This window comes from Actinokineospora auranticolor (assembly GCF_002934265.1).
In the GTDB taxonomy this organism is placed as follows: Bacteria; Actinomycetota; Actinomycetes; order Mycobacteriales; family Pseudonocardiaceae; genus Actinokineospora; species Actinokineospora auranticolor.
Map to the genome: position 1 here is coordinate 1 of NZ_PTIX01000006.1, position 115,059 is coordinate 115,059.

109 protein-coding genes, 1 tRNA gene and 1 pseudogene (1 of these 111 only partly in view) are annotated in these 115,059 nt (G+C 70.6%); 53 read left to right on the forward strand and 58 right to left on the reverse strand.

Features of this window, described 5'->3' with window-relative positions:
• Positions 1-497: 497 nt before the first annotated feature.
• Entirely contained in the window at positions 498-1,130 is a 633-nt protein-coding gene (locus CLV40_RS12660) for a transposase family protein (protein ID WP_281261660.1), read from the reverse strand.
• A gap of 496 nt (positions 1,131-1,626) precedes the next feature.
• Positions 1,627-5,031, reverse strand: a complete 3,405-nt coding sequence (locus tag CLV40_RS12665) for an indolepyruvate ferredoxin oxidoreductase family protein (RefSeq protein ID WP_104479417.1) — start codon at positions 5,029-5,031, stop codon at positions 1,627-1,629.
• 143 nt (positions 5,032-5,174) lie between these two features.
• On the opposite strand from CLV40_RS12665, the gene CLV40_RS12670 reads away from it, so the two are divergent.
• The 10 genes from CLV40_RS12670 to phoU all read left to right on the forward strand — a co-directional run bounded on the left by CLV40_RS12670 (position 5,175) and on the right by phoU (position 17,236).
• Positions 5,175-5,648, forward strand: coding sequence for an Lrp/AsnC family transcriptional regulator (locus tag CLV40_RS12670; protein ID WP_245931286.1), 474 nt, complete (start codon positions 5,175-5,177; stop codon positions 5,646-5,648).
• A 66-nt stretch (positions 5,649-5,714) separates the two neighbouring features.
• Positions 5,715-6,260: a hypothetical protein gene (locus CLV40_RS12675; protein ID WP_146108017.1), complete on the forward strand. Its 546-nt coding sequence runs from the start codon at positions 5,715-5,717 to the stop codon at positions 6,258-6,260.
• Between the two features lie 33 nt (positions 6,261-6,293).
• Positions 6,294-7,034, forward strand: a complete 741-nt coding sequence (locus CLV40_RS12680; protein WP_104479087.1) for a maleylpyruvate isomerase family mycothiol-dependent enzyme — start codon at positions 6,294-6,296, stop codon at positions 7,032-7,034.
• A gap of 1 nt (position 7,035) precedes the next feature.
• Positions 7,036-7,923 (forward strand): hypothetical protein, encoded by an 888-nt coding sequence (locus CLV40_RS12685; protein WP_104479088.1) that lies wholly within the window; start codon positions 7,036-7,038, stop codon positions 7,921-7,923.
• A gap of 89 nt (positions 7,924-8,012) precedes the next feature.
• Complete coding sequence (locus CLV40_RS37225) at positions 8,013-8,807, forward strand: hypothetical protein (RefSeq protein WP_146108018.1); 795 nt, start codon at positions 8,013-8,015, stop codon at positions 8,805-8,807.
• 75 nt (positions 8,808-8,882) lie between these two features.
• Entirely contained in the window at positions 8,883-10,013 is a 1,131-nt protein-coding gene (dusB, locus tag CLV40_RS12695) for a tRNA dihydrouridine synthase DusB (protein WP_104479089.1), read from the forward strand.
• 17 nt (positions 10,014-10,030) lie between these two features.
• Positions 10,031-10,480: a hypothetical protein gene (locus tag CLV40_RS12700; RefSeq protein ID WP_245931254.1), complete on the forward strand. Its 450-nt coding sequence runs from the start codon at positions 10,031-10,033 to the stop codon at positions 10,478-10,480.
• A 165-nt stretch (positions 10,481-10,645) separates the two neighbouring features.
• Complete coding sequence (locus CLV40_RS12705) at positions 10,646-11,578, forward strand: GGDEF domain-containing protein (protein WP_104479091.1); 933 nt, start codon at positions 10,646-10,648, stop codon at positions 11,576-11,578.
• 255 nt (positions 11,579-11,833) lie between these two features.
• Positions 11,834-16,489, forward strand: a complete 4,656-nt coding sequence (locus tag CLV40_RS40280) for an LCP family glycopolymer transferase (RefSeq protein WP_104479092.1) — start codon at positions 11,834-11,836, stop codon at positions 16,487-16,489.
• Between the two features lie 81 nt (positions 16,490-16,570).
• Positions 16,571-17,236: a phosphate signaling complex protein PhoU gene (gene phoU / locus CLV40_RS12715; RefSeq protein WP_104479418.1), complete on the forward strand. Its 666-nt coding sequence runs from the start codon at positions 16,571-16,573 to the stop codon at positions 17,234-17,236.
• Between the two features lie 342 nt (positions 17,237-17,578).
• On the opposite strand, the gene CLV40_RS12720 is transcribed toward phoU, so the two are convergent.
• From CLV40_RS12720 to CLV40_RS12760, 9 genes are all read right to left on the reverse strand, one after another.
• Positions 17,579-18,343: an ESX secretion-associated protein EspG gene (locus CLV40_RS12720; RefSeq protein ID WP_104479093.1), complete on the reverse strand. Its 765-nt coding sequence runs from the start codon at positions 18,341-18,343 to the stop codon at positions 17,579-17,581.
• Between the two features lie 6 nt (positions 18,344-18,349).
• Positions 18,350-19,855 carry a hypothetical protein gene (locus CLV40_RS37965; protein ID WP_104479094.1) on the reverse strand — a complete coding sequence of 502 codons (1,506 nt, stop codon included), beginning with the start codon at positions 19,853-19,855 and terminating at the stop codon, positions 18,350-18,352.
• A gap of 139 nt (positions 19,856-19,994) precedes the next feature.
• Positions 19,995-20,546 carry a DUF3558 family protein gene (locus CLV40_RS12730; protein WP_104479095.1) on the reverse strand — a complete coding sequence of 184 codons (552 nt, stop codon included), beginning with the start codon at positions 20,544-20,546 and terminating at the stop codon, positions 19,995-19,997.
• A 161-nt stretch (positions 20,547-20,707) separates the two neighbouring features.
• Positions 20,708-21,484: a phosphate ABC transporter ATP-binding protein PstB gene (gene pstB, locus CLV40_RS12735; RefSeq protein ID WP_104479096.1), complete on the reverse strand. Its 777-nt coding sequence runs from the start codon at positions 21,482-21,484 to the stop codon at positions 20,708-20,710.
• 7 nt (positions 21,485-21,491) lie between these two features.
• Positions 21,492-22,406, reverse strand: coding sequence for a phosphate ABC transporter permease PstA (gene pstA, locus CLV40_RS12740; RefSeq protein WP_104479097.1), 915 nt, complete (start codon positions 22,404-22,406; stop codon positions 21,492-21,494).
• Complete coding sequence (gene pstC / locus CLV40_RS12745) at positions 22,403-23,476, reverse strand: phosphate ABC transporter permease subunit PstC (protein ID WP_104479098.1); 1,074 nt, start codon at positions 23,474-23,476, stop codon at positions 22,403-22,405. Before pstC ends, pstA begins: the two co-directional genes overlap by 4 nt.
• 30 nt (positions 23,477-23,506) lie before the next feature.
• Positions 23,507-24,640, reverse strand: coding sequence for a phosphate ABC transporter substrate-binding protein PstS (gene pstS, locus CLV40_RS12750; RefSeq protein WP_104479099.1), 1,134 nt, complete (start codon positions 24,638-24,640; stop codon positions 23,507-23,509).
• 205 nt (positions 24,641-24,845) lie between these two features.
• A complete protein-coding gene (gene mshD, locus CLV40_RS12755; RefSeq protein WP_104479100.1) occupies positions 24,846-25,751 on the reverse strand; it encodes a mycothiol synthase in 906 nt (301 codons plus the stop codon).
• Between the two features lie 14 nt (positions 25,752-25,765).
• The gene (locus CLV40_RS12760; protein WP_104479101.1) at positions 25,766-26,491 is read right to left on the reverse strand and encodes a winged helix-turn-helix domain-containing protein; all 726 of its coding nucleotides are present in this window, start codon (positions 26,489-26,491) and stop codon (positions 25,766-25,768) included.
• Between the two features lie 391 nt (positions 26,492-26,882).
• Here CLV40_RS12760 and CLV40_RS12765 point away from each other — a divergent pair, with 391 nt between their 5' ends.
• The 9 genes from CLV40_RS12765 (at position 26,883) to CLV40_RS12805 (ending at position 33,065) form a co-directional block, all read left to right on the forward strand.
• The gene (locus CLV40_RS12765) at positions 26,883-27,776 is read left to right on the forward strand and encodes an LmeA family phospholipid-binding protein (RefSeq protein WP_104479102.1); all 894 of its coding nucleotides are present in this window, start codon (positions 26,883-26,885) and stop codon (positions 27,774-27,776) included.
• A 4-nt stretch (positions 27,777-27,780) separates the two neighbouring features.
• On the forward strand, positions 27,781-28,194 hold the full coding sequence (locus tag CLV40_RS12770) for a thioredoxin family protein (RefSeq protein ID WP_104479103.1): 414 nt from the start codon (positions 27,781-27,783) through the stop codon (positions 28,192-28,194).
• Positions 28,195-28,464: 270 nt separating this feature from the next.
• Positions 28,465-28,911 carry a DUF4395 domain-containing protein gene (locus CLV40_RS12775; RefSeq protein WP_245931288.1) on the forward strand — a complete coding sequence of 149 codons (447 nt, stop codon included), beginning with the start codon at positions 28,465-28,467 and terminating at the stop codon, positions 28,909-28,911.
• Positions 28,908-29,747 (forward strand): sulfurtransferase, encoded by an 840-nt coding sequence (locus CLV40_RS12780; protein ID WP_104479105.1) that lies wholly within the window; start codon positions 28,908-28,910, stop codon positions 29,745-29,747. The genes CLV40_RS12775 and CLV40_RS12780 overlap by 4 nt, the downstream gene beginning before the upstream one ends.
• Before the next feature lie 38 nt (positions 29,748-29,785).
• Positions 29,786-30,091 (forward strand): DUF1416 domain-containing protein, encoded by a 306-nt coding sequence (locus CLV40_RS12785; RefSeq protein WP_104479106.1) that lies wholly within the window; start codon positions 29,786-29,788, stop codon positions 30,089-30,091.
• A gap of 207 nt (positions 30,092-30,298) precedes the next feature.
• Positions 30,299-30,931 carry a heme-binding beta-barrel domain-containing protein gene (locus CLV40_RS12790; protein WP_104479107.1) on the forward strand — a complete coding sequence of 211 codons (633 nt, stop codon included), beginning with the start codon at positions 30,299-30,301 and terminating at the stop codon, positions 30,929-30,931.
• Positions 30,932-30,946: 15 nt separating this feature from the next.
• Positions 30,947-31,567, forward strand: a complete 621-nt coding sequence (locus CLV40_RS12795) for a 5-oxoprolinase subunit B family protein (RefSeq protein WP_104479108.1) — start codon at positions 30,947-30,949, stop codon at positions 31,565-31,567.
• Positions 31,564-32,430 (forward strand): 5-oxoprolinase subunit C family protein, encoded by an 867-nt coding sequence (locus CLV40_RS12800; RefSeq protein ID WP_104479109.1) that lies wholly within the window; start codon positions 31,564-31,566, stop codon positions 32,428-32,430. The genes CLV40_RS12795 and CLV40_RS12800 overlap by 4 nt, the downstream gene beginning before the upstream one ends.
• Before the next feature lie 209 nt (positions 32,431-32,639).
• Positions 32,640-33,065 carry a transposase family protein gene (locus CLV40_RS12805; protein WP_245931289.1) on the forward strand — a complete coding sequence of 142 codons (426 nt, stop codon included), beginning with the start codon at positions 32,640-32,642 and terminating at the stop codon, positions 33,063-33,065.
• Between the two features lie 77 nt (positions 33,066-33,142).
• Here CLV40_RS12805 and CLV40_RS12810 read toward each other — a convergent pair whose 3' ends face one another.
• Positions 33,143-33,997 (reverse strand): aminodeoxychorismate lyase, encoded by an 855-nt coding sequence (locus tag CLV40_RS12810; protein ID WP_104479110.1) that lies wholly within the window; start codon positions 33,995-33,997, stop codon positions 33,143-33,145.
• A gap of 36 nt (positions 33,998-34,033) precedes the next feature.
• Here CLV40_RS12810 and CLV40_RS12815 point away from each other — a divergent pair, with 36 nt between their 5' ends.
• Genes CLV40_RS12815 through CLV40_RS12835 form a run of 5 tightly spaced genes read left to right on the forward strand, consistent with a single transcriptional unit; the run spans position 34,034 to position 38,078 of the window.
• Positions 34,034-34,477 carry a Fur family transcriptional regulator gene (locus CLV40_RS12815; RefSeq protein WP_104479111.1) on the forward strand — a complete coding sequence of 148 codons (444 nt, stop codon included), beginning with the start codon at positions 34,034-34,036 and terminating at the stop codon, positions 34,475-34,477.
• Positions 34,474-35,589: a CAF17-like 4Fe-4S cluster assembly/insertion protein YgfZ gene (gene ygfZ, locus CLV40_RS12820; RefSeq protein WP_104479112.1), complete on the forward strand. Its 1,116-nt coding sequence runs from the start codon at positions 34,474-34,476 to the stop codon at positions 35,587-35,589. The genes CLV40_RS12815 and ygfZ overlap by 4 nt, the downstream gene beginning before the upstream one ends.
• A 47-nt stretch (positions 35,590-35,636) precedes the next feature.
• Positions 35,637-36,482: a beta-keto acid cleavage family enzyme gene (locus CLV40_RS12825; RefSeq protein ID WP_104479113.1), complete on the forward strand. Its 846-nt coding sequence runs from the start codon at positions 35,637-35,639 to the stop codon at positions 36,480-36,482.
• Positions 36,483-36,537: 55 nt separating this feature from the next.
• On the forward strand, positions 36,538-37,116 hold the full coding sequence (locus CLV40_RS12830; protein ID WP_104479419.1) for an RsiG family protein: 579 nt from the start codon (positions 36,538-36,540) through the stop codon (positions 37,114-37,116).
• Complete coding sequence (locus CLV40_RS12835) at positions 37,113-38,078, forward strand: asparaginase (protein ID WP_104479114.1); 966 nt, start codon at positions 37,113-37,115, stop codon at positions 38,076-38,078. Before CLV40_RS12830 ends, CLV40_RS12835 begins: the two co-directional genes overlap by 4 nt.
• 107 nt (positions 38,079-38,185) lie before the next feature.
• Here the strand turns inward: CLV40_RS12835 and CLV40_RS12840 are convergent, their stop codons facing one another.
• Positions 38,186-39,064, reverse strand: coding sequence for a DUF8083 family protein (locus tag CLV40_RS12840; protein ID WP_104479115.1), 879 nt, complete (start codon positions 39,062-39,064; stop codon positions 38,186-38,188).
• Between the two features lie 227 nt (positions 39,065-39,291).
• Here CLV40_RS12840 and CLV40_RS12845 point away from each other — a divergent pair, with 227 nt between their 5' ends.
• Positions 39,292-39,477, forward strand: a complete 186-nt coding sequence (locus CLV40_RS12845; RefSeq protein ID WP_104479116.1) for a DUF3073 domain-containing protein — start codon at positions 39,292-39,294, stop codon at positions 39,475-39,477.
• 104 nt (positions 39,478-39,581) lie between these two features.
• Here the strand turns inward: CLV40_RS12845 and CLV40_RS12850 are convergent, their stop codons facing one another.
• From CLV40_RS12850 to purF, 6 genes are all read right to left on the reverse strand, one after another.
• Positions 39,582-40,646, reverse strand: a complete 1,065-nt coding sequence (locus CLV40_RS12850; RefSeq protein WP_104479117.1) for an NADH:flavin oxidoreductase/NADH oxidase — start codon at positions 40,644-40,646, stop codon at positions 39,582-39,584.
• 122 nt (positions 40,647-40,768) lie between these two features.
• Positions 40,769-41,206, reverse strand: coding sequence for an alternative ribosome rescue aminoacyl-tRNA hydrolase ArfB (arfB, locus tag CLV40_RS12855; RefSeq protein WP_181043470.1), 438 nt, complete (start codon positions 41,204-41,206; stop codon positions 40,769-40,771).
• 19 nt (positions 41,207-41,225) lie between these two features.
• Entirely contained in the window at positions 41,226-42,020 is a 795-nt protein-coding gene (locus CLV40_RS12860) for a hypothetical protein (protein WP_104479118.1), read from the reverse strand.
• Entirely contained in the window at positions 42,017-42,526 is a 510-nt protein-coding gene (locus CLV40_RS12865) for a SigE family RNA polymerase sigma factor (RefSeq protein WP_104479119.1), read from the reverse strand. Before CLV40_RS12865 ends, CLV40_RS12860 begins: the two co-directional genes overlap by 4 nt.
• A gap of 412 nt (positions 42,527-42,938) precedes the next feature.
• Positions 42,939-44,027 carry a phosphoribosylformylglycinamidine cyclo-ligase gene (gene purM / locus CLV40_RS12870; RefSeq protein WP_104479120.1) on the reverse strand — a complete coding sequence of 363 codons (1,089 nt, stop codon included), beginning with the start codon at positions 44,025-44,027 and terminating at the stop codon, positions 42,939-42,941.
• A gap of 31 nt (positions 44,028-44,058) precedes the next feature.
• Complete coding sequence (gene purF, locus CLV40_RS12875; protein WP_104479421.1) at positions 44,059-45,564, reverse strand: amidophosphoribosyltransferase; 1,506 nt, start codon at positions 45,562-45,564, stop codon at positions 44,059-44,061.
• A 146-nt stretch (positions 45,565-45,710) separates the two neighbouring features.
• Here purF and CLV40_RS12880 point away from each other — a divergent pair, with 146 nt between their 5' ends.
• Complete coding sequence (locus tag CLV40_RS12880; protein ID WP_181043471.1) at positions 45,711-46,382, forward strand: TVP38/TMEM64 family protein; 672 nt, start codon at positions 45,711-45,713, stop codon at positions 46,380-46,382.
• A gap of 31 nt (positions 46,383-46,413) precedes the next feature.
• Here the strand turns inward: CLV40_RS12880 and CLV40_RS12885 are convergent, their stop codons facing one another.
• The 4 genes from CLV40_RS12885 to CLV40_RS12900 form a co-directional block, all read right to left on the reverse strand.
• A complete protein-coding gene (locus tag CLV40_RS12885; protein WP_181043503.1) occupies positions 46,414-46,758 on the reverse strand; it encodes a sterol carrier family protein in 345 nt (114 codons plus the stop codon).
• Between the two features lie 116 nt (positions 46,759-46,874).
• Positions 46,875-47,660 (reverse strand): ESX secretion-associated protein EspG, encoded by a 786-nt coding sequence (locus CLV40_RS12890; protein WP_104479423.1) that lies wholly within the window; start codon positions 47,658-47,660, stop codon positions 46,875-46,877.
• Between the two features lie 35 nt (positions 47,661-47,695).
• A complete protein-coding gene (locus CLV40_RS40285) occupies positions 47,696-49,027 on the reverse strand; it encodes a PPE domain-containing protein (RefSeq protein WP_104479122.1) in 1,332 nt (443 codons plus the stop codon).
• A gap of 53 nt (positions 49,028-49,080) precedes the next feature.
• Complete coding sequence (locus CLV40_RS12900) at positions 49,081-49,464, reverse strand: hypothetical protein (RefSeq protein ID WP_104479123.1); 384 nt, start codon at positions 49,462-49,464, stop codon at positions 49,081-49,083.
• Between the two features lie 193 nt (positions 49,465-49,657).
• Between CLV40_RS12900 and CLV40_RS12905 the strand changes: the two genes are divergently transcribed.
• Positions 49,658-50,197, forward strand: a complete 540-nt coding sequence (locus tag CLV40_RS12905; RefSeq protein WP_104479424.1) for a type VII secretion system-associated protein — start codon at positions 49,658-49,660, stop codon at positions 50,195-50,197.
• 4 nt (positions 50,198-50,201) lie between these two features.
• Here the strand turns inward: CLV40_RS12905 and CLV40_RS12910 are convergent, their stop codons facing one another.
• A complete protein-coding gene (locus tag CLV40_RS12910; RefSeq protein WP_104479124.1) occupies positions 50,202-51,155 on the reverse strand; it encodes a helix-turn-helix domain-containing protein in 954 nt (317 codons plus the stop codon).
• A 60-nt stretch (positions 51,156-51,215) separates the two neighbouring features.
• Positions 51,216-51,806 (reverse strand): CGNR zinc finger domain-containing protein, encoded by a 591-nt coding sequence (locus tag CLV40_RS12915; protein ID WP_104479125.1) that lies wholly within the window; start codon positions 51,804-51,806, stop codon positions 51,216-51,218.
• 71 nt (positions 51,807-51,877) lie between these two features.
• Here CLV40_RS12915 and CLV40_RS12920 point away from each other — a divergent pair, with 71 nt between their 5' ends.
• Positions 51,878-52,330 (forward strand): SRPBCC domain-containing protein, encoded by a 453-nt coding sequence (locus CLV40_RS12920; RefSeq protein WP_104479126.1) that lies wholly within the window; start codon positions 51,878-51,880, stop codon positions 52,328-52,330.
• Between the two features lie 25 nt (positions 52,331-52,355).
• Here CLV40_RS12920 and CLV40_RS12925 read toward each other — a convergent pair whose 3' ends face one another.
• Complete coding sequence (locus tag CLV40_RS12925; RefSeq protein WP_245931255.1) at positions 52,356-54,446, reverse strand: putative bifunctional diguanylate cyclase/phosphodiesterase; 2,091 nt, start codon at positions 54,444-54,446, stop codon at positions 52,356-52,358.
• Between the two features lie 327 nt (positions 54,447-54,773).
• Between CLV40_RS12925 and CLV40_RS12930 the strand changes: the two genes are divergently transcribed.
• The 7 genes from CLV40_RS12930 to CLV40_RS12960 all read left to right on the forward strand — a co-directional run bounded on the left by CLV40_RS12930 (position 54,774) and on the right by CLV40_RS12960 (position 60,843).
• A complete protein-coding gene (locus CLV40_RS12930) occupies positions 54,774-55,571 on the forward strand; it encodes a lysozyme (protein WP_104479127.1) in 798 nt (265 codons plus the stop codon).
• Between the two features lie 10 nt (positions 55,572-55,581).
• Positions 55,582-56,502: a hypothetical protein gene (locus tag CLV40_RS12935; RefSeq protein ID WP_374065128.1), complete on the forward strand. Its 921-nt coding sequence runs from the start codon at positions 55,582-55,584 to the stop codon at positions 56,500-56,502.
• Between the two features lie 75 nt (positions 56,503-56,577).
• Complete coding sequence (locus CLV40_RS12940) at positions 56,578-57,096, forward strand: WXG100 family type VII secretion target (protein ID WP_104479128.1); 519 nt, start codon at positions 56,578-56,580, stop codon at positions 57,094-57,096.
• On the forward strand, positions 57,097-57,888 hold the full coding sequence (locus tag CLV40_RS12945) for an ESX secretion-associated protein EspG (RefSeq protein WP_104479129.1): 792 nt from the start codon (positions 57,097-57,099) through the stop codon (positions 57,886-57,888).
• Positions 57,885-59,207: an alpha/beta hydrolase family protein gene (locus CLV40_RS12950; RefSeq protein WP_104479130.1), complete on the forward strand. Its 1,323-nt coding sequence runs from the start codon at positions 57,885-57,887 to the stop codon at positions 59,205-59,207. The genes CLV40_RS12945 and CLV40_RS12950 overlap by 4 nt, the downstream gene beginning before the upstream one ends.
• Positions 59,204-60,019, forward strand: a complete 816-nt coding sequence (locus CLV40_RS12955) for a hypothetical protein (protein WP_146108019.1) — start codon at positions 59,204-59,206, stop codon at positions 60,017-60,019. Before CLV40_RS12950 ends, CLV40_RS12955 begins: the two co-directional genes overlap by 4 nt.
• Complete coding sequence (locus CLV40_RS12960) at positions 60,016-60,843, forward strand: hypothetical protein (RefSeq protein ID WP_104479132.1); 828 nt, start codon at positions 60,016-60,018, stop codon at positions 60,841-60,843. The genes CLV40_RS12955 and CLV40_RS12960 overlap by 4 nt, the downstream gene beginning before the upstream one ends.
• Here the strand turns inward: CLV40_RS12960 and CLV40_RS40290 are convergent.
• From CLV40_RS40290 to CLV40_RS12975, 3 genes are read right to left on the reverse strand one after another with little or no spacing between them, the layout of a single operon-like run.
• Positions 60,840-61,025: a DUF397 domain-containing protein gene (locus CLV40_RS40290; protein WP_342752264.1), complete on the reverse strand. Its 186-nt coding sequence runs from the start codon at positions 61,023-61,025 to the stop codon at positions 60,840-60,842. The two genes, CLV40_RS12960 and CLV40_RS40290, sit on opposite strands and share 4 nt — an antisense overlap.
• Before the next feature lies 1 nt (position 61,026).
• Positions 61,027-61,230, reverse strand: a complete 204-nt coding sequence (locus CLV40_RS12970; RefSeq protein ID WP_245931257.1) for a DUF397 domain-containing protein — start codon at positions 61,228-61,230, stop codon at positions 61,027-61,029.
• Positions 61,227-62,093 carry a helix-turn-helix domain-containing protein gene (locus tag CLV40_RS12975; RefSeq protein ID WP_245931258.1) on the reverse strand — a complete coding sequence of 289 codons (867 nt, stop codon included), beginning with the start codon at positions 62,091-62,093 and terminating at the stop codon, positions 61,227-61,229. The genes CLV40_RS12970 and CLV40_RS12975 overlap by 4 nt, the downstream gene beginning before the upstream one ends.
• Before the next feature lie 180 nt (positions 62,094-62,273).
• Between CLV40_RS12975 and CLV40_RS12980 the strand changes: the two genes are divergently transcribed.
• Positions 62,274-62,564 (forward strand): hypothetical protein, encoded by a 291-nt coding sequence (locus tag CLV40_RS12980; protein WP_104479134.1) that lies wholly within the window; start codon positions 62,274-62,276, stop codon positions 62,562-62,564.
• A 238-nt stretch (positions 62,565-62,802) separates the two neighbouring features.
• Here the strand turns inward: CLV40_RS12980 and CLV40_RS12985 are convergent, their stop codons facing one another.
• From CLV40_RS12985 to CLV40_RS13010, 6 genes are all read right to left on the reverse strand, one after another.
• Positions 62,803-64,152, reverse strand: a complete 1,350-nt coding sequence (locus CLV40_RS12985; RefSeq protein ID WP_104479135.1) for a pentapeptide repeat-containing protein — start codon at positions 64,150-64,152, stop codon at positions 62,803-62,805.
• A 17-nt stretch (positions 64,153-64,169) separates the two neighbouring features.
• The gene (locus tag CLV40_RS12990) at positions 64,170-64,520 is read right to left on the reverse strand and encodes a hypothetical protein (RefSeq protein ID WP_104479136.1); all 351 of its coding nucleotides are present in this window, start codon (positions 64,518-64,520) and stop codon (positions 64,170-64,172) included.
• Between the two features lie 73 nt (positions 64,521-64,593).
• Entirely contained in the window at positions 64,594-66,867 is a 2,274-nt protein-coding gene (purL, locus tag CLV40_RS12995) for a phosphoribosylformylglycinamidine synthase subunit PurL (RefSeq protein ID WP_104479137.1), read from the reverse strand.
• The gene (gene purQ, locus CLV40_RS13000) at positions 66,864-67,535 is read right to left on the reverse strand and encodes a phosphoribosylformylglycinamidine synthase subunit PurQ (RefSeq protein WP_104479138.1); all 672 of its coding nucleotides are present in this window, start codon (positions 67,533-67,535) and stop codon (positions 66,864-66,866) included. The genes purL and purQ overlap by 4 nt, the downstream gene beginning before the upstream one ends.
• The gene (gene purS / locus CLV40_RS13005; protein WP_104479139.1) at positions 67,532-67,771 is read right to left on the reverse strand and encodes a phosphoribosylformylglycinamidine synthase subunit PurS; all 240 of its coding nucleotides are present in this window, start codon (positions 67,769-67,771) and stop codon (positions 67,532-67,534) included. Before purS ends, purQ begins: the two co-directional genes overlap by 4 nt.
• A gap of 293 nt (positions 67,772-68,064) precedes the next feature.
• Positions 68,065-68,589 (reverse strand): hypothetical protein, encoded by a 525-nt coding sequence (locus CLV40_RS13010; protein ID WP_181043472.1) that lies wholly within the window; start codon positions 68,587-68,589, stop codon positions 68,065-68,067.
• Between the two features lie 222 nt (positions 68,590-68,811).
• On the opposite strand from CLV40_RS13010, the gene CLV40_RS13015 reads away from it, so the two are divergent.
• Positions 68,812-69,804, forward strand: a complete 993-nt coding sequence (locus CLV40_RS13015) for an NAD-dependent epimerase/dehydratase family protein (protein ID WP_104479140.1) — start codon at positions 68,812-68,814, stop codon at positions 69,802-69,804.
• Between the two features lie 6 nt (positions 69,805-69,810).
• On the opposite strand, the gene erm is transcribed toward CLV40_RS13015, so the two are convergent.
• The 3 genes from erm to CLV40_RS13030 form a co-directional block, all read right to left on the reverse strand.
• Entirely contained in the window at positions 69,811-70,557 is a 747-nt protein-coding gene (gene erm / locus CLV40_RS13020) for a 23S ribosomal RNA methyltransferase Erm (RefSeq protein WP_104479141.1), read from the reverse strand.
• A gap of 185 nt (positions 70,558-70,742) precedes the next feature.
• Positions 70,743-72,236 carry a caspase family protein gene (locus CLV40_RS13025; protein ID WP_104479142.1) on the reverse strand — a complete coding sequence of 498 codons (1,494 nt, stop codon included), beginning with the start codon at positions 72,234-72,236 and terminating at the stop codon, positions 70,743-70,745.
• 127 nt (positions 72,237-72,363) lie between these two features.
• Entirely contained in the window at positions 72,364-73,779 is a 1,416-nt protein-coding gene (locus tag CLV40_RS13030) for a caspase family protein (protein ID WP_104479143.1), read from the reverse strand.
• 65 nt (positions 73,780-73,844) lie between these two features.
• Here CLV40_RS13030 and CLV40_RS13035 point away from each other — a divergent pair, with 65 nt between their 5' ends.
• Both CLV40_RS13035 and CLV40_RS13040 read left to right on the forward strand, forming a co-directional pair.
• Complete coding sequence (locus tag CLV40_RS13035; protein WP_104479144.1) at positions 73,845-74,489, forward strand: MBL fold metallo-hydrolase; 645 nt, start codon at positions 73,845-73,847, stop codon at positions 74,487-74,489.
• Between the two features lie 112 nt (positions 74,490-74,601).
• Positions 74,602-76,347, forward strand: coding sequence for a S8 family serine peptidase (locus CLV40_RS13040; RefSeq protein WP_245931259.1), 1,746 nt, complete (start codon positions 74,602-74,604; stop codon positions 76,345-76,347).
• Here the strand turns inward: CLV40_RS13040 and CLV40_RS13045 are convergent.
• The gene (locus tag CLV40_RS13045; protein ID WP_104479145.1) at positions 76,344-77,132 is read right to left on the reverse strand and encodes an SAM hydrolase/SAM-dependent halogenase family protein; all 789 of its coding nucleotides are present in this window, start codon (positions 77,130-77,132) and stop codon (positions 76,344-76,346) included. The two genes, CLV40_RS13040 and CLV40_RS13045, sit on opposite strands and share 4 nt — an antisense overlap.
• Before the next feature lie 38 nt (positions 77,133-77,170).
• On the opposite strand from CLV40_RS13045, the gene CLV40_RS13050 reads away from it, so the two are divergent.
• Together CLV40_RS13050 and CLV40_RS13055 are read left to right on the forward strand one after the other, a co-directional pair.
• Complete coding sequence (locus tag CLV40_RS13050) at positions 77,171-78,049, forward strand: phosphoribosylaminoimidazolesuccinocarboxamide synthase (RefSeq protein ID WP_104479146.1); 879 nt, start codon at positions 77,171-77,173, stop codon at positions 78,047-78,049.
• Between the two features lie 50 nt (positions 78,050-78,099).
• The gene (locus CLV40_RS13055; RefSeq protein WP_245931260.1) at positions 78,100-78,801 is read left to right on the forward strand and encodes a DUF2334 domain-containing protein; all 702 of its coding nucleotides are present in this window, start codon (positions 78,100-78,102) and stop codon (positions 78,799-78,801) included.
• 98 nt (positions 78,802-78,899) lie between these two features.
• On the opposite strand, the gene CLV40_RS13060 is transcribed toward CLV40_RS13055, so the two are convergent.
• The gene (locus CLV40_RS13060; protein ID WP_104479147.1) at positions 78,900-79,325 is read right to left on the reverse strand and encodes a hypothetical protein; all 426 of its coding nucleotides are present in this window, start codon (positions 79,323-79,325) and stop codon (positions 78,900-78,902) included.
• 1,262 nt (positions 79,326-80,587) lie between these two features.
• On the opposite strand from CLV40_RS13060, the pseudogene CLV40_RS40770 reads away from it, so the two are divergent.
• From CLV40_RS40770 to CLV40_RS13085, 5 genes and pseudogenes are all read left to right on the forward strand, one after another.
• Positions 80,588-81,055: pseudogene (locus CLV40_RS40770) on the forward strand (toxin glutamine deamidase domain-containing protein); the annotation flags it as partial.
• A 283-nt stretch (positions 81,056-81,338) separates the two neighbouring features.
• Complete coding sequence (locus CLV40_RS13075; protein ID WP_104479150.1) at positions 81,339-81,536, forward strand: hypothetical protein; 198 nt, start codon at positions 81,339-81,341, stop codon at positions 81,534-81,536.
• A 15-nt stretch (positions 81,537-81,551) separates the two neighbouring features.
• Positions 81,552-82,556 carry a nucleoside hydrolase gene (locus tag CLV40_RS13080; protein ID WP_104479151.1) on the forward strand — a complete coding sequence of 335 codons (1,005 nt, stop codon included), beginning with the start codon at positions 81,552-81,554 and terminating at the stop codon, positions 82,554-82,556.
• Positions 82,553-83,809 carry a hypothetical protein gene (locus CLV40_RS39475; protein ID WP_245931261.1) on the forward strand — a complete coding sequence of 419 codons (1,257 nt, stop codon included), beginning with the start codon at positions 82,553-82,555 and terminating at the stop codon, positions 83,807-83,809. Before CLV40_RS13080 ends, CLV40_RS39475 begins: the two co-directional genes overlap by 4 nt.
• Positions 83,810-83,964: 155 nt before the next feature.
• Positions 83,965-84,915, forward strand: coding sequence for an ADP-ribosylglycohydrolase family protein (locus tag CLV40_RS13085; protein ID WP_281261662.1), 951 nt, complete (start codon positions 83,965-83,967; stop codon positions 84,913-84,915).
• A gap of 83 nt (positions 84,916-84,998) precedes the next feature.
• Here CLV40_RS13085 and CLV40_RS13090 read toward each other — a convergent pair whose 3' ends face one another.
• The 6 genes from CLV40_RS13090 to CLV40_RS13115 form a co-directional block, all read right to left on the reverse strand.
• Positions 84,999-85,649 carry a lytic polysaccharide monooxygenase auxiliary activity family 9 protein gene (locus tag CLV40_RS13090; RefSeq protein ID WP_104479153.1) on the reverse strand — a complete coding sequence of 217 codons (651 nt, stop codon included), beginning with the start codon at positions 85,647-85,649 and terminating at the stop codon, positions 84,999-85,001.
• Between the two features lie 185 nt (positions 85,650-85,834).
• Positions 85,835-87,073, reverse strand: coding sequence for a DUF4407 domain-containing protein (locus CLV40_RS13095; RefSeq protein ID WP_181043474.1), 1,239 nt, complete (start codon positions 87,071-87,073; stop codon positions 85,835-85,837).
• Between the two features lie 31 nt (positions 87,074-87,104).
• Positions 87,105-89,534, reverse strand: coding sequence for a hypothetical protein (locus CLV40_RS13100; RefSeq protein WP_104479155.1), 2,430 nt, complete (start codon positions 89,532-89,534; stop codon positions 87,105-87,107).
• Positions 89,531-90,535, reverse strand: coding sequence for a hypothetical protein (locus CLV40_RS13105; protein ID WP_146108020.1), 1,005 nt, complete (start codon positions 90,533-90,535; stop codon positions 89,531-89,533). The genes CLV40_RS13100 and CLV40_RS13105 overlap by 4 nt, the downstream gene beginning before the upstream one ends.
• Complete coding sequence (locus CLV40_RS13110) at positions 90,535-92,085, reverse strand: SPFH domain-containing protein (protein WP_104479157.1); 1,551 nt, start codon at positions 92,083-92,085, stop codon at positions 90,535-90,537. The genes CLV40_RS13105 and CLV40_RS13110 overlap by 1 nt, the downstream gene beginning before the upstream one ends.
• 6 nt (positions 92,086-92,091) lie before the next feature.
• Positions 92,092-93,291, reverse strand: a complete 1,200-nt coding sequence (locus tag CLV40_RS13115; protein ID WP_104479158.1) for a GUN4 domain-containing protein — start codon at positions 93,289-93,291, stop codon at positions 92,092-92,094.
• Positions 93,292-93,511: 220 nt separating this feature from the next.
• Between CLV40_RS13115 and CLV40_RS13120 the strand changes: the two genes are divergently transcribed.
• Positions 93,512-94,357 (forward strand): leucine-rich repeat domain-containing protein, encoded by an 846-nt coding sequence (locus tag CLV40_RS13120; protein ID WP_104479159.1) that lies wholly within the window; start codon positions 93,512-93,514, stop codon positions 94,355-94,357.
• Positions 94,358-94,451: 94 nt separating this feature from the next.
• On the opposite strand, the gene CLV40_RS13125 is transcribed toward CLV40_RS13120, so the two are convergent.
• Positions 94,452-94,823 carry a helix-turn-helix domain-containing protein gene (locus tag CLV40_RS13125; RefSeq protein WP_104479160.1) on the reverse strand — a complete coding sequence of 124 codons (372 nt, stop codon included), beginning with the start codon at positions 94,821-94,823 and terminating at the stop codon, positions 94,452-94,454.
• 546 nt (positions 94,824-95,369) lie between these two features.
• Positions 95,370-96,521, reverse strand: coding sequence for a DNA adenine methylase (locus CLV40_RS13130; protein WP_104479161.1), 1,152 nt, complete (start codon positions 96,519-96,521; stop codon positions 95,370-95,372).
• 420 nt (positions 96,522-96,941) lie between these two features.
• On the opposite strand from CLV40_RS13130, the gene CLV40_RS13135 reads away from it, so the two are divergent.
• From CLV40_RS13135 to CLV40_RS13155, 5 genes are all read left to right on the forward strand, one after another.
• Complete coding sequence (locus CLV40_RS13135) at positions 96,942-100,106, forward strand: helicase-related protein (protein WP_104479162.1); 3,165 nt, start codon at positions 96,942-96,944, stop codon at positions 100,104-100,106.
• Positions 100,103-100,879, forward strand: a complete 777-nt coding sequence (locus CLV40_RS13140; protein WP_181043475.1) for a DUF4391 domain-containing protein — start codon at positions 100,103-100,105, stop codon at positions 100,877-100,879. Before CLV40_RS13135 ends, CLV40_RS13140 begins: the two co-directional genes overlap by 4 nt.
• A gap of 49 nt (positions 100,880-100,928) precedes the next feature.
• The gene (locus tag CLV40_RS13145; protein ID WP_181043476.1) at positions 100,929-102,932 is read left to right on the forward strand and encodes a site-specific DNA-methyltransferase; all 2,004 of its coding nucleotides are present in this window, start codon (positions 100,929-100,931) and stop codon (positions 102,930-102,932) included.
• Positions 102,933-102,939: 7 nt separating this feature from the next.
• Entirely contained in the window at positions 102,940-106,122 is a 3,183-nt protein-coding gene (locus tag CLV40_RS13150) for a restriction endonuclease (protein WP_104479165.1), read from the forward strand.
• Between the two features lie 421 nt (positions 106,123-106,543).
• Positions 106,544-106,837 carry a hypothetical protein gene (locus CLV40_RS13155; RefSeq protein ID WP_104479166.1) on the forward strand — a complete coding sequence of 98 codons (294 nt, stop codon included), beginning with the start codon at positions 106,544-106,546 and terminating at the stop codon, positions 106,835-106,837.
• Here CLV40_RS13155 and CLV40_RS13160 read toward each other — a convergent pair.
• The 9 genes from CLV40_RS13160 to CLV40_RS13205 all read right to left on the reverse strand — a co-directional run bounded on the left by CLV40_RS13160 (position 106,802) and on the right by CLV40_RS13205 (position 113,520).
• Positions 106,802-106,885: transfer RNA gene (locus CLV40_RS13160), tRNA-Leu, on the reverse strand. The two genes, CLV40_RS13155 and CLV40_RS13160, sit on opposite strands and share 36 nt — an antisense overlap.
• 19 nt (positions 106,886-106,904) lie before the next feature.
• Positions 106,905-107,723 (reverse strand): MOSC N-terminal beta barrel domain-containing protein, encoded by an 819-nt coding sequence (locus tag CLV40_RS13165; RefSeq protein ID WP_245931262.1) that lies wholly within the window; start codon positions 107,721-107,723, stop codon positions 106,905-106,907.
• 18 nt (positions 107,724-107,741) lie between these two features.
• The gene (locus tag CLV40_RS13170; RefSeq protein WP_181043477.1) at positions 107,742-108,470 is read right to left on the reverse strand and encodes an amino acid ABC transporter ATP-binding protein; all 729 of its coding nucleotides are present in this window, start codon (positions 108,468-108,470) and stop codon (positions 107,742-107,744) included.
• Positions 108,442-109,185 (reverse strand): amino acid ABC transporter permease, encoded by a 744-nt coding sequence (locus tag CLV40_RS13175; protein WP_104479169.1) that lies wholly within the window; start codon positions 109,183-109,185, stop codon positions 108,442-108,444. The genes CLV40_RS13170 and CLV40_RS13175 overlap by 29 nt, the downstream gene beginning before the upstream one ends.
• Entirely contained in the window at positions 109,185-109,985 is an 801-nt protein-coding gene (locus tag CLV40_RS13180; protein ID WP_104479170.1) for an ABC transporter substrate-binding protein, read from the reverse strand. The genes CLV40_RS13175 and CLV40_RS13180 overlap by 1 nt, the downstream gene beginning before the upstream one ends.
• Positions 109,986-110,146: 161 nt before the next feature.
• On the reverse strand, positions 110,147-111,586 hold the full coding sequence (gene purB / locus CLV40_RS13185) for an adenylosuccinate lyase (protein ID WP_104479171.1): 1,440 nt from the start codon (positions 111,584-111,586) through the stop codon (positions 110,147-110,149).
• An 11-nt stretch (positions 111,587-111,597) separates the two neighbouring features.
• Positions 111,598-112,188 (reverse strand): TetR/AcrR family transcriptional regulator, encoded by a 591-nt coding sequence (locus CLV40_RS13190; RefSeq protein ID WP_104479172.1) that lies wholly within the window; start codon positions 112,186-112,188, stop codon positions 111,598-111,600.
• Positions 112,189-112,228: 40 nt separating this feature from the next.
• On the reverse strand, positions 112,229-112,984 hold the full coding sequence (locus CLV40_RS37235) for a hypothetical protein (protein ID WP_146108021.1): 756 nt from the start codon (positions 112,982-112,984) through the stop codon (positions 112,229-112,231).
• A 17-nt stretch (positions 112,985-113,001) separates the two neighbouring features.
• Positions 113,002-113,520, reverse strand: coding sequence for a SigE family RNA polymerase sigma factor (locus tag CLV40_RS13205; protein ID WP_104479175.1), 519 nt, complete (start codon positions 113,518-113,520; stop codon positions 113,002-113,004).
• Positions 113,521-113,654: 134 nt separating this feature from the next.
• On the opposite strand from CLV40_RS13205, the gene CLV40_RS13210 reads away from it, so the two are divergent.
• Positions 113,655-114,686 (forward strand): threonine aldolase family protein, encoded by a 1,032-nt coding sequence (locus CLV40_RS13210; protein WP_104479176.1) that lies wholly within the window; start codon positions 113,655-113,657, stop codon positions 114,684-114,686.
• Here CLV40_RS13210 and CLV40_RS13215 read toward each other — a convergent pair.
• A protein-coding gene (locus CLV40_RS13215; protein ID WP_245931263.1) for a potassium channel family protein crosses the window boundary here: on the reverse strand, positions 114,658-115,059 show its 3' portion. The gene runs 372 nt beyond the window's last position; the window shows 402 of its 774 coding nt (coding positions 373-774); its start codon lies beyond the right edge, outside the window; its stop codon occupies positions 114,658-114,660. The genes CLV40_RS13210 and CLV40_RS13215 overlap by 29 nt on opposite strands.

Here is a 115,059-nt window from a genome sequence, read left to right on the forward strand (position 1 = left end):
TTTCGAGAACTAGGTGTGGTAACTGAATTCTCTCAAACGGGCCGCCACCTCTTACTTTGGGGTGATCATCGCCAGCCGTGAATAAGCCTCACAGGCTTGATCATCTTTGCCCGGAATTGTCGGTCCTCATCGCTAGAATGGATACCGGGGGCCGGGGGCACAATGCCACTAACTTACGGAGCATCGTTGCAGGTCAACGGCATCTTGAGGGTGCCGTGCGAGAGGCAGGCGGCACGTGCGACGACGCCCTGCGGCACACCATAGTTCCATGGCCCGCATTGGGGCATCGAGCGAACACGCAACCCACTGTCGCAAGTGGACTTGATCCGAGTGTTCCAGAGGTCGATCGCCAATCGCTTAGACCGATACTGGCCAGCGAAAACGCGCTAAGTTAGTGGCATTGGGCCGGGGGCATAAGTTGATCATCGGCGACTCGCGGCGGCGGGAGCGGGCGATGAGGGCGCTCCTGGGCACGCTCTTGAGTTGTCCACAGAGGATTATTCAGCGGCGTAGAAGTACAGGCCGATGACCGCGGAGATGGTGTCGGTGAATGTGCCGACGGGGCGCCGGTAGTCGGTGTGGAGAATCCGCCAGGTTTTGAGTTGGGCGATGGCGCGTTCGACCACGACGCGGATGGAGTTGCGGTGCCGGTTGAACTCCTTTTTCCGGTCGGGTTGTTCACGGTTTCTGGGTTTTCTGATCGGGGTGAGGATGTCGCTGCCGATGTAGCCTTTGTCGCCGAGCCGGATGCTGGGGTCTCGTCCGTCGAGAACCCGTGAGGCTTTCAGGCCGACGATGTCGTTTCGAGATCCCGGCAACGGATCCGACACCCATCTCAAGCGTCCGTCCAGCGTGCGCACGACCTGGACCGTGAGCCCGGTTGTGCGGTGTTTCCCGGAGAACGACTCCGGGCGGGAAGCCCACGACCAGCACGGCAGCAGTGTTCCATCCACGATGTGAGAGCTGCGGTCGTCGAGGTCGTCGGCCGTGGGAACGCACTGTTCGAGCACGCCGGCCAACAATGGTGTCACCGCCGCGGTCGCCCGGCTGATCGTCGACTGCGACACCTCGAACGCTTCCGCCAACTCCGCCTGAACCCGTCTCCGCCGCAAGTACGCCAACGTGACCACTACAGAGCCGTATAAACCCGGAACCGGCGGCCATCGACGAACCGACTCTCCGGTCGCTTCGCGGATCAGAGCGCACAATTCCTCGACACGGCCTCGAACTTGCTTTGCGCGGGGCCCCTACGAGCCTGCGGTGGGGAAGAGCGGTGGGGATGGGCAAGCCCACCCCACCCGCAGGAGAGCTTGGCAGGCTCGTCCCCCCCACGCAAAGCAAGTCCACCCAATCAAGGCGTATGACGGGGGCGCGTTGCGTTCTGTGGGGGCCGGGATCCTGCGGCGGTTTCGAGGCGAGTTCCGGCTTAGCCGCGTTGCGTTCTGTGCGGGTTGAGCTTCGGTAGCGGTTTCGAGGCGGGCCCGGCGTAGCCGCGTTGCGCTGGGTGGAGCTTGGATCCTGCGGCGCTTGGAGGGTGGGTTGGGAGAGAAGAGTGTCGGGGCAGAGTAGGGCTTCAAGCGACCGTTGCTGGAGTGGCTGGGGAGAGAAGCGTGGCGGGTGGCACCCTCACACTCGCTGTGGCGCCTCTCGTAGCGATTCCAGCAAGGTCGCGAGTCGCTCGTGGTAGCGCTCTACTGAGGCGAGTTTGATTTCCTCGTAGCCCCGCACCGCATCCGGCAGTCCGGCGATCTCGACTGCCAGCTCGTACCGCTCCAGCCCCGCGACCAGCACCGGCACCAACGCCTCGTACTCCGCCACCAACTCCCGCTCGACCTTGCGCAGGTGTGCTCTGCCGAACGGGTCGAACGCCGTGCCCCGCAAGCCTCGCATTGCTCGTAGTACCGCGAAGGCCGGGCGGGCGGTTCGGCGGAGGGTGATCTTTCGGCGCATGCCCATCGCGCGCAGGATTGGGGGGTGGAGTTGGTAGCCGATTTTGGCGTCTGGGCCGTAGGTGGCCTCTACTTCGGCGCGGTTGGCCAGGTGTAGGCGGGCGACCTCGTATTCGTCCTTGTACGCCATCAGCTTGAACAGGTTCCGGGCCACGGCCTCGGTGAGGGTGCCCGGTAGGTTCGCCGCGCGCTCGGCGTCGTGCACTTGGCGGACCGCCGCGAGGTAGCGCTGGGCGTAGGCCTCGTTCTGGTAGGCCACCAGTTCCGGTAGGCGGATGTCCAGCAGTCGGCGGAGTTCGCCGGTGAAGTCGGTGGCCAGGGGGGACGGGGTGGCCTCGCGCGTGGTTTCGCCTGCCAGCCAGGACGGGTCGAGGATTGCGCGGCGGCCGGCGCGGAAGGCCTGGATCGTGGTGGTGACGCCGACGCCGTTGAGGGTGATGGCGTGTTCGATGGCCTGGGCGGTCAGCGGGAGCAGGCCCAGTTGGTAGGCCGCGCCGAGGACCAGGAAGTTGGCTGCGGCGGTGCCGCCGAAGAGGCGTTCGGCCAGGTCGAGGGCGTCGAACGCGCGGACGTCCGCCGTGCGGGAGCCGATGCGGCGCAGCAGGTCGTCGGCGGCCGGGTAGGTCACCGACGGGTCGACGACCATGCGGCCCGTGGGGACCTCGGAGGTCGAGATGACCGCGACGGTGTCGGTACCGCAGCGGGACAGGTTGGTCTCGGCGCCCGCAGCCAGCGCGTCGAAGACCAGGTAGCCGGTCGCGGCGCCCGCCGGGACGAGGCCGGGAACCTCTTCGCGGGTCGGCGAGATCCGCAGGTGCGAGACGACCGCGCCCGCCTTCTGGCTCAGCCCGGTCTGGTCCATCGCCCGCGCGTCCAGGCCGCTGACCAGCGCGGCCGTCGCCAGGACCTGGTTGGCCGTGACCACGCCGGTGCCGCCGATACCGACCATCACCAGCGCCGCCGACGTCGGCCGGGACGCGGGTTCGGGCAGGTCGGCGGGGATCTCCGCGCGATCGATCTGCTTGCGCGCGGCGCCCGGGACGACGGTCACGAACGACGGGCAGTCGCCCAGCAGGCAGGAGTAGTCCTTGTTGCACGACGTCTGGTCGATCCGCGTCTTGCGGCCGAACTCGGTGTCCACGGGCTCGACGCTCAGGCAGTTCGACTTCTGCCCGCAGTCGCCGCAGCCCTCGCAGACCGACTCGGCGATGTGCACGCGGGTGGCCGGGTCGGGGGCCAGGCCGCGCTTGCGCTTGCGGCGCTTCTCCGCCGCGCACTCCTGGTCGTAGATGATCACCGTGACGCCCGGGGTCGCGCGCAGCTCCCGCTGCACCGCGTCGAGGTCGTCGCGGTGGCGCACCCGCACGCCCGGCGCCCACTTCGTGCCGCGCGGGTACTTCTTCGGCTCGTCGGTGACCACGACGGTCTTGGCGACACCCTCGGCGTGCAGCATCCGGGTGACCGCGACCGGGTCGACCGCGCCGTCCGCGTGCTGGCCGCCGGTCATCGCCACGGCGGCGTTGTAGAGCAGCTTGAAGGTGATGTTGGTGCCCGCCGCCACGGCCTGGCGGACGGCGAGGCTGCCGGAGTGGAAGAACGTGCCGTCACCGAGGTTCTGGAACAGGTGCTCGGTGTCGGTGAACCGGGACGCGCCGACCCAGCTCACCCCTTCGCCGCCCATCTGGGTGAAACCGACGCTGCGGTCCATGAAGGTGGTGAGCGCGTGGCAGCCGATGCCCGCGCCCGCGATGGAGCCGTCGGGGACCTCGGTGGAGCGGTTGTGCGGGCAGCCGGAGCAGAAGAACGCGGTGCGGTTGACCAGCGGCAACGCGATCTTCGACCGGGTGTCGGGGCGGGGCAGGCGGACGTGCTCGCGACCCAGCCGCTCGGCGAGGAACGGGCCGAGGACCCGCACCAGGCGGTCCGCGTCGAGCGCGCCCGTCACCGGGACGAGGGTCGCCCCATCGGGGCCGCGCTTGCCGAACACCCGCGGCCGCACGGCGCGGTCGAACAGCGCCTCCTTGACCTGGGTCTCGATGAACGCGCGCTTGTCCTCGACCACGACCACCTCGTCGAGGCCGTCGGCGAACCGCGCGACCAGGTCCGGGTCGACCGGGTGGACCATGCCCAGCCGCAGCAGTCGCACCCCGCGCCGCGCCAACTCCGACTCGGTGAGCCCCATCCGGGTGAGGGCGTCACGCAGGCCAGCGTACGTGTGACCGGAGGTGATCAGGCCGAGCCGCGCGTCGCGGACCGCGCCCTCGATCCGGTTGAGGCCGTTGGCGGCGGCGAAGGCGAGCGCGGCGGCGAACCGGCCCTCCAGCACCTCGCGCTCCATGGCCAGCGCTCGGGGGATGTCGACGCCCGGGTTGTGCGTCGGCGCCCACGGACGCCCGTCCCACTCGAACTCGGGGACCACGATCTCCGGGGTGGCGCCGAGGTCGACCACCTCGTAGGCGTCCCCCACAGCGGTGACGACGGTGAAGCCGGTCCACGACCCGGTGAACCGGGACAGCTCGAACCCGTACCGCCCCAGGCGCAGCACGTCGGCCACGTCGACCGGGGCCAGCACCGGCAGGTACGACTCGGCCAGCGCCATCGTGGAGTTCGACGGCAGCGACGACGACTTGCTCGCCGGGTCGTCACCGGCGACCACCAGCACGCCACCCTTCCGGGTGGTCCCCATCCAGGTGCCGTGCTTGAACGCGTCCACCGACCGGTCGACGCCCGGGGCCTTGCCGTACCAGAGCCCGAAGACGCCGTCGAAGCGCGCGCCTGGCAGCTGCGTGACCAGCTGGGAGCCGTAGACGACGGTCGCGCCCAGCTCCTCGTTGACGCCGGGGATGAACTCGATGTCGTGCTCGGCGAGCAGGTCGGCGTTGCGCTCCAGGACCAGGTCGAGCCCGGCGAGCGGGGAGCCGCGGTAGCCGGAGACGAGACCGGCGGTGCGCCAGCCCCTGGCCTGGTCGGCGCGGTGCTGGTCGACCAGCAGCTTGCCCAGGGCCTGCACGCCGGTGAGCGCGCCGAGGCCGCGGTCGCGGCGGACCACGTCGGCCGGGCGGTAGTCGGCCAGCTCCGTCATGCCCATCACACCTTCCCCTGCGCTCTGCGCGCCACGGGCAAGCAGACGGTTTGACGTGAGCGCTGTGCAAGACTGTCACTTTGACGTTGAGCATATCGCTCAAAATCGCGTCTCCGTTGCCGGGAGGGTTGCGCATCGTGGGCATGGTCAACCGCCTCGACCTGCGGGTGCTCCGCGAGCTCGTGGCCAGCCCCCGGATCGGCATCACCGAACTGGCCGAGCGGCTGGGCATCGCGCGCAACACCGCGCACGCGCGGGTCTCCCGGCTGGAGCGGCAGGGCGTCGTGGGGGCGCGGGGGCGGGCGGTGGACTACACCGCGCTGGGCGTGGAGGTGACCGCGTTCGTCACCGTGCAGGTGGCGCAGGGCAGGCTCGTCGCGGCCGTCGAGGACCTGGGCGCGGTGCCGTTCGTGCTGGAGGCGCACGGCATCGCGGGGGACGGCGACCTGCTGGTGCGGGTCGCGGCGCGCAACACCCGGCACCTGCACGAGGTGATCAACGCGGTGCTGTCCTGCCGGGGCGTCATCCGCAGCACGACCGCGGTCGCGATGACCGAGCAGATCCCGTTCCGGGTCGCGCCGATGCTGGACGCGGTGGAGCGCTCGATCGCGGAATGAGGTCCATAGTGGAGCACTTTCGTCGATCCGGTGAATTCGGCGGACCGGTCGGGTAGCTTCCGTGCGATGGTGGAGCATGTCCTGGTCGCCACTTTCGGCTTTCCCGCAGTGGTTTTCACGTTCCTGCTCGTGGTGGTCGTCGGCTACTGGCTGCTAGTCGCCGTCGGACTGTCCTCTGTGGACGCCGTGGGCGCGGCCGACCCGGAGGCGTTCGGCCGGGTGCCGCTGAGCGTCAGCCTGACCGTGGCGACCGCGCTCTCCTGGTTGACCTGCCTCGCGGGCGACCTGCTGCTGTCCACCGGCCCCCTGCCCGCGCTGTCGGGTTTCGCGGTGCTGCTCGTCGCGCTGACCGTGGCCTTCGCGGGCACCCGGCTGGTGGCGCGGGTGCTGGCACCCCGGTTCCAGTCGGCGCCGGACGTCGTCGGCCGGACCTGCGTCATCCGAACGGGACGGGTGGACCGCACCTTCGGTGAAGCGGAAGTGACCATGGGCGACGGGACGTCGGTGGTCGTGCAGGTGCGGCAGCGGACCGGCCTGCCGCTGCGCGTCGGCGGGAGCGCGACCGTCGAGGAGCACGACCGGGCGGGCGGCTTCTTCTGGATAAGTGGTTGATGGATTGTAGGGGGTTCGTGGTTGAGTCCGAGCATGCACAAAGCCGACTACCTCGAGCACCTGGCCGCCGACACCGCGCGGCTGCGGGAGGCCGCTGCGGGCACCCTCACCGAGACCGTGCCCACCTGCGCCCCGTGGACGGGTGCCGACCTGCTCCTGCACGTCGCCGAGGTCTACCGGCACAAGGCCACCACCATGCGCCACAACGCCTGGCCGTCCCCGTGGCCCCCGGACTTCACCGGCGCCGACCCGGTCGCGGCCTATGACGACGCGTACGCCGAACTGCGCACCGAACTGTCCACTCGGGACGCCGAGGAGACCACCCTCACCTGGTACCCGCCGGAGCAGACCGTCGGCTTCTGGGCCCGCCGGATGGCCCACGAGGCCCTGATCCACCGCGTGGACGCGGAACTGACCGCGGGCCTGCCGATCACCCCCATCCCCGCCGACCTGGCCGCGGACGGCGTGGACGAGGTCCTGACCTGTTTCCTCGCCTTCGCGACCGCCGAGTACCCGCAGGCCTTCGAAGGCGCACTCGACGCGTTGGACGGCCGCACCGTCCGCGTCGACGCGGGCGACTCGTCGTGGTTCGTCACGCTGGCCCCGACCATCACCGTCGCCGCGGAGGGCACCGCGGACGCCACCGTCACCGGCGACCCGGACCAGGTGCTGCTCTGGCTCTGGCGCCGCGTCGAGGACCCGACCCTCAAGTTCGAGGGCGACCCGCTGCTCCCGGCCACCCTCCACACCCTGCTCAAGGTCGCCACCCAGTGAGATGATCACCGGCAACGCGCTGTGGGGGTCGGGGCGGTGGCGCGGGCGGGCGCTGCGGTGGGCCGCCGACCGGTTGGCCGCGAATGGCTGGGGGCCGGTTCGCGGCGTCGACGCGGTCCGGGTGCGGGTCTGGTCGGTCGTGTTCCGGTTGGAGACCGCGCGCGGGTTCGCCTGGTTCAAGGCCAACGGGGACGGCGCCCGGTTCGAGGCCGCGCTGTACGGGGTGCTCCGGTCGGTGGTGCCCGAGCGGGTGCTCGAACCGGTCGCGGTCGACGAGCGGCGCGGGTGGCTGCTGTTGCCCGACGGGGGTTCCGGCGCCGCCCCGCTGATCGACGCGCTCCCCGCCTACGCGCGGCTGCAGATCGATCTCATGCCGCACGTCGACCGGCTGCTCGCCGCGGGCGTCGCCGACATGCGGCCCGCGGCGCTGCCCGGCAGGTTCGTCGAAGCGCTCGGTGTTGTTGGTGATGTTCCGGCGGAGGTGGCCGGGCTGGGTCCCCGGATCGCCGAGTGGGCCGGGGAACTGGGCGCCGCACCGGTTCCGGCAAGCGTCGACCACAACGACCTGCACGCCGGGAATGCATTACCGGACGGGCGTTTCCACGACTGGGGCGACAGTGTCGTGGCCCACCCGTTCGCCTCGATGCTGGTGCCGCTGACCCAGGCCGAACCGGCCGCGCGGACCCGCCTCGTCGACGCCTACCTCCACCCCTTCGGCGACTTCGGCACCCGGCCCGAGCTGCGACGGCAGCTGGACCTCGCCTGCCGGTTGGGCCGCGTTGCGCGGGCGCTGGTCTTCCACCGCGCGATCCGGGCGGCGCCGGGGGCGTACGCGGACGCGCCGCGGGGTCACCTGGTTGCCTTGGTCAAACCGTCCTTTTATGACTGATCCGACGACTAATCTGCGTCCGGCGCTGCGGAACCGGGTCGGGGGTACGCACGTCTACCCGACGACTTCGAACCAAGAGGGGGCCAACAATGGCGGACATCGAGTACTCGTTCGGTACCGGTGAGGGCGCGCCGAACGTGCACCACGGTGCGGCCAACGCGGACGTCGACGGCGACGGGACCAACGACGCCATCGCGGTCGACTTCGACGGCGACGGCCGCTACGACGACCGGATGTGGGACTCCGACGGTGACGGCGTGGCCGACACCGCCCTGCTGGACTACAACGACGACGGCGTCGCGGAATCCGCCTACAGCGACCCGACCGGCCTCGGCACCTGGAACGAGAAGGGCATCGGCGGCGACCACACCGAGCCGACCCCGACCGACCAGGCGCCCACCGACACGACGGGCACGGGCACCACCGACGACTCCGACGTCGCCGGTCCCAAGGAGTCGACCACCGACGACACCGGCGCGGTGACCGAGGACGGCAGCAGCGCCGACGACAACGTCGAGCCCACCGGCAACACCACGGACGACACCACCGACGACCAGTCCCAGGACGTCCCCTCCGACGTCCCCGTGGACGACCTGCCCCCGGCCCACCCGACCACCGAGGACGACCCGTTCGGCGAGCACGCGGACGGCTCCGCCGACAGCGGCACCACGGACACGGCCGACACCACGGACACCTCCGCGGACCTGCCCGACGACACCATCGTCGACGACACCCAGGACGTCCCCGCCACCGACGACACCACCGACGACACCACCGGCGACGACCCCTACGCCGACGACTCGGCGATGGACGACTACTGCGGCCCCGCCGACGACAGCTCCTCCGCCGAGGGCCTGTCCGACTGGTACGCCGACCTCCAGTAGGCACGGTGAGGCCCGCCACGCGCGGGCCTCACGGCACCGCACGCCCCGAAGCGCGCGGCCAGCTAGCCTGGTCGGGTGACCCCTCCGCTCAAGATCGGGCAGTACGGGGTGGATCCCGCCGTCGTGCTCGCACCGATGGCGGGAATCACCAACGTCGCGTTCCGACAGCTCTGCCGGGAGTTCGGCAGCCCCACCTCGCTCTACGTCTGCGAGATGGTCACCGCGCGCGCGATCGTCGAGCGCGACTCCAAGACGCTGGAGATGATGACCTTCGGGGAGCACGAGCACCCCCGCTCGTTGCAGCTCTACAGCGTCGACCCGCGCAACGTCACCGACGCCGTCACGATGATCGCCGCCGAGGGCATGGCCGACCACCTGGACATGAACTTCGGCTGCCCGGTGCCCAAGGTGACCCGCAAGGGCGGTGGCGCGGCCCTGCCCTACAAGCGCAGGCTCTTCGCCGAGATCGTGCGGGCCGCTGTGCGCGCCGCCGAGCCAGCGGGCATCCCGGTGACGGTCAAGTTCCGCGTCGGCATCGACGACGACCACCACACCTACCTCGACGCGGGGCGCATCGCCGAGGCCGAGGGGGCCGTCGCGGTCGCGCTGCACGCCCGCACCGCGGCCCAGCGCTACTCCGGCCAGGCCGACTGGTCGCACATCGCCCGCCTCAAGGAGGCCGTGACCACCGTCCCGGTACTGGGCAACGGCGACATCTTCTGCGCGGACGACGCGCTGCGCATGGTCGCCGAGACGGGCTGCGACGGCGTCGTGGTCGGACGCGGCTGCCTGGGCAGGCCCTGGCTGTTCCGCGAGCTGCACGCCGCCTTCACCGGCCAGCCGCTGCCCGAGGGCCCGTCGCTCGGCGAGGTCGGCGCGATCCTGCACCGGCACGCCATCCTGCTGTCCGCGCACATCGGCGAGGAGAAGGGCGTGCGGGACCTGCGCAAGCACATGGCCTGGTACCTGCGCGGCTTCCCCATCGGCTCGGACCTGCGCAAGTCGTTCGGGCTGGTGAGCACCCTGGCCGAGCTGGCCGACCTGATCGGCGCGCTCGACCACGCCGCCCCCTACCCGCCCGACGCCGAGGGGCCGCGCGGGCGGCAGGGCTCGCCGGGGCGGGTCGTGCTGCCGGAGGGCTGGCTGGACGACCCGGAGGACGCCGCCGTGCCCGACGGGGCCGAACTGATGCACTCGGGGGGCTGATGCGCTCGCTCGCCCGCGTGCGCGTTCTGGGCGCCTTGGTGCTCGCGCTGACCGTGGCGGGGTGCACGACGACCGTCGCCGGTAGCCCGGTGGCGTCCATCAGCTCGTCCCCGCAGGACCGCGACCTCATCACCCGCTACTTCACCGAGTTCAACGAGTCCGGCGACGAGGGCGTCAGCACCCAGCGGATGTTCCAGCGCGACACCGAGCACCCCGACTTCACCGCGGGCGGCTGCGACTTGGGGAACCTGGTGCTGCACATCGAGCCCGCGCTGTCCACGCTGCGCCTAGACCTGAAGTGGAAGCCGGATGGCGCCAAGAAGCGCCCCCGCGGGTCGGTCTACGTAGTAGGCGTTTCGGTGCGCATCCGCCAAGGCGGTGTCACCCTCGCGGAGCAGATCGGCTCGCAGCGGCTCGTCGTGCTGGACGGGAAGGTGTACGGCTTCACTCCGTGCCCGACCAGGTGACTCCAAACGGGTGATGCGGGTTCGGTGCGGACCGCGACCAAGCTGCGGATTCGTCACTGGATCGGCGCAGCATGGGGTCCACCAGTAGGGGGAATTCCTGCGTCCATGCGTCCTGGTCGCTCAAGCGTGACCTCTTCTCTGACGACACATCACGTACGTAGGGAGGTGACCGCGGTGGCCGTTCTGGGACGAGGCGTCGCCAAACCGGGACCCGACCAGCGGGACAACCCCTGGCAGGACAACCGGACCAGCGAGCCGACCGTGCCGCTGCGCCACCCCGCGATCACCGAGCGCGCGGAGCACCCGGACGACCCGCCCGCCGACACCGCGAACCTGATCAGCCTGCACGAGGAGATCGCCGCGCTGCTGGCCTCGCGCGGGCAGTACCGGCAGGCCTACCAGCACCTGCGGTCCGCGCTCGACCTGATCACCGAGCTGGGCACCGCGCCGCAGATCCCGGAGCAGTTCCGCCGCGAGGTGGACCGGCTGCGCCGCGAGCACGCCGAGGCGCACGAGCAGAGCATCCGCGACAGCCTCACCGCCAGCTACAACCGCCGCTACCTCGACCAGCGGCTGGTCGACCTGGTGGCCGGTCAGGGCCTGGCCGACGGGCTCGCCGTGGCGCTGGTCGACCTGGACTGGTTCAAGCAGGTCAACGACACCTTCGGCCACCTCGTCGGCGACCGGGTGCTGCAGCGGGTGGTGGAACTGCTCCAGGAGGGCCTGCCCGACGGCGGGTTCTGCGCCCGCTACGGCGGCGAGGAGTTCGTGCTCGTGCTCCCGGGGGTCGACCGCCGGACGGCGGTGGACCTCGCCGAGGCGGCCCGCGCGCGGGTGGAGCACTTCCCGTGGTCGAGCCTCGTGCTGGGGCTGCGCGTCACGATCAGCATCGGATTGGCGCACCAACCGGCCATCCGAGTGGCGGACAACACACCGGCCGCTCCAGAGCGTCAGCTCCGGGAAGCGGACGCGCTGCTGTACACAGCCAAGCAGTCCGGCCGCAACGCGGTCGCATATCAGCTGGACGGCACGGCTCACCTGGCCGGAGCCGCCGCGGGCAGGCGGGCCGTGAGCGCCCACCGCGTGTCCGCGCGCTGACCGCACGACCGTGGAGGCATTAGTCCGATCGGGCTAGCTCAATCCGCGAATCTCCGTACTGATAGTGAACAAACCTCGGACTGCCGTCGTCACGAGCGACCTCCATCCGTACTATCGCTCCCGCGCCGCGTGACACGATCGGGTAAGCAACCGAACGCGACGCCGCAACAGGTTGATAACCAACTGACAACGCTTCGAGCAGGTACCCCGGTTGGGTGCGGGGTAGGCCCAGGTAGCTAGGCGAAGGGAGTACGGGTGCCGGACGACTACGACCGCGACCCGGGCTCATCGAACAACGACCGCGGCACGGGCGCGCCGAACGGTGCCCCGTCGTCCGGGGGCAGGCGCCGGGCCCCGGAGCCGACCGAGCAGCCGCGACGCAGGCGCCGGTCGATGGAGGGCGCGGGCGGGGTCAGCGTGTCCGATCTGGTCGAGCGGCACAGCGGCTCCCGGTCGAACCTGATGCCCGTCCCGGACGCCGATGAGGCCGACGAGGTACCGAGACGCCAGGCGCGGCGCCAGGACGCCCCCACGGGGCGCAGGGCCGCCCCCGAGCCCGAGTCCCGGCACTCGCAGCCCGCCGAGCCCACGGGCGGTGGCCGCAGGCGGCGCGCGGACGAACCGGACGAGCCGCCGGTGCACCGCAACGAGATAGAGACCGGCGGCAGGCGGTTCCCGCCGCCGCCCCCCGAGGAGCCCGTCGAGCCGCCCCGCCCGGCCCCGGTGGCCGAGCGCCCCGAGCCCCCGCGCCCGGACCGGCGCACCCGGACCTCGACCCACGCGGTGCCCGCCGACGTGCTGGCCCAGTCGACCGGCCAGCGCCCGCCGGAGCGGCCCGCGGCCGAGCCCGAGCCGGACATGCCCCGGTCGGTCCTGGACCTGCTGGGCGGCGCGCCCGCGCCGGTCGGGAAACGGGCCAAGAAGGAGAACTTCGCCGAGTCGGCGAGCCGCGGCAGGCAGGACGCCCAGCGCGCGCTGCCCGGCAACCAGCCGCCGCCCCGGCACGGCGAGCCGGACGAGCCCCGGATCGGCAGGCGCTCGCTGGCCGAGCGGGCGAGCCGCCGCGGCCGGTCCGAGAACGGTCCGGCGCACCCGCCGGGCACCCCGGACTTCCCGCTGGACGCGGAGCACCGCCCGCCCGCCGCGGGCGCCCAGCCGCGTCCGGAGGGCGCGCCGGGCCGCGCGCCGCGCGCAGGCCGCGCACCACGACCCGACGACCGCTCCGGCGAGTTCCCGACGCAGGTCGAGGGTCCCCTGCCCGACGACCGCTCGGGCCAGTTCCCGGCAGGCCGCGCCCCGCGCCCGAGCAGGCCCCCGCAGCCCACCGAGTTCCCGACCCAGGTCGACGGCCCCCGCCTCGACGACCGCTCGGGCGAGCTCCCGCGCGCACCGCGACCGGCCAAGGGCAACGGCCGGGGACCGCGCCCGTCCGGCGAGATCCAGGCCGACAACCCCCGTGCCCCACGCCCCGGCCAGCCGAACGGCCGCCCCCAGGCGGACCAGTTCGCGGCCAACGGGCAGGCGCACGACGACCGCGTGGCCGACGCCCCGCGCGCACCGCGCCCGGGCCGTCTCCAGCCGGACCAGTTCCCGGTCAACGGACACGCGCCGCACCCCGAGGACCGCTCCGGCGAGTTCCCGGTGGACCCGTTGCGCGCGCCGCGCCGTCCCCAGGCGGACCAGTTCCCGCCCAACGGGCACGCGCACGACGACCGCGCAGGCGAGATCCCGGTGGACAACTCGCGCGCCCCGCGCCCCGGTCGCCCCCAGGCGGACCAGTTCGCGAACGGGCACGCGCCCCACCACGACGATCGGTCGGGCGAGATCCCGGTCGACCCGTCGCGGGCGCCGCGCCCCGGTCGTCCTCAGCCGGACCAGTTCGCCGCCAACGGCCGGGCACCGCATCCGAACGACCAGTCCGGCGAGATCCCGGTGGACAACGCGCGCGCACCGCGCCGGGGTCCGCACCCCGACGGCGAAATCCCCGTCGACGCGGCACGGGGAGCACGTCCGGGTCACGCACCGCACCCGGACGACCGCTCCGGCGAGTTCCAGGCCGACCCCTCGCGCGCGCCGCGCCCCGGCCAGCCGAACGGCCGCCCCCAGCCGGACCAGTTCCCGGTCAACGGCCGCGCCCCGCACGCCGACGAGCGCTCCGGCGAGTTCCCGGTGGACCCGTCGCGCGGCCCGGCCAACGGCCGCCCCCGCCAGCCGCAGCCGGACCGCTCGGGCGAGTTCCCGCCCCGGCTCGACGGGCCGCCCGCCGACGACCGCTCCGGCGAGTACCCCCGCCCCGCCAACGGCCGCCCCCGGCAGCCGCAGCCGGACCGCTCCGGCGAGTTCCCCACCCAGGTCGACGGCCCCCGCCAGGACCGCTCGGGGCAGTTCCCGACCCAGGGCGGGCCGAACCCGGCGCCGCGCCCCGATGACCGCTCCGGCCAGTTCCGCACCCCGCACCCCGACGACCGGTCCGGGCAGTTCCCCGCCAACGGCGACGGCAGGCCCCGGCCGCGCCCCGCGCCGCAGGGCGAGGGCCAGTTCCCGGGCGGTGGCCAGTTCCCGGGCGGTGGCCAGTTCCCGAACGACCGGCCCATCGGCGAGCAGCCGCAGTCCTCCGGCCACACCCCGCACCCCGGGCGTCCCGGACCGGTTCGCCCTGGTCCCGGGCCGAACCGGCGTCCCGGCGAGCAGTCCGGGCCGTTCCCGGTGAGCCAGGCGCCGCGCCCCGGTGAGGGGTCGGGCCAGTTCCCGATCAGCGAGCGCCCCCAGGGCTCGGGGCACATGCCGCACCCCGGCCGTCCCGACCAGCCGATCGCCGGGGCACCGCAGTCCTCCGGGCACCTGCCGCACCCCGGCCGACCGGACCAGCCGATCGCCGGGGCACCGCAGCCGTCCGGCCACCTGCCACACCCGGGCCCCCGCGCCGACCAGCCGGGCGACCAGCCCCAGCCGTCGGGGACGTTCCCGGCGCCGGGCGGGCAGTCCGGGCAGTTCCCCGTCGCGGGTGACGGCGGCAAGCCGCACATCCCGCGCCAGCAGCCGCCCGGGCAGTCGTCCATGCCCCCCAAGCCGGACGCGGACGCGGAGACCCCGGCCGAGGCGCCGGAGCGCGTCGGGCTGACGCCGCCGCCGGGCACCACGCCGCAGGAGCTCGTCGGGCTGACCACCGAGATGGAGCCCATCGGCGAGGCCGTGCAGAAGCGGCGCCGGGTGGACCAGACGCTGGCCCGGTTCTCCAAGGTGCACGACGAGCTCAAGGCCGAGGAGAAGGCCCGCAAGTCCCGCAAGATGAAGCTGACCCCGTGGGCCAACGACGACGACGAGCTGGAGCAGAAGCTCGACGAGCTGTCCCAGCCCGAGCCGACCGAGGTCGTGCGACCGGTGTCGGTGGACGGCCCGGACGCCGAGGCGGCCGACGAGGACGAGAAGCCCAAGCGCAGCCGCTGGTCGCGGATCACGAAGGTGTTCTCCGGGTCCACCGCGGTGCTGGTGTTCATCGGCACGGGTGTCGGCTGGGGCTTCAAGGAGTACGCGAACGGCAGCATCGAGCAGGTGCGCGCGCTGGTCGGCGACGAGTCCGTGCAGAACCCGCAGGCGCAGCTCGGCGACGAGAACTTCCTGCTGGTCGGCTCGGACACCCGCGAGGGCGCCGACGCCGAGGAGGGGGTCGGCGACACGCAGACGGTGCCGGGCGCGCGCTCGGACACCGTGATGGTGGCGCACATCCCGGCCGACCGCAGCCGCGTGGTGATCGTCAACTTCCCGCGCGACCTGGAGATCAGCAGGCCTGCGTGCGAGCGCTTCGACTCGAAGGCCGTGCGCTACACCGGCGACCAGTCGCCCGCGGTGAAGATCGCCAAGATGAACACCGCCTACCAGGTGGGCGGCCCGCTGTGCGTGACCAAGGTCGTGCAGGAGCTGTCCGGCCTGCACATCACCCGGTTCCTCAGCATCGACTTCAACGGCTTCCGCGGCATGGTCGACGCGGTGGACGGCGTCAACGTCTGCGTCGAGCAGCCGATGTTCGACACCATGCTGAACAAGTGGATCGTCCAGGAGCCGGGCAAGGAGGTGCTGCTGCACGGCGAGCAGGCGCTCGACTTCGTGCGCGCGCGGCACGTGCGCGGCGACAAGACCTCCGACTACGGCCGGATCAAGCGGCAGCAGCGGTTCCTGTCGTCCCTGCTGCGCAAGGCGATGTCCGGTCAACTGCTGTTCGACCCCGCGCGGCTGGCCCAGTTCACCGGCGCGGTCACCGCGTCGACGCTGGGTGACAACGTCAACGTCGACGCGCTGGCCAACCTCGGCGCGTCGCTGCAGAACCTGGAGGCCGGGCGGGTCACCTTCGTGACCATCCCGACCGTGGGCCTGCCCAACGGGCGCGGCAACGAGGTCCTGCGCCGCGACGACGCGCACGCGCTATTCCAGGCGATCATCGACGGCGAGCCGCTGCCCGGCGAGGCCGCCGCGCCGCCCGCCCCGGACAACGGCACCCAGCAGCAGGCCGCGCCGATCCGCGAGCAGGTGGACCCGAAGACGCTGAAGATCCAGGTGCTCAACGGCGGCAACGCCACCGGCGGCATCGCCAAGCGCACCGCGGAGCGGTTGGGGGAGTTCGGTTTCACCGTGGTGCAGACCGGTGTCGGCGCGAACGTGCCGAAGACCGTGGTGCGCTACGGCAAGGGCCACGAGGCCGCGGCGCAGACCCTGGCCTCGACCGTGCCCGGCGCGGTGATGCAGGAGGACCCGTCGATGTCCGGGGCGCTGGTGCTCGTGCTCGGCCCGGAGTTCGCCGGACAGGTGGCGGCCCCCGGTGGTCCCGGTGCCACGCCCACGACCCCCGCGGAGCCCAAGCCGGAGTTGCCGAAGAACCTGGCCACCATCAACGGCGGCGACCCGACCTGCGCCTAACCAGGCCTGGAGCACGTCCCGTTCATTTCGGGTTCATCTGGCGATGGCGCATCTCCGCGTACCGGCATCTAGGCTGTGCGCATGCGTGAGGCTTATCAATCCGAGCTCGGACAGCTCGCTGACAAATTGGCGAGCATGTGCTCAATGGTCGCCGACGCTATGGAACTGGCCACCCGGGCGCTGCTGGAAGCCAACCTCGGCCTCGCCGAGCAGGTGATCACCGGCGACGAGCGGATCGACGACGCCAGGTCCGCGTGCGAGGAGCAGGCGTACGCGCTGCTCGCGCTGCAGGCCCCCGTCGCGACCGACCTGCGGACCGTGCTGGCCGCCATCCACGCCGCCGAGAGCCTGGAGCGGATGGGCGACCTGGCCCTGCACGTGGCCAAGGCGGCCCGGCGCAGGCACCCGGCCCCGGTGCTGCCGGAGCCGGTGAACCGCTACTTCGCCGAGATGGGCCGCGTCGCGGTGCAGCTCGCGCGCCGGGCGGAGGAGGTCATCCGCAGCCAGGACGTCGCCGCCGCCCGCGCCATCGAGGACGCCGACGACGAGATGGACGACCTGCACCGCCACCTGTTCACCCTGATCATGAACAAGGAGTGGGAACACGGCGTCGCCTCGGCGGTCGACGTGACCCTCCTGGGCCGCTTCTACGAGCGCTACGCCGACCACGCCGTCTCCGTGGCGAAGCGGGTCGTGTTCGTGGTCACCGGCCGCATGCCCGGCACCGTCAGCGACGACGACCTGTAAGGACTTTCCCCACGGGCGCGGCGCTCCACCACCCGGTGGGCGCCGCGCCCGTTGCTATGCGGTGCTGAGGCTCGCGACCAGGTCTCGCGCACCGGAGTGGCGGGGGTAGAGGCGCGCGCCCTGCGCGATCCAGGCCTGCCGGTCGGTCAGCAGGCCGGTGTTCACTGCCTGCCTCCGGTGCTCCCTGATACCTCCCCCGACGTGGTAGCCGACCGGCGACACAGCGTGACCCATGTGGCGCAGGCGATACGCCAAGGCGATACCTCGCGTCCCCTGGACCGTCGCCTACTACCTCGCCCGCCAACTCCGCGACACCGCGGTCGAAGCGACCGGGTAGCCGCCTCAGTCGCGGGGGAGGGCGGCGGTGATCAGGTCGTTGAGCTGGGCCGCGAAGCGGGTGGTGTCGGCCGGGCTGTAGGTGATCCTGGTGGCGCCGTCCGGTTGGGGGCGGCTCAGGGACAGGTAGCGGCCCGCGTCGGTGTCGATCCAGGTCAGGGCACCCGCGTCGAGTTCTCGACCGTGGCGGCCCCGGCCCGTCACGGAGAAGAAGCCGTAGCCGGTGCGGGGACGCTCCAGCATGGCGGCGGCCAGGCGGAGTTGGGTGTCCGAAGAGGACCGTGGGGCGCGGACCTGTTGCATGAAGCCGGGTTCCTGCCGCACCGGTGCCGCCTGGGTCACCATCACCGACTGCCCGGGGCCCGCCCCCATGCGCGGCAACAGGTCCGACAGCACCCTCGCCAACCCGGCCGCGCCGACGAGTTCGAACCGGATCATCTGTCCTTCTTGGACAGCGAGCACGCCGGTGCCGCCCTGCACCGCGCCGCGGGCGAGGATCTGGCGGTCGGACTCCACCGTGCCCAGCACGCCGACGCCGACCTGGTGGTCGGAGGTGATCCGCAGCGCGGCCTCCACGTCCGGGTCGATCTGGTTGTACCGGATCAGGCCGCGGCCCGCGAGGTCGGCGAACACCGCCTGACCGATGCGGGCGCGGTCCGCCATGTACTCGCCGAAGCTGGGGATCTTGAACGGGAACAGCCGCACGTTGAGCTCAAGCAGGTCCGTGAGGACGTCCAGGGCCGCCAACGACAGGGCGAACGAACGGGGCATCGAGCGCTATCCGCCGATCACCGGTGGCGCGGTCATCTCGTCCGTGCCGAACACGTCGTCGGGGTCGGCCTCGATCAGGTACGACGGACGCTGGTGCTCCTCGTCCTCACCGCCCTGACCGCCGTGGCCACCGCCGCCACCCATACCGCCCATGCCCGAGCCACCACGACCCGCCGCACCCGCTCCGCCGACGCCGCCACGACCCATCGCGGCCTGCTCGGCAGCCAGGGCTCCGACGCCCGCACCAGCACCGAGGGCGCCCGGAGGACGAGAACCGAAGCCACCACCGGCTCCGGCGCCACTCGCGCCACCACCACCGCCGTAGCTACCACCACCGCCGCCACCACCGGGACCGCCGATACCGCGACCGCCGCCGAAGCCACTCCGCTCACGCAGCGTGTCGCCGCCGAAGGGGCCGCCACCGCCACCGAGAGGAGCGAGGCCGGGCAGGCCCGGGTTGCCGGGGCCGCCACCGCCGGGCGGCGGGGTGCCGGGCGGGTTGGGGTACGGGTTCTGGATGGGCGGCGTGGGGCCGGGTCCGGGCCAGTTGCCGGGGTTCGTGCCGTTGCCGCCGGGGATGTTCACGCCACCGCCCGGGTTGATGCCGCCCCCGTTGCCGGCGCCACCACCGCCGCCGCCACCACCGCCACCGCCGTCGTTGGGCCGGACCACGCCCCCGCCGCCGTTGTTGCCGCCGCCGCCGCGCGTGGGGTCGCCGCCACCGGTGTACTGGCCGCCGTCGCTGTTGCCGTTGACGGCGACCTCGCGCTTGGTCACCTTGGCGTCGCCGGTGTCGCCGTCATCCGGACCGTCCGGCGGGGTCTCACCGCTGCCCATCGTCGGCGGAGCCGCGAAGGCGGGCATCACGGCGGTGCCGCCCAGCTGGCTGTCGTACGTGCCCACCACCTGGACCGCCTCAGCGTGCGCGGCCTGGCTCTTCTCGTACTGCTCCTGGTACTGGGCCTGCTTGAGGTACGCCGTCATCGGGTCCCACGTGTTCATCAGGTCCTTGTTGGCGGCCTCGAGGTCGAACTTCACCTCTTCGGGCATGTCGTTCTTGGCCTGGCTCAGCGCGGTCGACTGGAGCTTGGTCTGCGCGCCCGCCAGCGTCGCGCTGTCACCGGCCGCGCCCACCCAGTTGCCCACGCCCAGCATGAACGTGCGGGCGTTCTCGCTGGCCTTGCCCTTCCAGTCGGCCTCGCTGTTGGTGACCGCCTTGGAGACCTCGTCGCGGAACTGGGACATGGCCGTGCCCGCGTCCGAGTAGAGCTGGCCCATCTCATCGATCTGGTCCGGATCGATGTCCTCGTTGACCATGCGCTTCAGCTCGTCGTGTTCGAATCGCGCGTAGTTGGTGCACTGCATCGGGGGCGAGTCGCGGGTGTCGACCTGCGGGGTCAACGCGTTCACCTGCACACCGAGCGCGGTGCGCTGCACGATGCGGTTGATGTTGCCGAACCAGGTGTCGACCAGCCCACCGTAGTGCTCGTCCCCCTGCGCGGTGTCGACCATGACTCACACCCTCCAGCGCCACCCTGGCGGTTACCCGACCTCGCCGCCGCACGCCGAACCGTACCAACCCGACGTGCGAACCGTCCCGACTACGACGCAACCGGACCGCGACGGTTCCCGTGAGCCGGTCACCGGGCGGTCAGGGGATGACCGGCTCCACCAGCTTCGCCGCGGCCAGCGCGGACTCGCACAGCTCCTCCGCGACCTTCTCGCCCGCCGCGCGCACGTCCACCCGGGTGTCGTCACCGACCGCGAGGGCCACCGCGCAGCCCTTGCCGCCGCCCGCGATGAACTGGGCGGCCTCGTGCGCGCCGACCTTGAGGTACTCGACCGGCCGCTCGGTGGTGATCCGGTCCAGGCCGCGGTCGCGCCACACCTCGGCGGTGATCGTGTAGCTGTCGGCGACCGTGCCCTTGTCGACCTTCCACTCGCACGAGCGGCTGTCCGCGGTCCGCCCCGGCTTCCCGGCGGCGGCGATGCCCAGCGACTTCGACGCGGCGTCGGCGAGCAGGTCGCACGGTTGCAGCTGGCTCAGCTCGGGCGCCCCGCTCGACCCGGTCACCTCCGGCCCGGCGGGCGCCGGGTGCTCACCCGGGACCGCGACCGCCGTCCCCGCCGTCTGGTTCGCGCAGGCGGAACCGCCCAGCACGACCGCCGCCACCGCCGAGACCAGTCCCAGCGCGCGTCTCACGTCGCCAACTCCTCAGTGCCAACCCCGACCAGCCAGCCCCGACCACCCGGCACCGTACCAACGCGCGCCGGACGGGGTACGCGTTGTGGCGCAAGCGGAAGGTCCACAACGCGAAGGTCCCCCGTCCGGCGCACCGGACGGGGGACCTCAGCGTGGTTCGATCAGCCGAAGCGGCCCGAGATGTAGTCCTCGGTGGCCTTCTGGCTGGGGTTGGAGAAGATCCGCTCGGTGTCGTCGAGCTCGATCAGCCGACCCGGCTGGCCGACGCCCGCCAGGTTGAAGAACGCCGTCTGGTCGCTGACCCGGGCGGCCTGCTGCATGTTGTGCGTCACGATGACGATCGTGTAGTCCTTCTTCAGCTCCTGGATCAGGTCCTCGATCGCCAGCGTGGAGATCGGGTCCAGGGCCGAGCAGGGCTCGTCCATCAGCAGCACGTCCGGCTGCACGGCGATGGCCCGGGCGATGCAGAGCCGCTGCTGCTGACCGCCGGAGAGCCCGCCGCCGGGCCGGTTGAGCCGGTCCTTGACCTCGGCCCACAGGTTCGCGCCGCGCAGCGCCCGCTCGGCGACCTCGTCGAGCTTCTTGCGGTCCCGCTCACCGGCCAGCTTCAGCCCCGCGACGACGTTGTCGCGGATGGACATGGTGGGGAACGGGTTGGGGCGCTGGAACACCATGCCGATGGTCCGCCGGACCGACACCGGGTCGACGGTGGTGGCGTAGATGTCCTCGCCGTCGAGCAGCACCTTGCCCTCGGCGCGGGCGCCGGGGATGACCTCGTGCATGCGGTTGAGCGAGCGCAGCACGGTCGACTTGCCGCAACCCGACGGGCCGATGAACGCGGTGACGTTGCGCGGCGGCACCGCCAGCGACACCCCGTCGACGGCGTGGAACTTGCCGTAGAAGAGGTTCAGGTCCTTGACATCAATGCGCTTGGCCATGGCTCGCCTACTTCGTCGTCTTCAGTGAGGTCAGCCGCGAGATCAGCGATCCCAGCAGGTTGAAGATGGTGATGATGATGATCAGCGTGACGGCCGCGCCCCAGACCCGGGCCTCGCCGACGTCGTTGGTGGTCAACCGCTCGGAGGTCATCAGCAGCGGCAACGAGGACATGTTGCCCGCGAACGGGTCGTAGTTGATGAAGGTCGTGTAGCCGACCAGCACCAGTACGGGGGCCGTCTCACCCATGACGCGCGCGATGGCCAGCGAGATGCCGGTGATGATGCCGGACAGCGCGGTCGGGATGACGATCTTGACGATGGTCTTCCACTTGGGGATGCCCAGCGCGTAGGCGGCCTCGCGCAGCTCGTCGGGGACGATCTTGAGCAGTTCCTCGGTGGTGCGCACGACCACGGGGATCATCAGCAGCACCAGGGCCAGCGACACCGCGAAGGCGCTGCGCGGCAGGCCGAAGGTGGTCACCCACAGCGCGTAGATGAACAGCGCGGCGACGATCGACGGGACACCCGAGAGGATGTCCACGGTGAACGTCACGGCCTTGGCCAGCCGGGAGCGCTTGCCGTACTCCACCAGGTACACCGCGACCAGGATCGCGATCGGCACGGCGATGACCGCGCAGACCAGCCCCTGGTAGAGGGTGCCGATGATGGCGTGGTAGACGCCGCCGCCGTGCTGGCGCGAGGTCAGACCGGCCAGCGACTTCTGCCACCAGTCGGCCGAGATGACGTGCTCGAGGCCCCTCTCCAGGACCGTGATGAGCAGCCAGACCAGCGGCGCGAGCGCGAGCACGAACGTTCCGCCGACCAGGATGGTGGCGAACCGGTTCTTGAACCGGCGGTTGGCGCTGATCTCCTGGAAGGCGGGCGGCGATGCGGGCCGGTCCAGGTCGGTCGCCGTGCTCATTCGTACTCCTTGTGGCCGGCGATGATGGACCGGGCGAACGCGTTGACGATGAAGGTCAGCACGAACAGCACGAGACCCGCCGCGATGTAGGCACCGGCGCCGCGCGGGTCGTTGAACTCCTGCGCCGCGCGGGCGATCTTCGAGGCGATGGTGTCGCCGCCGTCGAACAGCGTCCAGCCGAAGTGCGAGGTGGTGGAGCTCAGGATGATCATCACGGCGATGGTCTCGCCGAGCGCGCGGCCGAGGCCGAGCATGGAGGCGCTGATGTAGCCCGCGCGGCCGAAGGGCAGCACGGTGGTCCGCACGACCTCCCACTTGGTCGCGCCCAGCGCCAGCGCGCCCTCGATCTGCATCGGGGGCGTGCGGTCGAACACCTCGCGGCTGATCGCGGTGATGATCGGCAGCAGCATGACCGCGAGCACGATGCCCGCGGTGAAGATCGTCTGACCGATGGCCAGGTCGGAGCTGCCCTTGGCGAACAGCGGGATCCAGCCCAGCGTGTCGTTGAGCCACTCGCTGATCGGCGACAGCGCCGGGGCCAGCACGTAGGCGCCCCAGAGGCCGTAGATGATCGAGGGGACCGCGGCGAGCAGGTCGACCAGGTAGGCGAACGGCTTGGCCAGCCTGCGCGGGGCGTACTGGGTGAGGAACAGCGCGATGCCCAGCGAGATCGGCATCGCGATGATCAGCGCGAACACCGAGCTGAAGATGGTGACCAGGAGCAGGTCGAGCACACCGAAGGCGAGGGCGCCGGGTTCGGCGTTCCAGTCCCGGCTGAACAGGAAGCTGGCCTGGTTGTCGGCCAGCGAGGGGATCGCCTGGATCAGCAGGAAGATGCCGATCAGGGCGATCATGACGACCACGAAGCCGCCGGAACCGACGGTCAGCGCCTTGAAGATCTTGTCACCTGGTCGGGTGACAACCTTGGCGGGTGCGGTGGGGTCCCCACCCGTCCGCTGGGGAGTGGAAGAAATCGGGGCCTCCGGTGCGGTGTCGGTCGCCGCGCCGTTCCGCGGGCCCCTGGCTAAGCCAGGGGCCGCGGAACGTCCGACCGAGTCGGAATCGCTCATCTCGCTCGGGCTCGCAGTCTGCCGGATCGGTTAGGAGATCGCCTTGACGGCGGTGAGCAGCTTCTCCTGGAACTCGTTCGGCAGCGGGACGTAGCCCGCGTCCGACAGCGTCTGCTGGCCGTCGGTGGCGGCCACGGTCAGGAACGCCTTGACCGCCTTGGCGGTGTCGGCGTCGTAGCCCTTCGAGCAGACGATCTCGTAGGTGGCCAGGACCAGCGGGTAGGCGCCCGCGGTGTTGCTGGCGTAGAGCGCGTCGAGGTCGAGCACCAGGTCGTTGCCGGTGCCCTTGACCTTGGCCGACTTGATCGCGGCGGCCGCGGAGTCGGCGGAGAGCTCGACGGCGCCCGAGCCGCTGTCCAGCTTGGCCGCGCTCAGCTTCTTGTCCTGGATGTAGGACCACTCGATGTAGCCGATGGTGCCGTCACCGGCGTTGATCGCGTCCGCGACACCGGCCGAGCCCTGCGCACCCTGGCCGACGCCACCGTTGAACTTCTTGCCCGCGTCCTTGGTCCACGCGCCCTTGCCCGCGGCCTTCAGGAACTTCTGGAAGTTGTCGGTGGTGCCCGACTCGTCGCCGCGGTAGATGACCGTGATGGCCTTGTCCGGCAGCGTCGCGTCCTTGTTGACCTCGGCGATGGCCGGGTCGTTCCACTTGGTGATCGCGCCGCTGAAGATCTTGGCGGCCAGCTCGCCGGTGACGGTGAGGTCCTTGACGTCGCCGACCTTGTACGCGACGCCGACCGGGCCGAAGACCAGCGGCAGGTTCCACGCCGGGTTCCCCTTGCAGCGCTCGGCGGCCTTGTCGACCTCGCCCTTGTCCTTGTTCAGCGCGGAGTCGGAACCGCCGATGTCGACGATGCCCGCGGTGAACTGCTTCACGCCCGCGCCGGAGCCCGAGGCGGTGTAGGCGAGCTGGGCGCCCTGGCACTTCTGGCCGTAGGCGGCGACGAACGCCTCGATGGCACCCTTCTGGGCGCTCGAGCCCTCGGCCACCAGGCTCTTCTTGCCGCCGCAGTCGACCTGAGCCGAGCCGGTGGGCGCGGGAGCCCCGGTGTTGGTGTTGCCCCCGCTGGCAGGCGCGTTGTTGTCGCTCCCGCACGCGGTGAGCGCGAGGGCGCCCGCGGCGATGATGCCGAGCACGGACGCCGGCCGCTTGCTGATCACAGTGATTCCTCCAGGCAGGAGTCTGCTGAGTTCGCGACGTACCCTACGTCCGCCGCCTCGCCCGGCACGCTAGGCAGCACTGATGGACGGATGCCCTTATAGGGGTTAACGCAGGGTGAACACGGCCGTTTTTGTGTCGGTTGCGATCCCGCCGACTCCTGCTCGTGGCCTTGCCGTGACCTGTGTGTTTGCCGTCCGTAACGGATCAGCTGCCGTGCGCGTCTGCACGTGCATACTGGATGTCGGCGTCCGAACGGGTGAAACCCATTCGGCCGTATACCGCAACAGCGGGTGCGTTGTCGGACTCCACGTAAAGGATGACGGTCAAGAGCCCGAGTGACCTCAAATGGGTTAGTCCGACCAGCGTCAGGGCCTTGCCCAGACCGCCGCCCTGCGCGCGCGGGTCGACGCCGACGACGTACACCTCGCCCACCGCATCGGGCCCCCGACCGTGGACCTTGGTCCAGTGGAAGCCGAGGACCTCGTCCCGCTCGTCGACTGCCAGGAACAACCCGGCCGGGTCGAACCACGGCTCCGCCTCGGTCGCCTCGACGTCGGCCACGGTCAGCGCGCCCTGCTCGGGGTGCCAGTCGAAGGCCCGCCGGTTGACCTCGACCAGGGCGGCCTCGTCGCGCCCCGGCTCGAAGGCGCGCACCCGCACACCCGCGGGCCAGGTTGGCTCCGGGAGGGTGGCGACGGCCAGGTCCAGGCGCATGGTCAGCAGCTCGCGGACGCGGCCCAGCCCGTGCCGGGCCGCGATGCGCGCGGCCCCCGCGTGGTCGCCGTGCGCCCAGAAGCGGACACCGGCCGCGGCCCGCGCCAGCACCGCCTCGACCAGCCGCCCGCCGACACCGCGGCGGCGGGCGTCCGGGCGGACCAGGACCTCGGCGACCTGGCGGCCGAAGGCGTCGCCGTCGGTGTCCAGGTGCGCGTACCCGACGAGTTCGACGCCGTCGGTGGCCAGCAGGTGCTCACCACCGCGGAACTCGCGGGCCAGCGGGCCGTCGGCGGGTACCTCGGGGCGGCCGTCGACCTCGGCGACGGCGCGCAGCAGCGGACGGATCTCGGTGACGGCGCCCGGGCTGTCGGGTCGCCAGGTCAGGTCGGTCACCTGACCGAACCTACCTACCGCGCGTCGACCGGGTGAGTGGTGTCCACATCCGCGTCGCGGCGGGTCCCGGACTTGGGCGGCTGGACGAACTTGTAGCCGACGTTGCGCACGGTGCCGATCAGCTGCTCGTGCTCGGCGCCGAGCTTGGCCCGCAGGCGCCGGACGTGCACGTCCACGGTCCGGGTGCCGCCGAAGAAGTCGTAGCCCCAGACCTCCTGCAGCAGCTGCGCCCGGGTGAACACCCGGCCCGCGTGCTGGGCGAGGTACTTGAGCAGCTCGAACTCCTTGTAGGTGAGGTCGAGCGGGCGCCCGCGCAGCCGGGCCATGTAGGTGGCTTCGTCGACGACCAGCTCGCCGAGCCGCAGCGCGCCGTCGGCGGCGACACCGGCCGGGCCGCGCGAGGTGAGCAGCCGCAGCCGGGCGTCGACCTCGGCCGGGCCCGCGGTGGGCAGCAGGATCTCGTCGATGCGCCAGTCGCTGGTGATCGCCACCAGGCCGCCCTCGTTGACCACGGCGACCACGGGGGCGCTGTCCCCGCCGGTGGTCAGCAGCCTGCACAGGCCCTTGGCCGCGGCCAGGTCGGTGCGCGCGTCCACGACGACCGCGTCCCGCGCGCCCGCCTCCAGCAGCGCGGTGACCTCGGGGGCCTGGACGCGTACGGTGTGCGGTAGCAGCATCAGCGACGGGACCACGGCGGACGGGTCCGGGTCGGCGGTCAGCAGCAGCAGGTCGAGGCTCATCGTGAGTCCGCCTCTCTCGTGCGTGTCCGCGCCGCGGCGTTGGGGTGCGGCCCCCGGTTCGGGGGTGGCGATTTCGGCTGGTCGAAACCCTAGCCCGCGGGTCGGGGGAATGTCGCCGCCGTGACGTCGGCGTCACAGCCTCTGCGGCCGCCCTCGGGTGTTCCCCCGCAGCTCAGCAGGGGTGCGTTACGTCCCGGTTAATCCCGTGTCCACCTGCCGGTTGGGCCGCTGGACGCAACTGCGCCACCCGTTCGGACGTCCTGGTGCCGGGGGTTGAGATCATCGACCCGCGTGCCTCCGGTGCGCAGGGGGTAGGTACTTGGGTGCCGACCGGCGCCACCGCGCCGGGGGGCGCCAGACTGCACAGGGTTGACACAAGACGGGTGGCGGGATGACGACCATGACGAACTCCGGGACGAACTCGGGCGGGCCGTCCGCAGCGCCCCGCCGCCGGTCGAAGGCCGTGCGCAGGCTGGTCATCAGCCTGGTGGTGCTGCTGGCGCTGCTGGTCGCCGCGGACTTCGGCGCGGCCGCCGTGTTCGAGCACGAGGTGTCCAAGCGGGCGCAGCAGCAGTTCGACCTGCGCGACCACCCGTCGGTCAAGGTCGGCGGCTTCTCGTTCCTGCTGCAGGCCGTCTCCGGCGAGTACGACCTGGTGACCATCGACGCCAAGGGCGTGCCGGTGAAGGACACCCTGCGCGACCTCGACGTGCACGCCGAGCTGCGCGGCGTGCAGGCGCCGCTGGGCGACCTGGTCGGCGGCTCGCTGTCGTCGGTCCCGGTGCGCGAGGTGGAGGGCCAGGTCCGGATCAAGGCCGCGGACGTCAACCGGGCCATCCAGGAGAACTCCAACGACGTGGTCAAGTCCATCACCAACCTGACCATCGACCCGGTGAAGAAGTCCTCGGTGAACACCGCGCCCGCCCCGGGCGAGGAGACCGAGGAGGACGCCAGCGAGATCGCCGACCAGGAGGGCACCACCGCGGGCGTCAAGCTGTGCGGCACGGTCGCCATCGCGGGCCAGGACGTGCAGCTGTGCGTGTTCTCCATCGTCTCGCTGGTCGACGGCAGCGTGGACATCGCGCCGAAGCGGCTGGAGGTGCGCTCCGGCGGCGCCGACCAGAAGCTGCCCAAGATCATCCAGGACCAGGTGCTCAAGCTCTTCGCCCGCCGCCTGGACCCGGGCAACCTGCCGTTCAAGGTCACCCCGACCGCGATCACCGTGGAGCCGGGCGAGCTCGCGGTGAAGGGCAAGGCCGAGAACGTCGTGCTGGGCCGGAGCTGACCCCGTGACCGGCCTCTACGTCGCGCTCGGCACGCTGCTGGTGGCCGCGGTGGTCGGCAGGCTGGTGCGGCTGCGCGACGGCCGGAACCGCCGGGCGCGCGCCGCCGCGCTCCCCGAGGACGTCCGCCGGGTGCTCGACCCGGCGGACGGGGTGACCCTGGTGCAGCTGTCGTCCCAGTTCTGCGGCACCTGCCACCAGGCCAAGGCCCTGCTGACCGACCTGGCCGCGGGCACCGCCGGGCTGGGCTACGCCGACATCGACCTCACCGACCGGCCCGAGCTGGCCAAGGAACTCGCCGTGCTGCGCACCCCGACCACGCTGGCCGTCGCGGCCGACGGGATGGAGCTGCTGCGCGTCGGCGGCGTCCCGAAACGTGAAGACCTGCTCACCGCGCTGCGCCCGCACCTGAGCGCTTGATCGGGGTGTGACCTGCGCCAACGCGGCGCGCAAGTGGCGGTGTCGGCGTCCCACCAAATGGGCACGCCCTCTCAGCGCCGCCGTCGCGGCGGGTACGCTCGCGCCCGTGTCCAGCTTCCTGACCAGGCGCCGCGCGGTGGACTTCTGCCGCGTGCGCAGCAGCCTGTGTCGGGGCACCTGACCGGGCGGCCCGCTTCGGCCCGTCGCCCGACCGGACCCCACGCCCGTGTCCTGGTCAGGAGGCCACCCCAGTTGTCCACCACCCCACCGGTGCCCCCGCGCGCGAGCGTGGACCCCCGGGGCCCCCGTTTCGCCGCCTGGGTGACCAGCGCCGTGCTGGTCGCGGTGCTGGCCACCGGCTGGTGGCCGCTGCTCGCGGCGCAGGCCCTGGTGTTCGCCGTCGGCGCGTTCGCCGGGCTCCGGTACGCCCCGTACGCGGCGCTGTTCCGGGTTCTGGTCGCGCCCCGGCTCGCCCCCACCGACGAGCGCGAGGACGCCGCCCCGGTGCGCTTCGCCCAGGGCGTCGGGTTCGGGTTCGCCGTGGTCGGCGCGCTCGGCTACGCCTTCGACGTGCCCGCGCTCGGCCTCGTGGCCACCGCGTTCGCCCTCGCCGCCGCGTTCCTCAACGCCGCCTTCGGCTTCTGCCTCGGCTGCGAGACCTATGTGCTGCTCAACCGTTTGTCCATCATCAAACCGAAAGTGGGAACCGCCCGATGAGCCGTGAAGACGTGCTGGTTTCGGCCGCGTGGGCCGAGGAGAACCTCAACGCCGACGGGGTGGTGTTCGTCGAGGTCGACGAGGACACCAGCGCCTACGACACCGGTCACATCCCGGGCGCCATCAAGGTCGACTGGCGGCAGGACCTGCAGGACCCGGTGCGCCGCGACTTCGTCGACCGCGCGGGCTTCGAGAAGCTGCTCTCCGCGCGCGGCATCGGCAACGACGACCTCGTGGTCCTCTACGGCGGCAACAACAACTGGTTCGCCGCGTACGCGTACTGGTACTTCAAGCTCTACGGCCACCAGTCGGTCAAGCTGCTCGACGGCGGCCGCAAGAAGTGGGAGCTCGACGGCCGCCCGCTGAGCGCCGACGCGGTCGAGCGCGCCACCACCAGCTACACCGCCCAGGAGCAGGACCTGTCGCTGCGCGCGTTCCGCGACGACGCGGTGGCCGCGATCAACACCAAGAACCTGGTCGACGTGCGCTCCCCCGACGAGTTCTCCGGCAAGCTCGCCGCCCCGGCGCACCTGCCGCAGGAGCAGGCGCAGGTCAAGGGCCACATCCCGACCGCGATCAACGTGCCGTGGAGCAAGGCGGCCAACGAGGACGGCACCTTCAAGTCCAACGACGAGCTGCGCGAGCTGTACCAGGAGGCGGGCCTCGACGAGGGCAAGGCGACCATCGCCTACTGCCGCATCGGCGAGCGCTCCTCGCACACCTGGTTCGCCCTGCACGAGCTGCTCGGCTACAGCGACGTGAAGAACTACGACGGCTCGTGGACCGAGTACGGCTCCCTGGTCGGCGTCCCCGTCGAGGTCGGCGCCCAGAACTGAGTCCGGTCCGCCCCAGCAACCACACGAAGGGAATCACCATGAGCTCCTGTGGAGCCCCCGAGCAGGGAACCGCGCTGCCCGCCACCGTGGACGCGGGCAAGGAGACCGTCCTCAACGGCAAGGTCACCCGCGCAGGCGAGCCGGTCGGCGGTGCGTTCGTGCGGCTGCTGGACGGCACCGGCGAGTTCACCGCCGAGGTCGTGTCCTCCGCCGAGGGCGACTTCCGGTTCTTCGCCGCCCCGGGTGACTGGACGGTCCGGGCGCTGCACCGCGACGGCAACGGCGAGACCAAGGTCAGCGCGAGCGGCCCCGGTCTGCACGAGGTCGCCGTCTCGGTCGGCTGACGATCGGTACGTGAAGAGGCCCCGGGATCCGTCCCCGGGGCCTCTTCGCGTACCGGGGTGGGAGCAGCGTCATGCGTTGCCGCGCGCGCCCCCGCGTTATCCTCTGCGGGTGGAAATCTTCTTCACCTCGCTCCTGGTGCTCATGGGTCTGTTGACCACCTGGTTCGCCGGGTACGTCCTGTACCGCCTCTACGCTGACCAGCGGTAATGGCCGAGAGCCCCGTACCCGGCAGCGGCGACGCGGCCATCCAGGCCGCGGAGAAGCGAGCTGAGGCCACCCGGCACCGCAACGTGCCGCAGTTCGACGACCTGCCCATCCCGGCCGACACCGCGAACCTGCGCGAGGGCCCGAACCTCAACGACGCCTGCCTGGCACTCCTGCCGCTGGTAGGCGTCTGGCGCGGTGAGGGCGAGGTGGTCTACCCGACCATCGACGGCCCGGTGAAGTTCGGCCAGCAGCTCACCTTCGCCCACGACGGCCGCCCGTTCCTCGCCTACGAGTCGCGCGCCTGGCTGCTCGACGACGAAGGCAAGGTCATCCGCCCGGCCGCCCGCGAGGTGGGCTGGTGGCGACCGCAGGAGGACGACACCATCGAGGTCCTGCTGGTGCACGCCACCGGCATCTCGGAGATCTTCTACGGCGCCCCGCGCAACTCGACGTCGTGGGAACTGGACACCGACGTGGTCACCCGCACGGGCTCGGCGAAGGAGGTCAACGCCGCCAAGCGCCTCTACGGCCTGGTCAACAACGGCGACCTGGCCTACGTCGAGGAGCGGGCGATGGTCGGCCAGGAACTCCAGCCCCACACCTCGGCGTACCTGCGCCGCGTGGTCGGCTGAGCCGAGCCCGCGCGGATGCGACTGCGGCGGTGCGGGCCGGACGCGGTGCTGGTGGAGCTGGAGTCGCTGGCCGAGGTAGCCGCCGCGCGCACCGCACTGGCCGCGGCGAACCTCCCCGGCCTGGTCGACCTGGTCCCGGCGGCCCGCACGGTCCTGGCTTCCTTCACCCCCGGCTCCCCCGGCCCGCGCCTGGTGCCGGGGGTGTTGGAGAGGGCCGACCTGACCGCTCCGCCTGAGGTCACCGCCGGTGAGGTCGTGCTCCCCGTGGTCTACGGCGGCCCGGACCTGGACCTGGTCGCGTCGACCGCGGGCCTGTCGGTCGAGGACACCATCGCCCTGCACGCGGGCGCGACCTACACCGTCGCGTTCTGCGGCTTCGCCCCCGGCTTCGCCTACCTGACCGGCCTACCCGACCCCCTCTGCCAACCCCGCCTGGACACCCCCCGAACCCGAGTACCGGCAGGCTCGGTAGGCGTCGCGGGCGAGTTCACCGGCATCTACCCCCGATCCTCCCCCGGCGGCTGGCGCCTCCTGGCTCGCCTCGCGGACGACGTGGACCCCCTGTTCGACGCCACCCGCAACCCGGCCGCACTGCTGTCCCCAGGCGACCGCGTGCGCTTCGAGGCGAGGCCGTGACCCGCGCGCTGACCGTGCTGGCCACGGGGCCGTTGGCCCTTGTCCAGGACCTCGGCCGTCCCGGCAACGCCCACCTGGGCGTCCCCCCTTCGGGCGCACTGGACGAACCATCCCTGCGACTCGCGAACCGGTTGGTCGGGAACCCGGAGGACGCGGCCGGGATCGAGACCGTGCTGGGTGGGCTGCGAGTACGCGCCTCCGCGCCCTGCACGGTGGCGGTGACTGGCCCCAGCGTGTCGGTCCGTCTGGACGGGCTCCTGGTGGACTCCCACTCGCCGCTGTTCCTGGGGGCGGGGGCGGAGTTGGAGATCGGCTCGCCGTGGCGTGGTCTGCGCTGCTACCTCGCGGTGTCGGGGGGTGTGGCGGTGGACCGGCAGTTGGGGTCGCGGTCGACGGACATCCTGTCCGGCATCGGCCCGGCGCCGCTGAGGGTCGGGGATGTGCTGCCACTGGGGGCGGTGGTCGAGGTACCGGTCGGGGCGGATGTGGTGTGCGCGGTTCGGGCGCCGGAAGAACTGGTGGTCCCGCTGCTGCTGGGTCCGCGTGAGGACTGGTTCGCGGACGTGACCGCGCGGTTGGCGGGAGCGGTGTGGTCGGTGTCGCCGGAGAGCAACCGAGTGGGGCTGCGGTTGCTGGGTGAGCCGTTGCGGCGGACGTCGGAGTTCGACGGGCGGGAGTTGGTGAGCGAGGGGCTGGTCACGGGGGCGGTACAGGTGCCCGCGAGCGGCTTACCGGTGATCTTCCTGTCCGACCACCCAACAACCGGCGGCTACCCAGTAGTCGGCGTCGTGCCCGCCGCACACCTGGCAGCCCTGGCCCAGGCACGCCCCGGCACGAGAGTGCGCCTACGACCGAGCACCTGAGCCCACTAGCAGGAATCAACGACCAAACTATTCAACCGCCCCCGAGGGCCCAAGCACAGCCCCCGCCCTTCCTCTGGGGGACAGCCCTGCTCCAGTTTATCGGCGGAGCAGGGCAGCGAAGGGGGTGGCGAACAGTGCGTTCCGACGGCCGATGATCTCGATGACCGCAATTCCCATATCGCGGATGGCGCGCTGCTGCCGTGCTGGTCATGGCCTTCCGCCCGGAGTTGTTCTCCGGGAAGCACCGCACGACCGGACACACCGTCCAGGTCGGGTGCACGCCGGACGGACGCTTGAGATGGGTATCGGATCCGATACCGGGATCCCGGAACGACATCGTCGGCTTGAAAGCCTCACACATTCTCGACGGACGAGACCCCGGCACCTGGCCCGGCGACAAGGGCTACATCGGCAGCGGCATCCTCACCCTGATCAGAAAACCCCGAAACCGCGAACAACCCGACTGGGAAATAGATTTCAACCGACAGCACAACTCAATCCGTGTCGTGGTCGAACGCGCCATCGCCCAATTCAAGACCTGGCGCGTTCTCCACACCGACTACCGGCGACCCATCAACACCTTCACCGACACCATCTCGGCTGTTATCGGCCTCTATTTCTACACCACTGAATAACCCTCTGTGGACGAGTTCGACGCATGTGGACAACTCGCGATCAAAGGAAATTGAGCGGGCGGTGGCCGCCGGTGCCGCTAGTACTCCGACTCGTACAGCGCGTTCAGTTCGGTGCAGAGGTCGGTGGCGTCGGGGAGGGCCACGCCGTCGAGTGCCCGGATTCGGCTGATCTTGCGGATGCTGGAAACCACGAACAGGCCGTCAGCCGCAGTCAGCTCCGCGCGGTCCACTGGTTCGACCTTGGTCGTCCAGCCCGCCCGCTCAGCAGCCCGGAACAACGCGGCTTGGGTGGTGCCAAGCAGCACGCCGCTGGTCGGCGGCGGCGTGCGCAATGTGCGGTCGGTGACCAGCACGACCGTCGACGTCGGTCCCTCGAGGACCGTGTTGTCCGCCGCGATGAAGATGACCTCGTCCGCGCCCACCGACTCCGCGTAGCGGTTGGCGGCCATGTTGACCGCGTAGGACAGGGTCTTCGCGCCCAGCAGGAGCCAGGGGGCGCGTTCCACGATGGCCGGGTCGAAGCCGCGTTCCAGGGTCACGGCGGTCACGCCCGCCGTCCGGTTGCGCCGCGACTTGGCGGGGACCTCGAACCCGAGCGCGAACGCCGTCGGGCCGCCGTCGCCGTATTCGGGGCCTCGGGTGCAGACCAGCTTGACCGCCATCTCACCCGCTAACGGCCACGCCGCCAGCACCGTGCGGACCGCCGCCGCCCAGGCCGACCGGTCGGGTACCGGTAGCTCGAGCATCGCGGCGGAGCGGGCCAAGCGGTCCAGGTGGGCGTCGAGTTCGCGGGGCGCGCCGTCCACGACGAGCACGCTCTCGAACACGCCGTCGCCCCGGGTCACGCCCAGGTCGTCGACGCGCACGTGGGTGGCGTCGGGGTCGGCGAGGGTGCCACCGGGGGTTCCGTCCAACATCACCAGCACGCGCATGGGCCAGACCCTACGCCGGGGCCTACCATCGGGAGGGTGGAGACCCAGCCGCTGGAGACCCGCCGCGCGCAGCTGCGGGAGACCCTGCACGAGCGCGGGATGCGGATGACGCCCCAGCGCCAGCTCGTGCTCGACGCGCTGCTGGAGCTGGAGCACGCGACCCCGGAGCAGGTCTGCCAGCGGGTCCAGCGCACCACGCCCACGGTCAACATCACCACCATCTACCGCACGCTGGAACTGCTCGAAGGCCTCAGCCTGGTCCGCCACACCCACCTGGGTCACGGCGCGCCGACCTACTCGGTCCACGAGCACCAGCACGTCCACCTGGTCTGCCACCGCTGCGGCCACGTCGACGAGTCGCCGCGCGCGGTGATGGACGAGCTGTGCGGAACACTGCGGGCGCGGCACGGGTTCGTGCTGGACGCCAGCCACCTGGCGCTGTCCGGCACGTGCCAAAGCTGCTCCCAGGAGAACAAGTGACCGACCACTCCCCCCTGCGCACCGCCCCGGGTGCCGTCCCCGCGCCGGACGGGGCGCTCGACCACGAGGTCCCCTGGCACTTCGGCGACCCGTTCGCCGAGCAGCGCGCCGCGTCCCGGAAGGTCGCGGTGGTGGACCGCTCCCACCGCGAGGTGATCGCGGTCCCCGGCGACGAGCGGTTGTCTTGGCTGCACCTGGTGATCTCCCAGCACGTCACCGAGCTGGCCGACGGCGCGGGCACCGAGGCCTTGGTGCTCGACAGCCAGGGCCGCGTCGACGCGCACATGCTGCTGGCCCACGTGGACGGCACCGTCTGGCTGGACACCGAGCGGGGCGCCGTCGCGACCGGCGCGCGCGGCGGCCGGGTGCCGCTGCTGGAGTACTTCGAGCAGATGGTCTTCTGGTCCAAAGTGGAGCCGAGGGACGCGACGGCGGAGCGGGCCGTGCTGTCGCTCGTCGGCCCGGAAACCCCGGACCTCCTGGCGAAGCTGGGACTCCCGGTCCCGACGGGCCCGTACGCGGTCGCCCAGGGCGGCAGCGTGGTCGTGCGCCGGATGCCGTGGCCCGGCCACGACGCGGCGGACCTGTTGGTACCACGGGAAGAGCTGCGCGAGTGGTGGGACCGGATCACCGACGCGGGCGCCCGTCCCATGGGGTCACTGGGCTTCGAGGCGCTGCGGGTGGAGTCGCTGCGGCCCCGGCTCGGTGTGGACACCGACGAGAAGTCGATCCCGCACGAGGTGAACTGGGTCCACGTCGCCGCGCACGTGGCGAAGGGCTGCTACCGCGGCCAGGAGACGGTGTCCAAGGTCCACAATGTCGGCCGCCCCCCGCGCCGGATGCTGCTGCTGCACCTCGACGGCGCGGCGGACGTGCTGCCGGAGACCGGTGCGCCGGTCAAGGCGGGCGAGCGGGTCGTCGGCCGGGTGGGGTCGGCGGTGCAGCACCACGAACTCGGCCCGATCGCGCTGGCCCTGGTGAAGCGGTCCGTCGAGCCCGGCACGGCGCTGGCGGTCGGCGCGGAGGCCACCCAGGCCTCGATCGACCCGGACTCGGTGCCCGAGGACACCCCGGCGCTCGGCCGCGCGGCGGCGCAGGGCCTGCGCGGATAGTCCGCCTGCCGTCGGTGGCAACCCGTGCCCTGTGCCAGGATCGCGGTATGTCGGCGACTTCTCGGCCCGGTGCGCAGGGCACGCTCATCACCGTCGCGCCAACCGGGGCCGAGCACCGCAAGGAAGACGTGCCGAACCTCCCCGTAACCCTTGGGGAGTTGGTGAAAACCGCGCAGGACTGCGAGCGCGTCGGCGCGTCGATGATCCACATTCACATCCGCGACGACGACGCCCGGCCCACGCTCGACCTCGCGCGGCTGCGGGAGACGGTCGCCGCGGTGCGCGAGCACACCCGGCTCGTCGTCCAGCTCTCCACCGGTGGGGCGGTCACCGACTCCGAGGAGGACCGGTTGGCGGTTCTCGACGCCCTCCCGGATTCCGCCTCCTGCACCATGGGGACGGTCAACTTCGGCACCGACGTCTTCCTCAACCGGTGGGAGTTCATCGTCGAACTCCACACCCGGATGCAGGACCGCGGGATCGTGCCCGAGTACGAGATCTTCGACCTCGGCCAGCTGACCAGCCTGCACCGCCTGCTCGACCGGCACGGCCCGCCCGCGGGTGGGCGTGTCCACGTCGACCTGGTCATGGGTGTCCCCGGCGGGATGGCGGGCGACCTCGAGACCTTCGCCGCCGCGCTGCGGTTGATCCCCGAAGGGGCGACGTTCTCCGCGACCGGGGTCGGCCGGGCGAGCATCCCGGTGCTGCTGGCGTCGCTCTCCGCCGGTGGACACGTCCGGGTGGGGATGGAGGACACCACCACCTACGCCAAGGGGGAGCGCGTGAAGGACAACGCGCAGCTCGTGGCCCGGGCGTCCGGTTTGGCGAGGATCGCTCAGCGCCCGCCGATTGGTCCGGAAGAGTCGAGGGTACTTCTGGGGGTGGCGAGCTGAACGCCGTTGTCGTCAAGATATGGCGATCGAGCACCGAGTGGCGGAGGATGTGCCCGTGATCGAAGTCCGCCCGGGAGGGCGCAGGCGCATCGATAGGGTCCTGTCGCCCGAGTACGTCGAGGGCCTGGCCGGACTGGGCCTGGCCGAGGTCCGGGTGCGCCGCGACGACGCGGCGCAGGAGGAGACGGACCTGTCCTACCTGCGCAGGCTGCTGCACGGCCGGATCGACATCGTGCGCGCCGAGCAGCGCAGGCGGGCCAGCGGCGAGTCCACCTCGGTGGTGGACCAGCTCGCCGTGATCCTGGCGGACAACGCCGTCGGCCCGGCCACCGGCTCCGGCCGCTACCAGACCATGGAACCGTCCCGGGCCGAGGCGCACCGCAGGCACGTGGAGGCGCTGGTGTCCGACGCCGACCTCTCCGACGTCGGCGCGCTCCCCGACGACCGGCTGGCCCTGGCGCTGCGCACCTACCAGGCCGAGGAGGCCTCGGTCTCCCAGCGCAGGCGCGAGGTGCAGCGGGTCATGGACCTGCTCAACGACGAGATCGGCGGCCGCTACCGGGCGGGCAGCGCCTCCGTCGACGATCTGCTGGCCGCCGAGCGCGGCGAGCGGCCAGGAGGCGAGTCCCGCTGAACAACCCCGTCTTAGTCGAGGTGCTGCGGTCCGGTTTCGTCGAGTCGATCCACCGCGGGTCGGTCGTCGTGCTCGCCCCGGACGGCCGGGTCCGGCTCGCCCTCGGCGAGGTGCACGAGCCGGTCTTCACCCGGTCGAGCAACAAGCCGCTACAGGCCCTCGGGCTGCTGCGCGCGGGCCTCGACCTGCCCGACGACGCCGACCTCGCCGTGGGGTGCGCCTCGCACAGCGGCGAGTCCGAGCACGTGGAGCAGGTGCTGGGCATCCTCGCCAAGAACGGCCTGTCGGAGACCGACCTGGGCTGCCCGCCCGACTGGCCGCTGAACCAGGCCGCGCGCAACCGGGTGATCGCCGGGGGCGGCGGCAAGCGGGCGGCGGCGATGAACTGCTCCGGCAAGCACGCCGCGATGCTGGCGGTCAGCGCCCAGCAGGGTTGGGACACCCGCGGCTACCTCGACCCGGAGCACCCCGCGCAGGCGGCCATCGCCGACGCCGTGGAGGACATGACCGGCGAGCCGATCGCCACGATCGGCGTCGACGGCTGCGGTGCCCCGCTGTTCGCCCTGACCCTGGCGGGCCTGGCCACCGGCTACACCCGGCTGGTCCTGGCCGCGCCGGGCACCCGGCGCAGGCGGGTGGCCGACGCGATGCGCGCGCACCCGTTCCTGGTCGGCGGCACCGACCGCGACGACTCCGAGCTGATGGAGGCCATCCCCGGCCTGCTGGTCAAGGGTGGCGCGGAGGGTGTGCACGCGATGGTGCTGCCGGACGGCACCGCGATGGCCATGAAGATCGACGACGGCGCCCCGCGCCCCCGCACCCCGATCCTGGTCGGCGTGCTGCGCGCGCTCGGCTACGACGCCCCCGAGCTGGCGGAGAAGGCGGAGCACGACGTGCTCGGCGGCGGCGTCCCGGTCGGCGCGGCCCGCCTGACCGACGGCCTGCTCGACAAGCTGGACTGAGCCGACTCCCGCTCAGCCGTCACCTCGACGAGCTGGACTGGTCCCGCCGCCCCGATGCCCGGCAGCGTTCACCCGCCGGGTCCGGAGCGGTGGCGGGTGGACATGTCTCAGTTCAGCTGCTCGCGAGCCGCTAGGTCGCCCCAGAAGTCCCGGAGGCGCTCGAAGCGCTCGCCGACCTCACCGGGGTCCGAGCGCTCGATGGCGTCGAGGATGGCGTGCACGTCCTCGGCGGACGAGTCCTCGGTCAGCTCCTCGTCGGTGAGCAGCTGCACCAGGCCGCCGTAGTCGAGTTCGACCGCGGAGCCCTCGGCGAAGTTGCCCAGCCACTGCGCGGTGTCGGCCAGGACCTTGGTCGGGCCGGTCTCGCCGAAGGTGCGCTTGGTGAGCGTGTGCGCCCGCTCCACGCGGGCCAGGGCGTCGGCCAGGGTGGCGCGCCAGAACACCTCGCGCCGCGGGTCCTCGCGCGGGGCCAGCACCACGTGCCGGGCGTCCGGGTCGACCAGGGAGAACCAGGGCAGCGGCACGGTCCAGGTGGTGGACACGACGTGCACCGCCCCGCTGGGCAGCTCCCCGAGCACGCTGGTGGCCTTGCGGCGGATCGCGTCCGGCGGGGAGCCGAGCACGGCGTCGCGCAGCACCGACCCGGAGGTGGCCAGGAACCCGACCATCGCCGCGGCCGAGCGGGCCCGCAGGTCCAGCGGGCACACCAGCGGCCCCGACCCGGCCGCGCTGCCCGGCACCTCGGCCGGGTCGATGACCAGCAGGTCGCGGATGGAGCTGGGGGTCGGCCTGCCGTCGGGCAACTCGCCCGGGAGCACCGAACCCGCCAGCTGTGACTTGAGCCATACCTCGCGCTCGCGGGCGGCGGCGTCGGCCCGGTCGAGGCCGCCCACCTCGACGGCGCCGCGCAGCAGGCCTGCCAGGGGCTCGGCGAAGGTGGACAACGGTTCGTACACCCGCAGATAGGCGACGAACGGTCGAGGCACCCCTCCATGCTTCCACGAACCCGGGGCGCGGTGGCGCCGGGGCGAGGGATTCGCGAGGTTCGCCGGACCGGCCGAGCGCAGTTCTCGGTGATGTCAGGTTCTGCACACCGTGCCGCGTCGCATCGAACCCCTTCGGCACGGTACGGTAGCTGGCAGGAATCAACTGTCGACATCTACGGGGCCGCCGTTCCCCCGGCCGCCCCGTCACTGTGCGAGGGGGTCGAGCCATGGGGCGCGGCCGAGCTAAGGCCAAGCAAACGAAGGTGGCCCGGGAGCTCAAGTACAGCTCACAACCAACGGACTTCGACGCCTTGCAGCGCGAGCTGTCGGGTGGCGGGTCCGACGACGGTCACGATCAGGGTGACCGATTCGACGACTCGTCCGAGGACGAGTACGACGACTACCGGCGATGAATCCCGGGTCCAGTGCTCCCGGGTGCTGGGCCCCACGCCGCTGAACCCCCTCACGTAAACCGTGCAGGCCGTCCCGGACACCGGGACGGCCTGCACGGTTCGGCTCAGAGCGCCCGCGCGTACTGGACCGGTGGGGTGGCCCCCACACCGAGCGCCGCTGCGGCGCGATGCGGCCAGTACGGGTCGCGCAGCAGCTCGCGACCCAGCAGCACCAGGTCTGCCGACCCGTCCGCGAGGACCCGTTCGGCCTGGTGCGCTTCGGTGATCTCGCCGACCGCCGCGGTGGCCACCTCGGCCTTGCGCCGGATCGCGTCGGCGAAGGGCACCTGGTAGCCGGGCCCGGTGGTGATCCGCGCGTCCGCGACGTTGCCGCCGGAGGACACGTCGACCAGGTCGGCGCCCGCCGCGGCCAGCGCGCGGGAGATCTCCACGGAATCGTCGACGGTGAGCCCGCCGTCGGTCCAGTCGGTGGCCGAGATCCGCACGAAGACCGGCAGGTCGGGACCCACGGCCGCGCGTACGGCCCGGACGACCGCCAGCGGGAACGCGAGCCTGCGGGCCGCGTCGCCGCCGTACGCGTCGGTGCGGGTGTTGGTCAGGGGCGACAGGAACTCGTGCAGCAGGTAGCCGTGCGCGGCGTGCACCTCGACGACCTCGAAACCCGCCTCGACGGCGAACCTGGCGGCCTGCGCCCAGGTGTCGACCAGGGCCTCGATCTCCGCGGCCGAAAGCGCTTGCGGCACCCGGTACTCGGGGGTGAACGGCTCGTCGGTCGGCCCGACCGGGGTCCAGCCGCCGTCCTCGTCGGCCACCCCGCCGCTCCGCTCGACCCAGGGGCTGTAGGTGGAGCCCTTGCGGCCCGCGTGCGCGAGCTGGATGCCGGGCACCGATCCCTGGGACCGGATGAATTCGGTGATCGGCCGCCAGGCCTGCACGTGCCGGGCCGACCAGATGCCGGTGTCCTGCGGCGCGATGCGGCCGATCGGCTCGACCGCGGTGGCCTCGGCGATCACCAGCCCGGCGCCGCCGACCGCGCGCGAGCCCAGGTGCACCAGGTGCCAGTTGTCCGGCAGCCCGTCGGTGGCCGAGTACTGGCACATGGGGCTGACCGCGATCCGGTTCGGCAGCGTGGTCGACCGCAGGGTCAACGGGCTGAACAGCAGGCTCACTCGGGGTCCCCTCCCGTGGCGTTGGCCCCAGGTTCGAGGATCGCCGAACCTGGGTCGTCGACACGCACAGCGCCGGGGGACGGGTGGGATGTTCCCGATCAGGTGAGGGTCACACGGGGGTGCTACTCGTCCCGCGTCACTCGCCGCGACTGCTTGGTGAGCGACCGCTGGCGCTTCGCGGTGAGCCTGCGCTCGCGGGCGCCCCGGCTGGGCTTGGTGTCGCGCCGCTTGGGCGGCGGCGGCGCGGCGGCCTGGCGCAGCAGCGCGGCTAAGCGCTCGCGGGCGGCGGCGCGGTTGGCCAACTGGGCGCGGTACTCGCTGGCGGCGATCGTGAGCACGCCGTCGACCAGCCGGTTCGCCAGCCGGGCCACCATCCGCTCGCGCAGGTGCTCGGGGACCGACGGGGAGCGGACGACGTCGAAGCTCAACTCGACCCGGCTGTCGGCGGTGTTGACGCCCTGACCACCGGGGCCGGAGGAGCGGGAGAACCGCTCGCGCAACTCGGCCGCCGGGATCACCAGCGCGGAGGACACCACCAACTCGGACACGTCGTCCAGCATGCCGGACGGGGCAAGCGGGTTATCCGCGCGGACCGGCGCCGACGGCGATGGAGATCAGGAGGTCGTCCCCCAGGACCTGGTCGAAGCGCCAGCCGCTGCCCTCGCCGATGGTCTCGGTGACCTCGACGGTGCGCCCGTCCGGCCGGTCCGCGACGACCTGGACGATGGTGGGCCGCTCCTCGGTGCGGGTGACCCGCAGGGGAGTCCGGTCCTGGACCCTGGTGTAGCAGGACGGCTGCTGCTGGCAGGCCGTGCTGTGGCTGAACTCGCCGGTGTAGTACATCCGCACGGTCAGCAGCCGGTTGCCGAGCTTGGTGTGCAGGGTCGCCTTCATCCAGCCGTCGGGGCCCTTGGTGTTCCACTCGTACGCGCCCTCGTACGAGGTCTTCGTGAATATCTCGGCGGGCCACTTCTTGGCCATCTCCCGCATGGACGTCGCGAAGGTGGAGTAGTCGGGGTACTCCATCTCGGGTGCCCGCGTGCCGGGTGACGTCGAGGGCGCCACGGGGCTCTGGGTGACCGTGCTCACGGGTGCCGGGGCCGCCGCGGGCGCGCCCGGGTCGACCGACGACGAGGTCGACGGCGGCGGTGCCGCGGGCCCGACCTGCTCGGGGCGCAGACCGAACGCCCCACCGGAGATGGCCGCCGCGCCGAAGACCGCGAACGCCACCGCCAGCGTCACCCCACCGACCGCCGCCTGCCGTCGCCTGCGCAGCCTGCGCTTGCCGTCGGCGATGACCCCCGCCCGGTCCAGCCCCATCGGCGGCTCACCGCGCAGTGCGACCTCGAGGAGTTCGCGCACGTCGTCGGTCACAGTTGGCCCTCCACCAGCACCCGGCCCCCAGCCAGCAACCTCCGCAGCGTGGCCAGGCCCTTGGCGGCCTGGCTCTTGATCGTGCCCTCGCTCTTGCCCAGCACCTGGGCGGTCTCGGACACCGACAGGTCCTCCCAGTAGCGCAGGACGACCACGGCCCGCTGCCCGGCGGGGAGCTGGGCGAGCGCCCGCCGCACGTCCACGGCGTCGTCGACCCCGGCGGGATCGACCCCGACCTCGGGTAACTCGTCAACGACGTTCTCACGTCTGCGGAACGCCCGCCGGGACTCGTCGATGGCGGTGCGGACCATGACCTTGCGGGAGTAGGCGTCGACACCCCCCTCGCGGTTGAGCCGCGGCCAGGCCACGTAGATCTTGGCGAGCGTGGTCTGCACCAAGTCCTCGGCGCGGTGCCAGTCGCCACCGCTGAGCAGGAACGCGGTCCGGCGCATGACTCCTGCCCGGCTGTCCAGGAACTCCCCGAACTCCGCATCCCGGTCCGGCACGGTGGGTACCTCCCTCGGTCAGCCTGTAGTACGGGGGCGTACCGGACGAGGTTGCCTGAGGGGTGTCGTGATTTCGCGGATCAGAGAGCGGGGTCACTTCGGCCGCGGCGAGAGTGCCCGACTGCGGGCTCGGCAGGCCATCACCTGGCCGACAACTGTTTCACCACCCCGCCCGGACCCAGGACAGCCCCCGCCCTCCTCTGGGGGGACAGCCCTGCTCCAGTCTATCGGCGCACGGGCAGCGGGGAAGGCGTGGCGAAAGCCTGTGGATGCGCGCCGCCCATGTGGACAACCCGCCGGCGGCGGGTCGAGGCGCGGGCAAGATCATCTCGAGGTGGGGTGAGGCTGGGTCGCGGCAAAGACGACTGCCCCGACCTTCGGCCAGGTCGGGGCAGTCGGTGGTCTACTGGGGTCAGAAGCGCGGGTGTTCGCCGTGGAGTTCGGCGCGGGGGGCGTTCGCGTCCTCGGCGGGGCGGACCTCACCCAGGATCCACGACGGCACGTGCCGGGCCGTGAGGATGGCGAGGGCCCGGTCGACGTCCTCCGGCGCCACCACGGCCACCATGCCGACGCCCATGTTGAAGGTGCGCTCCATCTCCTCGCGGGCCACGCGGCCCCGCTGGGCGATCATGGAGAAGATCGGCTGCGGGGACCAGGTGCCCCGGTCCAGGCCCGCGCGCAGGCCGTTGGGGATGACCCGGGCCAGGTTGGCGGCCAGGCCGCCGCCGGTGATGTGGGCGAAGGTGCGCACCTCGGCCTCCGCCACCAGGGCCAGGCAGTCCTTGGCGTAGATGCGGGTCGGCTCCAGCATCTCCTCGCCCAGGGTGCGGCCGAACTCCTCGACGTGGCCGGACAGCGGGATCCGCCCGATCTGCAGCAGCACGTGCCGGGCCAGCGAGTAGCCGTTGGAGTGCAGGCCGGAGGAGCCCATGCCGATGAGCACGTCCCCCGGGCGCACCCGGTCCGGGCCGAGCACCTGGTCGGCCTCGACCACGCCGACGCCGGTGGCCGACAGGTCGTACGCGCCGTCCGACATCAGGCCGGGGTGTTCGGCGGTCTCCCCGCCCAGCAGCGCGCAGCCCGCCTGCACGCAGCCCTCGCTGATGCCCTTGACCAGCGCCGCGATCCGGTCCGGCAGGACCTTGCCAACCGCGATGTAGTCCTGCAGGAACAGCGGCTCGGCACCGCACACCACCAGGTCGTCGACGACCATCGCGACCAGGTCGATGCCCACCGTGTCGTGCACGTCCAGCGCCTGCGCCACGGCGATCTTGGTGCCGACGCCGTCGGTGGACGAGGCCAGGACCGGTTCGCGCCAGCGGTCGAGCTTCAACCGGAACAGACCGGCGAACCCGCCGATGCCGCCCAGCACCTCCGGCCGGGTCGCCTTGTCCGCCCACGGCCTGAGCTTCTCGACGGCCTCGTCGCCTGCCTCGATGCTCACCCCGGCCGCGGCGTAGGTGGCGTTGACGGTGGACTCGGGTGAACTGTTGTCAGTCATGGCGCAATCGGTGTCGGTGGATTAAGGGGGGTCACGGACGCCGAAGCGCGTCTTCGGCACCGTACCCGGCTGGGGCCAGCGGCGCGGCGGCGCCCGCCACGCCCTTCTCGATGCCCTCCAGCAGGTGCTTCCCGATCAGCGCGTCCTCGGGCAGCTCGATCGGGTACTCGCCGGTGAAGCAGGCCGAGCACAGCCGGGTCTTGGGCTGCTCGCTGGCCGCGATCAGCGACTCCAGGGTCGCGTAGCCCAGCGAGTCCGCCCCGATGGAGCGGCGGATGCCGTCCAGGTCGAGGCCGTTGGCGATCAGCTCCGCGCGGGACGCGAAGTCGATGCCGTAGAAGCACGGCCAGCGGATCGGCGGCGCCGCGATGCGCACGTGCACCTCGAGGGCCCCGGCCTCGCGCAGCATCCGCACCAGCGCGCGCTGGGTGTTGCCGCGCACGATGGTGTCGTCGACGACGACGAGCCGCTTACCGCGGATGACATCGCGCAGGGGGTTGAGCTTGAGCCGGATGCCCAGCTGCCGGATGGTCTGCGACGGCTGGATGAAGGTGCGGCCGACGTAGGCGTTCTTCACCAGCGCCGTGCCGTACGGGATGCCGCTGGCCTGCGCGTACCCGATGGCCGCGGGCACGCCGGACTCCGGCACCGGCACCACCAGGTCGGCCTCGACCGGCTGCTCGGCGGCGAGCTTGCGGCCGATCTCCACCCGGGTCGCGTGCACCGAGCGGCCCGCGATCGTGGTGTCCGGCCGGGCCAGGTAGATGTACTCGAACAGGCAGCCCTTGGGGTCCGGCGTGGCGAAGCGCGACGAGCGCAGCCCGGCCGCGTCGATCGCGATCAGCTCGCCCGGCTCGACCTCCCGGACGAACGACGCGCCGACGATGTCCAGCGCGGCGGTCTCGCTCGCGACCACCCAGCCCCGCTCCAGCCGCCCCAGGACCAGCGGGCGCACGCCGTGCGGGTCGCGGGCGGCGTAGAGGGTGGACTCGTCGGAGAAGACCAGGCAGTAGGCGCCGCGCACGGTCGGCAGCAGCTCCACCGCGGCCTGCTCCAGCCCCTTGTCCGCCGCGCCCGCGGCCAGCAGGCCGGTCAGCAGGTCGGAGTCGGTGGTGGCGCCGTTGCGGCTCAGCAGGCCCTGTTCGACGGCCCGCTCGCGCAGCTCCGCGGTGTTGACCAGGTTGCCGTTGTGCCCGAGGGACAGACCGCTGCCGATCGCCGTGGTGCGGAACGTCGGTTGGGCGTTCTCCCAGGTGGTGGAGCCGGTGGTGGAGTACCGGCAGTGCCCGACGGCGACGTGGCCGCGCAGCGACGAGAGGACCTGCTCGTCGAAGACCTGGCTCACGAGGCCGAGGTCCTTGAAGACGACTATCTGGCTGCCGTCGGCGACCGAGATGCCCGCCGCTTCCTGCCCTCGGTGCTGGAGTGCGTACAGGCCGTAGTAGGTGAGCTTCGCCACCTCCTCGCCTGGCGCCCAGACGCCGAACACGCCGCATTCTTCGCGGGGCTCGACTTCCGGCTGGTCGGAGACGGGCATTGGGCCAGTGCGGAACTGGTCGGCCACCGAAGCGCTCCCTGTGGACGGAGTGAGGCTGCACCCCAGTGTAAGCGCTGCTTCGGGGTGCGTTCACCACCGGAAGGTGGGCCCGGTCACCGACCCGCCCTTGCCATTACCGTGTGGGGGTGTCCGCACGCGCCACCTTGATCATCCTGTTGGGAGCCGTCGCCCTGGTGGTGGCGGGCTCGCTGGTGCCGATCCCCAGCCCGGTCGAGGTCCGCACCTGGGCGCAGGACGCGGGGTGGGCCACGCCGGTGCTGTTCCTGCTGGCGTACTCGCTGCTCACCGTGGCCCCCATCCCGCGCACGGTGTTCAACCTGACGGCGGGTCTGCTGCTCGGCGGACCGGCGGGTGTGGCGGTGTCGATGGTGGCGACCATGCTGGCCTCGGTGCTGGCGTTCGGCCTGGCCAGGGGTCTCGGCAGGAGGCTGGTCGAGCCCCACCTCGAACGCGGCGCGGTCCGCGCGGTCAACGCCCGGCTCTCCGGTGGCGGCCTGGGCGCGGTGACGTCGCTGCGGTTGGTCCCGATGGTCCCGTTCTCGGCGATGAACTACTGCTGCGGCCTCTCGACCATCCCGATGCGACCGTTCCTGATCGGCACGTTCCTCGGCAGCCTCCCCGGCACCGCCGCCGCCGTGGTCCTGGGCGACGCCCTCACCGGGACGACCCCGCCCGCCCTGCTCGCGATCTACGCCGTGTTGGCCGTGGTCGGCGGGGTCGGTCTGTACGTCGTGCTCCGTCGCAGCGGGACCCCGGTCGGCGAGCTGACCGACGAGGAGGAACGGCTCGCGGCCTGAACCCCTTGGCCCACCGGGAAATCTCGACCGCCTAGAAGCGCAGCAGAGGAAGCAGTCCGGAAAGGTCGGCCCGACTGCCCGAAGCGGACACCCGACCGTCCGCCACCGCCTCGCCCCAGCCGACGCGCCCGGTCGCCAACTCCAGCCACGTCTTCGGATCCGTCTCGATGACGTTCGGCGGTGTACCACGGGTGTGCCGTGGACCCTCGATGCACTGGATGGCCGCGAAAGGCGGCACGCGCACCTCGACGGTATGCCCCGGGGCGTCCTGTTCCAGCGTGCGCAGGCTCAACCGCACCGCAGCGGCCAACGGGGTCCGTTCGGGCTTGTCGCCGCCGTCCAGCCAGGGCAGGACGACGGCGACAGCCGCACGCATCTCGGTCGGGTCGACACTTTTCCTCGGCACAGACCCAGTGTCACCTACGTCTTCCGGGACTTGTCGACGGTCGGCCGCCAAGCCGGGAACGATGCCGGGCGGCGGGCGGAATCAGCTCAGTTTTCCGCGTCCCGGACTACTTCGCCCAGCACCTCTTCGATGTGGTGGACCATCCTGCGGTTGTCCGCGGGCGAGATGGTCGTCCACAGCGTGCGGTCCGGCGACGCGCGGCGGATCTGCACGTAGCGGCCGTTGTCCGTGTCGAAGAACGACACCACCCGCTCCGCCCGCAGCCGCCTGCCGAGGCGGTCCCGGGCGGCGGCTCCGAAGTTCCCGGTGCCGCGGACGTCGCCGATCATCTCCGTCAGCGCCGTCGCGTCCGCGCCCCGGACGCCCTGGGACAGCAGGGCGTTCTCGAACGCCTTCGGGGTGCGCTCGGTGGCCTTCGCGGCGTACTCGAAGTCCACCGTGCGCACCGTGACCGACTGGCCGGGTCCGGCGGCCACCGGGGGCAGGACGCCCACGGCGGCCGACGGCAGGCTGATCGGCGAGGTGCGGCTCAGCGTGACGGTGTCGTCGCTGAGCACCGCCAGCACGCCGTCGCGACCGGCGGCGCAGGCGAGCAGCCGCACACCGCGGCCGACCCACGTGCGCCCGTCCACCTCGTGCTCGGGCCGGGCGAGCACGCCGAACAGGTGCTCGATCTCGGGGTCCAGGTCGACCTTGCGGCCGATGCCCCGCGCTTCGAGCCCCGCCCAGGCGCGCTCTTCCAGCTCCGCGCGCTCCTCGTACGTCTTCCCCGGTGATGGCACCTTGACCACCAGCGGCATGGTCCCCGGCGAGAGGTGCTCCCAGAGCACGTCGAACTCCAGGGCGGACAGCGATACCGGCGAGCTCTCCACCTGCGTGTCTCCGAAAGCGATGTCGGTGAAGAGGGTCACTCGTCGGCGCCGAGCACGGCCTGCGAGACGCGGCGCTCGTCGCCGAAGACGTCGTCCGTCTCGACCAGGTAGGTGGCCGACTCGAACTCTTCCTCGTCGTTCTCGCCGTTCTGCTGGCCGTTCGAACCCATCGGGCCGCCGAGGCCACCACGACCGGCACCGGCCGCCGCGCCGCCACGGGTGCCCATGACGTTCTCGCCCGCGCCCATCCCGCCCGCACCGGACATGCCGCCGCGGCCGAGCTGGCCCTTGGCCGCCTCGTTGCCCGCGGTGGCACCGGTGCCGCCGAGGCCGTTCGCGCCGCCGCCGGACCCACCGCCGCCGGGACCACCCAGCACACGTCCGCCTTCGGCCCCGGACACCGGGACACCGAGCTGGCCCTGGAACTGGCCCGCGCTCGGCGACTGGTTGAAGTTCGGGCTGCCGGGGTTGTTGGTGAACTGGTTGTTGAAGTTGTGCAGGTTCGGGTCGAGGTGCGCCGACTGCACGGGGGTGAAGCTCGACGGCGTGGTGCCGCCGCCGGTCACCGGGTTGAACGTGCCCGGCTTGACCTGGCCGTTGCCCTGGTCCCAGGAGACCTGGTGGCCGCCCTGGAAGTCGGTGCCGCCGGGGTGGAACTGCGCGGGCTTGCCGCCGACGCCGACGTTGCCGACCGAGTGGTCGGTCGTGGTGTAGGTCGGGGTGTGGCCGGTGCCGCCGAAGCCGGAGCTGAACGAGCTGGCGGCGTAGTTGGTGCCGCCGGAGGGCTCCGGGGTGGAGATGACCACGTCCGGCGGGGGCACGAACTCACCGAGCGTCGCGGTGTTGAAGCTGCTGCTGGACTGGTAGCTGTCCATGGTGTCCACGGCCTTCTGCGAGGCGGCGGACTGCGCCTGCTCCTGGGCCTCGTGGTCGGCGGCCTGCAACGCGACGTCCATCGCCGGGCCGGGCAGGCCGACGGCCATGCCGAGGCCCGCGCCCGCGACGTCCCACGCCGAGGGGGCCGGGGTGGTGACCTCGACCGGCTCCGGCATCTCCGCGCGGGCCCGGGCGATCATGTCGGCCTGGTACTCGGTGGAGGCGCGCATGCCGGTGGCGCCGGACTGCGCGTCCGTGGCCCACTGCTGCAGCGGCGTCAGGCCCGCGTGCGCCTGCTCACCGGCGCTGCCCTCCCAGGCGGCCTGCAGGGTGCCGAGCTTGGCGTTGAGGTCGGCGTCGATCTGGGCGAGCTCGGAGTTGAGGTTGTCCCAGTACTCCGTCTGCGGGGTCGACGCGGACGGGCCGGGCCCGCCGTTGATCATGTCGTGCAGTTGCTTGTGGTCGTACCCCTGCCACCTGTGCATAACCATCTTCGGATCACCCTCGGTCTAGAACGTGCGAAAGGTCGGGGACGGGGCTCGGGTCACGAGTGGTGGTGCTTGCCCCACATCGCGGAGTTCGTGCCCTCGGTGGCCGTGTAGCCCTGCTCGGCCTTCTCCAGCGCGGTGATCGCGTTCTGCAGCTGGGTCTCGTAACCACGCAGGCACGCGATCGCCGAGTCCACGCCGCCACCGTTGGTGCGCTCGGTGAACTGGGTCGCCGTCTCGCCGCTGACCGGGTCGTTCGCCCAGCGCGGCACCTGCAACCCGTCGAGCGCCGCGACCTTCTTGGCGACCCGGTCGTGCGCCTCGCGGAAGGCCGCGAGCGCACCCGGGATCGCGGACGGTTCGATGCGGAGGGTCTGTGTTCCGGCGTAGGCGGGTCCCGCAGGAGCGGAACTCCCCCCGCCGCCATCGGCTAGAAACACCGTGTTGACTCCCTGGTCCTGAGGTTTGTCGCGACTCTATCTCTGATGGTCGCGCTGGTGGAGGGGTTCCCGCGTTATTGGTCGAACCGGTGGGGAGATTTCCGCGCGCGCTGCGCTCGGGAGCGCTCCGGTCACGCCACGTGAGCATCCCGCCTAGGATGTGCCGGACCCGCACCGCGCCCGGGAGGCGACGATGGACCGACCCGAGATCACGCTCGAGATGCGCGCCAGCGCGCGCTCCAACCCCAACAGCTGGCTGTACGTGATCGACCCGGAGTTCGGCCAGCACGAGGACGTGCCGTCCTGGGGCATCGTCGGCGCCTACCCGGTGGACGCGCGCGGCGAGATCGGCGACGGGTTCCGCCCCAACCGCGGCTACCGCCCGTCACCGACCGCGCTGCGGATGCCGGTCGCGGCCAACAGGCTGGAAAAGGTGCTCCAGCTCATCCACACCCGCCACCGCGCGCACACCGACCTGCTGCCCGCGCTGCGGGACGCGACGGTCCTGGTGTTCGCCCGGTCGTCGGCCGACCGGGCGCTCACCGGCTTCCCCAACCACGACGGCACGGTGATGGTGCCGGTGTGCACCTCGGCGGCGCACGTGCCGGGGAGCTGGCCGGGCTGGCGCGCGATGCGCGGCCGTGACGTGGCCGCGCACCTGCGCGGCCACCCCCTGGTGGTGAACCCGCAGGGACCGATCACCGCCGTGGTGCCCGCCGCCCACCTGCGCTGAGCGCTCACCCCGCGCCGGGCACCTCGCCGCCCGGCTCCTCGACCGGCAATCCCCTGTCCGTCAAGGGATTCCCCTGCTCCAGCCCGCCGACCTCGGCCAGGCTGAGACCACCGCCGTAGGCGGCGACCGCGATGTCGGCGATCAGCACCCGGGACTCGTCCGGCTCCAGCGCGACCCGGTCGAGCGCGTCGACGACCGCGCGGTACGCGGTGACCTCGCCGGGCCGGTCCAGGAACTGCCAGGACAGTTCGTGCGCCAGGTGCACGACCGGCTTGAAGTCGAGGAACTCCAGCAGCCGGAACCCGCCGCCCAAGCCCGCGTGCGCACCGGCGGCGGCGGGCACCACGCGCACGGTGATGTGGTCGCGCACCGACATCCGCAGCAGGTCGTGGAGCTGGTCGGACATCACCTCGCCGTCGCCGACGGGCAGCCGCAGCGCGAACTCGTGCAGGTAGAAGACGGTGTTGAGGGAGCTGTCGGTCTTGAGCCGCTGCCTGCGCGCGCTGCGGGCGACCAGCCGTTCCTCGGCCTCCTCCGGTTCGACGGTCACCTTGGCGGCGATCAGGGCGCGGGCGTAGTCGTCGGTGCGCAGCAGGGCGGGCAGGGCGTTCAGGCTGAACTCGGTGATGGTCGAGGCCTGGAGCTCGTGGTCGATGACGGTGCGCAGGCGCGCGGGCAGCCGGGCCTCGTGCACCCGGAACCAGCCGGGGACGCGCATCTCCGCGCACAGCTTGAACATCCGGTCGCGCTCGTCCTCGGTGACCGCGCAGACCTCGAAGAACGCGGCCAGGTCGCCGGGCGAGACGCCCCGGGTGCCCAGCAGCATGCGGGACAGCTTGCTCTTGGACCAGCCCAGCCGCTGGGCGGTTCGCACGCCGTTGAGCCGGGCCCGGTCCATCGCGGCACGCATTCCGTCGCCGAGCTCGCGACTGCGGATGGTCGGTTCACGCTTTTCCATGGCGTACCAATAATCAGTTTCCCGCCGGTAAAGGAAAGCGGTTGACGCCCCCGCATCGGCTTACCCGGGAATCGAAGCTCCAGCCCGGTAATTGCCCACTTTGTGGCGGTTGCCGCACCGCTGCATCGAGCACCACCGCCGCGTCCCGGGCCGAGAGGTGTCGAGGAACAGCAGCGTGCAGTCATCGGCAGCACACTCCCGCACCCGCTCCCGACGGTCGGTGGTCAGCAGGTCGATGGCGTCACGGGCAGCCGCGCCGAGGATTTCCGCCCCGGTGACCGGCCCCACCCAACGCCGTTCTCCGGTTACCGGATTCACTGCCGGACGCGGCACCTGCGCCGCCGAGTCGTTGATAACGGCCAGCTGCGCGGGTTCCAGCCGTTGCGCTCTTGTCATCGCGGGCACAACCAGCCACAAGATGTCACGGAGGTGCTTGATCCTGGCGAGTTCGGGCTGCCGGATCCGCAGGTCCACCAGCGGGGCGAGATCGGCGAGCATCGAGTCGGCCAACCAGTCGACCAGGTCCTCGGGCCTGTGCAGCACCTCGTAGTGGTCGTAGGGCGCCGGACCGCCGGTGAGCAGCAGTTCCAGACTGAAGGCGCCGGGCTCGAACTTGTAGCGCACGCCGGAGGGTGTGGTCAGGACCCGCATGTAACCACTATAGTCGGTGTCGTGAACCGCTTAAACCGGTTACACGAGTCCCCGCCCCGAGGAGCACCACCATGACCAAGCCGGTCTCGTTCACCCGCACCGACGCCGTCCTCAACTCCGACGTCGGCCGCACCCGCGACGCGGGCTGGCAGGTCGGCGTGTCGAAGACCGTGCCGAGGACGAAGGAGTCGGTCTGGGCGTTCCTGACCAGCCGCGACGGGGTGGCGATCTGGCTCGGAGCGGGCGCGGTGGTGGATCGGACCACGGGTGCGCGGTACACGACGAGCGCGGGTACCACGGGTGAGACGCGCAGCTACCGGGATTGTGACCGGATTCGGCTGACTTGGCAGCCGAGGGGCTGGGACCACGTCACGACGGTGCAGGTGGCGATCAGCGAGAAGGAGGGGAAGACGACCATCCGGTTCCACCAGGAGTGGCTGGCGAACGCGGTCGAGCGGGCACAACAGCGGGTGCACTGGCAGGGCGTGATGGAGGCTTTCACCACGGCCCTCGCTCAGCGCTGATCAAGCATTTACCGGTGTGGTGGAACTACTTCTCCAACCACCGCTCGATTTCCTCCGGACGACCGGGTTTCGCGAAGAGCCAGCCCTGGGCGTTGTCGCAGCCGAACTCCCGCAAGCGATCCGCCTGCTCCGGGTCCTCCACCCCTTCCGCGATCACCACGTGCCCCAGCGCGTGCGACAACGTGACCAGCGTGGTGACGATCTGCGCGTCCGCCGGGTCCGCCGTCGGTGAGTCCCGCAGCCCCTCCATGAACGACCCCGCCAGCTTGATCGCGTGCACCGGCAGGTGCCGCAGGTACGCCAGGTTCGAGTACCCCGTCCCGAAGTCGTCGATCGCGATCCGGATCCCCATGTCCGCCAGCTCCCGCAGGGTGCGCAGCGGCCCCCCGGTGGTGTTCATGATGGCGCTCTCGGTCAGCTCCAGCTGGATCGACGACGGCGGCAGGTTCGCCGCGCGGATGATCGTGGCCACGTCCGCGACCAGGGTCGGTTCCTCGGTCTGCCGGGCCGCCAGGTTGACGCTCACGACCGGGGCCCGGTCCCCGTATGTGTCGTGCCAGCGGCGGGCTTGGCGGGTGGCTTCGCGCAGCACCCACCGGCCGAGGGGGACGATCAGGCCGGTTTCCTCGGCCAAGCCGATGAACTGGTCGGGCCCGAGCCGCCCGAACTCGGGGTGCGCCCAGCGGACCAGGGCCTCCACACCGACCAGTTCCCCGTCGCTCAGCCGGACGATCGGCTGGTAGTCGACGTAGAACTCCTCGCTCTCCACCGCGGCGGGCATCCGCGCGGAGAGGGTGAAGCGGGCGACCTCGCGGGCGTTGCGGTCGGGGTCGTAGCCCGCCCAGCGGTTCTTGCCGTCGGCCTTGGCCCAGTACAGGGTGACGTCGGCGTCGCGCATGGTCTCGGCGGGCGTCGCGCCGACCACCGAGCGCTCGACCAGGCCGATGCTGGCGGACACGGCGAGCCGGTGGCCGCCGATCGGCACCGGTTCGGCCAGCGCGGACAGGATCCGCTCGGCGAGGGCGACCAGTTCGGCGCGGCCGGAGTTGTCCTCGACCAGCACCACGAACTCGTCGCCGCCCATCCGCGCGACCATCCGGCCGGTGCCGGTGACCAGCGCGTCGAGTCGGGCGGCGACGGCGACCAGCAGGTCGTCGCCGATGTCGTGGCCGAGGCTGTCGTTGATGACCTTGAAGCCGTCGAGGTCGAGGTAGCAGAGGCCGACCCGGTGCCTGCCGCCCCTGGCGAAGGCGGCGGTCAGCCGTTCGGTGAACAGCGCCCGGTTGCCCAGCCCGGTCAGCGGGTCGTGGTTGGCCTGGTGGCGCAGCCGCTCCTCCAGCATGTGCCGGTCGGTGATGTCCTCCAGCATGCCGACCAGGTACTGCGGCGCCCCGGTCGCGTCGCGCACCAGCGACACCGTCAGGTCGGTCCACAGCGGGGTGCCGTCGGAGCGGCGCAGCAGCCGCTCCATCCGGTAGTGGTCGCGGGCGCCGGTGCTGATCTCCTCCAGCGGGCGGCGCATGGCGGCGGGCTCGTCGGGGAAGCGCAGCCGGGTGACGTTCATCCCGCGCAGCTGGTCGACCCGGTAGCCGAGCATCTCCGACAGCGCCCGGTTGACCTCCAGCAGCGTGCCGTCCGGGTCGGCGATGGCGATGCCGATGGCGGCCTGGTTGAACATCGCGCGGAACCGGGCCTCGCTGGCCATCAGCGCGGACTCGGCGCCGCGGCGGGCCTCCAGCGCGGCGCGGCGGATGGACTCCTGGTCGCGGAAGACCTTCTCGCGCATCGCGGTGGCGAACCCGGCGGCGAACGCGCCTTGGACGGCGGGCAGCAGTTCGGGGCGCAGGTCGTCGCCCCCCACGACGCGCAGCAGGTCGGCGCCGATGAGTTGCAGCGACGCGCCGAGGGTCTGGGCGCCCGCCAGGCGCAGCGCGACCATGCCCGCGCCGATCCGCTCGACCGGCTCCGGGTTGAACCGGTCCGCGCGCAGGCCCGCCAGCAGCACCTCGGTGTACTCGCGGACCTGGTCGACGAGACGGCGGTGGTCCATGGCCACGTAACCGGTCTCGGTGAGCACGGTCGCCCACATGCGCGCGAACGCGTCGGGTCCGCCCACCGTTCTCCCTTCCCGCGAGCACCGGTCGATCTCCACGCAAAGTCTCGCCCGTTCAACGCCAGGTAGCCAGCCCGGATGCGAGTTTTGCGGCCGGGAAGTTTCGGGTTGACCTAGCGCACCCACGTGACTACCCAATGCGCTCGCCGTGCGCGGGGCGTGAGGAACTTTTCCACCATGCCAGAGCCCGCTCACCCCTGGTCACCCCCGAAGTAGTCAATTCTCCACACGTCGACATGACAATCGGATAGTTATCCGATCACAATCGACGCACGGGTGGTCACGATCAGTGTCCCGGAGTTGGTTCGACGTCCGCGAAAGGTGGTTGGAATGGCAACTGTTCACCACAGGAGACCGGTTCTCGCCGCGGTGCTCGGCGCGGTGGTCGCGACGGTGCTCGCGACCACCCCGGCCGCGGCGGGTTCGACGGCACCGCAGGTCACCAATCATGAGATGGGTTCGCAAATCCGGCTGCGCGAAGGCGTCTCCCGGGGCGCGGCGCGCGCGACCGGGGCGACCGTCTCGGGCATCGATGTCTCCAGCCATCAGGGCGAGGTCGACTGGTCATCCTGGTGGAACCAGGGCAAGCGCTTCGCCTACGTGAAGGCTACCGAGGGGACGAGCTACCGGAACCCGTTCTTCGCCCAGCAGTACAACGGTTCTTACCGGGTGGGCATGATCCGCGGCGCCTACCACTTCGCCCTCCCGGATGTGGCAGGCGGTGCGGTGCAGGCGAAGTTCTTCACCACCAGCGGCGGCGCCTGGTCCCGTGACGGCAAAACCCTGCCCGGCGTGGTCGACCTGGAGTACAACCCGTACGGCGAGCCCTGCTACGGCCTGTCCCAGGCGGCCATGGGCACATGGATCCGCGACTTCACCACGACGTACAAGTCCCGCACCGGCCGCGACGCCGTGATCTACACGAGCACCACCTGGTGGGCCAGGTGCGTTGGCGCGCGGTCGTTCTCGGGCACGAACCCGCTCTGGGTGGCCCGCTACGCGAGCGCGGTCGGCACGCTCCCCTACGACTGGGCGGTCTGGACGTTCTGGCAGTACACGTCGTCCCCGATCGATCAGGACTACTTCAACGGCACCATCGACCGCCTGCGGGTGCTGGCCACCGGGTAGTTTCCGGCCCGTGCAATGGGCTTTCCTCATCCCCGGTCTGGTGTCGCTCGGCGCGGGCGCGGTCATCGGCACGCTCTCGTTATGGCGCAAACGCCACTACGCGCGCATCGAGCTCGAGTACCTGCTGGCCACGGTCCTGGTGTCGGTGGGTTTGTTCGCCGTGGTGTCCAGTTGGCTGCTGTCCGAGCCGAACGCCAACCGTGGCGAGGCGCTCAAGACCGCCGGTCTGGCAGGTGGTGCCGTGGTCGCGATGTACGCGTTGTGGCTCAACGACCGCAGACGCCGGGTCGAGGAACGCAGGCACGAGCTGGAGAGCCAACGCACCGAGTTCGACCGCGAACGCGTCGCCGACGAGCGGTTCGCCAAGGCCGTGGAACTCCTCGGGAACAGCGCCGACCAGGTCCGCGTCGGCGCGCTGCACGTGCTGGCGGGCCTGGCGCGGTCCCGACCCGCCTACACCCAGACCGTGGTCGACGTCTTCTGCTCCTACCTGCGCCAACCGTTCCCGCGCGACCCCGACGGCACGCCGACCGACCCGGGCGAGGGCCAGGTCCGCAAGACCGCGCAGCGCCTGATCGCGGGCCTGCTGCCCCCGGCCGACCACCCCGGCCCGCACCTCGACCTCGACCTCACCGGCGCCGACCTGGAGTACTTCGACATCACCGGCCGCGCGGTCGGCGAGATCCTGTTGCGCCGTGCGCAACTGCACCAGTCGAACGCGTTGAAGGGCTGCGTGTTCCACGAAGACTCGTACTTCACCGCCATGGTCAACCACGGCATGCTGCACCTCAACGACACCACCTTCCACGGCCGCGCCTGGTTCGCGGGCTTCACCGCGCACGGCCCGGTGCGGTTCCACCGCGGACGGTTCCTCGGGTTGACCAAGTTCGACGGTGCCCGCTTCCACGACGTCCTCGAACTGCGGGACTGAGGAAAACCCGGAACCGGAAGCCGCCGAGTCGCGTCGAACGGTCCCGTAGGGCTGGCCCGCGGCTGGGAGTTGGACATGGCGTTCTACGGCGACCCCGACGAGCTCGACCGGTTGGCCGGTCAGATCGAGCAGCGCGCGGAGGAGGTCCGCAGGCACGGATCCGACATGGACCGGCAGGCGGGCGCGATGCGGTGGAAGTCCATCGCCGCCGACCGCTGCCGGGAGACGGTCGCGGGCGACCGCAAGGCCCTCGACGGCACTGCGGACCGGCTCGACGAGGCCGCCGCGATCCTGCGCGGCCACGCCCAGCAGGTGCGCGAGCTGATCGCCGCGATCAAGCGCATCGCCGAGTCGGTGGTGTCCTGGTTCACCAGCGCGATCGACCGGTTCAACCAGGCCGTGGACGCGTTCAACAAGGCCGTGTCGGACATGGTGGACACCGTCGGCAGCGCGCTCGGCTTCGGCGGCGACGCCCCGCAGGCGCCCCGACCGCCGTGGGAGGGCTGGAAGTACCAGCCGGACAACCTGCCGCCCGCCGGGGACAAGCAGTGGTTAGAGGTCGGTCAGTACATGCAAGCGCGAGGTGTCGCGTAGATGACGGCCCCACACCGGTTGACCCTCACCGCGGCGGAATACGCGTACCTGGTCGGCGAGCTCGGCCTGAGCATGCCGCCCGACTGGGCCCCCGCCCCCGACATCGCCGACGCCGGTGACCTCATCGCGAAGGGCGTCCTGCGCGGCTCGGACGACGCGGAGATCCACCCGTCGGTCGCGGCGAACCTGCGGGTGGTCGCCGCGCCGCAGATCATGCTCGACACCACCGCCACCGCCGGGTCGCGGGGTTCCCGCAGCGTGCACGTGGTGGCGGGCCAGGTGGGCGCGTCGCTGTTCCTGCTGCCCGACGCGGGTGTGGAGCTGTCCATGTTCGCCGCGGTCGACCTGGGCCGCGAGCTGGTGCGCGCGGTGCCCGCCGAGGAGGCGCCCGGCATCGGGGCCGCGCTCGACGGCGACGAGCCGCGCGAGCCGCTCACCGGTGTGGTGCCGCTGGCCGCGCTGCACGAGCTGGGCGTGGCGGAGCTGCTGCGCGACACCGACCCGGACGCGCCGGGGTACGTGTTGGCCGAGCTGAAGCTGCCCAAGGCGGAGGCCGAGTTCGCGCTGGAGGTCGTGCGGCGCACCGACGGCGTCCTGCGCTGCCTGGTGACGGCGAAGGTCGGCGAGTCGGTGCGCAGCGCGCAGGTCGACTGGCTGCACAGCGACGCCGGGTGGGTCGGCATGCAACCCGCCGCGCACGGCGCGGGTCGCCGGTTGGTGGAGCTGGCCCCGGTCGACCGGGAAGACCTCGGGATCTGGGTGACCCCTTGCGTGGCGGAGGCGTTGGCATGACCGTGCCGTTGGGTGAGATGACCGTCAGCGGCGGCGCGGGCGGCAGCGAGGCGTTCTACGAGGACCTCGCCGCGATGGGCTCGCTCACCGACGACGTGGCGGGCGAGACGCTGTCGATCTCCCTGGCCGGGCACAAGTACCTGGTCAACCCCGACCTGCTGGCCTCGGCGGTGCTCAACCCCGGCGGCGCGGCCCGGTTCGAGGGCGCGATGCTCGGCGCGCTGGACGGCCCGAGCGGCCTGTCGGCGACCTCGGCGGCGATCGGCCTGCGCGGCGCGGCCCTGCGCGCGACCAACCAGGCGTACCACTTCGTCGACGACCTCAACGCCAAGGCCCTGGAGGCGTCCCGCTGGTTGTCGGGCGTGTCGGTCGTAGTGGCCCCCGAGCTGGCGGTGGTCGGTGGCGTCGCCATCGCCACGGACATCATGGTCAACTACCACGGCGACTGGCAGCGGTGGCTGGTCGAGCACCCGGGGATGATCGACCAGGTGCTGGGCATGAGCCCGGGCGTGCTGAGCGCGCTCGGCTTCCCCACGGACCTGGCGACCCTGACCGACCTCGCCGCGGCGGCCTACCCCGACGGCGATCCGAAGGTGTCGGACATGGGCCTCGACACCGACCCCATCGCCGTGGACCCGCCGGACAACCTCGGTGAGCTGTTCAACGGCCTCGACCACCGCAACGGCACCGACGCCAACGTCGACATCCGCAAGGTCACGCAGCCCGACGGGACGGTCGCCTACATCGTCGACATCCCCGGCACCCGGGTCTGGAACCTGCCCGGCGGCGACGAGGGCAGCGCGAACGACTTCGGCACCAACGTCGACGCCATCGCGGGCAACCCGACGGTGTTGCAGGAGGGCATCCAGCAGGCGCTGCGGGACGCGGGCGTCCCCAAGGACGCGCCGTTGATGCTGGTCGGCCACAGCCAGGGCGGCATCGTCGCCGCCCGCTCGGTGGACCCGCTGCTGGCCGACGGCTACAACATCACCCACGTGGTCACGGCCGGTTCGCCGGTCGGCGGCATCCCGATCGACGAGCGGGTGCAGGTGCTGTCGCTGGAGAACAACGGCGACATCGTCCCCCACCTCGACGCGGCGGAGAACCCGGCCAGCGACAACCGGACGACGGTGAAGTTCGAGCACCAGACCGGCACCTTCGGCGGCAACCACGCCATCAACGGCAACTACACCGAGGCCGCCAAGCAGCTCGACACCAGCACGGACCCGTCCGTGCGGCAGTTCCGCGACAGCGCGGGTGCGTTCCTCGGCGGCACGTCGGTCGAAACCCGCCAGTACAAGGTGGAGAGACAGCCTTGAGACTGGTTGCTCTGGTCGCGTTGTCCGCGCTGGTGCTGGCGGCTTGCGGTTCTCCGGCAGCGCAACGCGCGCCCGGGCCCGCGTCGGTGCCCCACACGTTCACGTTGGCGGTCGACGAGCTGCTGGACAAGGTAAGCAGCCGGGAGAAACCGGTCTACCAGGCCGAGACCTGCGGCCCGTCGAGCTCCGGCCGGATCTACGCGTGGACCGAGATCGCCGCCACCGGGGTGGACGCGCACCGGATCCGCACGCAGGGCGCTGAACTGGGCTGGCAGCTCCAGGACGCGCGCGGGTTCGAAGTGTTCCTGCTCGGTCCCGACGACATCCGCTTCGCGATGCGGGGTGACCGCATCCGCGCCGAGTTCGCGGAGTGTCCGAACGGCGATCGGCAGCAGCTCGCAGGCCAGTTCACCCCCATCCTGACCATCCAGCAGACCAACTCGATGGGCCCGGCCTTCACCGCGACCGCCGCGGCGGCCCAGTCGCTGTTCGCCTCGGCCGACCCCCCACTGGACTTCATGGTCTTTCCCCCCACCGGCGACTTCTTCGACGCCGTCCACCTGCCGCTGGTCAACTGCGGTCGCGAAGCGGCGGGCGCGCAGTGGTCGACCGAGTCGAGAGCACACCTGCGCAACGGCCTCGAATCGAGCGCGGTCGCCCGGTTGCTGACGGACGACTGGCTGATCAACGGGCCGAAGGGGGCTCTGGAAGCCACCCACCGCTACGGCGCGAAAGTGAAGGTCACCGTTGGCGAGGAGGCGGTCCTGACCACGAAGGGACCGTGTCTCGACCCGAGAGGGCAGCAGAAGTGAGAAGAGCCGCCGCACTGCTCGGCTTGTCGGCGCTGGTCCTGGCGGGCTGCGCCAAGACCGAACCCGCGGCGGTCCCACCCGCCCTGCCCGGCACGGCGGACCCCCTGCTGGCGGCGGTGGGGGTCAAGGCGGCGTACCAGGCGGAGACCTGCGGGAGCGTCTTCGACGACCCGAACTCCAGCCAGGTCGTGGCCTGGGCAGATGTCCCGGCGGGCGGCGTGACGGGCGAGGACCTGCGCAAGGCGGGGATCAGGCTGGGCTGGCAACCGCAGGCGGCGGCCACCGGCTTCGACGTGTTCCTGCTGGGGCCGGGGGACGTGAAGGTGGCGCTGCGCAGCGGCAAGATCCGGGTGGAGCGGGCCCGGTGCTCGATCGCGGGCAAGGGGCAGGAGTTGGACGTCCCCGGCCTCCGCCCGGAGTTGACCGACAAGCAGCGCGAGGAGCTGGACAGCTCCGACTTCCGCGCGACGGTGGCGGCGGCCCGGGGCCTGTTCGGCCAGGCGGACCCGCCGGTGGACGAGGAGGTCTTCCCCCGGTCGGCCAAGCTGGAAGACGCCCCCCGGCTGGCGCTGGAGACCTGCGGGGACAAGGTGCGCGGCGCCCGCTGGGTGAACACGACGAAGGGCCGGTTGCGGGACTTCCCGGACCCGGTGGACGCGAAGCGGGCGGCGGTGGAGTTCTTGAAGATCGACTGGGAGGTCGACGAGCGACCCGCCCAGCCGGACTTCCTCAAGGCGGAGCACGAGGGTGGGACGGAGGTGTCGGTGACGTTCAAGCAGGAGACGACGTTCACCGCCACCGGCCCGTGCGTCCTGGTGAACTAGCCGCGCAGCTCGCTCACGAAGCGGGTCCACGCGGTGGTGGGCAGCTCGAGGAGCCCGGCCTCGGGCTTCTTCGAGTCCCGCACACCAACCAGCCCTGGCAGCGCACCCACCTCGACACAGTCGCCACCGTTAACGTCGCTACGGCTGGACTTGCGGAACGAGACATGCGCCCACATGGACATGTCACAGCCCCCCAACGAACCGAGCCCACGCGATAGCTGGAACCTCTACCAGCCCAGCCTCAGGGTTCTTCGAGTCGCGCACGGCGACCACGCCCGGCAGCTTGCCCACCTCAACGCATTCCCCGCCGTTTGTGCTGCTGCGGCTGGACTTGCGGAACGGGATCGAGGCCCACTCCTCCGCCCTGGATGCGGTCATGATCGTCATCTCCTTGTGCCTACCGCCGCGACATACTCCTGGGCCACGGACTCCACCAAGTGTCTCGACTCCACCGGACCGAGCGCTACCCCTTGAGCGCGGCTGAACAACTCAGCGTAGCTGCGCACCGTCTCCGGCGGCTTGTCGAGGTAGGCGGCGTCGGAATATAGCTCGAGGTAGACGATATCGTTGATCATCTCGTGGCCGAACCGGAACAGCGTGAAGTCAGTGCTCAAGTGCACATAGGACCGGCTGTTGAACGGGATGATCTGAAGCATGACATTGGGCAATTTGGCGACCTCGGCGAGGTGTTGAAGTTGCTCTGCCATCACCTCAGGCCCGCCAACCTGGCGGCGCAACGCCGACTCACTGAGCACGAACTCGAACCGAGTCGGGTTGGGCCTCGTGACCAACGCGCGGCGGGCAGCCCGCACACGCAAGGTGTCATCCACGATGCGATCCGTAGGATCCACACCCTGCGCATCGAACATGGCGCGGATGTACACCTCTTTCTGTAGCAGCCCGGGAATCACTTCGGTGGCCACCCGCTTGATCTCGCTGGCATCCGTCTCGAGATCACGGTAGGCACGAAACCAGTGCGGTCCCAAGTAGAGCGTCGTCTCCCCGGTCGGCCTGCCGCGCTTGGGTTTGGAGAGCCGCGACAGCTCCCGACACCACAGCGCATCCTTCTCCGTCGCCTGGTACAGCTCCAGCAGAACATCCAGATCAGTCTTGTCGATCCCGATCTTCCCGGACTCCACCCGACTGATCTTGTTCGCCGCCTTCCCCAGGTGCTCGGCAGCCTCCTCCTGCGTCAACCCCGCCAACTCACGCAGCCGGAACAGCTCCGCGCCAAGCAACCGACGCTGCATGCTGATCGACCTCGATGGGCTCGTCATGGCGCAGATCCTCGCACAACCGATCACCGTCGGTAGCCGCTGTTGAGTTCACCCCATCGGGTGACTGTACACGCTGGATGTACCCAATAAGCTCGTCAACAGCAAAGCGCTCCGTCCGCTTGAGAATCCCGAACGTCCATCCACGGAGGAACCATGACCTGCGCACCCGCCTGCGACGAACCCGAGTTCACCGCCATCATGACCGGCGCCGTCGCCGACGAGGCCCCCCGAGTCTTCGCCGTCGTCGAGGAGATCGGCGACCGCGTAGACGCCCGAATCGCCGCCTGGGGCATGGCCTTCCCCGACCACGCCGAGATCGTCGCCACCCACCGCTCCCTGCGCATGAGCCTCGCCGCCCCGGAAAACGCCCTCCCCCTCTTCACCAAGCCCAACTACACAAAAGCCCACATCGTGTGGGCAGACCCCACCCTCGCCACCACCTGACCACCCACCCCGCTCCCCCAAACGTGGCTCTGCCCCGGTTTCCGGTCCCCCGGGGCAGAGCCACACCCACCCCGCCCCGCCCCCGGGGCACGGCGCTGCCGCACGCATCCCCACCAGCAAGTGACCAATGCCTTCCCACCGGCAGCAGCCCCCACTGCCGCCCCCCAGACCCACCACACCAGCCGCCAGCTCATCAACACTGGCCTAGGCCCCCGACAGTTCCAGACGGCTCCCCCCGTCACCCATCCTCCGACGGCGCCACAAAACGAGCCAACTCCGGCGGCACACCTTGCTCGAACCGCGCGCCCTCGAAATCGGCCCAGGGATCTGGCGTATACAGGCCGTAGCGGGTGTCCGGTAACGCCGCACCCCTGAAGATGGCGACAGCAGCGAACCCCGCCGACTGGAAGTCAACGGAGCCCGCGAACCTCGCCGCCCCGAAGTCGGCGGTGCCGTCAAACTTCGTTACGCCGAAGTCGGCGGCACTGCCAAACGTCGCCATCGCAAAGTGGGCGCCGCCGCCAAACGTCGCCTCCCTGAAGTAGGCCCTGCCGGTGAACATCGCCAGCCCGAAGACGGCGCCATCGCTAAACGTCGCCTCCCTGAAGACGGCGCCACCGCTAAACGTCGCCTCCCCGAAATCGGCACCAACGGTGAACCTCACCGCCATGAAGACGGCGTCGTCACCGAACGACGCCCTCCTGAAGTTGGCGCCACCACCAAACATCGCCTCCCCGAAATCGGCACCACCATCGAAAGTCGCCGCCCTGAAGCCAGCGATGCCGATGAAGGTGGACCGGAGGAAGCTGGCGGTGCGGACACAGCAGCCAGCGAGGTCGAGGTCGGTGAGGGTGGCGGCGGTGAGGTCGAGGTCGATGTCGCGCCAGAAGGTGACGTCGGGGTTGTCGGGGTCGGGGCCAGGGCGGAGGTGGGTGGCGAGGATGCGTTGTGCGGTGACGCGCACTTCGCGTTCCTGGACGGCCTCGCGGTACTCGTCGAGCAGTTGCTTGCGGACCGCGGAGTCGAGACCGTCGGTGTCCGGCGGCGCGTCGCCGGGTGGGGTGTAGGGCATCCGCAGGTAGGCGCACAGGACGTTCACGACGGTCTGCCGCTGGTCGTCGTGATCCTGGGCGAGGCGTTCGAGGGCGTAGAGCCCGGCCAGCCGGACGGGAGCCTTGTCGGAGCCGAGCTGGTCGGCGGCTTTGGTGTAGAGATCAGTGATGCGGCGAGCCTCGGCGTCGCGCTGGGTGGCCTCGAAGTTCCCGCGTTGCAGCTCGTAGGCCCGCGCGACATCAGCCTGGTCGCGTTCCTTCTGCGCCAACCCGATCTCCGCAGAGCGTTGCCGCCGCCATGCCAGGTACAGCCCGAACAGCCCGCCGGTGCCCAGCAGCACCGTCATCCCGATCCGCGCCAACTCCAACTGCGCGCTCGCCTGCGGCGAACCCCCATCAACCAGCAGCCACAGCAGCGTCAACAGCCCGCCGACCACCACCACAACCCCGACCACCGCGATCACGACCACGCGCGTGGTCGGCGGCGGCATCGGCGTGGGCGACCGCTCGGGCTGCGGAACCGGGGAGCTCGTCACCGACTGATCATCGCCACCTACACCCCGCGCGTTCCGGATGGCTCCGCTCGGGTGATGGTCCACGGCTCCCATGTCACGCTCTGCCCCGGTTCCCCAGGCAGCAAGCTGGTGCTGACGACCTCGTCGATGTGCGTCTTGATCAGTCCGGCGTACCAGGCGACGTCGAAGGTGCCTGCGGGGTTGTCGAGGGTGCCAACCGTCGCGCGGTAGGTGCCCGGCTGGCTGCCGCCCACTACGACAAAACGCACCGTCACGGCGTTGAGAGCGGTCTTGTCCGCGCTCGTGGCGGCGAAGTCGACGATCTCGATCCGCCCGGCAGAGTCGACGTGGCCTGTGACAGCGGCCCGTACGGCTTCGACGACGCTCATGCCTGTCTCGCTTCCCCTATGTGGCCGGACATGGCTCTGCCCCGGGGTTCACCCCCGGGGCAGAGCCATGTTCTCAGCCGAACAGGGCCGGGAGGGTGCCTTCCCAGGCCTCGCGCAGCTCGGGCAGCGCGATCTCGCCGACGCCCTGGATCTCCAACGTGCCCGACTCGGGGTCGACCACGCCGGTCCGGCGCCACGGGAGGCCGCGGGCGGTGCACATCTCGGTGAAGCGCAGCTCCTCCGAGCGCGGGACCGCGACCAGGACTCGGCCCGCGGACTCGCTGAAGAGCTGGACGAACGGGTCCTGGTCGGGGTCCAGGAACACCCGGGCGCCGACCTCGCCGATCAGAACCGTCTCGACCAGGGTCTGGGCGAGGCCGCCGTCGGACAGGTCGTGGGCCGCCGAGATCATGCCGTCTCGGGAGCCCGCCACCAGGATGTCGGCCAGCAGCTTCTCGCGGGCCAGGTCGACCTTGGGGGGCAGGCCGCCGAGGTGGCCGTGCACCTCGTGCGCCCACTCCGACCCGCCGAACTCGTCGCGGGTGTCGCCCAGGAGGAGCAGCGTCTCGCCCGCTTCGGCGCCGATGCCGGTCGGGATGCGGCGGCGGACGTCGTCGATGACGCCCAGCACACCTACGACCGGGGTGGGGAGAATCGCCGTGCTGCCGGTCTGGTTGTAGAAGCTGACGTTGCCGCCGGTGACCGGGATGCCCAGTTCCTTGCAGCCCTCGGCCAGGCCGCGGACGGCCTGCTCGAACTGCCACATGACCGCCGGGTCCTCGGGCGAGCCGAAGTTCAGGCAGTTCGTCACCGCAAGCGGGGTGGCACCGGAGACGGCCACGTTCCGGTATGCCTCGGCCAGCGCGAGCTGGGTGCCGGTGTACGGGTCCAGCTTCACGAAGCGGCCGTTGCAGTCGGTGGCCAGGGCGACGCCGCGGCCGGTCTGCTCGTCGACGCGGATCATGCCGGAGTCGCTGGGCTGGGCCAGGACCGTGCCGCCGCGCACGTAGCGGTCGTACTGCTCGGTGACCCAGCGGCGGGAGGCCAGGTTGGGGCTGGCGGCCATGCGCAGGATCTCGGCGCGCAGTTCGTCCGGAGTGGACGGACGGGCCAACTGCTCAGGACCGTTGGCCTGCAAGGAGTCCTGGTCGTGCGGGCGCTCGATCGGGCGCTCGTACATCGGACCCTCGTGCGCCACGGTGCGCGGCGGGACATCCACAACCGTCTCACCGTGCCAGGTGATGATCAGCCGGTCGCCCTCGGTGACCTCGCCGATCTCGGTGGCGATCACGTCCCACTTCGCGCAGACGCGCATGAAGGCGTCCACATCGGACGGCTTGACCACCGCGCACATCCGCTCCTGCGACTCGCTGGAGAGGATCTCGGCGGGCGTCATTCCCTTGGCGCGCAAGGGAACCCGGTCCAACTCGACGTGCATGCCGCCGTCGCCCGCGCTGGCCAGCTCACTGGTCGCGCAGGACAGGCCCGCGCCGCCGAGGTCCTGGATGCCGACGACGATGCCCTCGGCGAACAGCTCCAGGCAGCACTCGATGAGCACCTTCTCGGTGAACGGGTCGCCGACCTGGACCGCGGGGAGCTTCTTGCGGCCCGTACCGCCCTCGTCGCCCGAGAAGGTCTCACTCGCCAGCACCGAGACGCCGCCGATGCCGTCGAGGCCGGTGCGCGCGCCGAAGAGGATGACCTTGTTACCGGTGCCGGAGGCGTGCGCGAGGTGCAGGTCCTCGACCCGCATCGCCCCCACGCACAGGGCGTTGACCAGCGGGTTCCCCTGGTACGACGGGTCGAACACGACCTCGCCGCCGATGTTCGGCAGGCCGAGGCAGTTGCCGTAGCCGCCGACCCCGGACACGATCCCCGGCAGCACGCGCTTGGTGTCCGGGTGGTCGGGGGCGCCGAAGCGCAGCGGGTCCATGACGGCCAGCGGGCGCGCGCCCATCGCCATGATGTCGCGGACGATGCCGCCGACACCGGTCGCGGCGCCCTGGTAGGGCTCCACGTAGGACGGGTGGTTGTGCGACTCCAGCTTGAAGGTGACCGCCCAGCCGTCGCCGATGTCGACCACACCGGCGTTCTCGCCGATGCCGGCCAGCATCTTCGCCTTCATCTCCGGCGTCGTGTTGGCGGACCAGTGCTTCCAGTGCACCTTGGAGGACTTGTACGAGCAGTGCTCGCTCCACATCACCGAGTACATCGCCAGCTCGGCGTCGGTGGGGCGGCGACCGAGGATCTCCCGGATGCGGGCGTACTCGTCGTCCTTCAACCCCAGCTCGCGGTACGGCTGCGCCTGCTCCGGGGTGGCCTTGGCGTTGTCAACTGTGTCGGTCACGCGGCCACCACCGAGTCGAGCGCGGAGAGGAACATGCCGAGCCCGTCGTCGGACGGCCCGGTGAGAGCGTCGATGGCGTGCTCGGGGTGCGGCATCAACCCGACGATGCGCCCCGTCGGGTCGCTGACGCCCGCGATGTCGTCGAAGGACCCATTGGGGTTCCCGCCGGTGTAGCGGAAGACGACCCGTCCCTCACCCTCGAGTTCGTCCACAGTGGACTTGCTCGCGGTGTAGCGGCCGTCCATGTTCTTGATCGGGATGATGATCTCGGCGTTCGCGTCGTAGCGCGTGGTCCAGGCGGTGTTGTTGTTCTCCACCTTGAGCCACTGGTCGCGGCACACGAAGTGCAGCCCCGCGTTGCGCAGCAGGGCCCCGGGCAGCAGACCGGCCTCGCAGAGCACCTGGAACCCGTTGCAGATCCCGAGCACCGGCATCCCCTTGCGAGCCGCGTCGATGATCTCGCCCATGACCGGCGCGAACCGGGCGATGGCACCGGCGCGGAGGTAGTCGCCGTAGGAGAAGCCACCGGGCAGGATGACCGCGTCGACGCCCTTCAGGTCGGCGTCACCGTGCCAGAGAGCGACCGCCTCGGCACCCGAAGCGGTGATGGCCCGGGCGGTGTCGCTGTCGTCGAGGGTGCCGGGAAAGGTGACCGCGCCGATCCTCACGACTGCACCCGCCGGACCACGAAGTCCTCGACCACGGGGTTGGAGAGGAAACCCTCGGCGATCTTGGCCAGGGTCTCGTCGTCGACGGAGTCGTCGACCTCCAGCTCGAAGTGCTTTCCTTGGCGCACGTCGGAGACCCCGTCGAACCCGAGCCGGGGCAGCGCGCGCGCCACCGCCTGCCCCTGTGGGTCGAGGATCTCCGGCTTGGGCATGACGTCGACGACAACTCGGGCCACGGCTGGCTGCTCCTGAGTTCGAGAAGGCCGGTACCGCTGAAGCGTACCTGAGCTGGGAGTTCACCCCGCCGTCACCGGTGACCTGCACCACCGCACCCAGCACCACACGATGGCGTGAACCCCGTTGGCGACCCCACGCCCCCCGAATATCGTCCCGACAGCCCCGGCCCGTAAGCCGAGGAAGTGAGCCCGGTCCCCGTCCGGACGGTCGGCGGCCGGGCTTCGCGCTCGTTTGGCACCCTAACCGCCCGGCCGTTCACACGTTGGTGCTAAACCGCTGGACTGCCGTCTAGTCAACTGCTAACTTCAATATCAGCCCTGGCCAGTAGGCGAGGGAAGTGAGCCCGGTTCCCCGTCCGGACGGTCGGCGGCCGGGCTTCGCGTTTTCCAAGGGTGTTTCGCAGGTCGACGACCTCTTCGATCATGGGTTCGACCCGCCTCATCCACTCGCCCCCAGCCCCGTGGCACCAGGCAATGGCATCAGCGATCCACAGCAACGGCTCCTGAGTGCTGTCCAGGTGCTCGTAGCCGAAGACGCCAGCGTGCGAGTGCGCCACGATGACATCGTGGATCGTTGAGCGGTCGTCCGCATCGCGCATCTCGCGGCTGTCCATCACCAAGCGATGGGCGCCAACGTCGAGCAAGTCCTCGACCAGGTGTTCGAGGCACGACCGGCGTGCACGGTCTTCGCCCCGGGTGCAGTCCGCCTGGTAGATCCTCACCACCACCTGTTCACGAGCGAGCCGCGAGAGAATCGCCTTGCGCCGCGAGGGTGTCTCCTTCTTGAAGTGCAGCTCTCGTTGTCCGGACATGAGCATCCCGCGCAGTACCTTGCGCAGAACGTGCAGGTCGCGGGGATGACCAAGGCTGTGGCCAGAAGGTACGTCTTGTTGCGACGGGACTCGTCGACGAACGCGTGCAAGGTCACCTTGGGCAGATCGGCTGATCAAAGTTGTCACTGGATCGCTCGAACGGGTGTTCGATGTTCGCTGGTGGTGAGCAGGGTGGCGATTCGCCGGGTGGGTGAGGCAGGCTGGTTTATGCGAATCCTGGTGCTTGGGGGTACCCGTTTCCTCGGCCACGCAGTGGCGGCGGAGGCGGTTGGGCGGGGGCATGACGTCGTCTGCGCGGCTCGCGGTGAGTCCGGTGCCGCGCCGGAGGGCGCGCGGCTGGTGGTGGTCGATCGCGATGTCGAGGACGGGCTCGCCCCGCTGGCCGGAGAGCGGTTCGACGCCGTAGTGGACGTCGCCACGATCTCCCACGAGTGGGTGCGGCGGGCCCTGGCCGCCTTCGGAGCGGACGCGGCGCACTGGACGTTCGTCTCGTCGATCAGCGTCTACCGCGACACCGGTTCGGCGCCGGGCGGGATCGATGACCCGGTCCACGAGCCGCGGGCCGAGCACGGGAGTCGCGAGAAGATGGCGGACGACCCCGACAGCTACGGCGCGATCAAGGTCGCCAGCGAGCAGACCGTCCGCGAGGTCGTCGGCGGTCGGGAACTCATCGTGCGGGCCGGGCTGATCACCGGCCCCGGCGACGTCTTCGACCGGCTCGGCTACTGGGTCCAGCGGATCGCCGCCGGTGGCCGGGTGGTGGTGCCGGACACCGACCAGCGGGTCCAGCACATCGACGTCCGCGACCTGGCCGCGTGGATCGTCGGCTCCGCCGAGACCGGCACCACCGGCACCTACGACGCCATCGGCCCGCACGTCCCCCTGCTCGACCTGCTCGCCGAGATCGCCACGACCCTCGACGCCGACGTCGAGTTCGTCCGGGTCGACCCCGCGAAGCTGGCCGAACTCGAGGTCGCCCCGTGGGCCGGTCCGCACTCGCTGCCGCTGTGGCTGCCGGACACCTACGCCAACACCACCGCCCGCGACGCGGCCCCGGTCATCGCGGCGGGCCTGGCGCCGCGCCCGTTCGCCGAGACCGTGACTGCGGTCTTGGCGAACGAGCGGGCCCTCGGCCTCGACCGCGCGCGGGTGGCGGGCATGACCAGGGCGGAGGAGGCCGCCATCCTCGACGCCCTGTAGCCAGGGTCAGCGGACCGCGCGGTAGAGATCGACCCACTGGTCGGCGGTGAGGTGCCGGGGCAGGTGCTGGTCGGTGATCCCGTGCCGCCGGAGCCAGTGGGCGGTGGCGGGGCCATAGGCGGTCCGGACGACCTGCCGAAGACCCCGCCCCCGCCCGGTGAAGACGCGGTGGACGAGGTCCTGGTAGGGCTTCCGCTCCACCGCCGACCCGGCACGACGGGTGATGGTCAGCAACCCGCCGTCGACCGACGGCATGGGGCGGAAGGCGGCGGCGGGGACGCGGCGGACCAGGTGGAAGTCGAACCACGGCCACCACTGGGCGGTCATCATCGTCGCCCCGCCGACCCCCGCCCGCCGCCGCGCGACCTCCCACTGCACGAGCAGCACGGCGTGCGTCCAGTGGTCGGCGTGCAGGATCCGCCGGAGCAGGGCGGTGGTGAGGTGGAACGGCAGGTTGCCCACCAGGACGTGCGGCGCGCGGGGCGGCCGGAACGCCAGGAAGTCGCCGTCGACGACGGTGGTGTTCGGCCCCACCCGCGTCCGCAGCGACGCCGCGACCCGTCGATCGATCTCGACGGCCGTCAGGGGTCTGCCGAGGTGTTGGAGGGGGAGGGTCAACGCGCCCCCGCCGGGGCCGATCTCGACGACCGGGCCCTCGGTGGCGGCGACCAGGTCGACGATCTCGGTGATGGTGGTGCGGTCGAGCAGGAAGTTCTGCCCGTGCTCATGCCTGCCATGGTGGTGCGTGCGCACTGCTGGGACTCCGCGGCTTCGCAGGAAGCCGGGCAGCGCGAAAAGGACCGCCCGGCGACGACGTCGAAGAGCGGCGGAGAACCCGAGGTCGAGAGCCCGCCGCTACTCGCCCCAGGGCTTGGACACTGCGATCGCACACATGCCGCGCACCGTACGCGGGCCGGAAGCCGCGTGGCAAAACCTTTTCAGGCCCGAGCCCGCACCCGCAACGCCGCCACGAAGGTGGCCGAGAGCATCAAGAACATCAGCAACATCATGCACTGCGTGGCGAACCCACTGATCGATCCGGGTGTGGTCGACGTGACGTCCGCGAAGGGGGCCACCACCGCCATCAGCAGGGAAAAGCCGAGCGCGGGTCCGATCACGTATCGCGGCCACCGACTGACCGGTTCGACCAGCGTGATCCGCAGAGCCTCGACGTGGCCGACTTGGCGTCCCGCACGGCGAGGTGCGAACCGGAACCGGATCAGCAGGATGATCAGCGCCGAAGCCCCGAGCCACACCAGTCCGAAAAGCAGGTCCTTGGGGTCGCCTTCCGGGGGCTCAGCGGTGATCGCGCTGAGGATGCCGCCCAGCGAGACCGGGAAGCCCATGAAGAACACCACCCACAGCACCGGCGTCAGCCTGCTGGCGGCAGGCCGCGCCACGGTTTCCGGGCGTTCGTCCTCGACTTTTTCGGTCGAGCGCTGGGCGGGTACCCCGTCAGACTCCGTTGGTACAGCGCGCTTCTTGGCGACCGAGCGCACCCGCGGCTTCGGGGTGGCGAGCGAGGGGAACCGGGTCAACGGTTTCACGACGCCCGGCATCGGGATCGCAGGCGCGTCCACGATCGGCGGCACCTCAGCCACCGACGGCACTTCCGCCACCGGCACTTCCGCCACCAGCCCGGCAGCCTCCGGCTTGGCGGCTTCCGGCTTGACCGAAGGCGGTTCGGGGAGTCGCGGTTCCGGCACGCGGCGCAAGAGGAGGTCGCTACTGGTGTCCGTGCTCTTGAACTTCGGCTTCGGCAGGTCCCGCCGGTTCATCGCCGCCACCAGCGACCGGTACAGCTCGGCCACCGTCAACGGCACACCGGGCAAGTTGGAACCGTTGCGCAACAACGTGATCAGCTCACCCGAGAACGCCGTGTACTCGTCCCCCGGCGGCGAGTGCGAGATCTGGTTCCCGGGCGACGACGTGATCACCGACGTCCCCGCCACCCGGATGTCGCGCACCTCCTCCCCCGCCGACATCGCGCCGACGGCCAGGCCGGAGTAGCAGCAGTCCAGGATGAGCAGCTTGGTCCGCGCCGGGCTGTCCTCGATGGCCTCCTTCAGCCACTCGAACGGCACGGCGGTGCCCGCGAGCATGGCCGGGTCGGTGTCGTGCACGGTCAGGTACAGCTCGTGCCGGTGCTCGTGCCGGATCCCGTGCCCCGAGTAGTAGACGACCAGCAGGTCCTCGGCCTGCCCGACCGGCCTGCGCAGCCGCTGCATCAGACTGGTCACCGAGTCCGGCGTGTCCAGCACCGTGCACTGGGCCCGGTCGACGATCCCGGTCTCCGGATCGCACAACGCGCGCTCCAGGTCGGCCAGGTTGTTGTGGACCGCGGGCAACGGCGGCAACCGATCGGCATGCCGGAAGTCGCTGGTCCCGATCAACACCACCCGCGAATGGGCGCGGTGCGGCAACACGGTCATCGACCTCACCTCATCCGTACACCCGACGTTCTTGCGTATTCATCGTGGGCCACAAGACGCCGTTACGGAGTGCACTCGATCGGGTACAAGCTCGTCCGACCGGGTTAGGCAAGTTCCACGGAAGGTGTCAGCGCCGGTCGCCCGACCAGCGACGCACCACGGTCAGCACGAGCACGGCGGCGCAGGGGGCGAAGACGGTCACGCGCGAAACGTCGTTGGTCAGCGCGCTGACCTTGGTCAGCGATCCGACCGGCGATGTGTCCAGGGCCTGGAAGATCACCCAGAGGGAGAACGCGGCCACCGCCGAGGACAGCGGCCGCGGCCAGCGGGACAGCGGCGTGAGCAACGTGGCGACAACCGCCACGCGGATCGACGGACACGGCCTGCCCAACCGGAACCTGGCCATGGGCCACCGGATCATGACGCCCGCGATCACGGCGACGACACCCAGCGTCACAGCCACGGCGACATCAGCGCCATGACCGGCGCCTGCGGGTGGCGTGCCCCAGAAGAGCCCGACCCACCCGGCGATGGACGACCCGGCCCCCCAGAAGAAGAGCATCCAGAGAATGGCCACCCACACGGAGGAGGCCAACCACACGGCCGTCGAGGGCTCTAGCGAGACGTCCCCAAATGATTCCGCAGGCCCCACGCGGGACGCGGCGGCAAGCGGCTGCGACTCCGCGCCCGGCTCGATCGCCCGCTCGGCGCGTTGCCGCGACCTCGCCGAGCCGAGCTCCTCCCGTGTGGCGGGGGGCTCTTGCGATGAACCGGGTTGCTCCGGGACGGGTTCCCGCACCACCGCCGGCGAAGGCGGCTCCCGGCGCAGGACGAGGTCGCTGCTGGTGTCCGTGCTCTTGAACCTCGGCCGCGGCAGCTCACGCCGGTTCATCGCCGCCACCAGCGACCGGTACAGCTGCACCACCGTCAGCGGCGTGTCCGGTAGGTCGGATCCCTCCCGCAGCAGCGTGATCAGCGCACCGGAGAACGCGGTGTGGGTCTCGCCGGGCGGCGAGTAGGAGAGCTGCGTGCCCGACGAGGAAGTGATCACCGACGTGCCCGCCACCCCGATGTCGCGCACCTCCGTCGCCGACATCGCCCCCAGTGCCAGCCCGGAGTAGCAGCAGTCCAGGATCAGCAGCTTCGTGCGCGCTGGACTGTCCTCGATGGCGTCCTTCAGCCACTCGAACGGCACCGCGCTGCTCTTGAGCACGTCCTGCTCGGTCTCGCGCACCGCCAGGTACAGCTCGTGCCGGGACTCGTGCCGGATCCCGTGTCCCGAGTAGTAGACGACGAGCAGGTCCTGGGCCTCGCCCACAGGGCGCCGCAGGCCGCGCATGACGGCGCCCGGGGACTCCGGGTCGTCGATCACGGTGCAATGAGCGCGATCCAGGATCCCCGTGTCCGGATCGCACAGCGCGCGCACCAGATCGGCCAGGTTGTTCCGGACCGCCGGGAGGGGCCGCAAGGCGTCGGCACGCGGGAAGTCGCGGGCACCGATCAGCACCGCGCGGGAGAGGGCGCGGTGCGGCAGACCACTCATCGGCGAATCCCCTTGATCAAGCTCGAACACCGTACACCCGGCGCACGCGGGGTTAGGGTGGTTCGGTGAAGGTGACCCACTTCCGCCATTCGTGCGTACTGCTGGAAACCGACTCCGCTCGGCTGCTCGTCGACCCCGGCGTCTGGTCCACCGGCATGGAGGACCTGCGCGACCTCGACGCCATCCTGATCACCCACTCGCACCTCGACCACTTCGACGGCGACCGCCTCACCGCACTGGCCAAGGGGAACCCGGGTGCCGAGTTGATCGCCGACCCCGAATCCGCGGGAGAGGCCGCCAAGCTCGGGCTGGACGTCCGCGCGGTCCGGCCGGGTGACGCGGTCGAGTTGGCGGGTGCGGTGGTCGACGTCGTCGGCGGCGACCACGCGGTGATCCACCCGGAGCTGCCGCTACCGCCCAACGTCGGCTACGTCGTCGACCACGGCGCCTTCTACCACCCCGGCGACTCGCTCTTCGTGCCCGAGCAGAAGATCGACGTCCTGGGGCTTCCGACCGGCGCGCCGTGGCTCAAGCTCGGTGAGGCCGTCGAGTTCTACCGGGCGGTGGCGCCGCGGGTGGCCGTGCCGATCCACGAACTCACCCTCAGCGAGGCCGGGATCGCGATGGCGTACCGGCGGTTCGACGAGCTCGGCCCCGGTGGCGCACGGGTGGAGATCCCGATCGCGGGTACATCGATCGAGTTGACTTAGGCCGCTATCGGGTATTTGTGCTCCGGTGGCGCAGCACGACCGTGATTGTCTCGTTCCTGCCTGGGTGATGGACACCCTGCGACTCAGGCATTCCCACACCAGTGGAGGAACTGTGACGATCTGGTCGACTTCCCGGCTCCGCCGCGCGGTGACCGCCGCTGCGGCCGGGGTCAGCCTCGTGGTCGGGATGGCGGGGGTGGCCGAGGCCTCGCCCGGTCTCCCCGCCGCGCCCAAGGCGTCCACCGCGACCGGCGTGCGGTCCTACCTCGTGATCACCGCGCCCAACGACACGGCCGGTGCCAAGACGGCGGTGGCGACCAACGGTGGCACCGTCTTCTCCTCCTACGACGCCATCGGTGTCGTAGTGGCGCATTCGTCCGCGAGCGACTTCGCGACCAAGATGCGCGCGGTAAGCGGTGTGCAGCAGGTAGGTGCCACCCGCACGACGGACGTACCCGCCGAGGCCTCGAACCCGTCGATCCCCGCAGCCCCCACCCAGACGACCCCGACCGAGGCCGAGACCAACCGGCCCGACATGACCCAGATCAAGGCCGACCAGGCGTGGTCGGTCACCACGGGCTCCCCGTCCGTCCTCGTCGGCGTGCTCGACACCGGCGTCGACGACCAGCACTACGACCTCAAGCCCAACTTCGACGCCACCAAGTCCGCCTCCTGCGCCTACGGCAAGCTCGACACCCGTCCGGGTTCGTGGCGCGCCGAGGGCGACCACGGCACGCACGTCGCGGGCACGATCGCGGCGGCCAAGAACGGCAAGGGCGCGATCGGTGTCGCCCCGAGCGTCCACATCGCGTCGGTGCGGATCGCGGAGGTGCCCAGTGGCCTGTTCTTCGCCGAGAACACCATCTGCGCCTTCGTCTTCGCCGCCGACCAGGGTTTCAAGATCACCAACAACAGCTACTACAGCGACCCGTGGCTCTTCGCCTGCCCGAACAACGCCGACCAGGCCGCGACCCTGGAGGGCGTGAAGCGGGCAACCGCGTACGCCGAGGGCAAGGGCGTGCTGAACGTCGTCGCGGCGGGCAACGAGAACTACGACCTGGCGAACAAGGTCACCGACACCACCAGCCCCAACGACTCGAGCCCGGCGTCCCGGCCGGTGAACAACTCGTGCTTGCTGATGCCGGGTGAGCTGCCCGGCGTGGTGACCGTGTCGTCGATCAACTCCCAGAACGTGAAGTCGTCGTTCTCCAACTTCGGCACCGGAAAGATCACCGTGACCGCGCCCGGCGACAGCGTCTACTCGACCCTGCCCGGCGGTCGCTACGGCAACCTGTCCGGCACGTCGATGGCCACCCCGCACGTGGCGGGCGTCGCCGCGCTCATGCTCAGCGCCAACCCCGACCTGTCCGTGGCCGACCTGCGCACCCGCCTCGCCGCCCAGGCCGACGACCTGCCCTGCGCCGACGCCCGCTGCACCGGCACGACCGCGAAGAACAACTTCTACGGCGACGGCCGCGTCGACGCCAAGGACGCGGTCACCCCGGACGCGGCCAAGACCTTCGAGAACACCGCCGACGTGCCGATCCCCGACGGCGGCGCGGCGGTCGACAGCCCGATCACGGTCACGGGCGTACCCGGCAACGCGCCCGGCGCGCTGAAGGTGGACGTCCGGGTCGTCCACACCTACCGGGGTGACCTGGTCATCGACCTGGTCGCCCCGGACGGCGGCACCTTCCGCCTCAAGGCGTCCTCGTCGAGCGACTCCGCCGACAACGTCATCGCGACCTACACCGTCAACGCCGCGACCAAGGTCGCCAACGGCACGTGGCGGCTGCGCGTCCGCGACGTCTACCGCTCGGACAGCGGCTACATCGACTCTTGGAAGCTGACCTTCTAGGTCGCGAGCAGCAAGACCACCGGTGCTCCCGGCCGCGGCGTCAACACCGCGGCCGCGGAGCCCGCGTTGACCGCGATGGCCAGGTGCCCCGCCGAGTCCACCAGCAGCACGGCCGACCCGGCGGGCGCGTCGGCGAAGGTGCGCCCGACGACGGCCTCCACCGACCGGTCCCCCACCTGGGCGTGCACGTAGGTACCCGGCGCCGCGTCGAGCCGGGTCGCAGCGAGTTGGACGTTGCCGAAGCCGTCCACGCCGAGCACCTCGGTGGTCACCCGACCAGCCTCGACCTGGGTGACCGGCGCGGGCAGGCGGACCAGCCCGGCGGGGTCGACGGCGGGCCCGACCTCGTCCGGCCGGGCGCCGCGGGCGAGGTGCGCGGCGGTCGGCGCGAAGACGTCGCGGCCGTGGAAGGTCGCCGAGACCTGCTCCAGGCGGAACTCGGTCAGCTCGTAGGCGGCCGTGATCCCGCCGAGCACCCCAGCGGCGGCGACCAGCAGCCCGTTGTCCGGCCCGACCAGCACCGCCTCCCCGGCGACGACCGCGACGGGTCTGCGGTCGGTGCCGACGCCCGGGTCCACGACGGCCAGGTGCACCGCCGGTGGCAGGTACCCGACGGCCTGGGCCAGCACGGCGGCGCCCCTGCGGACGTCCTGCGCGGGCACGGCGTGCGACAGGTGCAGCACCCGGGCGCGCGGGGCGATTCGACCGATCACGCCCTCGCAAACGCCCGGGTAGGCGTCGGCAAGGCCGTAGTCGGTGGTGAACGAGATCCAGTCGTACCCCATGGGAAAAGTCTTAGGGGTACGCCGTAGGCTGCGCAAACGTGCCGACCCTCGATGACTACCCGCAGATCGCGGCAGGCAAGGTCCGCGAGCTCCACGCCATCGACGACGACCACCTGCTGCTGGTCGCCTCGGACCGCGTGTCGGCCTACGATTTCGTGCTCGAATCGCCGATCCCGGACAAGGGTCGGATCCTCACCGCGATGAGCGTGTTCTGGTTCGAGCTGCTAGGCGACCTCGTGCCGAATCACCTGGTCGCGTGGGACGACGAGCGCATCCCGGCGGAGGTGCGCGGGCGGGCGCTGATCGTGCGCAGGCTCAAGATGCTGCCGGTCGAGGCCGTCGCGCGCGGCTACCTGGCGGGGTCGGGCACCGTCGACTACGACCGCTCGGGCGCGGTCTGCGGCATCGCGCTGCCGGAGGGCCTGGTCGAGGGCGCCAAGCTGCCGTCGCCGATCTACACCCCGGCCACCAAGGCGCCGCTGGGCGAGCACGACGAGAACATCGACTTCGCCGCCACGGTCACCGAGATCGGGCAGGAGCTGGCCGAGCGGGTCCGCGACCTGACCCTGGCGGTCTACACGCGGGCCGCCGAGTTCGCCGCCGACCGGGGCGTCATCCTGGCGGACACGAAGTTCGAGTTCGGCCTGCTCGACGGCGAGGTCGTGCTGGGCGACGAGGTGCTGACCCCGGACTCGTCGCGGTACTGGCCGGTGGAGACGTATTCTCCGGGGAAGGCGCAGCCGTCGTTCGACAAGCAGTACGTCCGCGACTGGCTGACCGGGCCTTCCGGCTGGGACCGCGCGAGCAACACGCCGCCGCCCCCGCTGCCCGCGGACGTGGTCGAGTCGACCCGGTCCCGCTACGTCGAGGCGTACGAGAAGATCACCGGAAGGAAGTTCGCCGACTGGATCGGCTGAGCTACCACCGGCGACACCTGGTAGTCATCCGGTGCCGTTGTGCTGAGCTGGTGACGGCACGACTGGTGGTCTCGCTCGCGGGCGTCGACGCCCCGTCCCTGTCCCGCTGCGCCGCGCTCGCCGACGAACTCGACCGGCGCGCGGTGCCGCTGACCCTGCTGATCGCGCCACGGCACGCGGGCACCCCGGCGGAGTGGGTGCAGTGGGTCCGCGACCGCCACCGCAACGGCGACGACGTGCTCATGCACGGCTTCGACCACACCCCGGACCCGCGCTCGCTGACGCTGTCGCTGGGCCGCCGCGCCGAGTTCGCGACACTGCCCGCACACGAGGCGGGCCTGCGCCTCACCGCCGCGATGTCCGCAATGGAGCGTGCCGCGCTCCCGGTCGACGGCTTCGCCCCGCCACGGTGGATGGCCTCGGCGGGCACGGTGATCGCGTTGCAGCGCAAGGGTTTCCGGCTGTGCGCGGACCTGATGAGCATCCGCGACCTGCACACGGGCATCCGGGTCCGGGCCCGCGTGCACGCGCTGGCGGGCAGCGAGCGAACCGAGTCCTGGCGCGGTTTCGCCCTGGTGCGCACGGCGATCCGCACCGCCCGCCGCGGCGGGACCGTGCGGTTGGCGGTGGATGCCGTCGACCTGACCCGCTCGACCCACCGCGTCGCCCTGCTCGACGCGGTCGATGCCGCCCTCGACAACGCCGCGACCCCACTGACCTACCGCTCGACCACCATCGCAAGAGCCGCCTGACCCCGATCCCACCGATTGGGTCGCAAGCCCCGACCTCGTATGGCATCGTCGGCGGAGCGCAATGGACCCCGATGCCGTCGAGGCCCTCGGTGGCCGCTTCACCAACCGCGGCGCCCACTCCGCGACGGCGTCAACAGCAAGCTCAACATCTCGGCGAGCCAGAGCAGCGCGGGCGTCTTCGGCCAAGTGGCCATGCGCAGCGCCGACAACGCCATCTCCAACGCCCGCCGGGGTGTGGAACAAGCCGCCGGCGCCGCCGAGAACGCGGGCGCCAAGACCAAAGCCACCGCCGCCGCCACCCGCGACGCCGACCAGTCCAACGCCAACCGCCTGAGCAAGGTCGAGCGGTCATCCGCACCGACGGTGAACGGGACAGGACAATCGGCGGATCCGCGCTCCGGCTCCACACCCAACGGTACGGGCCGCGCCCCAACGGCGTCGTCGACACCACCACGCACAAACCCGACGGCAACCCCCTTCACCGGCAACCCGCGCACCGCAACACCAACGAACGACGCGACCACGCGACTCCCCGGGGCGACCCCCGCAACCGCCGGCTACGCGGTTCCCGTCCACCGCGCGGCCTGCGGGCACACCGACCTCCGGCACCGGCGGTGCTCATCCCTCTCCGCACAATCCCCGAGTCGCTTCGGGGGGCGTACCGGATTCGGGGAGGCCCATGCCGCAGGGTATGGCGACCCAACTGGGCAACACCCGCCAGATCCCGACCACCGCCGCCCGACCGCAGTCGCAGCCCGGCCAAGCACCCGGTTCCGCCAAGCCCACAGCCGCACCGAGTGCCTCCCCCGGAAACCGGGCGAGCCGACCACCGCCGTCGCCACCCCCCGCACAAACCGGTGCTCGACCACCGGTCGGGAACCAGAACGGCAGGCACGTGCCGCGCCACGTCAACCCGACACAATCCGGCGCGCACCAGCCGATCGCGAACCAAGCCGCGCGACCGCTGTCGTCGCCAAACCAAGCCGGTCCCGCACAGCCAGGAGCCCACCAGCCAGGCAGGCGGTCGGCTGGGAACCAGTTCGAGAGGCCGCTGGCCGCGCCTGTCCGCGTCAACTCGGCACAACCGGGCGGAGGTCGATCGAGCAGGCCGCAGACCTCGCCGCACCAACCCGCCCCCAACCACACCGACGCGTCCCGCACGGAAACCGGCAGGCAACCGACCTGGCCCGAAAGCGCCGGACCCGCACAACCGAGCACCCGCCTCCCGGATGGCAACCGGGACACCCCTCCCGCCGCGACGCGGTCCGACTCCCAGAGCTCACCTGAGGCGCCTACTCCGGGCGACGCAACGGACTCTCGCAGGCCGCCTAGCGAAACCGGGTCCTCGCCGCGGGCAAGTGATCAACCTGCGGCTGCCAACCACGACACAGGCAAGGACACCCCTTCCGGAGAGGGAAACCCGGACAGGTCCTCGGATCGACCACTGGCCCCTAAGGACATCGCGCGCGTTGGAGCCGGACGGCCCAGCCCGTTCGCACCAGTCCGGAGAGCAGACGGGAGTTCCCACGCGGGCAGGCGATCGGGAACGCCGTGGGTCGCTCGCCTCAAGGCTGGACCAGCTCACCGAGATCAGCCATCCGAGCAACGAGATCCACCCGTACGACATCGCGCCGTACACGCGTGACCTGGCTCGGGTACTCACCGGGGAGTCGGCGCGGTCACGCACCGACTTCTCGGATACGGCGATCGCCACCAATCCGCCGAGCCAGGCAGCCATCCACTCGACGAGCACAGACCTGGCGCGGGCGAGGTACTTCAGTGGCAGGACCACGACGACTTCAACAGCGTCATCTCGACTATGAAGGACCTGCCTGAAGGGTCCCGCGGCGTTGTCGCCGACAACTACCCCGGCGGCGAGCACGGGCACGTCATGCGCGTGGTGCACACCGAGCACGGCATCGCTTTCGTCGATCCGCAAAGCGGTGACCTGGCATACCTCCCGCCCAATGCCCACTCCGTCAAGTTCCTTCCTACGCACAACCCGAGTCCCCAACTGAGCTCCCCGTCCCCTCGGCACACGGCGAATCCCCTTCGGACTCGGAGAATTCCGATGGGAACGACGGCGCCGATAGTCACTCCGCAGACGATGGACCTGCCGAATCCCCCCTACCCGAGGACCGTGACCCCACCGAGCACACTGGGGACCCCGGCGCCAACGACAATCGTGACGCCGCCGTCGCCGAAGTGGCCGCAGACCTCGGCATCACCGATCCCGAGCAGATCCGCGCCCTGATCCCACGCCTACGAGGTCGCCCGCGAGTGCACCGCTCCGGTGATCGTCGACGTGGCGACCCGCGTGCCCGACGACGTTTCGGCACTGGTCGCCCAGAACCCCGACCGCCGGGTGGTCTTCCTCGGCCGCGACGGCCACAACCTGGCCCTGGCGACCAAGATCATGCAGCCCGAGTTCTTCACCGGCACTGCAGCGAGATCGTCCTGTCCCGCGCCGTGGTGGAGGGGGCGATGCGAGACCTGGAGAACCTTGGACGGCAGTTCGACGGCATCGACGAGTCCGGATGCACCACCGGAAGGTCGACGAGACCATGATCCCCGGCACCTACTTCCGCCTCAACGACTACCTGCACGACACGGGCATCGTGGCCGAAACCATTGAGCGGCTCGGGATGGACGAGGACACCGCGCGCCGTGTGGGCGGCCTACAGCGAGCACGAGACCAAGGCCGAGCGCAAGCGGTTCGCCGCCGAGTTGGCTGAACGAGGAGGGCTGCGGTGAAGCACAGCGACTACGACGACGAGTTCGGCATCAACGAGACCATCCGCGCGACGAAGGACAGGTCGGACCGGTTCAACCTGGGCTACGAGCCGAAGGCGTACTTCCCGCCCTCGCGCCGCGACACCCCGATGATCATCGACACCGACGCGGGCGGTGACCCCGACGACGCCATCGCGCTCATCGCCGCCGCCGCCGAGCCCACCTTGGCCCTAGTCCTCACCTGCGACGAACTCGGCGGCGAGCGCGCCCGCTTCGTCCGGCGCCTGCTCGACCTCCTCGGTCGCCCCGATGTCCCCGTCGTCACCGGTTCCGACCTCGGCAACACCCGGCTGAACTGCATCGACGGCCTGACCCCGCCGCACGTCCCGCACCAGCCCGACGACATCCGCGCGGCCGTGGCGAAGGTGCTGGACTCGACCACGGGCCCGGTCCGCTGGGTCGGCATCGGCCCGGCCTCCAACCTGGCGGCCCTGCTGACCGAGCGTCCCGACCTGGCCGAGCGCTTGGCGGTCTTCCAGGTCGGCGGCGCACTGCGCTACCGCGACCCGGAGCGCGCCGACCACAACTTCCGCACCGACATCCCCGCCGCGACCGCCCTGCTGGGCCTGGTCCGGCTGCCATACCTGCAGCTCTCCGAGACCACGTTCACCCCCGAGGTGGAGATCGCCAAGGACTCACCGCTGCACCGCCTGCTGGCCGACCCCACAGGCCCGGAGTGGGCCCGGTTCGTCGCGGCGCACATGGACCAGTGGTACGCGAAGTTCCACCACGCGACCATGCAGCACGACGCGCTCGCACTGTCGAGCGCGATGGAACTCCCCTTCGCGGGCTACTACCGCGCGCAGATCGCCATTGACGAGCGCGCCCGGACCACAGTGGTTCCGGATGGCATCCACGTGCGACTGACCGGCGTCACCCACCACGAACCGTTCATGCGCTGGCTCACCGAACAGATCGAGACCGCCATCGCGGCGGGGACAGGACCGGCGGCGCAAGCATGACCGTGCAGACCAAGGAACAAGCCATCGCCGTGGCCGAGGCGTGGTTGCGGGACCGGTACGGCCCGGAGCTGACCAGCGACGGCGAGCCGCTGCGCATCAAAGAACCCGGCGTGCACCGGGAGAGCCGCTACTGGTGGGTTCCCTACGAGCTCGACGGATCGTCCGGCAACGCGTTCATGCCGCCGCGCACGTTGTTGGTGCACGTGGACGGCAGCGAGGTCGAACACCTCCTCATGTCGCCGCACGCCCCGGTGTGGTTGTTGCCCGCGTTGTGGCCGGAGCCGTCGGATGCCGATCTCGCCTGGGCCGCCGAGCACCCGGGCGAGGAGATGGTCGTGGTCGACCCGGAGTGGGACCGCGAGGAGTTCCCGGGTCTGGAGGTGCCGCAGGCGGCCGTGCTGGGCTGGCGCCTCGTGGGCACGGACGGGCAGCCCACGGACCGGGTCCGAGTCAACCCGCACGCCAGGTCCGGGATGACCTGGCGCGGGCTGCCCGCCCCGACGAGCAGGATGGACAAGCTGGTCCGCTACTACTGGGCCCAGTGGCTGCACGACCTGTCCGGTCTGGCGGCCATCCTCGACTCCACCGTGTACCTGCCGTTGAAGGACAACGGGGCGGTGCGGCTGGTGAAGCACCCGGACGGGGTGCGCGCCGAAGCGTGGAGTTCGCTGGACATGCTGCCCAGCGGTACCCGCTCCTGGTACGAGATCAACCTGCGGGACGCATTGCTGTCACTGGCTGTGGATGTCGACGAGATCGTGGTCAACCCCGGCCACGTGCTGTCGTTCGACCTGAACTCGACCGCGGTGGAGCACGCCAGAGACCTTCCCCGCGCCACGCCGGAACAGCCCGTCGTGGTGGTGCGGGCGCCGGAAACCCGCGTTGACGACACGTGGCTGGGCTTGTCCGCCGAGGACGCCGAGTTCGTGCGGGGGTCCGTGGTCGCCGCCGCGGATCAGGCCCGTGCGCACGGCAGGCACCTGGACGAGCGGGAGTGCGTGGAGATCGCCACCTGCCTGGCCGCCCCCTGCACGGTCGCGCCCAGCCGGTGTGGGCGCAGGCGTTCTACACGGTCGACGGCTCGGGAGCGACTCGAACGCTGGGCCCACCCACGTTCGGCAAGGCGAGCCCGCGGATCGGCGCGGGCCGCCGGTTCTCCTGGTACCGGCTGGTCGGCGCGTTCGCGGGTGTGGCGGTGGCCGAGCAGTACGCGGGCACCATCGGCATCGGCCCGATCACCGCCGCGTTGCTGAGGGGAGCGGAAGACCTGCTGCGCACCCACGCCCCCGCTCGCGCGGCGGGTTGGCTCGACCAGGTCCCCGGCTTCCCGATCGAAGATCGCACCGGGGCCGTGGTGGGCGCACTGCTGGGTGCGATCGGCGGTGCCGAACCGGACGCCGCGCTGCTGGTGATCTTGCTGACCGGCGTGCTGAGGAAGGATCCCCTGGGAATCGCGCCGAGCGTGCTCATCGCCAAGCTGCCCACCGATGGCCCACACGATGCGGTACTGCGCCAGGTCAAGGAGAACCGTTCCCGGGACTTGGTCAAGTCCGTCGCCGAACGCGTCGAGTCCTTCGCGGACGGACACAGCCCGGAGTCGGTGCTGGGCCGTGCACTGCTGATCACGTCGATCTTCGACTACGACCCGGCCGCCGCGCTGCGCGCCGCCGTCGACCACGATGGTGACCGCGCTGCTGTCGCCGCGATCGTCGGCGCGCTCGTGGGTGCCCGGCATGGCCTCCCGGGACTGCCACCGGGCAGCCGATCAGTCCTGGACCTGGTGGAGTCCGTGGCCACAGACCTGTTCGTGGCCTTCGACATGGAGCAGCCTGAGGAACCTCCGGTCCCGGTCGACCACCCAGGCCTGCCCCCGGTCACCGACGCCCTCCGCGCCGAGGGCAGGAACAACCCCGACGGTTGGGTGTGGTGCCACGACTCGGAAGCCGACCACCGCCTCCTTCCCGAGCCCCCGCCCGCCGCACTTCTCGGCGCGTACAAGGTCGGGCCGGATGGTGAGCTGACCGGCGAGGTGTACCTGGACCCGAACTACCGCCCAGGTCCAGCCAAGCGCGGGTTCCCGTTGCCGCGCAACGAGTTCGAGGACGTGCTCAACCTGGTGACGGCCGAGTGGCTGCCGCCCGACCGACTCCCCGCGGCCCTGCTCGCGGCGCAAGTGCTGTTCGTGCCCGGCCCGGATGGTGTGCCGCGGGTGAGCGTGGACGAGCAGGGAACCGCTTCCTGGTGGTGTACTCGTCACCGGCCTACCTGCCGCCGGGTGTGCGCGCGACCTCGGCGCCCGTGTCCGCCCTGCGGGGACTCCTGGCGGACACGCTGGTCGTCGTCAATCCCGGTGGTGTGATGAGCGTGGAGATCCCTGGTAGCGACGTCTGAGCGCGCGGATCGGGGGGCCACCAGCGCGGTGGCCCCCCGATCCGCGGGAAGTCAGCTGCCCAGGATGACGTCCGAGCAGGAGTAGAAGGCCTCGCCGCTGTCCGGCTTGTGACGCTGCCAGATCGAGTAGATCAGGTGGCGGCCGGTGTGGCCCGCCGGGATGGTGGAGCGCAGCTGGTAGCTGCCGCCCGAGGTGGGCGGGTTGAGCTGCTTGTAGAACGGCGTCGGTTCCAGGTCCGACCACTTCAGCGGCTGGGTCGGGTCCCAGCCCTGCTTGGTGATGTACAGCTCGAACGTGCCCGGGTGCGACGCGGTGATCTTGTACTTGAAGGTGAACGCCGTGCCGCCCGCGGGCAGGTTCGTCGCGGGCCAGTCGGCGCGGGGCAGGTCGATGCCCTTGTACTTGTCGCGGCCCGCGCTGCACAGCTTCCCGTCGGGGATGATCTCGCGGCTGCGGCCGTTGGCGTTGGGCTGGTTGACCTCGTCCCAGTCGTAGATCGGCCAGGCCTCGCCCGCCCGGACGGCCGCCTTGCAGGCCGCCGACTTCGGGTTCTCGGGTCCCTCGCTGAAGCAGCGGTAGATCCGGCTGATGGGGTCACCCATGGAACCGTGCGCGGAGGCGGGTGTCACCAGCACCACGCTCAGCCCCAAGATGGCCGAAGTCATCGCCCCCACCCCGGCGAGCGCTCGACGCAGCCTCATCACTCATCCTCCTCACGGCACCAATAGGTCTAGACCATAATGGGCCGCCACCCCCGGGCCCGGTACCCCCATTCGCAGTACGTCGGAAATTTTCAGACCGCTAGACGGTCACGCATTTCCGCTGGTCAAGCAACGTTTGACAGTTAAGTGGGAACCGGCGGGCGGTATCGCCCCCCTCGTCCTTTTCACCGGGGCAGACCGACCCCGCGCGACCGGTCGGCCCCGCGCCGAAGATGGGGAATGGTCTGCTCCCCCGGCTGCTCGGCGCGCCGCAGGTCCCTCCGGTAGTCCCGGCGCGCCTCGGCGAGGTCGAGTTCGGCGCGGTACTCGGCGCGCTCGTCGGCGACGTCGGCCGCTCGCCCGATCGCCCGGATCTCCAGCGCCTTGGCGGATTTGACGTGCTCGGCGAGCAGTTGTTCGTAGAGCGTCGGCGCGCCGAGCAGCTGCATCAGCTTCACCAGCACCGGCAGCACCTCCAGCGCGGCGAACAGCAGGAACAGCACCCAGTGCGCGCTCCCCAGCCCGGGGCGCTTCGCGGTCAGTGAGTCCAGCGCCTCGATCCGGGCCAGCAGCCCCGCCTCCCGGCTGCCCTGGGCGAACTGCCGCCGGTCCAGGTCCTGCGCGTCCGCCAGCGACTTGCGCTCGACGCCGAGCCGCTCAGCCTCCGCCCGCGCGGCGTCGACCGTGCCCCGGTGCGCGCCGACGGCGTCCGCGCGCGCCTGCTCGTAGCCCGCCTTGGCCCGGTTGTAGTTGTCGTACGCGCGTTCGGCCGCCTGCGCCTTGTCCCGCTGCGACTGCCCCACACCCGCCCTGCCCGTACCGCAGGTGCCGTCGAGTTCGCACTGGGCCTCGCCGTTCGCGACCTGGTACTGCCGCCACGCCTCGTCCACCGCCGCCTTGGCCTCCACCACCGGCCGCTCACCATCCACAGTGGACCCCGCGACGCGGTTCCACTCCGCGATCTTCGCGTCCGCCTCGGCGATCCGATCGCTGCGCGCGCGGTCGTCCGCGGCGAACGCGGCCTGCTTCTCCTGCGCCAAGACCTGAAGCTCCAGGTTGACCTCCGGCTCGAAGATGCGCAGCACCAACGGGGTGGAGATCACCACGCCGAGCAGGACCGCGAGCGCGAGCCGGGGCAACGCGGTCAGCACGGCGGCGAGCACGCCGTTCTCCCGGCTCATGGTGATCACCAGCAGCCGGTCCAGGTTCAGGATGACCAGCCCCCACGCCAACCCGCCCAGCACCGCACCGACCGGGGGCACGCGCAACGCCATGACCAGCGCGAACGCCGCCGAGGCCGCCGCGATGGCCGCGGTGGTGAGCAGCACGCCCCCGGTCGCGGCGTAGCGGAAGCGGTCGGTCGGCGTCTTGGCGAGCAGGTCCGGCCGGGCGCCGCCGACGCGCGCGAGGAACCCGCCGATCACCGCCGACACCTCTTCTGCACCGTGGCCTCCCTCAGGCGTGCGGCGGCCGCGCCCGGGCGGCCACCGGTTCGACGGCATCGAGCACCTGGTCCAGGTCGGCGCGGTGCAGCGCCAGCACCCCGTGCTCGCCGACCACCGGCGCGAGGTGCGCGACCAGGCGCACGACCGTGATCGCCTGGCCGAGCAGCACGCCGAACAGCTCGTCGGCGGTCGAGTCGAGCCGCGACCGCGGCCACCGGGCCAGCAGCGCCGTGCCGAGCGCAGTGGCCAGCCGGTCGGGCCGCGGGTCGCCCGCGAGGTGCAGGCGGGACGTGAGCACGACGAACAGCTCCGCCCACTGCGGGGTCAGCGGCCGCCACGCCGACCGGGCGAGCGCGTCGGCCACGGCCTCCGCGGTCTCCTCCGCCCGGGACAGGCGCACCACGAGGTCGGCCACCTCGGCGACCGGGGCCCGCTCGGCCACGCCCCGCAGGCGGTTGCGCAGGATCGCGACCGCCAGCTCCGGGTCGTCGGCCAGCAGCGGGAGCCAGCGCGCGGCGCTGGGCCGGGCGAGCAGCCGACCGTCCCGACGGGCCTCGTCCGCCACGACCTCGACCACCGGCGCCACTACGGCCGTGTCACCCCCCAGGTGCCACAACGCGTCGAGCACGTCGTCGACCTCCGCGCCCGCGCCCCACCCGGGGTCCAGCCGCTCGGCGACCCGGGTGACCACCGCGGTCCGACGGCCGAGGGAGAGCCCGCTCGAGTCGACCCGCCGGCGCAGCGCCTCCCGGTACCGCCTGCCCGCGTGCAGCGACCTGGAGGGCTCCAGGTCGGCACCCGCCAGCAGGAAATCGGCCGCGGCCTGCTGCTCCGGGTCGGTGAGCGGCACCTTGGTCAGCGCCACGCCCCACTCCGACCAGTCGACGGGCGCGCTTTCCAGGTACGCCAGCACGCCCGCCATGAGCCCCCGCACGGCGGTCCGACCGGTCCGGGCGGCGAGGCCGATCAGCTCCCGCACGACGGTCCCGTCGATGCCGTGCAGGACCCGGATGTCCTCGGCCTCGGCCGCTCCGGTGTCGCCGGTCGCGACGCGGAAGGGACGGCTGATCCGGGTCCACGCGGTGGGCTCGTCCGCCTGACCCGCCAGGGTGCGCAGCAGGTAACCGGGGTGGCCGTCGGCGGCCACGAGCGCGCGGGCCAGGCCGATGGCGAGGTGCGGGGAACCGTTGACCGCGCGGGCGATCTCATCTGTCCACTCCGGACTTTCGCCGAGCCGGACCAGCACCTCGATCACCCGGCCGAGGTGCCCGCCGAACGCCGACGACCCGGTCCCGGGGGCCAGCGCGTCGAGGAAGTCGGCCCGCGAGCCGGTCGCGGCGGCCAGGTCGGCCAACGCGAGCACGGACCCGGCCCGCCACTCCGGCCGCCGCAGCCGCACACCCGCGACCCGGGCCAGGTGCGCGGTCGCGCCCGGCTCCCAGTGCGCGGCGAGCCAGGTGGCGTCGCGGCGGACGTCCTCCGGGCAGGCCACGTCGAGGTAGCCGATCAGCAGGCCGAGGCGCGACCGCGGGTCGAGCGCGGCGAACATGCCCCGCTCGTCGAGGGCGCGCACCTGCTCCGGCCGCAGCGTGCGGTCGGCCGCGGCGCGCAGCACGGCCTTGACCTGGTCGAACCCGGCGAGGGCGGCCCGCACGGCACCGAGGTCGCGGTCCCGCGCGTCCGGGAGGCCCGCGAGGTAGCGGGCGACCGCGTCCCGGCCGTGCTGCTCGCAGTACCCGACGAGCAGGTCGCGGTAGGCGCGCGCGGCGGGACCGAGCGACCCGACCGCCTCCCCGGTGCGGACGTCCACCACCCGGTCGCCCGGCTCCGCGGTCGCCTTGCAGCTCAACACCATCCGGAACCCGGCGTCGGACCAGCACGCCGCGGTCAGCCAGGACAGCGCGCCCGCGGGCAGCAACGCGGCGACCGAGTCGAGCAGCGCCAACCGGGACGCCAGGTCCAGCCGGTCCGCGCCGACCAGCGCCACGGGCCCCGCGACGACCAGCGCGGCCACGGTGGCGGCCACGTGCCAGGGAAAACCGCGCCTCGGCTCGACCGGCTCGACGCGCGTCGGTGGCTCGTCGCGCCACCGGTCCACCGCGTGGTGCAGGGCGGTGAACGTGCCGGAGAAGCCGTCCAGCGGGACGCACAGGAACCGGGTGACGGCGATGGGTCGGCTCGTGGCGTCGACCTGGTCGGACCACGCCCGGACCGCCACCCCCAGGTGGGTCCGGTCGTCGGACCGCACGGGCACGAACCACACCCACGGCAGGGCCGCGGCACCCTCGGCGTCCACGGCGGGCGAGTGGCCCGGGGCCGCGTCGAGCAGGATCGCGGTGAGTTGGGCGTGGGTGAACGGTTCGGCGCTGGCCGCCAGCACCGCGTAGTCGGCGTCGTCGCCGGGCCGCTTGCCGACCACGGCCCAGCCCGGCCCGCTCATCGCCGCTGGTCCTGACGGACCGAGTCGTGCAGCCACAGCAGGGGCTCGAGCACGTTGATCGGCCGGACCGCGTCGCGGATCCGCAGGGCGTCGCCGTCGTAGTGGGTGTTGAGGAAGTCGTTGAGCTGGAAGCGCTTGCGGCCGATGTTGAAGCCGATGGACGAGCTGACGAAGTAGCCGAGCGTGTCGAAGTACTGGCGCAGGCCGCTTTCCACCAGGTCGGCGTTGCTGCCCGGGTCCGCGCACAGCGAGGCGAAGTACTGCCGGGCCCGGTCCGGGGAAACCTCGGGCATGTGCGGGGGAGTGGTGGAGCGGACGGTGTAGCCGCTGCGGCGCGCGTGGTCGAAGACCTCGTAGTCGTCGAACTTGCTGACACAGACCGCGACGCGGTGCGGTAACCGTGGGCCGGGGAACGTCTCGTTCTCCATGACCTTGCCGGTCAACCGTTGCAGGACACCGTGGAAGTAGCGGAAAGCGTCGCGCTCGCGCTCCTCGCGCTGGGGGTCGAAGAGGAAGATGATGCCGTCGCAGTGGTGCAGGTGGTCGATGAGCCGGGCGTCGGGCTTGACCGCGGTCGACGCCTGGGCGCCCGCGATGGCGAAGTCGGCGCCGGTCTCGTCGACGGGGGAGCCGTCGTAGAAGCGACCGGGCACGTCGAGCACGTCCAGCTCGAACGACAGCGTCTCCGGTGGTCGCTTCTGCCACCGGAGACGCTGTCCGGTGTGGACACCGCTGAACCGGAACGACAGGCCGCGGCTGTCGTCGGTGGCGGTGGGGAAGCGCTTCTCGGTGGCCAGCCGGTGCACCGACTCGACCAGGAACCGCACGGAGGCGTCGTCGCGCCCGCTCATGATCCAGTCGACCGGGCCCGCGCCCTGCGCCCGGGTCGTGGCGATCTGCAGCGCGGCCAGGAACGTGGTCTTCCCGCTGCCCGGCGGGCCCCACAGCCCGAGCCGCACCGAGGTGGCGGGCTCCGGGCGGTACCGCTGCGGTCCGATCATCACTCCGCCTCGGCCTGCTCGCCCGAGTGCCGCAGCTCCTTGGCGCCGCGCATGCCCTGCAGGCCCATCACCAGGTCGCGGGCCTGCATGAACGGCATGGCCTGCAGCAGCGACGCGGTGACCCCGCTGTCGCCGCCCACGTACTGCGGCACGTCGCCCTTGACCAGCTCGGCGACGATCTTCTGCAGCGCGGTGTGCTCCGAGCCCAGCAGCTCGACCATGACGTTGAGCTCGGTGTACTCCAGCCTGCGGCGCTGCTCCTCGACCTTGACCCGCTGCAGCTCGATCTCGCTGGTGGCCCGCTCGTTGATCACCTGCGCCTCCAGCCCCTCCAGCTTGGCCCGCTCCAGCTTGGTCCGCTCGAACTGCACCGCGATCGCCTTGCGGTGCTCGTTGAGCTGCTGGTCGTCGAACTCGAAGTCGCCGATCGTGGTGCTGATCGCCCGCACCCCGGTCAGGTCGAGCGCGTGGCGCACCTCCGAGGCCAGCTCGTTGGACACCTCGTCGCGGCGGGTCAGGAACTCGATGATCCGGGCCCGGCCGGAGATCCGGCGGAAGTAGCCGTCGACGGTGGCGGCCAGCTCCTTCTCCACGAACCCCTTCACCGCGGCCCGACCGGAGGAGCCGAGGTCGCCGAAGCGGCGCACCAGCCGGGGCGCGGCCTCGGCGGGGATCTGCACGGTCTGCTTCATGTCCAGCCGCACCGTGTGGCCCTGCACGTCCAGCTTGATCTGGTCGAGGGAGACGTCCAGGTTGTCCTCGGACTTGGGGTCCTCGTTCCACTCCAGCACCAGCACCCGGGTCGGGATCCGCACGACGTGCGCGAACCAGGGGTTGATCAGGTACCGGCCGCCCTCGTCCAGGGTCTCCTCCTGCACCCCGCGCTGGCCGCCGCCCGCCAGGAACACCCAGGGCTTGCGGTAGCTCTCGTGCCCGTCGACCACCGCCCCGGCCTGGTTGCGCTCGACCGGGGCCTTGGTGCCGAAGTGGGTGACCACGACACCGATCTCGCCGACCCGCAGCTCGATCTCGCGCAGCGACTCGGGCTCCAGGCCCTCGCGACGGGCCGCGACCTGGCGGTCCACCGTGATCACCTCGAAGACCTCGGGGTTGATCGCGTAGGCACCGCTGGGCAGCACCAGCGGCTGGCGGCCCTGCTCGCCACCGCGGCGCAGGAACCGCTCGGCGTCCTGGAAGAAGTCGCAGTCCACGTGCGCGGCCAGGCCGTCGCCGGAGGAGCGCACCGCGCCCGCCCTGGCCACGACGAGCCCGATGGTGCCGCTGGGGACGCGGACGTACGGGACGTGCTTGACGTGGAAGTGGAAGGGCCGCGTCCAGTAGCGGGTGTTGGCGGGCACCAACTGGGCCTGGGGGCCGGGCGCGCCGAAGACGCTGACGGCGGCGTTGTCACCGACCCGGTGCGCGCCGCGCTTGCGGTAGATGACGCCGACGTGGCCGTTCGGCACGCGCCTGCGGCCGGTCGAGCCGAACCAGAAGCCGAGGACCAGCACCAGCAGCACGCCGCCGCCTGCGGCCACGATCGTGGACACCGCGCATCACTCCCAATCCTGGATTCGCTGGTGCACGGTCATGACGGTGCGCTTCCACTCGTCCCGCCACTCGGGGAAGCACTCGCGGTCGGGGTGCCGCAGCGTCGGGTAGAAGGGGCGGTCGCGGGTGGCGCGGGCGGTGAACCCCGGGTAGCGCCGCGCCGGGTCGTCGGACCACCACCCGAGGCGCTCGCACAGCTCGTCGAAGCGGCTGTCGCGCAGGCCGAGCCCGGCGAGCAGGTGGCGCTGCGCGCGGAAACCCCAGCGGTCGCCGGAGAACTCGGACCAGGGTTTGTCGAGCGCGGCGAAGAGGGCGAGGGGGAGGTTGGGGCCGTCGGCGGTGCGGACCGTGCCCTGGAGGGTGCGGTCGACGGCCTCGAGGACGGCCATGGTGGTGAGGTTGTCGGCGGCGAGGACGTCGTCGTGGGACAGTGCCGCGGCCACCGCCGCCACGGCCTTCTCGACGGCGGGGCCCAGCGGTGGGCTCGGCGGTCGTTCGGGCGGTTTCGGCGGGTCCGGGTCCGCGGGGCGGACGGGCTCGGGCGTGGCCAGCTCCGCGACGACGTCGGCGAGGTTGCGGGGCTTCGGGGGCGGCAGCGGCGGGGCGTGTCCGATGACGCGGAGGTGGGCGGCCTGGTGGAAGCCCTTCTGCCGCGAGTGCACGATCACGTTGGTGAAGTCGGCGCGGCGCAGGCCGTGCATCTCCGGCTCGACCGCAGCCTCGAACAGCTTGCCGCACAGGATCTGCACCACGGTGGCGGTCGGCACGTCGACCAGCGCGGCGCGGGCCTGCTGCGCGTTGAGCAGGCGGTTGAGCACGGTCATCCCGACACCGGCCCATCCCAGGTCGGCCGGGGAGAAGACGTCGAAGACCATAGCCAGGCGCAGTTGCAGCGACCGGGTCGGGTTGGCGCGGTTGTGGTCGGCCAACGCGCGGTCGAGCGTCATGGGGAAGTCGCGGACGACCGGCACCAGGTTGACGTCACCGGGCAGCAGGGCGACTTCCCCGTCACCGGCGGAGTCGCGTTCCCACTGGCCCCGGTCCAGGTACGCGGCCGCGGCCGCCAGGTCGAGCACGCGGTTGAGGGCGCGCTGCACCTCGTCCTGTTCCCAATGCGTGAACCGGTGGTAGTCGCGGATGTCGACCCCGATCGCCACCCGCTTGTACAGCCCTGGGGGCACCCGGCTCGTCCCACCTTCGCCCATGGGCACCAGTGTCCCCACCCGCCAAAGCAAAGTCGGACAACAGCGCCAAATGTCCAGTTGTTGTCAACCACCGGCGGCGGGTCCACTGGAGACGAAGATCGCGACCACCCCGTCCGCCCCGCGCGGGTCCGACACCCCGTGTCCAGGAGTCGCCGGGTCTTGCCACGCGACCACAAAGGACGGACCATGCCTTGAGCCACAGAGGAACCAGGAGGGGCAGGTGCCGGTCAAGCCGTACGGGAAAGGCGAGAAGCGCGGTCTGCACGTGGACGGTGTCCCGTGGAGCGACGAGATCACCCAGCGCTACGTCGACGAGGGCTGCCACGGCCTCGTCCTGGGCGGACCGCTGGCCGACCTGGACTTCCTGCCCGACGTCCCCGACCTCCGCTTCCTCAGCCTCATGCGCGGGGTCGCCGACTGCTCGGCGATCTCCCGGGTCCCGACCCTGGAGTTCCTCTCACTGGCGACCGACAGCCGCGGCACCTTCACCTTCGAAGGCATGGAAAACCTCCGAATACTCGAGACGCCGTACCAGAAGAAGTGGATGCCCGGCCTGGCCGACCTCCGCGAAATCCACAGCCTGATGGTCTACTTCTGGCCCAAAGAACAACCGGACCTCACCATCCTCGGCGACAAGCCCAACCTCACCGACCTCCGCCTGCAGTTCAAGCGGACCGCCCACGTCTCGCTTGCCGGCCTGACCGCACCCCAGCTGAAAACCTTCAACCTCTACGACGGCCGGATAACGGACCCCGACCTCTTCGCCAATTTCCCGCTACTCGAGGACATGACCTTCTACAGCACGAAGGTCCACAACCTCGATTTCGTCAAGGCCCTCCCGATCCTGAAGAACCTGGGCATCGAAAACGGCGGCGACATCGACTCCGTCACCCCGCTGGCGAACCACCCCACCCTGGAACAGCTCGCGATCTCCGGCCGCACCACGATCACCGACGGCGACCTGCACCCCCTGCTCAACATCCCCAAGGCGAAGGGCATCGCCGTCGAGCGCAACGCGCCGCACTACTCCCACCGCGCCGCCGAGGTCCGCAAACTCCCCTGGTAGCTGAAACCAGCGCAACCGCACGCCCGCAGCGGCGTCCACCCTCAGGTAGAACCGGTCGGGAGATCGGTGTCAGGACTCCTGATTTCAGCGGCCGTCACTGCTCGCGCTGACGCGAGAACATGTCGTTGAGCCGAACCTGGATGTCGTCGAGCCGCTCGGCGATCTCGGCGAGGCGCAGCTCGACGGAGTCCATGCGAGACCCCATCGGCCCGGCCTCCGCGTCGTCACCGTCGTGGGGGTACCGACCGCGCAGCACGTCGGAGAGGTGGTCGGGCCGCAGCCCGAGGGCGAGGGACAAGGCCTCCAGCGTGCGCGCGCTACGGCGCCGCTCCACGGTGTGGTGCTGCAGCTCGCGCACGATGGCCTGCGAGACCTGCGACCGGTCCGCCAGCTCCCGCTGCCGCCACCCGAGCTCCCGCACCCGGTCGTTGATGCACTTGGCGACCGCCGCCCAATCCTCCGACACGCATTCCTCCGCGCCCTCTCAGTAACGCGGACGATAATGCCTGCCCAGACGGATATCAGCGCAATCGACGCGACGAGTTCCGTGTCGGAATACAACCAAAAACCCGGCCGATTTCAGCATCTTAGCGCTGAAATCATAAGATGCCCTTAACTGCCTAAAACCATAAGAGGGCCACTTTGTGCACTACACACACACGAGCACACTAACACCCTCTTACACGCGAGGGACCGGACAGCCAACCCGGGCCATTCGGTCCCCAGCAGCGAAGACCCACCGCGCCCGCGGCTCAGACCAAGCTTCACCGTGAAGCCCTCCAGGTAAATCCACCCACCATTGGACTTGCCCTCGTACTTCGCAACCGGCGTACCGAAGTCCACAAGCACCAAAGTCGTCAACGCGTGGTGAATGTTCTCCCACTTCTTCGCGGTCTCATGCGCCGACGGCATAACCACCCCTCCCACGGTTTGCTGACATACCAACCCCCAAGTCGCACACAACCCGTGACCCGTTACGCGGCCGAACTCCCGTCAGGCCCGACGAAGTCGGTCAGCCCATTCGGTCAACCAGAAACAGGTGCTCATTGACGTGAATTGCACGCTGCCTCAGGTTTCGACCACCGCGGAAAGTGTTGTAGGGGATGACGATCTCGTCCACCGACCCGCGGGCGGCCAAGACCAGCTTGAGGTCCTCGATGCCGATGTACCCCTCGGCGTTGAACGAGAGCAGGATGAACCGACTGGGTAACCTGTCCAGCAGGTTGACCAGCAACCCCAACGACCGCTTGCGAACGTTGTACTCCGAGCGATTCCAGTCAACCGGGATCCCGGAAACAGGACTGACCACAGCAGGTCGCTTGTAATCCACCAACAAGTTGAGCATAAAATAGTTGGACCCATAGGGATGCTGGTTGTACGGCGGATCAATATACGTAAGATCCACCTCACCCACCCCTCCCCCTACCCCCATCCCCCCAACCAGGACGTTCGCATCCGACCGCGTCACCACACTCCGGGCCGCATGCAGACTCAATACCGGCGCCTCTAACCGAATCGGCTCAAGAATCCGCCGCAACGCATCCCCCGCCGCCGCCCCAAACTTCCCAATCCCAGTATTCTTGTCCTTATAGAACCCCTTAAACACCCCACTAGTATTAGCGTGCATCGAAGCCTGCGATAACAAGGGCCCCAGCACAAGCACCCGCTCAGGCTCATCCAACCGCGCTATCTCTTGCGCAAAGAAGTCCAACCGCCGAGCATTGTCATTGGTATAGAAAACCCGCTCCCCCACCCCAATATCCCGATCATCCTGCGGCGAGTACATCTCCCGAATGAACCCGTCAACCGACTCCCCAGCATCGGCCCGCCGATTCAACTCGTCAACAACCCCAGCAACCCGCCCCGCCACCCGCCCATCCCGATCAGCCAAAAAACAAGAATTGACAACCCGCGAATACTCCTCCAGGTCATTCGCCATCACCACAACCGAATGCCGCTTGAGCAACCGCGCGACGAACCCGCTCCCCGCGAACAGATCCAGCGTCACCAACCGACGCCCCCCAACCCGCTCCCGCACCCGCCACACGGCCCGCTCGAGCTCAGCCCCCAAACCCCGCTTGTTGCCTATGTAGGTAATGAGCTGCCGAGACAGATACCCCGGCTCTTCCTCCCCAGCCGACGGCCCGACACCGGCCAACTCCACCCCGCAGCCCCCGTCCGACTCCCCACCCCGACGCGATCGTCCGCGCAGGATACGAGCGCAACCGGGCCACAGTCACTACTCGTCTTCTTCCCAGACGTGGAACCCGCACGCACACCCCACTGGAAGAAGCGCGCCGACCCAGCCCGGAGGCGAGCGCGACCAGCCGGTTCCACGTGGATGTGGCCCAGGGCGCGGGCCACGCCGACCACAGCCCATCAGGCACGGCGAACCGGACGCAATTCCCCGGCAGAACGCACTACACGCAATCCACATCCAGGACGAACCCGAACCGGCACGATCGACATTCTGCGAGTGACGCGAATCCTCGCCTGCCGAACCAGGAAACCTCTAGGATCGGGTCCACGGCCATCCGTGCGGATCCCGGCGGATGGTCAAGACTCCGGCAGCGTGAGGACTGAAATGGCAGACGCAGGTGCCGATGGGCCGATCGTCAACAGCCTTCGCCGTCACCTCACCGGCGCCACCGGCGTGGACGCGCTGAGCGAGTCGTTCTCGTTGTACGTCTACGACGCGATCCTGAAAGGCGCCTCGGACATCTCGGCCCGCCTGCTACTGTGGGACGGCTCACTGGACTCGTACCCGCTCAACGGTCTGGGCAACGAGCACCGGCTCCGCTCGAGGCTGGACCAGCACCGAATCGCCAGGGACTGCGCCCAGTGGGCCAGGGAGCGACTGCAGATCCGCAGTTTGACCAAGCGCACCCGGCGCTCGTGGGTGAGCGTCAGCGGGACGTTCCCGTACGCGGTGACCGGCTCCGGTCTCGACGCTGAAGGACTCGGGTTGGTCCCGTCGGACGATCTGATCTTCCCGGAGGAGATCAGTGATATCGCCGACGCGGGCAAGCTCACAGCGAACTTCGACAAGATATGGCACAACGAGCACGCCAGCGAGGACGTGCGAGAGCGGTTCTTGGCGAAGATCGAGCTACTACACCGGGACAACACGCCGGAGTCGGTCTACCTGCGGATTTTGATCGCGCTTTTCGCGGACTTCGTGACTGAGGTCGGCGATGAGACCGAGAACCGAGGTAGGACCGGGTTCTTCAAAACCGAGGTATGGCGCAAACTATACAAGTTCCAACGTGACGGCGTGCTCGGCGCCATCGAGAAGCTTGAGATCCACAACGGCTGCATCATCGCCGACAGCGTCGGTCTCGGCAAGACGTTCGAGGCCTTGGCAGTGATCAAGTATTACGAGCTCCGAAACAATCGCGTCCTCGTGCTGACGCCGAAGCGGCTTCGGGAAAACTGGACGATCTTTCGAGCCAACGACGCCCGCAACCCGCTGCTCGCCGACAGGTTCGCCTTCGACGTGCTCAACCACACCGACCTCAGCCGCGTCGATGGCAGGTCGGGTGACATCGACCTGGCCCACGTCAACTGGGGCAACTACGACCTGGTCGTCGTCGACGAGTCTCACAACTTCCGGAACAACCCGCAGCTCAAGGGGCACATCACCCGATACCAGCGGCTGATGGACGAGGTCTTCAAAGCGGGGGTTCGCACGAAGGTCCTCATGCTCAGCGCCACTCCGGTCAACACCCGCTTGGCCGACCTGAAGAACCAGGTGCTCTTCGCCACCGAGGGCGTTGACGACGCCCTCGCGAGCGGCGGCATCGGCTCAATCGAGCAGACGCTGCGCAAGGCGCAGATGCGGTTCACCGCCTGGCAGAAGAGCGACGCCGCCACCAGGTCGGCCCAGTCGCTGGTCGGCGTGCTCGGCATGGACTACATCCGGCTGCTCGACCTAGTCACGATCGCCCGCTCTCGCAAGCACATCGAGAAGTACTACGGCACGGCGGACGTCGGGGACTTCCCCGAGCGGCTCGCACCGGTCAACCTCTCGCCGCCGATCGACCTCGACGGTCGGTTGATGCGACCCGAGCAGCTCAACGACGCGCTCCTCATGCTCAACCTGGCCGCATACCGGCCAACCTCCTATGTGCTGCCCAACAAGGCGAAGAAGTACGCCGAGCTCTACGACCAGCAGTTGCGCACCGGTGGCGCCCGGGTGTGGCGGCAGTCCGACCGTGACGCCAACATCGTCCACCTGGTTCGCATCGGGCTGCTGAAGCGGCTGGAGTCGTCCGTCGCGTCGCTCACCCGCACGGTGGCGAAGGTCCTGGGCAAGGTCGAGGCGGTGATCGCCAGGGTGGAGGAGTACGACGCTACGGGCGGCAACGGTGTCTCCATCGAGAGCTTGGACAACGCGGCCGATCTCGACGAGCAAGAACTTGAGGACGTCATCGGGGGCACGCTGAAGGTGCTGCTGGCCGATATCGACCGCGCTGCTTGGCTGCAGGACCTGCGCGACGACCGGGACCGGCTGCGCGTCGTGCTGGCCGACATCGAGGCCGTCGACCCGAGCCGTGACGCCAAGCTCCTGGCGCTCAAGGACCTGCTCCGGCAGAAGGCGGTGAATCCCACCAATGCGGGAAATCGCAAGGCGCTGGTCTTCACCGCCTACTCCGACACCGCCGACTACCTCTACTCCGAAGTGGCAAGCTGGGCACGTGATGAGCTCGGCCTGCACGTCGCGCTCATCACCGGCACGACCAACAAGAGCACGCTGGACACGCGCAAAGATATGCACAGCCTGCTGACGGCGTTCTCCCCCCGCTCGAAAGGGGGTGATCCGGATGCCGAGCAGATCGATATCGTTATCGCCACGGACACCATTTCCGAGGGGCAGAACCTCCAGGACTGCGACATGGTCGTCAACTACGACATCCACTGGAATCCGGTCCGCATCGTGCAGCGCTTCGGCCGCGTCGACCGCCTCGGCACCACCAACAGCTCGGTGCAGCTGGTCAACTTCTGGCCGGACATCGACCTGGACACCTACATCAACCTGGAGAAACGGGTCTCCAGCCGGATGACCCTTCTCGACGTATCGGCCACCGGTGAGGAGAACATCCTCGACGCCGAAGCGATGAACGATCTGGACTACCGCCGCAAGCAGCTTGAGCAGATGCAGAACGCGGCGCCGACGATGGAGGACCTGGCCGGGGGGCTGAGCATCACCGACCTCACACTGAGCGATTTCCGCATGGATGTCGCCGCCCGCCCGTGGCGGCAGCGCAAAAACCTGGCCGGTTGGCCTCTGGCGCTGTTCGGGGTGACCCGATTCGACCAGTCGCTCGTCGCCGACGGGCTCACCCCGGGCGCGGTGTTCCTGCTCCGGGTTCGGGGAGACGCGATCGCGCTACCGGATTCCTACCCACTGGCGCCCCACCTGCTCGCGTACGTCAGGGATGACGGCGTGCTGGCCCACCCCGTCGACGAGCCGAAACTCGCCCTCGACGTCCTGCGCAGGCACTGCCTGGACCGCACCGAGCCCGACGAAGCCGCGCTCGCCGCCTTCCACAAGGCGACCGTGGACGGCGACCGGATGGCCCATTACCGGAGCCTGCTCGACGTAGCCGTCACGGCGGCCGCCAAACAGGCGACAGAGACCGCTGTGGCCTCGCTCTTCTCGCCAGGGCCCTCGACCCTGGGGACCAGCGACGGTGCTGCCGGTCTTGACGCCATCGACGTCGTTGCCTGGTTGGCGGTGGTGCCGTGAGCGGGCAGCCCTCTCTCGACCCCGCGGGGCTCCTGGGTCTGCCCGAACGAGCGCGGCTCGCCGAGCGGCTCACGAAGCGGCTGCTGCGTGAGCAGGTCGGCGGCGGCGCAGGGAGCACACCGGAGAGCAGGCTCGTCGACAGGGCTGTTGTCTCGGCGCAGGTCGTCGGAATCCTCCGACCGGAAACGGTCTCGATCCCCTCATACCGCGACCGCGATGGGACCGGCGGTCGTGAGATCTCCGACATCGCCGTCCTGCACCTGCGTTTGAACCCGAGGGTCACCCCATCCAACAGGCAGCGCCTGGTCGAGCTGGTTCAGCGGTCCATGCCCCGGCTCGTGGTGATCTTCCTCGACGGTCCGGACCTACCAGGTGAGCTGGCACTCGCTCTCACCCACGTGAGTCGTACCGATCCCGCGAGGCAGACCTCGGTTGTCGACGCCACCATCACCGTCCCGGTTGCCGAGTTACCCAACGGAGCTCTCGACATCAACCACCGCGACCGCACGGACCTATGGGCGCTTTATCGCGATCTGGTGCGCATCGCGGCGACCGGGGGGCAGCCCGCGTCGGCCGCGCTCGGAGCCGATGAAGCGGTGCGGTTGCGCCATAGACTCGTCGCTCTCCGGGCGGAACTCGATGCCGTCACGCGGAATGCGAAACGCGCCAAGTCGCAACAGTCGCGCATCATTTTCAACACCACGGCCAAGACGCTGCGGCAGCAAATCGCTACCGTGCGTGCTGGCCTCTACCATAGCGACTCATCGCAGTGATCCGGCGAGACCACCATTGCCAGTGCACGACCCCGAGAGAGACGAAGACGTGACCGCGGACAGCAACCCGTTCGAGCCGATCAGCGACAAGCGCGATCATCAGGGCCCTGGAGAGGTCCAGGGCAACATCGACGCCCTCGCCCGGCTCTTCCCCGACGCCGTCGTCGACGGAAAGGTCAGTCTCGACGTCTTGGCCGATCTGATCGGTCAGCAGGCCGACCGGAGCGGTGCGGAGGGCTTCGGCCTCCGCTGGCCCGGCATGAACGAGGCCCGCAAGCTCTCGGCCCAACCGGCGACGCGGACGCTGCTCCCGCGCCAGGACGAGTCGGTGGACTGGGACACCACCCGCAACATGGTGATCGAGGGCGACAACCTTGAGGTCCTCCGCCTGCTGCGCCGGGGCTACACCGGCGCGGTCGACGTCATCTACATCGACCCGCCGTACAACACCGGGAACGACTTCGTCTATGACGACAAGTTCGGCGCCTCCCGCACGGAGACCGAGATGGCCGCCGGTCTCCGCGACGAGACCGGCTCGCTTGAGCACGGTGCTGCCTCCGATCTCGCGGCTGATCGTCGGGCCGGGGCCTCTCGCCATTCCAAGTGGCTCTCGATGATGTACCCCCGCCTGCTATTGGCCCATCATCTCCTCAAGGAGACAGGCGTGATCATCGTCGCGATCGATGACACAGAGAACGCGCGCCTGAAACTCCTGACCGACCGGATCTTCGGGGCGGAGAACTACATCGCCAACGTGGTCTGGCAAGGCGGACGCAAAAATGACTCAAGGTACGTTTCCGTCGGCCATGACTACATGCTGATATACGCGAAGAATGAGCGCAGCCTGAAGGAGAAGGGCGTGCTGTGGCGCGAACCGCGCCAGGCTGACGAGACGACCCTCAAGGCATCACAACAGGCCTGGCTGGAGTCGGGAAAAAAGCCCGAAGAAGCCACCCGCCTGATGAAAAAGTGGATTTCTTCCCTGCCCGCAGGCCATCCCGCCAAGGAAAACAATCGATTCTACGAGTTTGAATCGGACGGTCGGGTGTACCGCAAGCGGGATATCTCCTGGCCCGGCGGCGGCGGGCCGCGCTATGACGTGCTCCACCCGGTCACCGGCTTGCCCGTTCGAGTACCCGCGCGCGGGTGGATCTACTCGAAGCCGGAAAGGATGCAGCAGGACATCGATAACGGGCTGATAGTCTGGGGCAAGGACCACACTGAGTTCATCAACCGCAAGACCTACCTCGACTCGGATGACGGAGCGGTGCCCACTTCCGTGTTCGAACGCAAGCGAACGAGCTCGTCGAAAGCGCTCGACCAGCTGCTCGGCGAAGGAGTATTCGAGTACCCCAAAGATAAGGATGTCGTCGCGCGATGGATCAACCTCGCCGCAGCGGGTAACTCTGACGCGCTCGTTCTCGACTTCTTCGCCGGTTCCGGTTCGACCGGTCACGCGGTGATGGACCTCAATGCCGCCGACGGCGGCAACCGGCGCTATATCCTGGTCCAGCTCGACGAGCCAGTCAAAAAGGACGGTTACGCGACGATCGCCGACATCACACGCGAGCGACTACGGCGCGCGGGCGCGCAAATCGCACAGCAAGGAACGCTGGACGCGCAGGGCATAGATACCGGCTTCCGCTCCTACAAGCTGGCTGACTCCAACGTCAAACCCTGGGACGGGACAGCCGAGCTCGACCTGCTCGATTCCGTCGACAACCTCGTCAGCGGCCGCAGCACAGACGATCTCCTGGTGGAGATGATGCTGCGGCTGGGCATCGATCTGGTGACACCGGTTGCGACCAGGAAGGTCGCCGAGTCCACCCTCTACAGCCTTGCAGGCACGCTCTACGCGTTCTTCGGTGGCGATCTGGACGCCGCGAAGGCGGACGAGGTCGCGAGAGCGATCATCGCGTGGCGGGACGAGGACCCGGTTGACTCCGACGTGACCGTCGTGGTCCTCGACACGGGTTTCCGCGACTCCAGCGCCAAACTGAACCTCGCCGCGGCGCTGCGGCAGGCCGGTGTCACGACCCTGCGCAGCATCTGAGGTCGGCATGAAGTTCACCTTCGAGGCCAACCTCGACTACCAGCGCGCCGCCATCAACGCCGTCACCGATCTCTTCCGCGGGCAAGATTCGCTCACCGGCCAGTTCACCGTCCAAGCCCGCAAGATCAGCGACGTCCCCGCGCTGCCCGGGTTGGACGAAGCCGAGTCGGGCGAGGGCACCCTCGGCATCGGCAACCGGCTACGCCTGCACACCGACGTCATCCTGGCCAATCTGCACATGGTGCAGGACCGCGCGGGCCTGGCCCACGACGAGCAGCTCACGTCGCTCAACTTCACGATCGAGATGGAAACCGGCACCGGCAAGACCTACGTCTACCTGCGCACGATCCACGAGCTGCACAAGCTCTACGGGTTCACGAAGTTCGTCGTCGTGGTGCCCTCCGTCGCCATCAGCGAAGGCGTGACCACCTCGATCGCCTTGCTGCACGAGCATTTCGAGGCGCTCTACCCCGGCCAGCGGCTCTCCTCGTTCCGGCTAGACGGCGGCAACCTCTCGCGGGTGCGCTCCTTCGCCACCTCATCCGGCATCGAGGTGCTGATCACCACCGCTGCCGCGGTCAACAAGGCCACCAACAAGGTGCACCAGCAGGTGGAGGACCTCGGCTTCGAGATCCCGATGGACCTGATCCGCGCCACGCGCCCCATGGTCATCGTCGACGAGCCGCAGAGCGTCTACGGCGATGACGGCAACCCGCGCAAGGCGAAGGGGGCGGGCCGCGTCGCCATTGAGGGGCGCGCGCCGAGCCGGGACGACAACACCGTCGGCAGGCAATCTTTGGCGAAGGGCATGCACGCCACGGCGGTACTGCGCTACTCCGCGACACATCCCCGGCACGACAAGGCGAACCTCGTCTATCGCCTGGATGCGATCGCCGCGTACGAGCAGGCTCTGGTCAAGCAGATCGAGGTCGACTCCCTGGTCACCGAGGCCAACGGCACCGCACCGTACGTCCGCCTGCTCCAGACCAAGCGCACCGCTTCCGCGCTGAAGGCCAGGTTGGAGCTCGACGTCGAGGTCGGCAGCCAGATCAAGCGCAAGGCGGTCGACGTACCCGTCGGGGCCAACCTCGAGGATGTGACCGGTCGCGCTCGCTACCGCCACCTCACCCTCGACGCGATCAGCGTGGTCCCCGGGGCGGAGTCGGTGCGCTTCGGGGACCTTGTCGAGCTGAGGGTCCACGATGCCGTCGGTGCCGAGATCACCGTCGATGAGCGCGCCCGGCAGATGATCGCCCAGACGATCCGGCAGCATCTGCGCAAGGAGCAGGAGTTCGCCGTCGCAGGCAGGGCGATCAAAGTGCTCAGCCTCCTCTTCGTGGACTCGGTCGCGAAGTACCGCGTCTACGACGACAACGGTGACGCCCAACCGGGCGAGTACGCGCAGGTGTTCGAGGAGGAATACGCGAAGGTCTCCGCCGAGCCGGAGTTCCGCAGCCTGCTGGGGGGCGATCCCGCCGACGCGGTCGCGGCTCGCGCCCACCAGGGGTACTTCTCCATCGACCGGTCCAAAGGCAGGTCCGAGCGGCTCGTGGACACCTCGGAGACCAACGACAGGGGGCGCCAGCAGGCGAGCCTGGCCTACGAGCAGATCATGAAGGACAAGGTCGGGTTGACCACTCCCGGTTCCCCGATCCGCTTCGTCTTCACGCACTCCGCGCTGCAGGAGGGCTGGGACAACCCGAACGTGTTCCAGATCTGCGTGCTGCGCACCATGGGCACCGAGCGGTGGCGGCGGCAGAGCATCGGCCGTGGCCTGCGTATCTGCATCGACGGCAGCGGTAAGCGCGTGCCCGGCTTCGACGTCAACCGTCTCACCGTGATCGCGAACGAGTCGTACGAGGAGTTCGCCGAGCAGCTCCAGCGCGAGCTCGCCGATGATCTCGGCATCGAGTTCGGCCGGGTGACCATCGACGGCTTCGCGCGCCTCACCCACAAACCCACGCCCGGTGCCCAACCGGTGCCGGTCGGGGACGAGATCGCCCGAGCCCTGTTCAACGCACTGGTCGCAGCCCGATACGTCACACCCTCCGGCAAGGGCGTCGCCAAGGTCGAGGACAGCCTGCGTGAGGCCGTCGCAGGCGACACCGAGGAGCTGCGCGCGCTCGTCGCGGCGGCGGTTCCCGGCGTTACGGCCCGGTACGTGGTCCAGCGCCTCATCAAGCGGCTCGTCAAGCCGATCGATATCAGGAAAGCAGGCGACCGGGTTTCCGTCCCCGTGGTCGGCGAGCGCCTGGAGAGCCCGGAGTTCCAGGCGCTGTGGGAGCGGATCAAGCACCGCACCCAATTCCGCGTCAGCGTCGAGGAATCCGGGCTGCAGGCGGCCATCGTCTCGGCTCTGCGCGCCCTGCCCCCCGTGCCGGACCGCAAAGGGGTGTGGGAGACCACCGTCGTCAACGACATCGACCAAGGCGGCCTGCGGAGCACCACCATGCGCACCGAGCGGATCGATGTGGCCTACGCGGATCGCGACGACCTCCCGGACATCCTGTCGGTCCTCGCCGACCGTACCCAACTCACCCGCCGGACACTCGCCCAAGCACTGACCGAGTCGGGCACGCTGGCGCAGTTCCGAAAGAACCCGCAGGTCTACGTCGACCACGCGACCCAAGTGATCAACAGCGCGAAGGAACAGCTGCTCGTCGCCGGTCTCCGGTACGAACTCGTCGACGCCACCAGGCCTGAGGCCGCTCGCCAGCACCCGCTCTCGATCTTCGCCGAGGCCGACCTCACCGGCTACACCGGCCCGAACGGGAACGTCGTCACCGGGGACGACGGCGAACTCATCTCCTTCGACACCAAGTCGCCGTACAAGTACATCGTCGTCGACTCCGCCGTCGAGCGCGCCTTCGCCATGGCGCTCAAGCAGCGGACTGACGTCCGGACCTTCGTCAAGCTGCCTGCGGCATTCACAATTCCGACGCCACTAGGCGACTACAACCCGGACTGGGCTGTCGTTATCGAGCGCCCCAACGGCAACCGCTACATGGTCTTCGAAACGAAGGGCTCGATCGATCCCGAGCTGCTGCGCCCGGCAGAGAAGGGCAAGGTCTACGCGGCCGAGTGCCACTTCAGCGCAATCGAGATCGCCCTCGACTTCGACGATCTGCACTATGCCAAGGTCGACAGCATGGATACGGCTGACGGCGTGATCGATGAGACTTACACATAACAGGCGTCAACATCGAATCGCTCAGGGCAACCGCCACCTTTGGTCCAGGAGTCAACGTCTCCGTCCAGCAACACGGTGAAGCGACGCGTGTACGATCTAGTTGGCACAGGGATGCAGGGCAAGGCAGCCGAACGAGCCACCCGCGCGAGCCAGGACAAGCCCCGGACCTGGCACGATCACAATGAAGAATGGTGTCGACTCATCACCGTCACAGGGAGCCGACTGGTCGCCATCGACCTCAACGAACTAGACCAGGATCACTACGTAGTCGCCGACCGAAACAACTAACCGACCAACCGGGATCTCAACAGGTCCACACTGAACACCCCTGGTTAGTGGATAGCCGACAACTTCACCCACGCTCGCGCGAACGCCACCGCGCAACTGCTCCTCGACGCCAACGACACGCCGAGCAGACCCGATGGCCTTGGTCGAGGTCACCAGCCAAGCCCAGGCCGAACGAGCCGCCGCACAGGCGGAGTTGGAGCAGGCGCCGGGGACGGCGTCCGCCGCGGAGCTGTACGCCATGATCGATTCGCTGGGTGACGTGCAGGACATAGTGAACAGCGGGGACACCGACCGGCTGGCCGCGCTGTATGCCGAGATCGGGCTGGAAGTCCTGTACCAGGAAGCAGAAGAGGCCGTCTACGTGACGGCCTCTCCACGGGTGAATAGTGTGTGTCCGAGGGGGGACTTGAACCCCCACGCCCGCTAAGGGCACTAGCACCTCAAGCTAGCGCGTCTGCCATTCCGCCACCCGGACTTGGTGTGTTGGGGACATACTACTGCCACTCGCTCACGTGTACGTCATCACCCACCCTCAGGGTGCCTGGGGTGAGGATGGCGAGCTTGGCGCCGAAGGTTACGCCTGGGCGGGTGGGGTGGCGGCGGTACGTGGCGAGGGTTCGGGTGGGTTCGGGGCCCGTCTTGGCGCCGGTTCGCTGGTCGACCGTGGGCACCGCGCACCGAACCGCTTGGGTTGAGAAGCCTAGGGTGGTTGTGCCGATGGTCAGGGTGTGGACTCGGTCTTCGGTGTATGGGTCTGGCCAGCCGGTGACCTCGATGTTGGCGCGGAAGCGGTCCATCGGGATCGGTGTGGCTCCCGCGGTCTCGATGCGGGTGTTGAGGTCGGCCAAGGAGGAGTCCGACGTCATCAGGATGGCGTGGGCGTCGCCGAAGCCGACCTTGCCGGGGTGGGTGCCCCAGCCCTCCCGGTCGTGGTTCGGCGGGACGCGGACCAGTCGGACGTCTCGGTTGAGGGTTGTGGAGCACCACTTGGCCGCCGGGTCGCCTTGGTCTACGGCGGGGCCGAACCAGCGGTTGAAAAGGCTCACTTCGCGCTCGGGGCCGGTGTGGGTCAGGTCCAGTTCGAACTCGTCGGTGTTGGGGGCGGTCAGGGTCAGGCGGTTGTTCGACAGGGCTGCTTGGACGGCGGCCATGGCGGGGAGTTTGCGTTGGCTGACGAAGCTGCCGTCCGAGGCCTCTACGACCATCAGGAGGCGGTCGTCCAGCAGGCCGGTCTCGGTGGTCTCCGCGGTGGTTACCGGGACGCCCGAGAAGCCCTTGACCGGGTAATACGTGAGTGCCGAGACCGTTGCCACGACACCCACGCTACCCGTTCACAGCACCTGTGAGAGGAAGCTCCGGAGTCTGGGACTCGTGGGGGAGTCGAACACGGCGGCGGGCGGCCCCGCCGCCACGACCCGGCCCTGGTCCATAAAGGCCACTTGGTCGGCGACCGAACGGGCGAAACCCATCTCGTGGGTGACGACGACCATGGTCATCCCGCCCGCGGACAGGTCGGTCATGAGGCCCAGGACGCCCTTCACCAGCTCCGGGTCCAGTGCGCTGGTCGCCTCGTCGAACAGCATCAGCTCCGGGCCCATGGCCAGGGCGCGGGCGATCGCCACGCGTTGGCGTTGGCCGCCGGAGAGGGCGGAGGGGCGGTACGGGGCCTTGTCCGCCAGGCCGACGTCGGTCAGGTGGCGCAGGGCGCGTTCGCGGGCCTCCTCTTTGGACAGCCCCAGCACGGAGCGCAGGGGGAGTACGAGGTTGTCCAGCACCGTGCGGTGGGCGAAGAGGTTGAAGTGCTGGAACACCATCCCGATCCGCCTGCGCAGCCGGTTCGGGTCGGTGCCGATGACGCTGACGCCGTCGAGGAGGACGTCGCCGCTCGCCGGGCGGTCCAGTTGGTTGATCGCGCGCAGCAGGGTCGACTTGCCCGACCCGGACGGTCCGATGACGCACGTCGTGCTGCCTCTGGGCACCTCGAGATCCACCCCGCGCAGCACCTCCAGGGTGCCGAACGACAGGTGCAGGTCAGCCACGCGCAGGCTCGAGCTCGGCAAGGGTGTCACCTCCCCGCACCGGGCGGCCCTCACGCAGCCGCCGGTCGACGAAGTTCACCAGGTGCGTGAGCGGCACGGTGATCGCCAGGTACACCAACCCCGCCGCCACCAGCGGCGACAGGTTGCCCGTGTTGGCCGCGACGTCCTGCCCGATGCGGAACAGCTCCCGCTGCGAGGCCAGCAGCCCCAGGAAGTAGACCAGGCTGGAGTCCTTGACCAGCGCGATGAACTGGTTCACCAGCGCGGGCAGCACCCGCCGCACGCCCTGGGGGACGATGACCTTGGCCATGGTCGCGGTGTGCGTCATGCCCAGCGCCCGCGCCGCCTCCGACTGTCCTTTGTCGACGCTCTGGATGCCCGACCGGAAGATCTCGCCGACATAGGCCGACGCGATCAGGCTCAGCGCCAGGATGCCCAGCGGGTACGGGTTCGTGCCGACCAGCGGCCTGGCCACGACCGCGAGGCCCTGCCCGACAAGCAGGATCGTCACGATCGCGGGCAGGCCGCGGAACACGTCGGTGTACACCCGTGCGGGCCAGCGCAGCCAGCGCCGGTGCGACAGCCCCATCAGCGCCAGCCCGAGCCCCAGGGCCGTGCCCAGCACCGCCGAGCACCCCGCCAGGATCAGCGTGTTGGCCAAGCCGGTGCCGAGCAGGTCGGGGAGGACCTCGGCGATGTAGTCCCAGTTGAGGAAGGTGTCGAGCAGGTCCGACATCAGGGCTTGAACTGGGACGGCGCGGGCACGCTCGGGATGAACTTGTCGTGCAGCCGCAGCCAGGTGCCGTCCGCGATCGCCGCGCGCAGGCCGTCGTTGAGCTTGGCGCGCAGCTCGTCGTTGCCCTTGCGCACCGCGAAGCCGTGCGGCAGGTCCTTGGCCTCGATGGTCGCGGTGACCGCCAGCGCCGGGTCGTCCTTGGCGTACTTCTCCGCGATGGTCAGGTCGACCACCCACGCGTCGACGTTGCCGTTGCGCAGACCCGCGATCGCCGCGTCGTAGCTGGGGAAGCGCACGATCTGCGCGCCGGGCACGGTGGCGCCCAGGTACTTGTCGCCGACCGTGGCCTGGATCACCGCGACCCGTTTGCCGTCGAGGAGCTGCGCGTCGGTGATGGACTTGTCCTTGCTCAGGACGCTGACGTACTCGTAGTTGTACGGGTGGCTGAAGTCGACGGTCTTGCGCCGCTCGTCGGTCTGCGCGATCGCCGACGAGCCCGCGTCGAACGTGCGGTTGGCGACCTGGCCGAGCAGCGCGGAGAAGTCGGTGCCGACGAACTCGACCTTGTACCCGGCCTTCTCCGCGACGACCTTGAACAGCTCGTTGTCGAACCCGGTGTAGACGCCGTTCTCCTGGTAGACGTTCGGCGGCGCGTCACCGAGGGTGCCGACCCGCAGCACCTGGGGGCCACCCGAACCGGCGGCGGCGTCCCCGGAGGACGAGCCGCACGCGGTCAGCGCGGTTGTGGCGGCGATACCGGCAACAGCGAGCGCGACTACGCGCAGCAAAGAAGTCCGCATCGGTCTTTCCGTGGTTCATGTGCTTGTCGCACAACGAATCACGCGGATCGCACCCGGTCCGGGTCACCCGCGTTCGTCACCGACGGTATGCAGCCACGGCCCTTGAACGCCAAGACGTTCCGGATCTCTCACATACCGAGACCCGGAACCCGTGACCCGGACTACAGAATCGCGCCCGGCGCGTACCCGGACGCCTCCGGAAAGCGCGTCAGCACCGCCTCGACCCGCCGCACGACCTCGGCGACCTGCGCGCCCGCCACCCCGGTGAACGGCAGCCGGTCGGCCAGCAGCGCGTCCAGACCCGCGCGGTCCAGCGGGATGCGGTCGTCAGCGGCGAGCCGGTCCAGCAGGTCGTTGCGCTCGGCGCCCTGCTCGCGCATGGCCAGCGCGACCGCGACCGCGTGCTCCTTGATCGCCTGGTGCGCGGTCTCCCGGCCGACGCCCGCCTGCACCGAGGCCATCAACACCTTGGTGGTGGCCAAGAACGGCAGGTACCGGTCGAGTTCGCGGCCGATCACCGCCGGGTAGGCGCCGAACTCGTCGAGCACGGTGAGGAACGTCTCAAGTAGACCGTCGAGGGCGAAGAACGCGTCCGGCAGGGCGACCCGGCGCACGACCGAGCACGACACGTCGCCCTCGTTCCACTGGTCACCGGCCAGCTCGCCCGCCATCGACGCGTAGCCGCGCAGGATCACCGCGAGGCCGTTGACCCGCTCGCAGGAGCGCGTGTTCATCTTGTGCGGCATGGCCGACGAGCCGACCTGGCCCGGCTTGAAGCCCTCGGTGACCAGCTCGTGCCCGGCCATCAGCCGGATCGTCTTGGCCAGGCTCGACGGCCCGGCGGCGAGCTGCACGAGCGCGGTCAGCACGTCGTAGTCCAGCGACCGCGGGTAGACCTGACCGACGCTGACGAACCGCGCGTCGAAGCCCAGGTGCTCGGCGACCTCGTGCTCCAGCTCGGCCAGCTTGTCCTGGTCGCCGCCGAGCAGGTCGAGCATGTCCTGGGCGGTGCCGACCGGCCCCTTGACCCCACGCAGCGGGTAGCGGGTGATCAGCTCGTCGAGCCGGGTGAAGGCGACGAGCAGCTCGTCCGCGGCGGTGGCGAAGCGCTTGCCGAGCGTGGTGGCCTGCGCGGCGACGTTGTGCGAGCGGCCGGTGAGCACCAGGTCGGCGTGTTCGGCGGCGAGCCGGGCCAGTCGGGCCAGCACCGCGGCGACCCGGCCGCGCACCAGCTCCAGCGACCGGCGGACCTGCACCTGCTCGACGTTCTCGGTGAGGTCGCGCGAGGTCATGCCCTTGTGCACGTGCTCGTGGCCCGCCTGGGCGTTGAACTCCTCGATGCGCGCCTTCACGTCGTGCCGGGTGACGCGTTCGCGGGCGGCGATGCTGCCCAGGTCGACCTCCGGCAGCACCCGCCGGTAGTCCTCGACGACGCCCGGCGGGACGTCGATGCCGAGCCGGGCCTGGGCGGTGAGCACGGCGAGCCACAGCTCGCGCTCCATCCGGACCTTCTCCTCCGGCGACCACAGCGCGGCCAGCTCGGTCGAGGCGTAGCGTCCGGCGAGGACGTTGGGGATGGCGGGCTTCTGCGCTGCGGTCACGTCTGACCAGCTTACCGGCGCCTGCCCAGCACCTCGCGCAGCATCCGCCGAGCCGCGGCGCGGGGATCCGGGTAGACCTCGATGAGCGCGTTGACCACCGAGCCGTCGACCAGCGCGATGACCTCCTCGAGCTCGGCGGCGTCGATCTCGGCGCCCGCCCGGGTGAACGTCTCGTGCAGCAGCCCGCGCAGCTCGCCGCCCAGTTCCAGCATCAGCGGGCGCAGGTAGGGGCGGCGGCCGGTGGCGACCAGCCGCTCGTAGCGCAGCAGCACGGCCTCGGCGTCGTTGGTGTCGGCCGGGCCGAGCAGCTGGTCGAGCACCAGCTCGACCAGCTTCTCCAGGTCGCGCGGCGGCTCGGTCAACCCGTCGAGCACCGCCCGGCCCTGGGCCAGCTCGGAGCGGCCCAGGAACTCCAGCGCGGCGGCGATCAGCTCGTCGAGGGACTCGAAGTAGTACGTGGTCGACGCCAGCGGCAGGCTCGCCCGCTCGGCAACCGCGCGGTGCCGGACGGCCTCGAACCCGCCCTCGACGAGCAGGTGCGCCGCCGCCTCGACGAGCGCTTGCCTGCGGCGCTCGCCCTTGGGCGTCGTGGCGGTTGTCATGCCCGGAATTGTGCCGTCCCCGAGATCCGCGCGGGGCGGGTCAGTACCGGGGGAGCAGCTTTTCGCCGATGGCGCGCAGGCCGTCCGCGTCCAGCGGGGGCGCGGCCGAGCCGGATACCCCTTCGGAGACCAGCACGACCAGCGCGCCGGACTTGGCGCGACCGGCGTAGCGGTCGCCGGGGCGGTCGGCGCCCGGCTGGAACGCGAGCTTGGTGTCCGGCGGCACGACCATGATCGACAGCAGCCCGCGGCGGGGGCCCTCCGCCACCTCGACGGCGGCGGACTTGGCGCCTGCCAGGCACTTCACCGGGGAATCGCGCACCGCGCCGCGGTTCACGGCGGACGGGAGCTCGCCCGCGAGGGCAGCAGCGAGCCCACCGTCCGCCGATCCGCACCCACCAGGGGTGCTGTCGGCAGTAGTGCCGACTACTCCGCCTTCCGAGCCCCCCTGCTTGGGCGTCGGCTGCGGAGAGCCACTTTCGGGAACCGCGATGCGCGGACCGTCGGGAGTTACCTCGTTCGGCGCAAACGGGGTGTTACTGTCCGGAGCCACCTGAGGGGCGACCGCTGCCGAATCGTTATCGGATACGCCGGTCGTCGACCCGGAGAACAGCGTCATGCTGACCGTCACACCGGCGACCAGCACGGCGAAGCCCAGCGCCGACCCGGCGAGCACGCCGTTGCGCCTGCGGGTCAGCCTGGCCGACTCGTCGGACACGTCGCCCGCGTCGAACGAGGGCGGCGGCACGTCGCGGACCGCGTTGTTGAACAGCTCCGAGATCTTGCGCTCGTCCATCTACCTCCACCTCCCCGTCACGAACTCGACCTGAGGTCGCCCACCGCGTCACCCAGCACGTCCCGCAGCGCGGTGAGACCGCGCGCGGTCTGACTCTTCACGGTGCCCTCCGAACACCCGAGCGCCTGGGCGGTCCCCGCGACGTCGAGCCCTTCGAGGAACCGCAGGACGAGCACGGCCCGCTGCCGCGGTGGCACCCGGGCCAGCCCGTCGAGCAGCGCCGACCGGGTCGCCACCACCTCACCGACCTCGGCGTTGGAGGCCGCCACCTCCGGCACCGCGTCCACGTGCCGCTCCCGCCGCCACGGCCTGCGGGTCTCGTCGATCATCGCCCGCACCACCGACCTGCGGACGTAGGCGTCCAGGGCCCCGCGGTCCCGGATCTTGCGCCACCGGCGGTGCAACGCGACGAACGCCGTTTGGGCGAGGTCGTCCGCCCGGTGCCAGTCGCCGCAGAGCATGTACGCGGTTCTGCGCACGGCTTCCAGCCGGGCAGCGAAGTACTCCGCGAACTCCTGCTCCTCGCGTTGCTCCACGCGGACGCTCTCCGCTCGTCTTGTCTTCGGGTAAGGGACGGACGTGCCCCGCACTACGGTTGCACGGGACCCGACAGAGATGTACGCCACCCCCGCCGTCGGCCGAATGGTCGAAGCTGTGGTGTGATCGGATCGTGACCCACGCACGTCGAATCGACCTCCGCTCCGACACCGTTACCCGACCGGACGAGGCGATGCGGATCGCCATGTCCGCGGCCGAGGTCGGCGACGACGTGCTCGACCGCGACCCCACGATGCGCAGACTCGAGGACGAGGTGGCGGGCAGCCTCGGCACCGCCGCCGCGCTGTGGGTGCCCAGCGGCAGCATGGGCAACCTGATCGCGATGATGATCCACCTGCGCCGCGGCGACCGGTTCCTGGCGCCGCGCGGCGCGCACGTGTTGGAGTCCGAGCTGGGCAGCGCGGCGTGGCTGGCGGGCGGGATGCCGCAGCCGCTGGAGTGGCGCGTCGGGCCGGGGCGGGTCTCGGCGGACGACGTGCGCGCGGCGGCCACGACCGAGTCGCTCTACTTCGCACTGGAGACGCGGCTGCTGTGCCTGGAGAACACGCACAACATGGCGGGCGGGACGGTGACGCCGCCGGACGAGCACGCCCGGCTGGTGGCCGCGGCGCGCGAGGCCGGGATGCGCGTGCACCTCGACGGCGCCCGGCTGTGGAACGCGGCGGTGGCGCTGGGGGTGCCGCCCGCGGCGCTCGCGGTCGGGGTGGACAGCGTGCAGGTGTGCCTGAGCAAGGGGCTCGGCGCGCCGGTCGGGTCGGTGGTCGCGGGGTCGCGCTCGTTCGTCGCGGAGGCCCGGCGGGTGCGCAAGATGCTCGGCGGCGGCGTCCGCCAGGGCGGTGTGCTGGCCGCGACCGGCCTGCTGGCCTTGGCGCGTATCGACGAGCTGGCGACCGATCACGCCAACGCGGCGCGGCTCGCGGCCGGGCTGGTGGAGCTGGGCTGGGAGGTGGCGGCGCCGGAGACCAACATCGTCATCGCCACCGTGCCCGACACGGCGGCGGCGCTGGAGTCGCTGACCAGGGTCGGCGTGCTGGCCTGGCCGCTGCCCGGCGGCGTGCGGTTCGTCACGCACCGGGACGTGCCCGCGCACGACATCGACGAGGTGCTGCGCCGGATCAGCGTGGCGCGGAGTCCGGCGGCCTGATCAGGTCGGCCCGAAGCTGTGCGATCTCCTCGCGCAGCGCCATCACCTCGGTGCGCGTGGCCTGCTCGATGGACGCCTCGGCGCCCGCGATCTTCTCGACGAACCAGGACGCGATGACACCGGTGACCACACCGAGCAGGGCGATACCGCCGACCATGAGTGCGCCCGCGACCAGGCGTCCTTCGACGGTGACCGGGTAGCGGTCGCCGTAGCCGACGGTCGAGATCGTGGTGAGGGTCCACCAGAGGGCGTCGCCGAAGGTGGTGATGGTCGCGTTCGGGTCCGACCGCTCGGCGTCCAGCACGGCCAGGGCGGCGCCGAAGGCGACCATGAGGGTGGTGCCGCCGACGTAGATGCCGACCTGGCCCCGCAG

Excerpts from the sequence above, each read along its gene's own strand:
- CLV40_RS13180 (WP_104479170.1), bottom strand. The coding sequence starts at position 109,985 with ATGCGGACTTCTTTGCTGCGCGTAGTCGCGCTCGCTGTTGCCGGTATC.
- CLV40_RS12785 (WP_104479106.1), top strand. The coding sequence starts at position 29,786 with ATGAGCTCCTGTGGAGCCCCCGAGCAGGGAACCGCGCTGCCCGCCACC.
- CLV40_RS12685 (WP_104479088.1), top strand. The coding sequence starts at position 7,036 with ATGATCACCGGCAACGCGCTGTGGGGGTCGGGGCGGTGGCGCGGGCGG.
- CLV40_RS13075 (WP_104479150.1), top strand. The coding sequence starts at position 81,339 with ATGCACCACCGGAAGGTCGACGAGACCATGATCCCCGGCACCTACTTC.
- CLV40_RS12845 (WP_104479116.1), top strand. The coding sequence starts at position 39,292 with ATGGGGCGCGGCCGAGCTAAGGCCAAGCAAACGAAGGTGGCCCGGGAG.
- CLV40_RS13175 (WP_104479169.1), bottom strand. The coding sequence starts at position 109,185 with ATGTCGGACCTGCTCGACACCTTCCTCAACTGGGACTACATCGCCGAG.
- CLV40_RS12920 (WP_104479126.1), top strand. The coding sequence starts at position 51,878 with ATGACCAAGCCGGTCTCGTTCACCCGCACCGACGCCGTCCTCAACTCC.
- CLV40_RS13015 (WP_104479140.1), top strand. The coding sequence starts at position 68,812 with ATGCGAATCCTGGTGCTTGGGGGTACCCGTTTCCTCGGCCACGCAGTG.
- arfB (WP_181043470.1), bottom strand. The coding sequence starts at position 41,206 with ATGCTGGACGACGTGTCCGAGTTGGTGGTGTCCTCCGCGCTGGTGATC.
- CLV40_RS12795 (WP_104479108.1), top strand. The coding sequence starts at position 30,947 with ATGCGACTGCGGCGGTGCGGGCCGGACGCGGTGCTGGTGGAGCTGGAG.
- CLV40_RS13105 (WP_146108020.1), bottom strand. The coding sequence starts at position 90,535 with ATGATCGGACCGCAGCGGTACCGCCCGGAGCCCGCCACCTCGGTGCGG.
- CLV40_RS12765 (WP_104479102.1), top strand. The coding sequence starts at position 26,883 with ATGACGACCATGACGAACTCCGGGACGAACTCGGGCGGGCCGTCCGCA.
- CLV40_RS13045 (WP_104479145.1), bottom strand. The coding sequence starts at position 77,132 with ATGGGGTACGACTGGATCTCGTTCACCACCGACTACGGCCTTGCCGAC.
- CLV40_RS12670 (WP_245931286.1), top strand. The coding sequence starts at position 5,175 with ATGGTCAACCGCCTCGACCTGCGGGTGCTCCGCGAGCTCGTGGCCAGC.
- phoU (WP_104479418.1), top strand. The coding sequence starts at position 16,571 with ATGCGTGAGGCTTATCAATCCGAGCTCGGACAGCTCGCTGACAAATTG.
- CLV40_RS13190 (WP_104479172.1), bottom strand. The coding sequence starts at position 112,188 with ATGACAACCGCCACGACGCCCAAGGGCGAGCGCCGCAGGCAAGCGCTC.
- CLV40_RS12760 (WP_104479101.1), bottom strand. The coding sequence starts at position 26,491 with ATGAGCCTCGACCTGCTGCTGCTGACCGCCGACCCGGACCCGTCCGCC.
- CLV40_RS40290 (WP_342752264.1), bottom strand. The coding sequence starts at position 61,025 with ATGTCCATGTGGGCGCATGTCTCGTTCCGCAAGTCCAGCCGTAGCGAC.
- CLV40_RS12905 (WP_104479424.1), top strand. The coding sequence starts at position 49,658 with ATGGACCGACCCGAGATCACGCTCGAGATGCGCGCCAGCGCGCGCTCC.
- CLV40_RS12940 (WP_104479128.1), top strand. The coding sequence starts at position 56,578 with ATGGCGTTCTACGGCGACCCCGACGAGCTCGACCGGTTGGCCGGTCAG.
- CLV40_RS12680 (WP_104479087.1), top strand. The coding sequence starts at position 6,294 with ATGCACAAAGCCGACTACCTCGAGCACCTGGCCGCCGACACCGCGCGG.
- pstA (WP_104479097.1), bottom strand. The coding sequence starts at position 22,406 with ATGAGCACGGCGACCGACCTGGACCGGCCCGCATCGCCGCCCGCCTTC.
- CLV40_RS40285 (WP_104479122.1), bottom strand. The coding sequence starts at position 49,027 with ATGGTTATGCACAGGTGGCAGGGGTACGACCACAAGCAACTGCACGAC.
- CLV40_RS12970 (WP_245931257.1), bottom strand. The coding sequence starts at position 61,230 with ATGACGATCATGACCGCATCCAGGGCGGAGGAGTGGGCCTCGATCCCG.
- CLV40_RS12980 (WP_104479134.1), top strand. The coding sequence starts at position 62,274 with ATGACCTGCGCACCCGCCTGCGACGAACCCGAGTTCACCGCCATCATG.
- CLV40_RS12975 (WP_245931258.1), bottom strand. The coding sequence starts at position 62,093 with ATGCAGCGTCGGTTGCTTGGCGCGGAGCTGTTCCGGCTGCGTGAGTTG.
- CLV40_RS13150 (WP_104479165.1), top strand. The coding sequence starts at position 102,940 with ATGAAGTTCACCTTCGAGGCCAACCTCGACTACCAGCGCGCCGCCATC.
- CLV40_RS12675 (WP_146108017.1), top strand. The coding sequence starts at position 5,715 with ATGGTGGAGCATGTCCTGGTCGCCACTTTCGGCTTTCCCGCAGTGGTT.
- CLV40_RS37225 (WP_146108018.1), top strand. The coding sequence starts at position 8,013 with ATGGCGGACATCGAGTACTCGTTCGGTACCGGTGAGGGCGCGCCGAAC.
- purF (WP_104479421.1), bottom strand. The coding sequence starts at position 45,564 with ATGCCCGTCTCCGACCAGCCGGAAGTCGAGCCCCGCGAAGAATGCGGC.
- CLV40_RS12950 (WP_104479130.1), top strand. The coding sequence starts at position 57,885 with ATGACCGTGCCGTTGGGTGAGATGACCGTCAGCGGCGGCGCGGGCGGC.
- CLV40_RS12810 (WP_104479110.1), bottom strand. The coding sequence starts at position 33,997 with ATGCGCGTGCTGGTGATGTTGGACGGAACCCCCGGTGGCACCCTCGCC.
- CLV40_RS12930 (WP_104479127.1), top strand. The coding sequence starts at position 54,774 with ATGGCAACTGTTCACCACAGGAGACCGGTTCTCGCCGCGGTGCTCGGC.
- CLV40_RS12945 (WP_104479129.1), top strand. The coding sequence starts at position 57,097 with ATGACGGCCCCACACCGGTTGACCCTCACCGCGGCGGAATACGCGTAC.
- CLV40_RS13135 (WP_104479162.1), top strand. The coding sequence starts at position 96,942 with ATGGCAGACGCAGGTGCCGATGGGCCGATCGTCAACAGCCTTCGCCGT.
- pstB (WP_104479096.1), bottom strand. The coding sequence starts at position 21,484 with ATGGCCAAGCGCATTGATGTCAAGGACCTGAACCTCTTCTACGGCAAG.
- CLV40_RS12915 (WP_104479125.1), bottom strand. The coding sequence starts at position 51,806 with ATGCGGGTCCTGACCACACCCTCCGGCGTGCGCTACAAGTTCGAGCCC.
- purM (WP_104479120.1), bottom strand. The coding sequence starts at position 44,027 with ATGACTGACAACAGTTCACCCGAGTCCACCGTCAACGCCACCTACGCC.
- CLV40_RS12790 (WP_104479107.1), top strand. The coding sequence starts at position 30,299 with ATGGCCGAGAGCCCCGTACCCGGCAGCGGCGACGCGGCCATCCAGGCC.
- CLV40_RS37965 (WP_104479094.1), bottom strand. The coding sequence starts at position 19,855 with ATGGTCGACACCGCGCAGGGGGACGAGCACTACGGTGGGCTGGTCGAC.
- CLV40_RS12910 (WP_104479124.1), bottom strand. The coding sequence starts at position 51,155 with ATGGAAAAGCGTGAACCGACCATCCGCAGTCGCGAGCTCGGCGACGGA.
- CLV40_RS12885 (WP_181043503.1), bottom strand. The coding sequence starts at position 46,758 with ATGCGTGCGGCTGTCGCCGTCGTCCTGCCCTGGCTGGACGGCGGCGAC.
- pstC (WP_104479098.1), bottom strand. The coding sequence starts at position 23,476 with ATGAGCGATTCCGACTCGGTCGGACGTTCCGCGGCCCCTGGCTTAGCC.
- CLV40_RS13155 (WP_104479166.1), top strand. The coding sequence starts at position 106,544 with ATGGCCTTGGTCGAGGTCACCAGCCAAGCCCAGGCCGAACGAGCCGCC.
- CLV40_RS13030 (WP_104479143.1), bottom strand. The coding sequence starts at position 73,779 with ATGAGTGGTCTGCCGCACCGCGCCCTCTCCCGCGCGGTGCTGATCGGT.
- CLV40_RS12990 (WP_104479136.1), bottom strand. The coding sequence starts at position 64,520 with ATGAGCGTCGTCGAAGCCGTACGGGCCGCTGTCACAGGCCACGTCGAC.
- CLV40_RS12780 (WP_104479105.1), top strand. The coding sequence starts at position 28,908 with ATGAGCCGTGAAGACGTGCTGGTTTCGGCCGCGTGGGCCGAGGAGAAC.
- CLV40_RS13115 (WP_104479158.1), bottom strand. The coding sequence starts at position 93,291 with ATGGGCGAAGGTGGGACGAGCCGGGTGCCCCCAGGGCTGTACAAGCGG.
- CLV40_RS13025 (WP_104479142.1), bottom strand. The coding sequence starts at position 72,236 with ATGACCGTGTTGCCGCACCGCGCCCATTCGCGGGTGGTGTTGATCGGG.
- CLV40_RS12720 (WP_104479093.1), bottom strand. The coding sequence starts at position 18,343 with ATGCCCCGTTCGTTCGCCCTGTCGTTGGCGGCCCTGGACGTCCTCACG.
- CLV40_RS39475 (WP_245931261.1), top strand. The coding sequence starts at position 82,553 with ATGACCGTGCAGACCAAGGAACAAGCCATCGCCGTGGCCGAGGCGTGG.
- CLV40_RS12805 (WP_245931289.1), top strand. The coding sequence starts at position 32,640 with ATGGCCTTCCGCCCGGAGTTGTTCTCCGGGAAGCACCGCACGACCGGA.
- CLV40_RS13100 (WP_104479155.1), bottom strand. The coding sequence starts at position 89,534 with ATGAGCGGGCCGGGCTGGGCCGTGGTCGGCAAGCGGCCCGGCGACGAC.
- CLV40_RS12825 (WP_104479113.1), top strand. The coding sequence starts at position 35,637 with ATGTCGGCGACTTCTCGGCCCGGTGCGCAGGGCACGCTCATCACCGTC.
- CLV40_RS13090 (WP_104479153.1), bottom strand. The coding sequence starts at position 85,649 with ATGAGGCTGCGTCGAGCGCTCGCCGGGGTGGGGGCGATGACTTCGGCC.
- CLV40_RS13010 (WP_181043472.1), bottom strand. The coding sequence starts at position 68,589 with ATGCTCATGTCCGGACAACGAGAGCTGCACTTCAAGAAGGAGACACCC.
- CLV40_RS37235 (WP_146108021.1), bottom strand. The coding sequence starts at position 112,984 with ATGGACGAGCGCAAGATCTCGGAGCTGTTCAACAACGCGGTCCGCGAC.
- CLV40_RS12665 (WP_104479417.1), bottom strand. The coding sequence starts at position 5,031 with ATGACGGAGCTGGCCGACTACCGCCCGGCCGACGTGGTCCGCCGCGAC.